Below are 115,343 nucleotides of genomic sequence, written 5' to 3' on the forward strand. Positions count from 1 at the left end.
AACCCAACCCAACCCAACCCAACCCAACCCAACCCAACCCAACCCAACCCAACCCAACCCAACCCAACCCAACCCAACCCAACCCAACCCAACCCAACCCAACCCAACCCAGCACCAAGCATCAGTCACCAGTCACCAGTCACCAAGCTCCCCATACCACCAAGCAAACGTCAAAGTTGCAAATAAGCATCTTTTTGTAGCTTCAACAGGCGGTTTGAGCGAAATTGATGCAAATAGGCACTTATTTTTGTGATTTCAGCTCTTTTCGAGGTAATTATTGGGAAATAGTTGCACTTTCGCACTTATTTCTCATTTAACCCTCACAAAAGTAGGAAAAGGTTGCACTTTTGCACTTTTGCCGCAGGAGAGGAGGAACTTCACCAATCGCACTCTCCGATTTAGCTATCCTTGCAGGTGCCACCCCCAACAAATCTTCGTGCATACTCACAAAAACTTCAGCATTTTCGTCACAAAATCCAAATTTTATCACCACCACTAGCTTTTCTGGAAGAACCATTAACCGACGTCTGGGCTCCTGCATAGGATACAGTACATTTCAAATCGGAGGGACGTCCTATGAACAATCGGAAAAGATGGGGATTCACATTATCCGTCGTTCTGCTCTTAAGCTTAATCGCTTCAGCGTGTGGAACGAAAACGGAGGAAACAACAAAGGTACGCATTGGTGAGGTAACGCGTTCTTTGTTCTATGCACCGCAGTATGTCGCGTTGTCACAGGGATTTTTTAAAGAGGAAGGTCTCGATGTGGAGTTGACAACAACGCCTGGTGGGGACAAAACGATGACGGCGCTGCTCTCGAATGCGATTGATGTCGCGCTTGTAGGATCAGAAACATCGATCTATGTGTCTCAGCAAGGATCGGATGATCCGGTTATCAATTTTGCTCAACTGACTCAAACGGACGGAACCTTCCTTGTTGCCCGAACAAAAGTAGATAAGTTGGATTGGAATGCACTCAAAGGGAAAGTGTTCCTGGGACAAAGAAAAGGCGGCATGCCGCAAATGGCTGGCGAGTTCACGCTGAAGAAGCACAATATCGATCCACAGAAGGATTTGCAGTTGATACAGAATATTGATTTTGCCAATATCGTATCGGCTTATGCTTCCGGAACTGGTGAGTATGTACAGCTATTTGAGCCGCAAGCGTCGATCATTGAGAAAGAGGGCAAGGGCTATGTGCTTGCATCTTTTGGTGTAGAGAGCGGGCAGTTGCCATATACCGTGTTTATGTCGAAGCAAAGCTTCATCAAAGCTAACCCAGCAACGATTCAGAAATTCACGAATGCGGTTCAACGCGCACAGCTCTGGGTTGCCGCGAAAAGTGTGGATGAAATTACAGAGGCGGTATTGCCATATTTTAAAGATATCGATGTCGCGATTGTGAAAAGTGTTGTGAAACGTTATAAGGATCAAGGCTCCTTCGCAACAGATGGCATTGTGGATGAGAAAGAATGGAATAACTTGCTTGACGTGATGACATCAGCTGGTGAGTTGAAAGAGAAAGTGGCATGGAGCAAATTAGTGAATAATACGTTCGCAGAAAAGGCGAAATCAACTGTTAAGAAATAACCGTATCGGCTATAGGTGCTTACGGTAGATGAAGATAAGAGGAGGTTAGGGTACCATGGACAGGGCTGTGCAGGTCGGAGATGTCACACAGGTTTACGTAACAGAGGAGCGGGCAACGCTTGCCCTGCAAGGAATATCATTTGACATTGCGAACGGTGAGTTCGTCAGTCTGATTGGACCTAGCGGTTGTGGCAAAACAACCCTCTTATCCATCATCGCGGGGCTACTTCCGCCAACGCTTGGCCAGGTTACTGTGGCAGGGCAATCGGTTCAGGGACCATCGTCCAAAGTAGGATACATGCTGCAACAGGACTACTTATTCCCGTGGCGGACAATTGAAGCAAATGCATGTATGGGATTGGAAATTGCAGGTACTCTGACGAAAGAGAAGAAGCAGGGGGCGCTTCACTTGTTGGAGGAAATGGGTCTACTCGCATTCAAAGATTATTATCCTGCACAATTGTCGGGAGGTATGCGTCAACGAGTCGCGCTTGTCCGAACGTTGGCAACCGAGCCTGAGCTGCTTCTATTAGATGAGCCTTTCTCTGCACTGGATTACCAAACGAAACTGCAATTAGAAGATTTAGTTGTAGAGACGCTGCGGGCCAAGAAGAAAACAGCGATTCTCGTCACGCATGATATATCAGAAGCGATTGCGATGAGTGATCGGATTATCGTCCTGGCTCCGAATCCAGGTAGGATTCGCAAAACCTTCCAAATGTCTGAAACGGTAAGAGCAGCTGTGCCATTCCAAGCGAGAGAATTGCCCGAATTTCATATACTATTTCGACAAATCTGGCAGGAGTTTGGAGGTGTGCAAACATGACTAGTCGCGATGACCACCCGAACATCCTAACCAGACAATCCGATGAGCAATTAAAGCGGGACGTACACCAGCGGTTTTTGAAGGCAAGGAAAAGAGAGACGAAATGGGTACGACTCCTTCAAGCGGTTATTCTGCTCGTGTTTTTATCGCTATGGGAACTGGCGGCACGTTTGAAATGGATTGACGTCTTGCTATTTAGCTATCCGACCAAAGTATTTGCGCTCCTGTGGGAGAAATTACTCGACGGGACACTCCTTCCACATGTTGCGGTCACCGTAGAAGAGACGATTATTGGATTTTTCTTGGGAACGGTACTAGGAACGGCATTAGCGGTAGTTATTTGGTGGTCGCCATTTCTATCGCGGGTGCTGGATCCTTACATTGTCGTGCTGAATAGTATGCCTAAGGTTGCTCTGGGGCCTTTATTTATTGTTGGGTTTGGTCCTGGCTTGCTTTCCATTATCGCAACGACATTGTCCATCACGGTCATTATTACGACGCTTGTTGTTTATGGCAGCTTCAAGGAAGTGGATCATAACTTTGTCAAAGTCGTGAAATTATTTGGAGGCAATCAGCGTAAAATATTTCTCAAAGCCATTCTGCCATCCTCTTTTCCTGCAATCGTTTCTACGCTGAAAGTCAATGTAGGCTTGGCCTGGATCGGCGTTATCGTTGGCGAATTTCTAGTGTCTCAGAAGGGGCTGGGATACTTAATTATATATGGCTTTCAAGTCTTTAATTTCACCTTAGTGATATCGACCCTATTCGTAATCGCAATCGTTGCAACGGTGATGTATCAGCTTGTAGCCAAATTAGAGAAGAAATTAACGAAACATCGGTAATTAGGAAAGGCTTGCCATAGCCCTATGTAAAATGAAATAATGAGCCCATAGCAAAACCTGTAAAGAGGTGAAATACTATGGGCTTTCGTGTGCTCAAAACAGCGGTTGCGGTCATTATCGCCATGTATCTGGCGTATATATGTGGGATTCATACACCCGCAGCAGCGGGGCTTCTTGCCATCCTGGGCATTGAAGTGACGAAGAAGAAAGGCATCCAAAGTGCCTTGCACCGTATCGCGGCATCCATTCTGGCATTACTCATCGGTTCGGTCTTATTTAACCTTCTTGGGTTCCATATGTGGGTCGTTAGTTTATTTATTTTAATCGTATTCCCAGTTCTCGTTCGACTGCGAATTACGGAGGGTGCGGTCACTGGCGCGGTTGTGATGCTGCATCTTTATGCGTATGAATCCGCGGATTGGGCATCCGTTCTCAATGAACTCATTTTGCTTGTGATTGGCTTAGGCTCAGCGACCGTGATCAATATTGCCTACATGCCTAAGGCTGATGCAGGACTAATCGCACACAAACGGCAAATCGAAAGATTATTTTCTGACATATTTGTCAACATTGCCAAGCATCTGCGGGATAATACAGTGATTTGGGATGGGAAAGAACTTCTTGAAGTCAGTGAAGAAATTGAACGGGGAGCGAGCTTGGCGAAACGATCGATGGACAACACCTTGTTATTTGGCTGGGATCCCTATTGGCGAGTTTATTTCTACATGAGAGGCGAGCAGCTGGAATCGATCCATCGAATGATTGATCTCGTTGCTGGCGTGTATCAGACACTGCCCCAAGGAGAACTAGTTGCTGCGATCTTCGAAGATATTAGCCAAACTGTGAAGGAAGACTATTATACAGGGGAAGCAGAGAAAGAGTTACAAGAGCTGAATGCCCGTTATAAGGGGATGCCTCTGCCAGAAAGCCGGGAAGAATTCGAAGTGAGATCAGCTATTTTACAGCTTAACAGAGAGTTAATGCAGTACTTAGCCATTGCCAAAAAGCAAAAAAAGCACCGTCCAGAAGCGGGTTGACTCTGACAGATATCCATATTTTTAATTGCTAAAAATAATATAAAATAATTGTCACTCTAGACTACTGTCCTGCATACACTTGTAATGAATGATTATATGGAGGAGGTTGAAAGGATGTCATTAGATAAAGATTTGCAATGCAGAGAGATCATTACAAAGGCTGTCTGCGGTAAAGGGCGCAAATTTTCTCATGTAAGTCATACCGTGACTCCGCCTTATTCTCCAACCAGTATTTTGGGCGCTTGGATTATTAATAACCAATTCGAGGCAGTCCATTCATCTGGAGAGGGCGTAGAGGTAGTTGGTACTTATGATATCAACATCTGGTATTCTTACGATCGTAACACCAAAACAGACGTAGCAAAAGAAACCGTATCGTATGTAGAAATCGTTGGACTAAGTTACTTGGACAAAAAACATAAGTCGACGACAGCCGAAGTCTCCGCTGTCGCCACGCAAGAGCCCAACTGTGTAGAGGCTAGTATCTCTTCAAGTGGCGACGGCGTCATTATTCGGGTGGAACGTGAGTTTCAAGTAGAGCTCATTGCCGAAACAAAAGTCTGTGTAGTCGTATGCAGTGGCGGCTGCAATGACTTCGACGACAAGCACGTGGATTTCGATGACAGTGGCGATGGTGATTTTGAGGATCTGGACGCCGATCTGCTCGAAGATGAATTGGATTAGGGGATCTTATACGCCATTATATGCGGGCTAAAGAGGTTCGGCAGAGGGCATTTGCCCTCTTTTTTGTTGTATTCGCACAAATGGGCATTGCCTACACAGAAAGCGCCAAAAGCGCCAATTACAGTGTGAATAGGTGATCGGGAGGTGTAAGCATGGAAACCTTCTTCTTGCACGCACAGGAGAAAGAGGCACGGGAGTTAGCGGAACGAATCCATATTCCGAGTGGAAGCAGGCTCCCTGAGAATTGGCAGGGGCGGATGATTATCCATTGGGGTGCGGCACACGATGAATATCCGAACCAACTAGCACTGCAGCCCATTAAAGCCATCATTCGCGCGCAGAATCGAAAGAAGCGGGACGATTTATTACAGCTGCACGGGCTGAAAACGATCGCGTCGCAGGCAGCTGCAGCTCGAGGAAAAAGGGAATCCGTCCTTTTTACGCATAAATACAAAGTAGCCCTGTTCCATCTGCAAACCCTTCTTATTTATGAGAAAAAGGAGACGGTTCTGCTTTCGGAGAAGTCCTTACAGCATCAAAGACATGGGAATGAGAATGCTCCTTACATAGAGGTAGGTCCTGGTCAAATCAATTTTCACGCGCGCAGGGCGAGTCGTGAATCCGTCAAAGCGATCTATGCACTTGGCTTGGATTATGGCCTCGTGACCATTGGCATTACACCATCGGGGCATACGCTGGTGCTTGACGTCGATCCCGTTCCGAAGCTGAACGGGAGATTGGCGCAGCTCTTCGCCCAAGCGATTGATCTCTACGATCAATCACTTGCGACAGAGCTGGAACGCAAAGAGCGAGCGATGCTCGGCTGCGATCCAGAGTTCCTGCTCGTTAACCCGCAGGGCAAGGTCGTCTTCGCCGACCGCTTCCTAACCCGCGATGGCGCTGTAGGGAGCGACGCCATCGTGCTGAGCGGCCATCGCGTGATTCTCCCGCTCGCTGAACTGCGCCCGCAGCCTAGCGTGGACCCGCTGCAGCTCGTGAAGAACGTGCGAGTAACCATGGGGCTCGCCGCACGCAAGATCACAGACCAGAGCCTCGCGTGGTGCTCCGGCGGCATGCCCGTGCGCGGTTACCCGCTAGGGGGTCACCTGCATTTTAGCCGCTGCTGGATGAATGGGCATCTGCTGCGTGCGCTGGATAATTATCTCGCGCTGCCGCTGATCTTGATCGAGGACGATTCGACACGAGGTCGGCGCCCCCGATATGGGTATCTAGGAGACTTCCGTAAGAAGTCGCATGGAGGGTTTGAATACCGCACATTACCAAGCTGGCTGGCTTCTCCCGTCATTACGCGAGGCGTATTCGCGTTAGCGGCGCTTATTGTGAATAACTACTGGCTGTTAACGCAGAAGCCACTGCAAGAGCCAGATATTCAAGCTGCTTATTACAACGGTGATAAACAGAGGCTTCATGGTGAAGTAGCAAAGCTATGGCAGGACTTAGAGAAACTTAAGGCGTATGAGGTCCATGCTGGCTTATTGGAAGGTCTTCGTTCGCAAATTAACACGATGTCGTCGTGGAACGAAAAGGCGGATATTCGGCTGGCTTGGAAAATTGCACCCGGGCTGCGGAAAGAAGCTTTTGAGGAAGGAATCATGCTATAATAGATTATCTATCTTATCATAGCGTTAGTGAAGTTTAAGAGATGATTGCTAGTTGAAAATGGTGTTGGCAAAGCGAGAAATGTGAAGGTTGTACACGAATTTCGTTGTTCTGCTTGTAAGAAGCCACTAGGGCAGCTTCAAGCAGAATGACTCCTATTACACTGCGTATGGATGAAAATAGAATGATAGTTTCAAAGATTTCACGAATAGCACTTCTCATTACGGAATAGGTTGGAGGAACACAAGTTGGCTACATATACGCCGATGATTCAGCAGTACTTAGCCGTGAAGGCACAGGTTCCAGATGCATTTTTATTTTTTCGTCTCGGCGATTTCTATGAGATGTTCTTTGAAGATGCGATCAATGCTTCACGTGAATTAGAGATTACATTAACAGGCCGTGAAGGTGGCAGTGAAGAGAAAATCCCTATGTGTGGTGTCCCTCACCATGCGGCGGAGAATTATATGTCACGTTTGATTGAAAAAGGGTACAAAGTCGCTATCTGCGAACAGGTGGAAGATCCTGCTGAGGCCAAAGGTGTTGTGCGCCGTGAAATTGTGCGGATCGTAACACCAGGGACCGTGATGGACAGCAAACTGCTTGGTGAATCCGTCAATAACTATATTGTGTCTCTGGTCAACCAAGCGGATGGTTATGCATTTACAGCCTGTGATATTTCGACAGGTGAGCTCTATACAACACAGTTGGCTAATTCCTGGGAACTCGTCGTTGATGAGTTAAATGTCTATAATCCTTCTGAAATTGTGACGAATCAAGCGTTGCTGACAACGATTCGCGAGTCCGGTGCAGCATGGGGCCGCAACATGGTACTGACGGAGTGGACAACAGCGGATGAAACCCTGTTAGATGAGCATTTTGCAGAAGATACTGCCTTATCGAACTTATCTAACATGAGTCGACAAGGTGTCGCTTCGTTGCTTGCTTATTTGAAAGAAACGCAAAAAAGAGCGTTAACGCACGTGAAGCACATTCGTATCTATGAACCCGATCAATTTATGACCATGGATCCGTTTACCCGTCGTAATTTGGAACTTGTTGAAACCGTTCGTGAGCGGGCCAAAAAAGGGTCGTTATTGTGGCTTTTGGACAAAACGGTAACGGCCATGGGCGCGCGTATGTTACGCCGATGGATCGAGAAGCCGCTGATGAACGTGGCGCGGATTGAGGAACGATTAGAAGCTGTAAATTTACTCTACAATCAATTGATTGTACGTGAAGATGTGAAGCAAGCGCTGAAAGAAGTCTACGATTTGGAGCGTTTGGTTGCTCGTATCTCATATGGCAATGCCAATGCCCGCGATATGATTGCGCTGAAGCACTCCTTGCTGCAAGTTCCGATGCTTCAGCAGTTATGTGCGACATCGGGGTCCGAAACACTGCGCAAACTCGTTGAAAATATGGATGTTTGTGATGACGTGATGTCTTGGATCGCGAATGCCATCGAGGATGAGCCGCCTGTCTCCATTAGGGACGGGGGAATGATTCGCGAAGGGTATCAGCCTTACCTAGATCAACTTCGTGAAGCTAGTAAGAACGGGAAACAGTGGATTGCCGAGCTGGAGCGCCAAGAACGTGAAGCAACGGGCATCAAGTCACTCAAAATCGGCTACAACAAAGTGTTTGGTTACTTTATCGAAGTTACCAAAGCCAATATGTCCGCCTTGCAAGAGGGGCGTTATGAGCGTAAACAAACGCTTGCGAATGCTGAGCGTTATGTGACGCCAGAGCTCAAAGAGAAAGAAGCGCTCATTCTGGAAGCGCAGGATAAAATGATTGATCTGGAGTATGAACTGTTCACGGAGCTGCGCGACCGGATCTCGAAGCATATCTCCAGATTGCAGAAGCTGGCGGAGGTCATTGCCACCGCCGATGTGTATCAATCGCTGGCGGCGGTCTCCGCGGCGCATCATTTCCGCAAGCCGGAGATCGGCGAAGGCTTCGATCTTGCCATTGAAGACGGCCGACACCCTGTGGTGGAGGCTGTCATCCAGGACGGCTCGTTCATCGCGAATGGGACGAGCCTATTGCAAGAGCAGGGCCGCATCCTGCTCATTACCGGGCCGAATATGGCCGGGAAGAGTACGTATATGCGGCAAGTCGCGGTGATCTGCCTTATGGCGCAGATCGGCTGCTTCGTGCCTGCGAGAAGCGCTCGCATTCCCGTCACGGACCGGATCTTCACGCGGATTGGTGCTGCCGATGATCTGATCGGCGGTCAGAGTACGTTCATGGTCGAGATGATGGATATTCAAGTCATGACGGAGAAAGCGACGAGTCGGAGTCTTGTCATCATTGACGAGCTGGGCCGCGGTACTTCGACAGGAGAAGGGATGGCGATCGCTCAGGCCGTCATTGAATTCCTTCATGATCGGATTGGCTGCAAGACGCTCGTATCGACGCATTTTCATGAGCTCGCCCACCTGGAAGAGAGCCTTGCCCATCTGCGCAATCACTGCATGGCCGTCAAAGAAAGCGGCAGGCAGGTAACCTTCCTGCGCAAGCTCATCCCTGGGGCAGCCAGCACGAGTTACGGCATCTATTGTGCCGAAATCGCAGGGCTGCCCGACGCGATCATTCAGCGCTCGTATACGTTGCTGAATGGCTTTGAAGAGCGCGCTGCAGCAGCAGCCGTACCGCAAGCCGCTGCGGTTGCCGCTGTTGCAGCCACTGCGGCGGAACCGATCCGTCAACTGTCCCTCTTCGAGGAGGACAGCACCGCTGAGATTGCCGTCAAGAAGAAGCCTGACAGCAAATCCCAAAGTGTGCTTGATCAGTTGAAGGGGATTGATCTCATCAATATGACGCCGCTTCAAGCGCTGAATTTAGTCTATGAATGGAAGCAAAAGCTGCAATAAACGAAGATGGCCTGATTTAATTATTTTAAAGAACAATACGCTCCATGACTTGCCATTGACATTAGATCATACTGAACGGAGATACGCATATGAAATTGAGATTATCACCATTGAACAAGAAAGCTGTGAAAGCAACTTTGGCGCTCGCATCGGCTCTAGCCGTCGTGATACCTGTAAATGCCATGGCGCAAGAGGATTTACAAACCGTTATGGTCAGAAAAACACTCGTCGAAAACCATGTGAGCGGTGTTTCCCTAGAAGCACTGGAAAACAAAACCATTGAAGAGATGATTGCTAGTTTGAAGGATCCCTATACCGTGCTCTTCACACCTCAGGATTACGGTCAATTCTCGAGTTCACTTGAAAATAGTTTTGAAGGGATAGGCTGTGTCATCGGGCTTGATGATCAAGGTGTATATGTGACGAGAACAATTCCAGGTTCCCCAGCAGAAACTGCCGGGCTTCTCCCGGATGATTATATCAGAGCAGTGGACGGCGTTCCTGCTTCGACAACTTCGATAGATGCGGTTCGGGATAAAATTATTGGCGTCGCAGGTACGAAAGTGAAGGTTACCGTATTGCGTGGAGATAAAGAAATAACGTTCGAGCTTACTCGCCATGCTGTCAATTCTCCAGAAGTGTACAGCAGTAGTTTTGCCAATGGTGTGGGTTATGTGCAAATCACGGATTTCTCTGATGAAGCTGACGAAGAATTCGGTACACAATTAAGTGAGTTGCAAGCCAAGGGACTGAAGTCGTTGATCCTAGATGTTCGAGATAACCCTGGTGGTTATCTGGAAACAGCTCGTAACATTGCCAAGCATTTTGTCAAAGAAGGCGTTCTTATTCATACGCAGAACCGTGAAGGTATTGATGATCCGGTGACTATTGCAGGGGGCAATCCCCTTAACATACCTGTTTATATTTTAGCAAATGAGAATAGCGCAAGTGCTTCTGAGGTACTTTCAGGTGCCCTACAGGATTACGGTGTTGCCAAAGTGATTGGTATGCAAACCTTCGGCAAGGGAAGTGTACAGCAACTTTTTGAGCTTCCTGATCAGAATGTTTTGAAGGTTACTATTGAAGAATACTTAACTCCCAAAATGCGAAAAGTGAACAAAGTTGGCATTACTCCTGACATGAAAGTTGATGGTGTGGCGGCACAGCTCATTACTGTACTTCATGAAACAGGGATTTCGGATATCCAAGTATCGTTCTCCAAACATCATGTTACGTACAACGGTATTGATCTTGGATATGGATTCGGCAGCTTCACTGAAAAAGGTCACTTCTACGCTTCAGCACGTGGGCTAGCAGCGCTCATCGGGGCTACAATCACATGGAATGATGTGAATCACACTGTAGATATCACAGATAGCAAGGGAACGCATGCATTTGCGATTGAAGCTGATAAGTTGATGATTGTTAACGGCATGAGCTATGTGAACGTCGATCTATTCCAGGATTCTTTCCCGCAACTGAAGGTCAGCCGTCAAGGGGAGAACGTTTCTATACAGGCTACAAAGGGGAATTGAGACGATGGGTAAAATTCAGCTCTTAAGCGAGCATATTGCGAACCAAATTGCAGCAGGTGAAGTGGTAGAACGGCCTTCATCGGTCGTGAAAGAGCTGGTTGAGAACTCAGTTGATGCGGGGAGTACCCGTGTTGATGTCACGATTGAAGAAGGTGGCCTAACCTTAATTCGAGTAACGGATAACGGCTCAGGCATGGCGCTAGAGGATTGTGAACTGGCATTTCAACGGCATGCGACGAGTAAAATAGCAACGAGCAAGGATCTTTTCTCGATCCGCACGCTGGGCTTCCGAGGTGAAGCCTTGCCAAGTATTGCTTCTGTCTCTAGGCTGGAGTGTGTAACCAGTGCGACGGATGATGGATTGGGGCGCAAAATCATCATCGAGGGCGGAACGATTCGCGCAGTGGAAGAAACAGGGGCATCGCGGGGGACGGAAGTGACGGTGCGTGATTTATTTTATAACACGCCCGCTAGATTGAAATACATGAAAACGATCCAAACGGAGCTTGGTCATATTTCCGATTATTTATATCGACTTTCGCTCGCTCATCCTGGTATTGCGTTCACGCTCAAACATAATGGAAACGTGCTGCTCCAAACGCTGGGCAATGGAGATCTGCTCCAAGTCATTGCCGGTATCTATGGCACGGCGATTGCTAAACAAATGCTGCCTCTCCAAGTGGAAAGCTTGGATTACACAATCTCGGGCTTCGTCGCGAAGCCCGAGATGACGCGCGCGAATCGCGGAGGCATATCGACCATTGTTAATGGTCGGTATGTGCGCAACTTCGCGCTGAATCAAGCGCTGCTGCAGGGGTATCACACCCTGCTGCCCATCAACCGCTTTCCCGTGGCTGCGCTGCACATTGGGATGGACCCTGCGCTCGTGGATGTCAACGTACATCCATCCAAGCTGGAAGTCCGCTTCAGTAAGGAAGCGGAGTTAACAGCTCTGATTGAAGCCGAAGTGAAGCGGCTATTCGGCAGACAAGTGCTGATTCCTACAGGCGTCAAGTCAGCAGCACCGAAAGGCGCTTACGTTCAGGAACAATTAGAGCTCACGCGTACGGTGGAGCCGCCAAAGGAACCACCTCGTCCGTCTATGGAACTCGATGCCGAGTTCTATAAGGACCATAAGGAAACAGAAGATCCGCAGGGCTTGCCCGTTGTGAACAAAGAATCACTCCCTAGTCAGAAGACGGATGATACCAAATGGCTGCCACCTCAGATCAAAGAAGCTGCTCCAGAGTATCGTCAGGCAGCGCCTGTTCCATCAACGTTACCAACACAATCATCATCAACTCCACAAAAGCTGCCGTTTGAGGTGCCTAATGCGAGGAGTGTTTCACCTTCCGATAAGGGCATTGCATCTCAAAGAACGCCAGCAACTAGTCAGAGCTACGCACCTGTACGTGATACGGCGTTCCGGAATACCTCCATTCAACAGCAACGACGCACGAACGAGGCCTTCATGGATCTAATGCCAACGAGTGCAGAGGGCGATGCCCCTAAGCTTCCAACGTTTCCTCGCTTGGATCCGATCGGACAAATGCATGGCACCTATTTGATTGCGCAGAATGAAACAGGTTTGTATTTAATTGATCAACATGCAGCACATGAACGCATTAATTATGAATATTTTTATGAGCATTTTGGCAATCCTGCTGAGGCGAGCCAAGAACTGCTCGTTCCGATCACGTTGGAATTTACACCGTCAGAAGCAGGTGTTATTGCGGATAAGCTTGCCCTGTTTGAGCAAGTTGGTGTGTATATGGAAGCCTTCGGCGGCAACACATTCCTGGTACGTGCGCATCCTCATTGGTTCCCTTCCGGAGAGGAGAAAGCGATCGTCGAAGAGATGTGTGAACTCATTATTGCTGATCGTAAAGCTTTGGATATCGCCAAACTGCGCGAGAAGGCAGCAATTATGTGCTCCTGTAAGGCATCGATTAAGGCGAATCAAAGTCTAAGCACATTAGAGATGGAGACATTAATTGATCGTCTCGCGAGCTGTCGCAACCCTTATACGTGTCCGCATGGACGGCCAATCGTCGTAAGTTTTACAACCTATGAGTTAGAAAAAATGTTTAAGCGAGTGATGTAACCCTGTGTTAGTAACAACTTCGTATAACCCGTCCGCTGAATTGGCGGCGGAAGCCGCACGCCTATCAGCTTTATATGGAGGCCGAAATGTGCCCCGGAAGAAGTATTCTTTGGAACTTCTTAGGAGAAATTATAAGGATAGTTCTGTTCTGCTTGTGACTAGAGAAGAGATCAGGTACTATGAAGAAGACCACCCTGCAACTTTTTTCCACCCGAGTATGTCTCTCGTTCGCGTCAAACGGATGCAGAGAGGGGAGATTGATTTACTCATTGAGGCATCAGGAGCAGCCTCTGGCGATTCTGTTATGGACTGCACAGCGGGACTTGCGTCCGATGCCATCGTGTTCTCTTACGTGGTGGGTAGTGAAGGGCGTGTTACAGCGCTAGAAAGTGAAAAGATTCCGGCTATGTTAATCCACGAAGGATTGGCACAGTATCAATCAGAAATCCCGGAATTGAATGATGCGATGAGACGCATTGAGGTTAGGCATACTCATCACCTACCTTATTTGCAGCAGTTAGACTCGCAGAGTGTGGATGTGATCTATTTTGATCCCATGTTTCGCAGTCCGATTGAGGAATCGCAGGCGATATCCCCACTTCGGCATCGTGCGAACGATGAAGCCGTAAGCTTGGCTTCGATCGCTGAAGCAAGACGCGTTGCCCGCAAAAGTATTGTGCTCAAGGAAAACCGAGACAGTGCTGAATTTGCTAGGCTCGGATTCGAGCATGTGCTGCGTTCAACAACGAAAACAACGTATGGAGTGATTCGATTGTGTTAGCCTCATCTTCCAAGCCGAAATTACTCGTGCTACTTGGTCCTACTGCTGTTGGCAAGACTAAGCTTAGCTTGGAAATTGCACAGCGCTTTAATTGTGAAATTATTTCCGGTGATTCGATGCAGGTGTATCGTGGCATGGACATCGGAACCGCCAAAGCAAGCGAGGAGGAGCAGCAAATCGTTCCGCATCATTTGATTGATATTCATGATCCTTCGTATTCGTTTTCTGCTGCAGAGTTTCAAGAGCGAGTAAAGGGTTTAATTCAAGACATCCACTCGCGTGGCAAGCTGCCCTTTATTGTAGGTGGCACAGGATTATATATCGAATCGGTTTGTTATGATTATCAATTTACGGATGTCAGCATGGACGAGGCGTTCAGACAATTGCAGGAAGAATTCGCAAATACGCATGGAGAAGAAGCCCTTCATGACAAGTTGCGTGAAATTGATCCAACGAGTGCCAACCGTCTGCATGCCAATGACCGCAGGCGCGTCATTCGAGCTCTTGAGATTTTCCATATATCTGGAGAAACCATGACCGCTCATTTGGCCTCCCAGAAAAAAGAATCTCCTTACGAACTATGTATCATCGGACTGTCCATGGACCGTGCGCTGCTCTATCAGCGGATTGAAGAACGCATCGATGCGATGATTCAGGAAGGTTTGGTCGAAGAGGTACAAGCGCTACTCGCTGGTGGTACCCCGAAGTCTGCCATCTCGATGCAAGCTCTTGGTTACAAGGAGATTGTTAGTTATTTGGAGCATGAGCTTAGTTTCGAAGATGCCGTGATTCTGCTTAAGCGGGATACACGTCGATTTGCGAAGCGTCAATTGTCTTGGTTTCGGCATATGAAGGACATTGATTGGGTTGATGTGACAGATACAGCAAATTTTTCTGCCCATTTCCAAATGATTAGTGATATACTAGCAGGAAAGTTTGTACATAAAATAGAATATAATTAACCCATATCACCAACAGAAAATAGCGCCGTTTGGGCGAAAGTTTCATTCCATTAAGGGGGACATACTGATGAACCGATCCATTAATATTCAGGACAATTTTCTAAATCAGCTGCGTAAAGAAAGCATTCCCGTAACCGTATATTTAACGAATGGCTTTCAAATTAGAGGACTTATTCGTGCATTTGATAACTTCACCATCATTATTGACAGCGAAGGCCGTCAACAAATGGTGTACAAGCATGCGATCTCTACCTTCACACCACAACGTGCTGTTTCGTTAATGGCGGCTGCAGAAGCAACGGAATAATCCCCATGTCGCTTCAATTTTGCAACTTTTTAATGGACTGAAACGTCTAACCGAATAGAAACTTTTTGGGAGCAACCTTGTATAAAGGTTGTTCTTTTGTTGAAATTCAGAAGATTTTTCTTTTGGATATGATAAGAAGAGGACAATTATGGGTAAACATATTCGACTGCAAGGGTCGGTATATTCGTTTATTGCAGTGCTATCATCAATCTAGAGAGAAATGAAACGTAAGGGAGTTGGTGAATATGGATAAACCTACTAGAAATCCATCCACGCCGCAAACCAAGCCAAGGGAGTCCACACCGAGCAAGAAGAAGGGACCTAAGAAGAAAAAATTCAATGCACGCAAACTCATTATGGGCTCGATTATTGCTGCGATTGTCGCTGTTATCTGTGCAACGGGGATCTATATTGTTGTCATCATGAGCGGTTTCAAAATTTTGGATGCGAATATTGATAAAATTATTTCTACGACAGAGTCGACCCTTATTTATGCCCAAGAAGAAGGTAAAGATAAGGATGGGAAAGATAAACCAGCCACGGAAATTTCGAAAATTTATCGGGGTGAAAATCGGGAAAGCGTCAATATCAAAGACGTTCCCGAGCGGCTGAAGCAAGCATTTATCGCTACAGAGGACCGTCGCTTCAAAGAGCACTCCGGTGTTGATTTAAGAGCAATCGGTCGTGCATTAGTTACGGATATCATCCACATGAGTGCAGTTGAAGGCGGGAGTACCATTACGCAGCAACTTGCCAAAAATGTATTCCTAAGTTCGGAAAAGACAGCTTTCCGTAAAGGTACGGAAATGTCGATTGCGTTCGCGCTAGATGAGCGGTTTACGAAGGATGAGATTCTAGAGAAATATTTGAATCGCATTTTCTTCGGAAGTAATGCTTATGGCATTAAAGCGGCAGCCAAGGTTTACTTTGGCAAATCGAATTTGAACGATCTGGAAGTGTGGGAGATGGCGACACTTGCCGCGTTACCTAAAGCGCCTTCCCGCTACTCGCCATTAACCCATCCGGATTTATCGAAAGAACGGCGTGCAGTTGTACTAAGGCTGATGACAGATCAAGGTTACATTACAGAGGCTGAGCGCGCCAAAGCCGCAGCTGTCGATTATGTGCCACCAACAACAGGAAACACAGGTACGAAAGAGTATGCATCGTTCGTGGACTATGTCGTGAATGAAGCGGAAGATATGTACGGCATTGAAGAAGATGAGCTGTTGACCAAAGGCTACCGGATTTACACAACGATGAACATCACAGCGCAGAAAACCATTGAGCAAACCTATGCGGATCCGAGTTTCTTCCAAAAGGATGCTGCTGATGGACAGAAAATTCAGAGCTCCATGGTTATTCTAGATAATAAAACCGGCGGTATTATGGGATTAATCGGTGGAAGGGATTATAAAACCAAAGGCTTTAGTCGTGTGTATTCCAAAAGACAGCCAGGGTCGTCGTTTAAACCGATTGCCGTCTATGCACCTGCTTTAGATAGCGGGAAATATACACCGTATTCTTTGTTGGATGATACGCAGACGTCTTTTGGTTCTTATACACCACAAAACTATGATCGCCAAACTCATGGGCAAGTTACGATGTTTGAAGCGGTTAAGAAATCCTACAATTTAGCACCTGTCTGGTTGTTGAGTAAAATAGGTGTGGGGACGGGAACTGCCTTTGCCAATAAGCTGGGTACCACCCTGAATCCTCAGAAGGATCAGAATCTAGCCGTTGCGCTAGGCGGTCTTACGGATGGTGTATCACCATTGCAAATGGCTACAGCTTACACAGCTTTTGCAAATGGAGGAAGTCAGAACAAAACGCATGCAATTTTACGTATAACCGATGCTCAAGGGAAAGAAATTGCGGCCTATAAGCCGGAGAAGAAGCAAGTTATGCAGCCGAGTACAGCTTACTACATGACCCTGTTGCTGCAAGGTGTTGTGGAGACAGGGGGTACAGGTGTGAAAGCGAAGTTCAACCGTCCGGTTGCAGGGAAAACGGGATCAACAGGACTTGATATTAAGGGAATCGAACAGTACGATCGGGATGTATGGTTCGTTGGCTATACCCCTGAATGGACAGCGGCTGTTTGGGAAGGTTTTGATAAAGTCGACTCCAAACATTATGTGACAGTGGGAAGCGGCAGCACGGCTTACATTTTCAAGACAGTCATGTCAAAGGCGCTAGAAGGCAAGCCCATTACAAACTTTGTTAAGCCTGCCAATGTGAACGATTTGAAAGAACCACCTAGCGGCATTTCGGATGTTACGGCTACTTATGTACCAGAATCAAAACGTGTTAAAATTGAATGGACCTCTCTCGGAGAGAAAGTTAGTTACGAATTGTATCGCAAGGGCTCGACAGAGCCTGAAGCACAAATGATTATTCAAACACCGAAAGTGCAAGTCGAGGATACAACGATAAATAGCTCAGAAACGTATCAATACTACGTAGTACCACTATCGACGGACTCGAATACGCCAGGTGCCAAATCAAATGTTGCTACAGTCGTTATACCGAAGGATGATTCGCTGCCGAATGGTGGAAGTCCATCGCCATCTCCATCGGTTTCGCCGTCACCATCGCCAGGTAGTGGAGGGAATAGTCCTAGTCCGTCCCCTTCACCTAGTGGAAAACCTGTTCCTACGTCATCACCAGGGGCATCGACTAAACCAGGCACGGGTACAGACACAGGAACAAGTCCAACACCAACGCCAACCCAATCACCAACGCCTAGCCCTTCATCAAGTCCTAAGCCAAGTCCAACACCATCTCCATCACCGGTAAATGTGCCGAATGAGGAGAAACCGAAGGTTGGCGCGTAGCTGCTAAAGAGTATAATAAGGCCGAAAAGGGGGCTTACAGCTACAGCGTGCTGAAGTAGAAGGACGGTAACGCCCGAAAAGGTCTTTACAGGGGCGTTATCTTGCTGGAATGCAGCTGATCGAGCGCTGTAAGGCCCAAAAAGGGCCTTACAGCACCAGCCAGCCGAAGCGGACGAGCTTTAACGCCCGAAAAGGTCTTTACAGGGGCGTTATCTCGCTGGAAAGCAGCTGATTGAGTGCAGTAAGGCCCAAAAAGGGCCTTACAGCAGCAGCCAGCCGAAGCGGACGAGCTGTAACGCCCGAAAAGGGCGTTACAAGGGCGTTATCTCGCTGGGAAGCAGCTGATTGAGCGCTGTAAGGCCCAAAAAGGGACTTACAGCACCAGCAAGCAGTAACGGACGAACTGTAACGCCCGAAAAGGGCGTTAACCAATAATCGGCACATGCCATCACCAAAACAAAATCAAACTGGAGGAACATTCAATGAACCTTGCCACCAAATCCATGAAGTCCAAAATGCTTCTGACTGCTTCTTTACTTACCTTAACTCTTATCGCCTCCGCGTGCGGGAATAAACCTGCGGCAACTCCTGCGGCATCGACATCGACCTCAGGGGCGAAACAATGGAGCCAAGCACCGGATATGATCATTGACACGAACAAAACATATCAGGCTGAAGTAACAACGTCCAAAGGAACATTCACAATCGACTTGTACGCTAAAGAGGCACCGAAAACGGTGAACAACTTTGTCTTTTTATCCAAAGAGGGGTTCTATAACAACGTGACATTTCACCGAATTATCAAATCCTTCATGATTCAAACGGGAGATCCGCAAGGAACAGGCAGAGGGGGTCCAGGTTATAAATTTGCTGATGAACTGAAAACAACACATAAGTATGAACCAGGTACGGTAGCGATGGCTAATTCAGGAGCGAATACGAATGGCAGCCAATTCTTTATTTGCTCAGGTGCGGATTGCGCTAATTTGAACAGTACGCCGAATTATTCGATCTTCGGAAAAGTCACACCGGACAGTATGGCCACAATTACGAAAATCGCCGAAACACCAGTAGAAATGGGTGGAGAATCTACCCCAAGTAAGCCAAAAGAAAAGGTAACCATTAACACCATTGTAATCAAAGAAAAATAAACTAACTTGAATAGCACTTTTCATAAAAAGATAGGAGTGGATCTCATGAAACAACCGTGCCTATTGTTCCATGGATTTACAGGTGGACCTTATGAGGTTGAGCCGTTAGCTCGGCATTTACGAGAGCGTGGTCAGCTATGTGAGGTGCCAATCCTACCTTGGAATGGAGAAAGCCGTCATCAGCTTCACGCTTCACGTTGGGAAGATTGGGTGGGGGCAGCTGAAATGCACGCGGCCAAAATGACGGAAACATATGGTTCATTCGATATGGTAGGATTCTCGATGGGGGGCTTATTGGCAGCCTACTTGTCAGTTCGTTATCCTGTGCGAAGACTTATACTATTAAACACCGCGGTCATATACGTCAGCCCAGGCCGGCTCTTGAATGTCCTTCGTGAGGAATGGAAGTATCAACGCAAAATTAGTTTGATTAAGGGGAAATCAACACCACTCGTGGCAACCTGGCAATTTACGAGACTTGTCCGACATCTGAAACCGGAGCTCAGTCAAGTGAATAAGCCAACCCTGATCGCGCAAGCGGAGCGAGATCAAGTGATTCATCCGCAGAGTGCGCGGTATATTTATAGCAAGCTCAGAGGAAACCGAGAGCTTCACTGGCACGCCAAATCGGATCATTTAATCTGTTTGAGCGAGGATGCCCCGGCCTTATTTCGGCAGGTAAGTACATTTCTGGATAAGGAGTAGGAAGGATGCCGGCTAAGCCTAGCATGACCAAAAAACAACGCGCCATCGAACCTGCACCAATGAAGAAGAAGGCCGGCGTGTCCAAAGGAAAAAAGCCATCTAGGCTGTATCGATTATTTGTAAGAACATTTCAATTCATACTCATCTCCTTTGCATTGTTGGTAAGCTGGGTCGTGTTTATCCAATGGAAAATACAGTTAGGACCGAATCAACCGAGTTTGCCTAAGCAAGTCGATGTTGGGATTGTACTAGGGGCATCGCTGCGCAATGATATCCCAAGTCCTGGGTTGCAAGAGCGGCTGGACTTGGCTGTGGAGTTGTACAAGCAGGGGCTATTCAAACAACTGATTGTATCCGGTGGCTTGGATCATAATGGTTCTAAGCTGACAGAAGCAGAGGGCATGAGGGACTACTTAGTGAAGAATGGCTTGCCGAAGTCAAGCATACTTCTTGAACCCAAGTCAACAAGTACATATGAGAACTTACTATTCAGTAAACAAATTATGGACGAGAAGTCGCTTGTTAGCTCAATTATCATCACACACAAGTTTCATAGCTCGCGTTCGCTCGATATTGCACAAACGATTGGTTTCAAGGATCCGCTGGTGTCTGGGGCGAAGTCTGAGGTGCTTTTCATGCCATATCATGATACAAGAGAAACGCTAGCATACTCAAATTGGTATTTGACCAAACTTCAATTGAAACTCGGGTTGAAATGAAGAAAGCATGATAGGTAGCGGGAGTGCCGCTGCCTGTCATGCTTTTTCTTATCCATTGACGATGGTACCACCATTGACATGTAGAATTTGTCCTGCCATGTAGGAAGCATCTTCACTTGCTAGAAACACATAGCTGGGTGCTAATTCACTAGGCTGTCCTGCACGTTGCATCGGTGTCGTAGAACCGAAGACCTCCACTTCCTGTGCTGTAAATGTAGAGGGTATTAACGGTGTCCAGATGGGACCTGGAGCAACGCCATTCACTCGAATACCTTTGGTGTTCAATTGTAAAGAGAGGGAGCGGGTGAAGGTAACAATTGCACCTTTTGTAGATGAGTAATCAATTAATTGTTCGTGACCATGATAAGCCGTGATTGAAGCGGTGTTAATAATCGCACTACCCTTTTTAAGATGTGGAAGAGCAGCTTGCGTCATATAAAAATAGGAGAAAATATTCGTGCGGAATGTGCGTTCAAGCTGCGCTGATGTAATATCCTTTATACTTTGCTGTGGATGCTGCTCTGCGGCATTATTAACTAGAATGTCCAGCTTGCCGAACTCTTGAATGACTTGGTCAACCACTTGCTTACAGAAATGCTCATTGCCGATGTCGCCTGGGATGTGCAGGCATTTGCGCCCCGCCTCTTCCACATGTCGCTGAGTTTCTTCTGCGTCCTTGTGCTCATTAAGGTAGACGATTATGACATCGGCACCTTCTTTGGCGTAAGCTACAGCAATTGCCCGTCCGATGCCGCTGTCACCGCCAGTAATGATGGCAACTTTATCCTTCAATTTGCCAGCGGGTTTATAGCTCTTATTCTCAAATTCGGGAAGTGGCTTCATTTCTGCTTCAATGCCAGGTTGATGATTTTGATGCTGCGGCGGAAAAGCTGGTTTTTCTTTAGTGGCAGTCATGTAATGTCATGGGCTCCTTTCATCCTAAGAAATTCTTAGTTAGGATGATACAAGAGCCGCCAAATCATACTTCACTCGGTAATGATAGCCATATGTCACTTGGTACCCTAGCTTCTCGTATAACGTAACAGCGGGTACATTGCCCGCGATCACTTGCAAATACTGTTCAGTTGCCCCATGGGAGATGCTCCAATTCGTCATTGCATGAAGAAGGGCATAGCCAAATCCCCTGCCGCGGTGTTCTTCATGTACGATTACATTGACGAAACCAGCCCATGATCCTTCTACAATTGCTGTGCCAAGTGCGACAATCTGACCTTGGTCCTTCAATGTGATGAAGGCTTTCGGTTCCGGCATTCGATCACTTAATCCTTGATAGAAGCTACGGCGCTCCTCCGGGTATTTCTCTAAGAGGAGGAAGGCATCCAGCCATTCAGCCGTTACAGTTTGTGAAATATCCAATTCGAGTGTTCGCGCTGAAGGGTATTGTTTAAGTAGACGTTCTTCAGCGTGAGCAGCTACTTGTTGGCAATTCGCCGTCATCAGATAACATGGAGTGTCTAACTCGTAGCCCTGGTTTTGCAGCAAGCTGTCTAATTGATCAGGTGAGGCAGAACTAATATGAAAAATGGCAGGTAACCCATGACTATGGTAAAATTGTTCAACATAGTTCAGCCAATTGTCATCACGCGGGTAAGGCCCTATAGCAAATACGCTGTTTGCTCGCTTCGTTATCCCGTTAGACGCTCGAATGCGCCATTGATCAAGCATCGTGTTACTTTCAGCAGGCCACGTATTTGCAGCAGTGCGATCGAGAAATTCGAAATAATCGTATTCTGTACTCATGAAATGAACCTCCATCCTCATCATCGTATTACATAAATATACATTTTAATGTATAAAAATTCAATTATAATATGAATATTGTACCCATCCATGTTAAAGGAGGACGACTTTGATGGAATTGCGACTTCGAACGGCAACAGGGGAAGACTATGATGCTGTGAATGCGATTATTCGTGAAGGCCAGGAAGAGCATGCTGAGGCATTGCCAGACCGTTTTGCCAAACTCGATCATGTTGTGGCAATGGGCTGGTATCGAAGTTTCTCGGATCGGATGGACAAAGAAATCATTGTTGCAGAGATTGGACCGCACGTAGTGGGTGTCGCTATGTTGGAGATGAAGCAAAGTCCAAACTATGAAGCATTGGTATCACACAAGTATGCCTATTTAAATGAACTTGCCGTTGCCGCTGCTTATCAGCGTCAAGGGATAGGCAGCCGACTCTACCAGGCATCTGTTGATTGGGCGCGAACCCGTGAAGCCGAATCACTCGAGCTGAATGTTTGGGAATTTAATGAACGTGCATTACTTTTCTATGCATCCCTTGGGATGCACACCTTAAACCGTACCCTGACGACAAATTTACTGAAATAGAAGGAGATTACCTATGCTTTTTATCGATAATGAAGGTATCACAGATCCGAGAATCAATTTAGCCATCGAAGAATTCGCCTTGCGTAAGCTCCCGGCGGGGGAGAGTTATTTGCTTTTTTATATCAACGAACCGTCCATCATCATTGGCAAGAACCAGAATACATTAGAAGAAATTAATCCTGAATATGTGAAAGAAAACAAGCTGCATGTGGTACGCCGATTGTCTGGCGGAGGTGCGGTATACCATGATTTGGGGAATTTGAATTTCAGCTTCATTACTCAAGATGACGGGAATTCGTTTCATAATTTTCAGAAGTTTACGGCGCCAGTCGTTGAGGCATTGCGGTCACTTGGTATAGGAGCTGAACTAACAGGTCGCAATGATATTCAAGTAGGTGAACGCAAAATTTCAGGCAATGCTCAATTTGCAACGAAGGGAAGAATGTTCAGTCACGGGACGCTGTTATTCGATTCTGAGATCGAAAACGTCGTTTCGGCTCTGCGTGTTGATCCTGATAAAATTCAATCCAAAGGGATTAAATCAATTCGAAGCCGAGTGGCGAACATTGTAGAATTTCTGGAAGAACCGATGACAATGGCAGCTTTTCGGACGAAATTGCTCCTTTCCATTTTCGGAACTGAGGAAGCGAATGTACCTACATATCAATTAACAGAGGAAGATTGGACTCAGATTCATCACATATCAGAAGAACGATATCAGAACTGGGATTGGAATTATGGGAAATCACCTAAAAGCACCATTCAGCATGCCAAAAGAATCGAAGGCGTTGGCAGGGTAGATATTCGATTAAACATCGAGGAAGGTCATGTACAGCATGTCAAAATATTTGGTGATTTCTTCGGTGCCCATGATGTTGCCGAGCTTGAAAACAAGCTGATTGGCGTCCGATATGAGGAAAGTGCGGTTCGTGAACGATTGGCGGAAGAGGAATTGAAGCGCTACTTTGGTGCATTGGAGAAGGAGACTTTCGTGGCTTTGCTTATGCTAACTTAAATGCGATGGAAGTAAAAATGCAATGTCGATTGATTTCGAGCAGGGGCCACGGTCTAAAATAGGGTTTACAAGCGTAGGATGGTGGATACGTACTAATTAACCATCATGTAAACGAGGTGATCCTCATGAGTGGTAGAAGCTTGCCATCCAGACAAATCAACATCGTTTTAAGGCAGCCGGAACCTGGCAGTCAGCGGCGAACTGTTGAGGGAGCAGGCGGGCAGTCAGGCGCTTCACCCCTTGCCGACGCCGAGCCGATGATCTCTGGCAAAAGGACACCGATGGAGGGTCCGCTATCGGATGTGTTCAAAGAACTCAATGGGCTGATTGGATTAGAGAATGTCAAAGAGTTGGTGCATGAAATTTACGCGCTGCTGCAGATCTCGCAATTTCGAGTTGAAGCTGGTCTTATGAGTAATGCTCATGTGTACCATATGATTTTCAAGGGAAGCCCTGGAACAGGGAAGACGACAGTAGCACGATTGTTAGGACGTATGTTTCATGCGATGGGCGTACTCAGTAAAGGGCATTTCATTGAAGTGGAGCGTGCAGACCTCGTAGGTGAATACATTGGACATACTGCACTAAAAACGCGTGAACTCATGAAAAAAGCGATGGGCGGCGTCCTATTTATTGATGAAGCATATAGCTTGGCACGTGGCGGTGAGAAGGACTTTGGTAAAGAATCGATCGATGCACTGGTTAAAGGAATGGAAGATAAGAAAAATGATTTCATTCTCATTCTAGCGGGATATAGTGAAGAGATGGAGCAATTCCTAGCCACCAATCCTGGACTTCCTTCACGCTTTCCCATTCAGATTGATTTTGAGGATTATGCCATCGATCAATTGATACAAATTACTGAGCTTATGGCGAAGGATCGGGAATATGTCTTGCTGCCACAAACCCTTGCGAAGCTAAAACAACATCTAGCCGAAGAGAAAGCGATGACTTGGCGTTCATTCAGCAATGCGAGGTACGTTAGGAATATTTTGGAGAAAGCGATGCGGCATCAAGCTGTACGATTGTTAAGTCAATATGTGAATGCTCCTTCCAAACTTGAGCTGATGTCGATTCGACCAGAAGATGTGAAATTTAAATAACAGCACATAGAGCTAATTAACTTATTTAAGTTAATTAGCTTTTTTCATATAGAAAGCAATTGACAGATAAGCGGATTGGAGTAAAATAAACAGAGTAATTATTACGGTGATAATGATTATCAGTATTATTTATAAATGAGTGTGGGAAGGTGACATGTTACCACGCCGAAGGAGTTGACAGGATTGCGGAAAGTTCTTGTAACCAGCTGGATAGCACTGCTATTGATGCTTTCTGTGCCTATGATCGTTAGTGCCAAGCCTCAGGATGATCTGGCCAAAGAAGATGCTGGCATCGTTAGCGCCATTCAAGCGGCAGAAAGCGGCAATATCGAACAAGCGACGAAATTGTTCGAAGCTTTTCAAATCAATTGGCTGAGTTATGAAGATGGCATTAAGGAACAATCCTTAGCTGCGTATCAGAAAATTGAAGGAGCCATGGGCGAAGCTTCACTGCAAACGATGAAGCAGCCAGTTGATGCTGGGAAGCTTGCGGCTAAGTTAAAGGATTTACATACGTTGAATACGTATTTCGTAGAAGGTAATCTCACCGCGTTCGGTGCATCAGCACAGAGTGACAGTAACGTGACTGTTGCGTCACTAGTTACGTTATTGGAGAAAGCAACCGATCAAGTGAAGCAGAACGATTCGGAAGGAGCTTCCGATAGTATTCAAACCCTACGTAATTCCTGGTTGCTTATTGAAGGAATCGTATTAACACAGTCACAAGCAGTGTATACCTCTATGGAGCGGGATATGGTGACAGCTTACGCTCAGCTTTCAGCTAATCCGCCTCAAATGGAAGATGCCGCTGTGACGATTGCACGCATGCATGCAGATCTACAGCCATTAGCTGCAAAGACAAGCTATACGATGCTTGATGCGACGACAATTATTTTGCGGGAAGGTCTCGAGGCCTTACTCGTCATTATTGCATTGCTCGGATTTCTTAACAAATCGGGTCATGGCGACAAGAAAAGATGGATTTGGTTCGGTGTTTACGGTGGTCTAGCTGTCAGTCTGGGGCTAGGCATTGTGGTTCAGCAGTTGTTCTCGGCGAGTGCCTTTGGAAATAACAACTTTCTAATTGCGGGCTGTACGGGAGTTTTTGCTGCACTGATGCTTCTGTATATGAGCTATTGGCTGCATAGCAAATCAAGTATTTCCAATTGGCAAACCTATATTCGTAATCAAAGTGTAAAGGCGTTGGCAACTGGCAGTTTGACCTCGCTAAGCATACTTGCCTTCCTAGCTGTGTTCCGTGAAGGAACAGAGACGGTCTTATTCATGATCGGAATGGCATCATCGATTTCTCTCGCTTCATTGCTTGGCGGGATTGGTATTGGTGTAGGCATGCTCCTTATTATTGCATTTCTCATTTTGAAAATAGGATTACGCATTCCTATGCGACCTTTTTTCTTAATTTCAAGTGTTTTTGTTTTCTACTTATGCTTCAAATTTGCCGGAATGGGCGTCCATGGCCTTCAATTAGCGGGTTATCTGCCGGCAACAACAGCCGATTGGCTGCCTAGCTGGGATGCTGTTGCTCTATATCCTACCTTAGAGAGCGCAATCCCACAGTTCATTTTATTGCTTCTGGCACTTTTTGCTGTGGTCAGAGATCGTCATCAAACCATAGCTAATCGAAATACGACTATTCAGAATAAATCCTAATTTAAAGAAAAGTGGAGGGTATTTCCCATGAAAAAAAGTTATCAAGTTATGATGTTAGCAGCAGCAACAACGCTTGTCCTTGCAGGTTGTGGCAAATCAGAACCAACCGAGGTTGCAAAGGTACCATTTAAAGATGGTTCGACGACTTTAGTGACAAGTGTCGATAACTTAAAAGTTCAAATAGAGGCTGCAAAAGTGAAAGATGCCAAGAAACTTGCTGATCAACTAGAAGATCAATGGGCGAGCTTCGAGGATGAAGTTAAACCCAAATTCCCTGAATTGTATTTTAAAGTTGAGAAGTTTCTGACACCGCTTGAAGCGGGATTGAAGGAAGAGAAGTTAGACTATCCTACTTTAAAGGCTTTGAATACGAATCTCAAAGCAGCGTTGACAGAGCTGACAACTTCATTTGAGAACAATAAAGGTGCTGTTAACAAAGATGTCATTGAAGCATCTGCAGCGCTGAAGGATGCAGCCAAAGCTTATAATAAATATGTACAAGACCAGGGTAACCAACTGGTGACTTTGCTCGATCAATTGAACACAGCTATTAAGAGTGGTGATATGAAGAAAGCGACAGAAGCATATGGACTAGCTCGTATGCCGTATGAGAGAATCGAACCAATCATCGAAACGTTCGCCGAACTGGATGGCGTGATGGATGCTCGCGTAGATGATTTCAAAAGTGAGAAGGATCCTGCTTTTACTGGTTATCACCGAATCGAATACTTATTGTTTGTGAAGAAAAACCTCAAGGATGCCGAGCCATTTGCAGCGCGTTTGCTTGAAGATGGCAAGAAAATGCAACAAGCGATTGCAGCAACAACGATTTCACCAACGGATTTTATCGCAGGTGTAGGGGAATTGATGGAAGAAGCCCAATCTAGCAAGATTACAGGTGAAGAAGAGCGTTGGAGTGGTGCTACAGTGCCGGTTATCCGAGCAAATGTAGAAGGTGCCCAAGCGATCTATGATCTTGTGAAAGTGGAATTGAAGAAGAAAGATGCGGCGTTGGATGATAAAATTAGCAAAAGTTTAGCAACTGTTATTGAAACGATGAACACACTTTCGCCTGTTGGACCAACATGGACGGATTTCAGTAAAGTAGAGCAATCCAAACAAGTTGATTTGAAAAATAAGCTAGAAGCATTGGCTGAACCGCTTGTGAAAATGCCAGGAACGCTAAGCAAATAATGGAAAGAGGTTAAGCGGTATGTCAGACAAAATGAATCGTCGAGCCTTCTTAGGAATGACCGCTGCAGGAGCGGCGGGCGTTGTTTTGGGAGATTTGCTGGGGAAGGTGCAAGCCGCACATCCAACGAATAAAGCCGCCGCTACCGTAACCAATGAGACACACGATTTCTATGGTACACATCAAACAGGCGTAGTCACACCTCAACAGAACTTTGCTAATGTAGCGGCTTTCGATATAACGACAAGCGATGTGTTGGAACTTAAAGCACTTATGAAGCAGTGGACAGAAATGGCAGCAACCCTTATGTCAGGAAGTCCCCTTGCGGTTGAGCCACAGGATGCGGCATTTCCTCCAACGGATACAGGCGAACAGCTTGGTCTTGATACGGGGAAATTAACGCTTACCTTTGCGGTAGGAGCATCTCTATTTGAGAAGGAAGGCGTTGATCGATTCGGTCTTCGCTCCCGCAAACCATCAGGACTGACCGAGATGCCAATCTTCCATAAAGATTCCTTGCAAGAGCAATTGACGCATGGAGACATTGTCGTGCAAGCATGTTCCGATGATCCGATGATTTGTTTCCACGCGATTCGCAACTTATCCAAAGCGGCTAGAGGCATTGCCCACCTGCGTTGGCAGCAAACCGGTCAACTTGGGGTGAAATCACAAGGGACGAAACGGAATTTATTCGGATTTAAAGATGGTACGGCAAACCCTTCCGTACAGGATGATTCTTTTATGAAAAATAACGTTTGGATTGATGCTGGAGATGGGGCTCCATGGTTAGTTGGCGGAACCTATATGGTCGTTCGCCGCATCCATATGCGGATTGAAACGTGGGATCAACAAACGTACTCAGATCAAGAAGAGATCATTGGCCGCCAGAAGGTTTCCGGAGCACCTATGGATGGTAATGCTGAATTCGATACACCACAGTTTGCTTCTGACACCGAAGGCAAAGTAACGCCTTTAGACTCGCACATACGTTTATCCAATCCGCGTACTGGGGAGAAGTCAGAGCGGGAACGCATCCTGCGGCGCGGTTATAATTTCATGGAAAATTTAGATAGTGTTGGTCGCATCAATGCAGGACTTCTATTTGTTTGTTTCAATCGAAATATCCAAACCCAGTTTGAATCCATTCAGCAACGATTGACCAATCCCAAAATGCCGGATCAAATGCTGGCTTATACGGATACTACAGGCGGCGGTTATTTTGCAGTTTTGCCTGGGGTTCTAACCAAAGGATCGTATCTAGGGCAGGCATTATTTGAGTAAAATAAGCTTCATGATGCAGGGTTGTTGCGCGAGTAGAGCGATCTACTTGTGGCACTTCCCTGTTTTTTGTTAGCAAGACTGTTATAATCGAATTTTCCTGTGCATCAAATTGACTTTCCTAATCATTTCCTCCACAATGATGAAGGAATAGGCCATATAGGCCTTAATTCAGTCCTTACAAGTTAATCTGCAGGAAGTTAAAGGAGACGTCTATGAAAACAACTTCACATATGGTTGAGAAAGAAATTGATGACAGAGCGGTGCTCGTCAGTTTGGTAACACAGAAGCAGAAGAAGAATGAACTACTGGCAGAATATTCGTTGCAAGAGCTTGTGAAACTGGCCGAGACAGCGGGTGTGCAGGTCTTGGAAACGATGACACAGAACAAAGAAACCAAGGATACCAAGTGGTTTATTGGTAAAGGTAAGGTTGAAGAGCTAAAGCTGATGTTGGAAGAGCTAGGCGGGAATACCGCGATCTTCGATCAAGAGCTTTCCGGTGCGCAGGTTCGTAATCTAGAAGCAGCACTTGATGTGAAAATTATTGATCGCACGCAACTGATTCTAGACATATTCGCCCAGCGTGCCAAAACGCGCGAAGGGATTATTCAGGTTGAATTGGCGCAGCTTAGCTATCTCTTACCTAGACTGTCAGGTCAAGGGAAAAACTTGTCGCGTCTAGGCGGCGGTATTGGGACAAGAGGACCAGGGGAATCGAAGCTGGAAACAGATCGTCGGCATATCCGCGGGCGAATTGACGAGTTGAAAGCGCAGCTGGAAGAAGTTGTTCGACACCGCACGCTGCATCGGGAACGTCGCAAGAAAAGTGGTGTTTTCCAAGTTGCCTTAGTGGGGTATACGAACGCAGGAAAGTCTACATTGTTGAAACAATTAACACAAGCAGATGTCTATATTGAGAATCAGCTATTCGCCACATTAGATCCGACTTCACGGACAATGGTATTGCCAAGCGGCAAGGAAATCGTCCTCACAGATACCGTTGGATTCATTCAAAATTTACCTCATGATCTCGTCGCTTCGTTCCGCGCCACATTAGAAGAGGCGAATGAAGCAGATTTGATTCTGCATGTTGTAGATAGCTCCACGGATATGCGTAACGAGCAGATGCGCATTGTGCAAGAAGTTTTAGAGGAGCTTGGCGCTCATCAGAAAGAACAGATCACTATTTTTAATAAAATTGATCTTTGTCCTACGGCTGATCTGGAGTTGCTTTCAACGGAAGGCGAATTCATGAAAATGAGTGCTTATACGCCGGAAGATTTGGAACGTCTTCGCATCACAATTGAGAATAAGCTCATGGGAGATAGTAAAGAGTTCCGCATTCCTGCCAATAAAGGGGATATCATCGCGCTTATGTACCGCATTGGTGAGGTGCTGGAGACAGATGTGGATGGGGAAGACATGGTTTTCAAGGTAAGGGTAAACAAAGATGATTATGTGAAACAAGCTTATTTGCTTGTTGATTATGATCAATCGACAGCCATGCCAGGGCAGGACGAGAACGAGGGAGAGAGCAACTAAGATGCATTTCGGTGAAAAAGTAATGGATAGAATGGCAAGGGCGGAGCAGCGTGTAGAGAGCGCATTTCGCCAAATCGAGAAAACCATCGATCTTAATCAATGGAAGGTGATTCGCGCCTTTCAGGAACATAAAGTTAGCGATTATCATTTTGCTTCCTCGACAGGTTATGGTTACAATGATCGAGGCAGAGAAGTGCTAGACCTTGTCTATGCGGATGCAATGGGAGCAGAAGCAGCGCTTGTTCGCCCGCATTTTGTTTCGGGGACACACACCATTGGTACCGCGTTGTTCGGTGTTTTGCGTCCTGGCGAACATCTACTTTACATCACAGGTAAACCCTATGATACGTTGCACAAAGTCATTGGTAAGCCTGGCGACGGCACAGGCTCATTGCAAGACTTCGGCATCGGTTACGATGAAGTCGCGCTTTTAGAGGATGGATCGCCAGACTGGCAGGCGATCGCAGCAGCCATTCAGCCGAACACGAAGGTGATCGGCATCCAGCGTTCACGCGGCTACTCATGGCGCCCGTCGTTCACCGTCGAACAAATCGGCGAAATGGTCCGATTTGTCAAAGAGATCAACCCAGAGCTGATTGTCTTCGTGGACAATTGCTATGGCGAATTCACAGAGCCGCAGGAGCCGACGCAGGTAGGCGTCGATCTGATGGCCGGCTCGTTGATCAAGAACCCCGGCGGCGGCATCGCCCCTTCGGGTGGCTATATCGCCGGGCGGCGCGACCTCGTGGAGCTCGCCGCGTACAGATTAACCGCCCCCGGTATCGGGGGCGAGGTCGGTGCCATGCTCGGCGCGACGCGAGCGATGTTTCAAGGGCTATTCCTTGCCCCGCATTTGGTGGGGCAAGCGGTCAAGGGCTCGGTCTTCGCGGCAGCGATATTCGAAGACCTCGGTTTCGTCAGCTCCCCGCGCTGGGATGCGCCGCGAACGGACTTGATACAAGCGATCCGCTTCACGTCGGCGGAACATTTGATCACCTTCGTGCAGGGCATCCAGAAGGCGTCTGCTGTCGATTCACATGTCGTTCCCGAGCCTTGGGACATGCCTGGGTATGAGCATCCTGTTATCATGGCTGCAGGAACGTTCATTCAAGGAGGCAGCTTAGAACTATCCGCAGACGCGCCAATACGTGAACCTTTTATCGCTTATATGCAAGGCGGTTTGACCTACTCACATTGTAAGTTAGGTGTACTAACGGCCCTCCAACATATGGAAGATAAGGGATTGCTGTGAAAAATTAAACTGTAAACAAACCTAACACTCCTTGACACGTTTTTGTGAGAAAGGTACAATGAGAATGAGGTACTTACTGACCAGGAGTGATTAGTATGAGTGATGAAATACGTAGGAATATGGCGTTATTCCCCATAGGGATCGTCATGAAGCTGACAGATTTAACAGCACGACAAATTCGTTACTATGAACAACACGAATTAATCATCCCAGCTCGAACAGCTGGTAATCAAAGGCTCTATTCGTTTAATGACGTAGAACGTCTTCTTGAGATTAAAGATTTGATTGAAAAAGGTGTCAACATTGCGGGTATCAAACAAGTTCTAATTCCTGTGGATAAGGACTCTGAAGATGCAACGATTCTAAACGAGCACACGGAAGTGAAACGGAAAGAATTAACCGACTCTCAATTGCACAAAATGCTGAAGCAACAATTGATTGGCGGAGGGAAGCGCCCGGATCAGGTTTCATTGATTCAAGGTCAGTTGTCCCGATTTTACAAGTAAATTCGAATGCTTAAATCCCGTAACATTTGAGAGGAGAATGCACACGTGACCTATAATAATAACTATACTAAAGATGATATTCTTCGTATTGCCAAAGCTGAAAACGTTCGCTTTATCCGATTGCAATTCACAGACTTGATGGGAAGCATTAAAAACGTTGAAATTCCTTTAAGCCAACTTGAGAAAGCGCTTGATAATAAAATGATGTTCGATGGATCTTCTATCGAAGGGTATGTACGTATTGAAGAATCAGATATGTACCTATATCCTGATTTGGATACATGGGTTATTTTCCCATGGGTTACAGAAAGCAAAGTCGCTCGATTGATCTGCGATATCTATATGCCTGACGGAACGCCATTCGCTGGGGATCCGCGCGCTATTTTGAAAAATGCCTTGAAACAAGCAGAAGAAATGGGTTACACAGCAATGAACGTTGGACCTGAGCCAGAATTCTTCTTGTTCAAAACGGATGACAAAGGCAACCCGACAACTGAATTGAATGACCAAGGTGGTTACTTCGATTTGGCTCCGATGGATCTTGGGGAAAACTGTCGTCGTGATATTGTGTTAACGCTCGAAGAAATGGGCTTCGAAATTGAAGCGTCCCACCATGAAGTAGCGCCAGGTCAGCACGAAATCGATTTTAAATATGCGGATGCGATTAAAGCCGCTGACCAAATTCAAACGTTCAAACTTGTTGTTAAAACAGTAGCTAGACAGCATGGTTTGCATGCAACATTTATGCCGAAACCGTTGTTCGGAATGAATGGCTCTGGTATGCACTGTCACCAATCCTTGTTCAAAGGCGAAACGAATGTCTTCTACGAGGAAAGCGACAAATTAGGCTTGAGCACAGTTGCAAGACAATATATGGCTGGTGTTCTCCGTCATGCGCGTTCTTTCGCAGCAATTACGAACCCAACAGTTAACTCATACAAACGTCTAGTTCCTGGTTATGAAGCCCCTTGTTATGTAGCTTGGTCTGCTAGTAACCGTAGCCCAATGATTCGGATTCCTGCTTCCCGTGGACTTAGTACACGTGTTGAAGTTCGTAACCCGGATCCAGCGGCAAATCCTTACCTGGCACTTGCTGTTATGCTTGCAGCTGGTTTGGATGGCATTAAGAACAAAATGCAACTTCCTCCGCCAACAGATCGCAACATCTATGTGATGACGGAAGAAGAGCGTGAAGCAGAAGGCATTCCTAGCTTGCCTCTTAACTTGAAACAAGCGTTAGACGAGTTGCTTCGTGACGATGTTGTTTGCGACACACTTGGTGAGCATGCGCTAGCGCATTTCTATGAGTTAAAAGAAATTGAGTGGGATATGTACCGCACACAAGTTCACCAATGGGAAAGAGATCAATATCTATCCCTCTACTAGGATCATTGAAACCCTCGACGCTGAGCGTCGGGGGTTTTCATACAGTTAATTTTAACCATTTCACACGATTTGATCGGTAATGGCGAAAATAACTACATTTTTTCCATCTAAGTAGAGTTTTTGAAGAAAGTCAGTCCAAATACCTGTGTATTTTCCAGTTAATTCAAGTTTCTCATTAGTTTCTAGCCCCCAAATACACCATTTATCAACTTACCTTTCAGCAACTCAGCCCACCGGCAACTCAAAAACTTATCAACTAGCTTACCTTCCAAGCCCATCACCAAAATCCGAGCTACCAAAGCCCGATAGGGGAAAACTCATTCCCAAAATTTGACCAACATCCCTCGATAACACCTCTTGAGTAGTAGATTAGCTCAACGCAGACTCCTGTGCTCCATTCATTGCTAATCACTAATCGGGTATTGTATGATTAGAGGGACAGTTAGATACGTATCGCCCTTCAGACTCGCATAGCATGTACTGATGGGCTTTTTAATGCGAAGGAGTGTAATTGAACAATGGATAATTTAAATCGTCATTTAGAGAAGTATGCAGAGTTAGTCATTCGAATCGGTGTTAACTTAAATAAAGGTCAGGATTTGTTGGTGGAAGCACCCATTGAGACATTGGATTTAACAAGATTAATCGTGCAGAAAGCTTACGAGGCTGGAGCAAATTTTGTCCATGTGCATTGGCAGGATGATGTGGTAACTCGTAATAAATTTGACTATGCATCCGAGGATTCAATGGATTACTATCCAGAGTGGTATACGACGATGCTCGAACGTTTTGTTGAAAACGGAGGGGCTTTATTGAACATTAAAGTACCGAATCCGAATTTATACGATGGTATAGATGCCAGTTTAATTTCTCGAGCATCGAAAGCCGCTTCAACAGCAAGAAGCAAGTATCAGCAATATGTGCGAACAGGTGAGTTCAGTTGGTGTTTAATTAAAGCTCCTACGGAGGCTTGGGCTTCTATTGTGTATGGTGATCTGCCCGAGGAGCAGCGAGTTCCTGCGATGTGGGATGCTATTTTTAAAATTAACCGTGTCTATGAAGAAAATCCTATTGAGGCTTGGCAGTCACATTTGGATACGTTGAAAGCTATACATAGCTCGTTGAATGAAAGAAGTTATAAAGCATTGCGATACCGGGCTACAGGGACGGATTTACGCGTCGAGCTACCGGAAGGACATATTTGGCTAGGTGGGGATAATAAAAACTCGCGCGGTGTGCGTTACGTGGCCAACATGCCGACAGAAGAAGTGTTCACCATTCCTAACCGAACTGGTGTTAATGGTACAGTTGCAAGTACGATGCCATTAAATATCAACGGGGCTTTAGTGGACCGGTTCTCTTTTACGTTCGAAGCTGGAAAGGTAGTAGACTTTCAAGCAGAGGTGGGTTATGAGCACTTGGCACGTTTGTTGGATATGGATGAAGGCGCACGCTATTTAGGTGAGGTTGCACTCGTACCTTTTGATTCGCCGATTTCCAATTTGAATCGTATTTTCTACAACACAGGCATTGACGAGAATGCTTCATGCCACTTGGCATTGGGTAGTTGTTACCCAATTAACTTGAAGGATGGTACGAAGCTATCGAATGCAGAGTTAAAGGATCGCGGAGGGAATAGCTCATTAATTCATGTAGACTTCATGATCGGTTCTGCAGAGCTTGAAATCGATGGGGAACTGGCTGATGGTTCGATCGAACCAATCTTCCGTGCAGGGAACTGGGTATTGACGTTTTAAATGTAAAAAGCAAGGCTCTTAAGTGAAATTCACTTGGAGAGCCTTGCTTTTTTTGTGATATCTGCCGAACTTACATATCCCGGAACAATCCAATTACTCGTCCAAGAATCGTTACATTCTTCAAAAGAATAGGTTGTAAAGCGGAGTTCTCTGGTTGAAGGCGGATATGATCCTTCTCCTTGTAGAAACGCTTAACAGTAGCTTCATCATCTTCCGTCATCGCGACAACGATATCACCGTTATTCGCGGTTTGTTGTTGTTTAACGATCACATAGTCACCATTATGAATACCAGCTTCAATCATACTGTCTCCCATAATGCTCAGCATGAACACGTTGTTGTCACCGACCATACTTGTAGGAAGAGGGAAGTAATCTTCGATATTCTCAGTGGCTGTAATAGGAACACCAGCTGTTACTTTACCAACAAGGGGAACACGAGCGACGGACACTGCGAATTGAGATTCGGCGCCATCAAGCCCTAGAATTTCAATTGCACGCGGTTTGGTAGGATCTCGACGAATCATGCCTTTTTTCTCAAGACGTTCCAAATGGCCATGTACGGTAGAACTGGAGGCAAGTCCAACAGCTTCGCCGATTTCTCGAACGGAAGGCGGATACCCCTTATCTTTCACTTCGCTCTTAATGAATTCCATGATTGCTAGTTGACGCTGCGAAATTTTACTCATAAGATATCACTCCAATACTGGTAATCATTACCCAAAGTATAACATAGAACCCGAGTTCGTACAAACATAAGTTCGAGAAATGGTTGACTCAAACATGTGTTCGTGTTATTCTAAAAACAGAACAAATGTTTGGGGGATGATTTTATGTATATGGCTTATTCACAATCTAATGGAAGAACAACACTTCAAGGTACTGCTCATGCATCCAAAAGGATGACGATTAAACAGGTATATGCGAAGCTACTACTTCGTTTCTTAGTGATAGCAGTAATTCTTGGAACTGTGTTTTCATTCGGTGCGATCGTACAAGCCTATGCTGGTGAAGGCTCAGTAACAGTGTCAACACCGATCACTTCCGCACAAGCAGTAGCCAAAGCTACGCAACACGAGAAGGTTGTTATTCAGAGTGGTGATACGCTTTGGGGGATTGCAGAAGCTCACAAAAAGAAAAGTGAGAACACACGTTCTTACGTTGAGAAATTGAGATCATTTAATCACTTATCGAACAGTTCCTTGCAAGAAGGACAAGTTATATTACTACCATAATGAGCTATTAATAGTTCATGCTATAGATGATTGTTCGAGGCATAGCCACCTGTTGCTATGTCTCTTTGCGTTGTTTCCTTGACATTCCTAATCGGTGATGGCAAAGTAGTAATCATATGAAATTTTGACTGGGAGGATTACAATGAGTGACAGCATGGATAAGACAATTGAGCGAATCAATGAACTAGCTCGGAAGGCGAAGACCGTTGGCCTAACTGACGCAGAGATTGATGAGCGAAATGAGCTAAGGAAAATCTATATTAACGCATTCAGGGGTAACCTGAAAGTTCAATTAGATTCCATTAAGTTTACTGACGAAGAGAAATAACCTTACTACAATAGATACTACATTCAAAGGGGAAATGAATGATGACGTTGAAAGCTGTTCTGTTTGATTTGGATGATACACTGTTATGGGATGATCGTAGTGTGGAGGAGGCTTTTGCTGCAACATGTGCAGAGGCGGCGAAGCATGTGAATGGCTTGAACCCAGAGGAATTAGAAGCATCTGTTCGTAAAGAAGCTAGGAGTTTATATGAATCATACGAGCCGTTCCCATTTACCAAAATGATTGGGATTAACCCTTTTGAAGGACTATGGGCTAACTTCACGCAAGGCGAAGATGAGAACTTCCGTAAATTAGAGAAATTGGCTCCTGGCTACCGAACAGAATCTTGGACTAGAGGACTTGCGGGATTAGGAATTGAAGATCGTGAGTTAGGGTACAAGCTTGGGGAATTATTTGCTGCCGAACGTCGCAGTCGTCCTTATGTATATGAAGAAACCTTCCGAGTATTAGATGCGTTGAAAGGGAAATACAAACTTCTTCTTTTAACCAATGGTTCACCTGACTTGCAAAAAGAGAAATTAGCAGGAGTGCCTGAGATTGCATCCTATTTTGATCATATCGTGATTTCTGGTGAATTTGGGCAAGGGAAGCCAGCTGCCGCCATTTTCCGTTATGCTTTGGGTCTTCTAGAAATTAGTGAAGAAGAGGGCATTATGATTGGGGACAAGCTGACTACAGACATTTTAGGATCTGGAAGTATTGGCATGCGCAACATTTGGATTAATCATCACGGACTTAAGAGTGGCGATGAAATTGTACCTGCTTATGAGGTATCACGTCTTCAGGATATTTTACCGATCATCGATAAAGGTTAATTTCAATAGAAATAAAGCCCAACAGCTGCTTAAGACGCAATGGTCTAAAGTGCTATTGGGCTTTCTTGTTTGCATGAACGCTGGATTAAGCTTTAATAAAGTCAGGATCATCAATATTGTAAGCAACCCAGCCATCTTTTTCGATGAAAAGGCGAACAGCGACGATTTCACGATTTTCCATCAAGGTGAAGAAATGGTTCGTGTTTTCTGGAACGGAAATCACATCACCTGGCTCAAGTTCTACATCGAAATAGCCTAGCTCTTCGGACTTGATGATGAATATCCCTTTACCAGAAACGATAGCGCGAATTTCATCTTCGGTATGCGTGTGCACTTGTTCGAATTTCTTCAATAATTCTTCAATATTCGGAGTTACGTCAGATAGGGAGATAACATCCCAAATTTCATACCCGCGTCGTGCAGCTAGATCTTTAATTTCAGCTTCATAAGTGGAAATGATTTCTGCTTTCTCGTCATCGCTAAGGATGAATTTCTCACGAAGTGCTGCAGGAAGCTTGTTCGCATCCCAATGTTCGTATACGACTTCTTGACTATCTAAGAAGGCTTTAACTTCTGCTTCGCCTTCGATGCGCTCATTGGTGTTACGAATTCTAATTTGTGCCATGTGATATCCCTCTTTCATAAATAAATATATACATATTATAGTGGATATCAAGCTAACTGTCGATGGAAGGAAATAAATTTTTCCGATAAATCCAATAGGAATTAATGATAATTCAAAATCTTTTCATAGAAGCCGTATTCTGTTACACTAAATCTTAACATAATTTGTCGTTTTTTATGATTCTGCGTTAGGAAAAGTTGAGAGGGAGTCTAGTCATGAAGAAACCACCGATTCAAGAACAGCTTAAGAAGAAGATTATGATCCTAGATGGTGCCATGGGTACGATGATTCAGCAAGAGGATTTGACTGCTGAGGATTTCGGTAGCGATGACCTAGACGGATGTAATGAAATTCTATGTGTTACACGCCCAGATGTTATTCAAAAAATTCATGAAGCTTATTTCGCCGCCGGCGCTGATATGATAGAAACGAATACGTTCGGAACGACGAGTGTCGTACTGGCAGAATATGACTTGCAAGATCGTCATCGCGAGTTGAACATCGCTGCTGCGAAATTGGCGATTGCTGCCGCGGAAAAATATTCGACACCGGAATGGCCGCGTTATGTTGTGGGTGCAATGGGACCGACGACTAAGACTTTGTCCGTGACAGGTGGCGTTACGTTTGAGGAATTGGAAGAAAGCTACTATCAACAAGCGCTAGCACTAGTCGAAACAGGCGTTGATGCCATGCTGTTAGAGACTTCCCAAGATACACTGAACGTGAAAGCGGGCAGTATCGGAATTCGCAGAGCTTTTGAAACATTAGGTGTAGAACTTCCTATCATGATCTCGGGTACGATTGAACCGATGGGAACAACGCTTGCAGGTCAGAATATAGAATCCTTCTATATTTCCCTAGAGCATTTGAAGCCAATTTCAATGGGATTGAACTGTGCGACAGGGCCTGAATTTATGCGGGATCATATTCGTACGCTTTCTGGAATTGCCGATACAGCGATTAGTTGTTATCCGAATGCAGGCTTGCCAGATGAGAATGGGCATTATCATGAGTCTCCGGAGTCTTTGGCCAAAAAGATGGCTGGCTTTGCTGAACAAGGTTGGCTTAACATCGCTGGCGGTTGCTGCGGTACGACACCTGATCACATTAGAGCAATGGCAGAAACACTTGCGAACTATACACCAAGAGCGACATATGGCACACATCCACCTGCGATTTCAGGGATTGAGACCGTTTATATCGAGCCGGAAAATCGTCCCATCATGGTTGGTGAGCGGACGAATATTTCGGGATCCAGAAAGTTTAAGCGGCTTATTAAAGAAGGCAAGTTTGAAGAAGGTTCTGAAATCGCCCGTAATCAGGTGAAGAATGGCGCTCATGTGATCGACATTAATTTACAGGATACGGATATTGATGAAGCTTATGCGGTAGAAGAATTCATGCAAGAAGTGGTGAAAAAGGTTAAAGTTCCGTTGATGATCGACTCGACTTATGATCATATTATCGAGCTTGGACTCAAATATTCGCAAGGAAAAGCGATTATTAACTCCATTAACTTGGAAGATGGCGAAACGAAATTTGCGGGGATTCTACCGCTCATTCATCGGTACGGCGCATCCGTTGTTTGTATTCTTATTGATGAGCGTGGGCAGGCGGTTTCTCGTGAAGCCAAAATCGAGGTCGCAACACGTTCATATGAACTCCTAACTGGCAAGTATGGTATGAACCCAGAAGATATTATTTTTGATCCCAATATGTTCCCTGTAGGGTCTGGTGATCCGCAGTACATTGGTTCTGCAGTAGAAACAATCGAAGGCATCAAGCTGATCAAAGAAAAGTATCCACTCGCCAAAACGATTCTAGGTCTAAGCAACATCTCATTCGGTTTGCCGGATGCAGGTCGTGAAGTTCTGAACTCGGTTTACTTGTACCATTGTACGAAAGCCGGACTTGATTATGCGATCGTTAATACGGAGAAACTAGAGCGGTATGCGTCGATTCCTGAAACGGAGCGTCAATTAGCAGAGGAGCTCATTTATAATACGAACGACGATACGTTGGCGCAGTTCGTTGCCCATTTCCGTGAGAAGAAAGTTGAGAAGAAGGAGAAGATTTCGAATCTGTCTTTGGAAGAGAGACTGGGCTCTTACGTTGTTGAAGGTACGAAGGAAGGCTTAATCCCTGATTTGGAGATTGCACTTCAAACGTATTCCCCACTAGAGGTCATTAACGGGCCGCTCATGAAGGGAATGGAGGAAGTTGGTCGTCTGTTCAATGGCAACGAATTGATCGTTGCTGAGGTGCTTCAAAGCGCTGAGGTCATGAAGGCATCCGTTACTTTTTTGGAGCCTTTTATGGAGAAATCGGAGACTGCGGTTAAGGGGAAAATCATTCTGGCAACGGTCAAAGGGGACGTTCACGATATTGGGAAAAATCTCGTTGAAATCATCCTTTCCAATAATGGCTATAAGATTGTTAATTTAGGGATCAAGGTACCGCCAGAACAAATCATCGAAGCTTATCGCAGAGAGCAAGCGGATGCGATCGGACTATCTGGTTTGCTCGTTAAATCCGCGCAACAAATGGTAATCACTGCGCAAGATTTACGGACAGCGGGTGTAGATGTCCCGATTCTCGTCGGTGGTGCTGCGCTCACTCGTAAATTCACCAAGACACGTATTCAACCGGAATATGAAGGCGTAGTACTCTATGCCAAGGATGCGATGGATGGGCTTGATATTGCGAACAAACTGAGTGACCCTGATCAGCGCAAACGGTTGATTCAAGAGCTTCGTGATAGCCTGGAATCCGATGTCATGGACACTGGACGTAAAGAAGAGAAGATGCCACAGCTTACACGTGTGAGTTCTTCTGCAGTTTCGAAGGATCTGCCTGTTCAGGTGCCGCAAGATACGGATCGTCATATTCTACGGGATTACCCGATCAGCCATTTAATGCCCTATGTGAACATGCAAATGCTGCTAGGTCATCATTTAGGTTTGAAGGGCAAAGTAGAACAACTGCTGAGTGATAAGGATTCCAAAGCACTACAGTTGAAGGATACGGTAGATTCCATTCTTCATGCTGCTCAACATAACGGTATCATTAAAGCTCACGGTATGTATCGTTTCTTCCCTGCACAATCGAATGGAAATGATGTGATTGTGTACGATCCTGCGGATACTAGCAAGGTGCTGGAGACATTTACATTCCCTCGTCAAGATAAAGAGCCCTATCTCTGCTTGGCAGATTATTTGAAATCCGTAGAGAGCGGCGAAATGGATTATGTAGGATTCCTCCTCGTGACAGCTGGCCATGGTATTAACGAATTGGCAAAAGAATGGCGCGACAGCGGGGATTATTTGAAATCCCATGCGTTGCAAGCGACAGCCCTTGAAGTAGCGGAAGGTTTCGCGGAGCGCGTTCATCACATCATGCGTGATGTCGTGGGCATTGCAGACCGTGTCGATATGACGATGCAAGAAAGATTCGGGGCCAAATACATCGGACAACGATTCTCATTTGGATACCCAGCATGTCCTGATCTCGACGATCAGGCGAAGCTCTTTAATTTGCTGAAACCTGAGGATATCGGCGTTGAGTTGACGGAGTCGTTCATGATGGAACCGGAAGCTTCCGTATCCGCGATTGTATTTGCGCATAAAGAAGCGCGTTATTTTAACGTAGGATAAGTATGTGAGAGCGAGGCAGCTCGTGTGAACGATTATGTTCCGCGGCATCCTCGCTTTCCGTTTTGGCGACGTGATATTGAGAGAGAATGGGGTTTGGTTTGTGGACTTGTATTTTCTAGGAACGGGGGCAGGTATGCCCTCCAAACAACGAAATGTAACCTCAATCGCCTTGAATTTATTAGACGAACGAGGAACCTATTGGCTTGTTGATTGCGGGGAGGGGACGCAGCAGCAGATTTTGAATTCTCCTGTGAAGCTGGGACGAACCGAGAAAGTGTTCATCACTCATTTGCATGGTGATCATCTGTATGGGCTTCCAGGATTATTGACGAGCCGCTCTTACTTGGGTGGAGATACACCGTTGACCTTATATGGTCCGCGTGGCCTTAAACAATTCGTAGAAACCGCGTTGGAAGTCAGTGGGGCTCATCTGAGTTATATCCTTCATCTTATAGAACTTGAGGAAGAAGGCATTATTTTCGAAGATGAAAGCTTTCTTGTCGAGACGGCTCGTTTAGAGCACCGAATTGAATGCTTTGGTTTCCGTATCGTGGAGAAGGATCAACCTGGCAAGCTGCTAAATGAAAAACTGAAGGAAATTGGTGTACCTCCAGGTCCAATCTATGGTCAACTTAAACAAGGGCACACCGTACAGCTTGAGGATGGCCGGACGATACATGGGCAAGATTTCTTAGGAGATCCAGTTGCTGGTCGAGTGGTCGTTATTTTGGGAGATACACGCTATTGCGAAGGTGCAAAAAGGTTGGCAAGAGGTGCCGATGTTCTCGTTCATGAAGCGACTTTTGCCATGGATAAGCAGGAGCTCGCCTACGCCTTCGATCATGCAACATCGACCGATGCAGCACGGACTGCACAGGAAGCTGGTGCGAATGCACTGATTATGACCCATCTAAGTTCGCGGTACCAAGGGGAAAGTGTAACTGAACTGCTTCACCAGGCACAGCAAATTCACAAGAATAGTCACTTAGCAAGAGATTTCTGGAGCTATGAGATACCGCGTAAAGTATGAGAAAAATAAGCTTCTTCTATTCAATACGAATAGGAGAAGCTTATTTTTGTATCCGAAAGTCAATTTCCCAAGTTCATCTCATACACTAAACAAAACCAGATGAAATCGAGGTGAAGGTATGGAAATTACACTTGGTGAAGTGCTGCTTTCTAGCTTTATATCCTCGATCTTCTTCATTATGATTAAGGAAATAAGGAAATCGTACAAAGATTCAGAATAGTTAGAAGATTAGATCGAAAGCCCTATACGCATTGATAGGGCTTCTGATAAAATAATTGTAAACGCTTAATTTAATGGGGGTGGACATGACGTATCCGGTTTACAGAGCGACTGTAATCCATATTGCCGTACTCATTTTTACTGTAGTCATAATAGGAATTCTAAATCTATCGAGTGATACGTATGCCGCTGAAATACCAGTTTCTCAAGGTAAATCTGCTGTGGCATCCTCTGTTACAGGGGCTACATATAGTGCGAATCAAGCTGTGGACGGTTTTATTTATACCAAATGGGTAGCAAGCAATACACAACTTCCACAATGGTTAACCGTAGATCTTTCGCAAAATGTACACGTCTCACGTGTTGAAACGGTATTTGAGCATGTGAATAGTTCGTATGCGTACAAGATTGAATCTTCAACGGACGGCATTAATTGGAGTATTTTCTCAGATCGTTCTGCAAATACAGCTATCAATTTCCCTTATTACACGGACAGTGGTGATGTTCTCGCAAGATTCGTCAGATTGCAAGTCGTAGGCGTTGGCTCGCCAGGAGATCAAGCAAGTGTATTTGATTTTCGCATATATACAACGAATGAAGCTCTGACGCTTCTGTCACAAAATAAGACAACGGTTGCTTTATCTAGTTTCTCGGGTTCTTGGGGTTCTGATAAGGCCGTGGACGGTCAAATGTTAACAAGCTGGGCACCGAGCAGTACATCCTTGCCTCAATGGCTGGTTGTGGATCTTGGGCAACTGCGCAATGTGCAGCGCTTCGAGACGACGTATTCAACGATCCAAGATATATACGGGTACAAAATTGATTTCTCCATAGATGGTATTACCTGGTACACCTTTACGGATCGAACAGGGAACATGCAGGCGGGAGATCCGCGATATGTAGATGAAGGGAATGTTACGGCACGCTACTTTCGATTAACCACGACGCGTGTAGCCTCAGGGGGATATGCAAGCGTGGCGGAATTTCAAATTTATGGACCAGATGGAGGGATAAATTCAAATCCTAATCCACAAACGTTAACGCGCATATATTTGGATGACGAAAGTTATAGCCTGCAGCCAAGCGAGACGAAAGCCAGTTACTTAACAGGGGTTTATGGGAATGGCAACACGTTTACAATCCAATCTGGAGCTACCTACAGAATGGGGAATACAAGTGTTGCTACAATCAATGCCAATGGCGTTATCACGGGAGTTGCTGCTGGCGCAACAACATTAACAGCAACTTTTAACGGCCAATCGACTACAGCAAGCGTTACGGTATCTTCAGCTTTGGCCAATTTGAATCGGATAGCCTTTGACTCCTATTCGTATTCTCTCCAATCGGGTTCAACACGTTCGCCATATATCATCGGATACAAGAATGATTACAGTACTCAAACGCTGACAACGGGTTTGACTTTTACAAGTTCAAATCCGGCTGTCGCAAGTGTAAATTCAAATGGTATGGTGACAGGCCTTTCGCCAGGCATTACGACAATTACAGCATTTTATGGCAGTTTCTCTGCCTCTGCTAGTGTCAATGTAACAACCTCTGTTAGTCGCATTGAAGCGGATGAAAGTACCATTTATTTGGAAGTCAGTGGAACACAGTATCTTTCTATCCATGCGTATGATTCGCAATATATCGGGACTGACGTAACTTCAAGTACGAGCTACACAAGTTCAAATCCATCTGTTGCAACGATAAGTAGTTATGGCTATATCACCGCATTAAGTGCAGGGAGTGCCATTATTACGGCAACTTATAACGGAATTTCGACAACGATTTACGTTACGGTAGGATTCAAAGACCTCATAGCTCCTACATGGAATTATGGAGCCAATGTCACTGTTACTCCCAACTCCAATTCTACTCTTTCACTAACTTGGTCGGCAGCAACAGACAATGTTGGCGTTACTTCCTATCGGATATATAAAGATTCGGAGCTACTAACAACGGTGAGTGGAAGTGAGCTCACTACGCAATTAACAGGCTTAGAAGCAGGCGTCAATATGAGTTTCAAAGTTGAAGCAGGAGATGTAGCGGATAATTGGTCATCTACGGGACCTAGTGTGAATTATACGTTAACAGGAGTTGCAAGGTCATCTGGTTCACAGACGCGTCTTATTTCCAGTCAGCGTGTACGTGAAGCAGCTCCTGATGGCAGTATGCTTTCTAGATTTCGTGCCGATGATGGTGAGCTGCGTGATGCGATTAACGCATTAAATGAGGGGACGGCTTCCTCTTTGATTTTACAAATTCAAGATGATCACGATACGACCGTCGTCGAATTTGCTTCAAGCGTTTGGAATGATTTACGGGCTATGAATGGGAATATGCAATTGGATATGAATGCTATTCAGGTTACAATTCCACTGCTCCTTTTCAAAAATCATCTGGGAGAAGCCGAAGCTTCAAATGGCATGTTCTCAGTGATTATCCGATATGAAGCAAGTCAACTTGCAGAAACGCTGAGAGATCAAACAAATGCCGAACAAACGGCTTTACTTTTGACCAATCCAATCGAGTTTGACATTCAAGTTGGCGGTGTTGCGCTTCGTCATTATGAGAATATGCAAGTGGAGAGATCAATCGCTCTTCCTGGCACTTCTTACACAACGAATATAACAGCAGTACGTTTGAATGCCGAAACAGGAGAGGTCAACTTCGTGCCATCCGTCTTAACCGGAAGCGATGGTGCGTGGAAGATGGTTATTAAAGATCAATATGGCGGGTTATATACCATCATTCAGAAAGATAAGCATTTTGAAGATATGAAGATGCACTGGGCACGAGAAGATGTTGAAAAGCTGGCTTCCAAAAGGATCATTACGGGGGTAGATGAGCAAAATTTCGCGCCGGAGAAGGAAATTTCTCGTGCTGAATTTGCTACCTTGCTCATCCGTGCGCTAGGCATGGAAGTAAACCAATCGGATTCCGGAAGTTCTGGTTTTCTGGATATTAAGGACCAAGATTGGTATTCCCAGATGGTCAACACGGCGGCCAAAGCAGGTCTCATCGAGGGATTTGAAGATGGCACCTTTCGCCCATTGCTGCAAGTGACTCGTGAACAGATGGCGGCCATGATCAATAGAACGATTCAAATTACAGGCAGCCAGCAAGTCAATGATACGCAAGATGCCGTGCTTACACCATTTGTAGATCAACATGCGATCGACAACTGGGCAAGGCAAGCAATGGCGTTTACCCTTCAAACCGGGTTAATTCAAGGTGTTACGGAGACACAGCTTAATCCCAATGCCTTCGCGACGCGTGCGCAAGCGGCTGTCATGTTGAAACGTCTGTTAATTTATTTGCAGTTTATCAATTCCTAAGTCTTGTAAACACAATTCTCTATTGGAGGATTGTGTTTATTTTTTTTGCCTATGTCACGATGATTACAATAAATTTACAACCAGCAAATGGGGGGATAACAATGGTTTGCTAATCTGAATTTGTAAACTCTAGTCGAGGGGCGTGAGGAAAGATGAATGGAGTACCTCTGTTGACGGCGCCACATCCTGCTAAGCTGATCGTGAAACTTGCTAAGCATGAACAAGAAATTGAGCAAGCGATGCAACTGCGATATCAAGTGTTTGTGGAGGAAGAGAAAAATTTACGATTGATGAATGAACAAAAGCTAGAACGTGATGCTTATGATTCGTATTGTGATCACTTAATTGTCAAAGATCTAGAAACGGATCAAGTAATAGGTACTTATCGTCTTTTACCAGGTGATCGGGCAAGTGAAGGCATTGGATTTTATTCTGAGACGGAATTTGATCTAAGTAGGATGTCCGAACTAAGACAACAATCGTTGGAACTGGGTCGCAGTTGCATTGCTCCAGCATATCGCGGCGGCAGGGCTATACAAATGTTGTGGGAAGGGATTGCCGGTTATATCAGTGAGCGCAATATCACGCATTTAATTGGGTGTGCGAGTGTACACTTTTCAACGATAGAAGATTTGAATGAGATTTATACGATGCTGAAGCAGAAACAGGTGCTAACAGATCGATTTGGAATCAAACCGCTTGAAACCCATCGGATTACCGGTCTTACAGAGATTGAGCTATCGTGCACTGAGAAAGATATGTTTCGCAAATTACCGCCTTTAATGAAAGGCTATCAGTGGCTTGGAGCAGAAATTGGCGGGGATCCTGCCTATGATGAGCTATTTGGTACAGTTGATTTTTTTATCGTATTACAAAAAGATAAAGTGGCGCGTCGATATAAACGTCATTTTCTACACGCGGAGTGAGATGAGGTGAGCTTGCCTTGTATGAATGGATCGCAAAGCTAACTTCAGGAGAAGGGGGGCGCAGTCCGCTGGGTCGTGTGTTCCCCATGTTTCCCTTATGGATGATGTCATTCTTCTGTGTAGGAATAGCTTCAATATGGTATCTAGTCTCACGAAATGGGTTTCTAAAGAATGTGAGATACAATTTGGCCGATGTGTTAGGACCGATGCCTGAACGGAAACTTAGGTCATTGACAAAGAAGTATGTCCGAAATGTTGTGTTTTCGCTTTACGAAATTTGTTTCGAATCCAATCGCTTGCATAGGTATGAATTCGTTGTGCAAGGTGAGGAACATTTGCAGGCCGCGCAGCAGTTAGCCAATGGAAAAGGATTTATTATTTACACACCGCATAGTGGCAATTTCTTTACTTATTATTGGTATTTCTCGAGAAGGTTCGATTGCTTGACCGTTGCATCAGCGGGGAGCCCTGAACTGAAGCCCTTATATGACAAGTTCGCAGCGTTAGGTTGTAAAGGTTTAGATTACGATAGTGTACCCCCATTGGAATTATATCGCACCTTAAAAAGGCATATACAATCCGGAGGCGTCGTCTTCTTGCTCGGCGATTTCTGGCGGCCATCGTTTCCTTTGTCGAAACTATTCGGCAGAGTGACTCGCACACCCGAAGGTACGGCCATGTTGGCGCTTGAGCTGCAAATTCCGATTGTTCCTTTCTATGGGTTTCGTTCCCACGGCTTCAAGCATCAGCTTGTAGTAGGTGAGCCGCTATCTGTACATGTCCATGAGAATAACAATGCTAGAGCTGTAAGAACGGAAACGAATCTGATATTAAATAGTTTTGTCGAGCGAGTTATTCGGGAGCAGCCTGCTTCTTGGTTTTACTGGTTTAACATTCATGAACGTTGGGAAGACGGTCTACAGCAACCACAATAGTCATAAGGACGGGGGAATCGATACATGGATACAGCAAGCCACTTATTGTTCGGTGTAAGCCTCGCAGGATTAGCTTGTTTAGATATGGTGGTTACGCAGCAACCCGCATTAAGTCATGCGATTCTTGCTGGAACGTTAATTGGATCTCATGCACCGGATTTGGACACTTTTGCCCGATTACGAGGGTATGCGAGTTATGTTCGTTTACATCGAGGTGTGACGCATTCATTGCCAGCACTTGTAATCTGGCCATTATTGATAAGTTTACCGCTATCGGCTGCGTTCGGCATTTGGGAAAACTTCTTTCATGTATACTTTTGGACGTTTCTTGCTGTTGCCTGCCATGTAGGGTTAGATGCCTTGAATGTTTATGGTGTACAATGCTTGCGACCTTTTACGAAAAAATGGGTGCATTTAGACACGCTATGCCTATATGATCCCTTCTTATTTGTGCTGCATGTAGGCGGTGTGATCCTGTGGTTTACCATATGGGGAGGCGTATCAGGTAGCCATATCGGAGAGATGTTTGCCCTTATATTTGCAGTATCGCTTATGTATGTATGGTTCCAAATTTCGCAACGAAATAAGCTTAAAAAGCTTGTGCATCGTGAGTTAAAATTCTCCACAGATGAAGGTGTATGTCATCTTGTACCGAGTTTAAGCTGGTTTTATTGGCAGTTTGTCTTTGAGAGTGATGCAAGCTTTTATCTAGGCGAGGTTCGACACGGTCAAGTGAATGTCCTTGAGCAGTATAGTAAGAAGGATTATAATCAACGGCAATCACACCCTATTGTGAAAGCATCCATGGGGACAGATGGTGTTCGTGCATTCTTGCAATTTGCTCAGCACATCTATGTAAGTTGGAAAGAGAAGAACGGTGGATATGAAGTGCAGTGGCGAGATATGCAATTCTGGCATAAGCGCAAGTTGAGCTTCGGCGTCGATGTACATCTTGATCGGGATATGAATGTTGTGAGTGATCGGATTGGTATGGATAAAAAAGCTTGGGATCCACCCTACGTGTGAGGGACTGTGATTTGGATGAAACTTACATTGACCAAAGATTTCTACTCATGGTTAAATAAGAGAATATATCAATTTTGCGCCCTTGCAGATTGTATTGCCTCTTGTAATAGGCGCTAAGAGTCAGGTGCGAATTAAGCAACTGGCCTTTTTTTATTCAGTAGAAGCGCTATGAAATCGATGGGGGTGTATGGCCTAATGGCTCCACGTAAAAGAATCGGAGATCTTCTAGTTGAATCTGGATTGATCTCAGAAGAACAATTGAAGAATGCCCTCAGAGAGCAAAAAGAACTGAATATGAGACTCGGCGATGTGCTTATTACCCGCAATTACATCACAGAACAGCAATTGATCGAAGTTCTTGAGTACCAATTGGGTATTCCGCATATCCAGTTGTACCGTCAAAAAATCGAAACGAAAATTATTAATATTATCCCGCAACGGCTTGCTGAGCAGCATCAGGTTTTACCCATTCGCACGGAAGGCAACAAACTAATTTTGGCGATGGCTGATCCTTTGGATTATTTTGCAATTGATGAGCTGCGTATGACGACAGGCTTCCGCATTGAACCTACGATTGCTTCCAAAGACGAATTACAGCGGGCGATTAAGCGTTATTATGGACTGCAGGAATCGGTTGAGCAGATCATGCAGAACTTAACTACTCGGGAATCGGAAGAAACGAAGCCAATTGTGGAAGATGAAGATTCACCCGTCGTGAAGACGGTAAATCAAATCATTATCCAAGCGATCCAAATTGGGGCAAGTGACATTCACATAGATCCACAGGAAGATAGTTTACGAATTCGATATCGCGTGGATGGAGTTATGCGAACAGAGCGGACGCTGCCGCCTCACATGCAAAGTGTCATTATTGCTAGGATCAAAATTATGGCAAATATGAACGTCGCAGAAAGAAGATTACCGCAAGATGGGCGCGTTGAAATGGATATTGAATTCCGTAAGGTAGATATCCGAATCTCCTCGCTTCCTACCATTCACGGAGAGAAAGTTGTCATGCGAATTCTTGATCTGGGGAGCACGCTCACCGAAATCGAGAAATTAGGACTCTCAGAGCACAACCTGAAATTATTTCAAAAAGGCATAAACAATGCGCACGGTGTTGTACTAATTACAGGTCCGACTGGAAGCGGAAAAACGACAACGTTGTACTCCGCATTATCCAGATTGAATAACGAGGAAGTAAACATTATTACTGTTGAAGATCCCGTGGAATACCAGCTTCAAGGTATTAATCAAGTTCAAGTAAATACGGTAACCGGGCTGACTTTCGCCAAAGGACTGCGGACGATCCTGCGTCAAGACCCCAACATCGTGATGGTTGGAGAAATCAGGGATGTAGAAACAGCAGAGATTGCTATTCGCGCAGCGATGACCGGGCATCTTGTCCTAAGTACATTACATACCAACAACGCAGCGAATTCAATTACAAGGTTAATCGATATGGGAGTCGAGCCGTTCCTGGTCTCATCAGCTGTAAATTGTATTATTGCACAACGGCTTGTTCGCAGAATTTGCTCAGGTTGTTCAACTTCTTATGCTCCTTCTCAAGAAGAAGTAATCTTACTTGAAAGTCATGGATTTAAAGCAGAGGCATTGCGTAGAGGACAAGGTTGCGGAGAATGCGGGCGAAGTGGGTTCAAGGGGCGCCTCGCTATTCATGAAATATTGCCGATTGATGATACGCTTCGGACGATGATCTTGCAAAAACGTTCAGATAATGACTATCGAAATTACGCAAGCGAGCATGGATTAATACCCATGATTAATGATGGCCTTAATAAAGTGATCGCGGGTCAGACGACGTTAGCGGAAGTATTCCGTGTTATTGGAAATAGCTAATTTTTTTTGGTCTTCCGCGAGAAAAATGTCGAATAATATTCCTAACACTTTCCTAACAGTTCCATAGTACTATGTTTTTATGGGTAATTATACCTATTTTCATGGGGGTGAGGATGTTTATGGCAATGCTAGAATTGATGAAGCTTGCACATGACCGTAAAGCTTCTGATATCCATATCACAGTTAATTCGCCAGCTATGTTTCGTATTCACGGCGTACTTAAGCCAGTGAACAATCACATACTGACTCCTGCTGCAACATTAGAGATGGCAAAAGAATTGATGACAAATGAGCAATATGAACTCTTTTCGGAAAAAGGGGACATCGATTTATCATATGGCATCGCAGATGTTTCTAGATACAGAGTCAATATTTATAAGCAAAAAGGCAATATTAGTTTGACAATTCGGCTTATTCCTAATCAAATACCGGCAATGGAAGTACTTGGTTTACCCGCAATTGCTCAAGATTTTGCGAAGAAACCGCAAGGTCTCCTACTTGTCACTGGGCCAACGGGGAGTGGAAAGTCAACAACCTTAGCTGCAATCTTAGATTACATCAATCGGACGAGAAACGATCATATCATCACCTTGGAAGATCCGATCGAGTTTGTTCATCCACATAAGTCATGCATTGTCAATCAAAGGGAGATTGGCGTAGATACACAATCGTTTTCTTCAGGACTGCGGGCAGCATTAAGACAAGACCCTGATGTAATTCTGGTAGGGGAAATGCGAGACCTGGAAACGATTAGCATCGCGATCACGGCTGCAGAAACAGGCCATTTGGTTTTTGGAACGTTACATACTGCGGATGCTCCGCAAACGATTGATCGGATTATTGACGTGTTTCCTTCTGAGGCACAACAACAAGTACGCGTGCAACTTGCCTCTGTAATGTTAGGTGTCATGGCACAGAGACTTCTACCAACCACAGATGGCAGCGGTCGCGTAGCTGCGATTGAAGTGTTGGTGAATACACCAGCGGTAGCGAATCTTATTCGCTCAGAGAAAGTGCACCAGATCCGTTCTGTCATGCAAACTGGCAAGGCCCAAGGCATGCAGACCTTGGAAATGGCTCTTCGTGAGTTGCTTCAACAGCGAGCGATTACGGTGGAGACAGCGAAAGAAGCGCTCTTTGGTTTCGCAGAGCTGCAATAAGTAAGCTGTAAACAAGGAGGTGAGCTCGAGTGCCTAAGTTCAGGTATCAAGCTGTCGACAACCATGGTCATTACTACAAAGGGGTACTCGAAGCGACTTCATTTCAATCAGCAACAGACGAGTTGAAAGGAAAGGGACTATGGATTCTCGAGTGCTTTGACCAAGGGAAGAGCATTTTGTATCGGGAAATTTCTTTTGGCGGACCGAAGGTCAAAATCGATCATTTCACTGTATTTTGTCGTCAACTATCGACGTTGTATAAATCCGGTGTCAATATGGTAGAGTCGGTTCGCATCTTGAGCGAGCAGACAGAGAGTAAGGTATTTAAGAAGATTCTTAAAGAAGTTGCCGAGGACATGCAGCGTGGTACGCAGCTTTCCGTAGCTTCAGCGCAGTTTCCAACTGTATTCTCCACAGTTTTCATCAACATGATTCGAGCGGGAGAGGCAAGCGGGAACTTAGACGATATGTTAGATCGCTTAGCTGTGTTTTACGAGAAAGAACATTACACCAAGGAAAAAGTAAAGTCAGCTATGATTTACCCGATCATTATGGGGATCGTTACGATAGCAGTCGTTACGCTTATGATGACATTCGTCATTCCTAAATATGTTGAAAATTTCAAAGCAATGGGTTTGGAACTACCGCTGCCAACCAGAATTGTCATCAAGTTAAGCGATTTACTAAAAGCTTACGGGTTCTTCATGCCCCTCTTCGCGATTGCGCCAAGCCTGATCATTCAAGCTGTGAAGCGTACGAAGAAAGGCAGCTATTACTGGGATTATTTTCGACTTAGAATTCCGGTTTTTGGCAAATTGGCACACAAGCAATCCATTGCTCGTTTCAGTCGAACATTTAGCTCATTGTATGCGGCAGCGATTCCGATGCTTCAAGCCATGACAATCGTTTCAAATGTGGTAGGAAATGAAGTCATAAGGAAGTTGATTATGGACTCACGAGAAGGTCTCAGGAGCGGGAGATCCATTGCAGATCCGTTCAAAGATTCATGGTTATTTCCGCCGATGGTGGTACAAATGTTAGCAATCGGGGAGAAGACAGGTGCGTTGGATAGCATGCTTGAAAAAGTAGCTGATTTCTACGAGGCTGATGTCGATACGATGGCTGATCGTTTGAAATCACTATTAGAACCGCTAATGATATTACTTCTCTCAGGAATTGTTGGAGGCATCGTATTAGCCGTGATGCTCCCAACGTTTAAACTGATGGGTGGTATTCATTAAATATATGATTATCTTATTAATCGAAGGAGAGGGTACTATGTTTAAAAAAATGATGAACACAAAGCTACGACTGCTTAAAAATCAAAAAGGGTTAACGCTCGTCGAGTTGTTGGCTGTTATTGTTATTTTGGGGGTTGTTGCTGCGATTGCGGTTCCGGCTATTGGGGGGATTATTAATAACTCGAAAAAAAATGCAGACACACAGACGGAAACACTTCTTAAAGATGTTGCTGTAAGATATCTCACAGATACCAAACCCAATGGTCCAACTCAATCATCTTTGGATGTGTCGGTTCTAGTTACAAATAATTACTTAAAAGAAACACCTAAGAAACAACAAGAAGAAACTAGTACTACTTACACTTCAGTTGCAGTTTCGTACACTGCTGCTGGAGGTTGGACTGCTACTGGAGTAACAACTACTCCATAATAGTCATTTTATGAATTATTAATTCCCATTTCCACCCAATAAAGGTAACTCTCACGAGTTACCTTTATTGAATCCCTCAAACTTTCCCGAATGGAGCTACTATGGACGCGCAAACTCTCCTTTACACAATCACGGCTGCCCTATTCGGACTCGTTTTTGGAAGTTTTTTTAACGTTGTAGGCATTCGGGTTGTCAAAAAGGAATCCATCGCCTATCCACCTTCACATTGTGTACACTGCAATCATGATCTTAAACCAATAGACCTGATTCCGGTTCTAAGCTATTTAACTTTACGAGGAGCTTGCCGGTATTGCCGAGCCAAAATTTCTCCGATATATCCAATTGGTGAAATTGTAACTGCTGCTGCTTTTGCAATAACAACATGGCAAATTGGACCTTCGGTAGAACTAATTGTCGGACTTGTATTTGTTTCGATGTTAATGATTTGTTCAATATCAGATATCAGATATCGAATTATTCCTGATATTGTTGTTTTCTCAGGGATGCTTGTTGTACTCTTGCTGCGAATTTGGATACATCCGTTACCTCTATGGAACTATATAGCAGCGTTGTTCATCGGTGGAGGATTTTTATATGCTGTTGCGCTCGGCTCTTTGTTAATCTTGAAAAAAGAAGGTATGGGCGGCGGCGACATCAAATTATTTGCATGTATCGGTCTCATAGCTGGGATCAAATTGACTTTATTCACACTTTTTGCCGCAAGTTTATTTGGTCTGATGTATGGACTTGTACAACGACGTATGAAATTTTCGGAAGAAGACCCTGGTATCCCATTTGGTCCTTTCATTGCTGCTGGAGCTTTCTTTAGTTACTTTTGGGGAGAGCCCGTCATTAATTGGTACCTGAACTTGCTTCATTTCAATTAAGTCATTCATCATCATGCAAACATCTCAGAAATTCAGCGAAGGAGCGAGACTGGCCATGCCTATATTAACATTCGATTTTATTAAAGCGCTGAAACCAGGACAAACTTCCTTGGGAATTGAAATTTCTGATTCTACTATAAAAATGAGCAAAGTATTGCTAAGAAATAAAAACGAACCGATTATTCAAATGAATTTAATAGAAGAACTGCCACTCCATGTAATGGAAGAAGGTCGAATGAAAGACCCACTTCGCTTGATCCAAACTTTGCATACGATGATGACGCGATTAGATGCCAAACCAAAACACATTCATCTGGTATTTCCAAGCCAACTTGTGATGGTAAGGTTTCTAAAATTGCCGGATATCTCCGAGAAGGATTTGGCCAAACTTGTTGATTTTGAAATCAAACATAATATACATTTACCATTTGAGAATCCACTGTATGATTTTGTGAAAATGAATGGAACGGTACATAAAAAAAGGAAAATTGTAAAAAGGTTAAAAAAAGAAGAGGAAGCTCCAACAGGGAAGGATTTTTTCTTGGAAGCTGCCCCTGGCAAAGAAGATCTAGGCGGGAGCAAAGGGTTGTTTGATGAGTTCCAGGAGGAACAATCCAAAGTAGATACAGCCATGCAATGCGATGTCATGCTAGTTGCTGCACCGAAAGAAATGATGGATCAGTATCTTGAAGTTTTGAATTCCGCTGGGATCAAGCTAGCGAGTATTGAGATTAAAGCATTATCCTTATTTCGGTTGTTGCAGAGCACATCGTTGACTAAGTTGAATGAAACCTTCTTACTCGTTGATTTAAATGAGACGGCAGGAGATCTTAGCATTTTTCAAGGTGAAGACCTCAAGATTACTCGAAGTATTCCACTTGCTTTCGGGGCGAAGTCGCAGAGAGATTTAGATGTGAAAACAAACGTGGATGATCTCTTCCCAGAGTTTTTGGACGGCGATGCGGATTTCCGTAATCATTGTAACGATCTGGCACATGAACTTGAACGGTTGATGAACTTTTATCGCTATACGCTAAACAATCGAAATCAAGAATTTGCAAGTGTGGTAATCTCAGGTGATGTAAACAGAATGCCTGAAATCGTATCCTATTTGACTGAGCGGCTTCCGATTCCAGTTCAATTATTTCAATCGGACAGTTATTTTAGTCGTAAATCGGCATTCAAAGAGGACTTATCCAGGTATGCTGTTACTTTGGGCTTGGCTCTCAGGGGGGCTGAATCATGAAGAATATTAACCTGCTGCCTAAGGTGCCCAAATTCCAACGAATATTTATACCGTTACTCGTGTTATCTGTGGTATTTTTTCTAACACTTTCATCATCGCTCTTGTATGTGGGTCACTACTTTAAAAACAACTTGCAAACCGTTGAAAATCAAATTGCTTTAACGAATGCATCCATTCAAACGTTAACACAACAGCGTCAAATGGATGAACAATCCATTAATTTTCAGAACCTACAAGCCGAAATTGATAAATATAAAACTAAACGAATCGATTGGATGCCAGTTTTAGAAACGATCTCCTCGAAGTTGCCGCTAGCTGGACGAATTTTGTCTGCGGAAATGCCTAAGGATGAGAAAAAAGTAGATACGAATGGAACTAACCAGGCCGCATCTCAAACCGCTCCGGTTACCGTGAATCTGAAGCTTGAGTTCGCAACCTTATCATCTCTTGCTGATTATATGGCCCTTTTGCAAAGTTCATCATTGTTTCATTCTGTTTCGATTCTATCTGCGGTTAAAACGGAAAAAACATTTCGTACACCTGTTGCTAGCACTCCAAGTACCGTTATAACAAATCCACAAGCAGTATCGGTACAAACAGATGAAAATGTAAAGAAAGTTTTTGAAGACACACTTGTTGAAGACGGTAATGAAGGAGATAAGCTCCTAAACGAACTTAAATGGGCTATGAATCAGCAAATTGCGAAACAAGAATTCGGATTGGCATTGACAGACAAATCATTCGATGAGGATGCAAATTCGCAAACTACTCAGGAGGATACTTCCGCCTTAACCGATGCGGATTGGGAGGATGCGCGTAAAACACTGAGTGAAATGAAAATGAAAACGGAAATAACGGTACAACCTGAAGTCAACATGCCAACTTTCGCAAATCAACCTACGCCTGCACAGAAATTCAATGTATATGAAGTAATCATTGCAATTACGCTGAATAATTCCATTAAGAGCAAATAAGGGGGGCTTATGAACAAAGAACAATGGCATCAGCTCATAGGTCGATTAAGATCCCCGGCATCTACTTTGATACTCGTACTACTTGCAGGATGTTTGATTAGTGGATATATCGTAGTAAGAGATGTACTTCCGCTTTCAAAGGAGCATATTACGCTTCAAATGCAATTAAGTAAGCTGGGACTTGAGAAGAAGCGAATTCAGCAGCGGCCAATCCCCAAAAAAGTGGGAGAAACCGAACTTCAACAAGCCTTGTACCAAATTCCTACGAAAGAAGAATTACCGCGTTTATTACTCGGGATTAGAGAGCTAGAGCGGCAAGTTGGGCTATCGATTCTTTCAATAAAATTTGCTAATCAAGAGCAAGCGGGCAACTCGGCAGGCAGTTTAATAAATGGAAATGGCCAAGCGAACATCGTACCCGGATATACGACAAATTCTAATGGCGTGCAATCGACAGCTCCATCTTCAAATCCAACTGGAGGTACGACGCAGCAGAACCAGGCACAAACGTTCATTATGGAAGAAACATTTACGATTCAAGCAACAGGGACATATCCACAAATCGTTGATTTTATGAATAAGGTTCAACAGAGCGAACGATTAATAACCATTCGAAAATGGAACTGGCAAACAGCTGCTGTAAAAAGTAATCAAATAGAATCAACGGACATCGCGTCTGTTGTTCCAACAGCGAGCAGTGCAATGCCGAATTCTACTGAGGAGCAAGAATCGAAACTTCAAGTTACATTGGAATGCTCTTTGTATTATGCGCCATCTTTTGCAGGGAGATTAAAAGAGTTACCTTCTTTACCAGTAATTGAACCTAGTAAGCGGATGAATCCGGTTCAGTCTGATGAAGAATTTATGAAACAACTCCAGCAATTGCAAGTATCTAAGCCAGCTAACTAATTTAAAAGGAGATCATTGAATGATTAGGAAATACAAACTGATTCTTTCAATTGGAATTATTGGCTTATTCACGATGAGCGGTTCGGCATGGGCGGAAGATCAATTCCGAAACGTGGAGGTGTTTTTCCAAAAAATAAACGTAACAATTAATGGTCAACAAACAACTCTGATGAAAGACTCGATATTGTATGAGGGATCGGTATATGTTCCTTTACGTAGTCTATCCGAAATGTTAGGCGCACAAGTAGGTTGGGATAGTGAGAATAAGAATGTAGCGCTTGATTTTATCCATGATAATAGGAATGAGCTCTTTACAGCTTCGCAGAAAAAAATGTATCAATATGTGGCTATTCGCAATAATCAAATTACCAGAGACTTAATTCCGATGTTTAAAAGTACAGATTTTGACGATCTCCATAGTATTGTTGAGCGTTATGGGGAAATCAGCAAAGTGGCCAAAGATATAGATGATAGCACGATGTCCCAAACTATTGAAAAAATGAGAGCTGCCATTATTTTATTGCAAACAGGCTGGGAGAAGAAGAATACAGATGACTATATGTTGGCATGGACGATTTATAGCAAGAATGCTGAGCTTCTGAATAAGGATTTAACAACAAAACTATCCGATTCGTATCGTTATGAGTTAATTGACAAAACTACCAAAAATTGAAGCTGATTGAAGAGAGAAGGGATGAAAATGCTAAGAAATGAAAGAGGACTTACCTTACTTGAAGTGCTGGCAGCGACAGTGATTTTAAGTCTTGTCGTCTTAATGTTTCTTAATATTTCGTCCTTTTCTATGATGTCAACTAAAAATGATGATTTACGCGTCAATGCCTTACATCTAGCTGAGCAAAAGTTAAATGAATATCGGGGCGCTTACACGGTTTCCGTACCTATTTTACAAAATTGGATTGATTATTCTAATTCTGCAGTAGATCCAACTTCTACCTACGGTCTATATGTTCAACAATCCGGATTACAAAACGCTCCGTTCTCACCAGCGGTACTTACGAACCGCAAATTGGTTTCACTTCAAGCCATCGTCTTGTTCCGTGATATAAGTACAACGCCTGCAATGCTGGTTCCACGAGTCTTGACGGTAACTGTTTATTGGGGGGCGACCAACTGAAGAATGAACGGGGTCTTACCTTAATTGAAGTATTAGCGACACTGACCATTAGCGCTGTATTGTTAGGAGTAGTTCTCATGCTGCTTTCCTCGACAAGTCTTCAATTCAAAACAAGTGGAGAGAAGTACAAGGTTGATGCAGAGATCCGTATAACGATGGATACAATAGCGAAAGAGATCAGTGATTCCAATCAAGCATATGTGGCGACGAATGACTTGCGCTATGTGACATTTGTATCAGGGACTAGACAAGTAAGATCATTGTACTTTGATGCTGCTGATAAAACGTTAAAGATGTATAGTTTTAATTCTGCTACTATTCAAGATAATGTAACTTTAGCGATGCCAGGTATATATACACTTCCAAGAGAACTTTCATCGCATGTAACAGGAGTGCAGTTTTTACGAACTTCAAGTAATGTACCATTATCTGGAGATTTGAATGGTGGAACAGCCTTCAGGATGGTTGTAACCTTTACATTCCAACGTTCAAAATTATTTGGCGGCCAAGAGAATTACACCGTTCAGAGGGAAACTGGCTTTAAATTGCTTCAATATTAATTGGAAAAAAGCCCGAAATGCTATAGATTCTCATTCTAAGCATTCGGGCTTATTTTTATTTTCTGATTGGATTCCAATCAGGTGGAGCAGTCGGGGTTTGTGTTGTCGACACTGGCGTTGGTGTCGGTGTAGCAGCTGAAGTAGACGTTGGTACAGGTGTAGCAGGTGTGGTACCGCTTAATTGTAAGGAAGTTACAGGCGGATTGGATGTACCGGTTCTAATTGTGCTATTGTTTCTGAAGTCAATTTTCCCTGCGACAGCTATAAGCCCCCCTGTAGTAAGGTTAATTTGAGTCATGGAGGTAAAATCTCCTGAGACAAAAATGTCACCTGAAGCAACTGTTAACGTTGCATTATTCTTAACGGCAATATTACCCGCAGACAAATTTCCATTAGTGATATTCAAGGTAGTTTGGGTTTCAATTTTGAATGTTGTATCGATTGTCATTTTGTTGGCCGAGACGGTACCTCCATTGCTAAGTGTTAGGCCTCCACCGTAGAAGTTATTTGCAACCTTAATTGTAGTTTGCGTACCCGTAACAAAGTTACCTTCGAACCAAAAGTTCCCGTGTGTGCCGCTATTACCGTTATTAATGGTTATATCAAGTTGGTTACTCCCTGTGATGTTTCCAGTAGTTGTTGGATTGGCTGTGGTTTGGTTGGCAATAAGATTTCCATATACGACTACATTTGCATTATTAAAAGAATAATTATCCGCAATCAGAATGACAGACTTTGTACTTGAACCAAGTGTTTCATTACTAGAGATACTTAATGTACCAGGCACGTAAATGACAACAGGATTGGCTGAACTTGCATTAATGTTCGATTTAACTTGACTGATGCTACACGAGTTACTGCAAGTAATTAAACCAGGCGTTTTTGTTGTATTTAAATAATCGTCAATGGTAGAAGTTACAGTAGATTTAATACTGTTCTTGTAATTGGTAATTGCAGTTAATAAAGTTGTGTTTTTGCCGGCGTTAATATTGGAACTGTCCCCGTACAATACGCCTACCCCAGCTGGGATAGGAACAGTTTCGCCCTCAGTAATGTGAGTCGAAGTAACTGGAGTAGGGATTGGGGTTGGTGTTGCCGTAGGCGCAGGAGTAGGCGTTGTTATTGCGCTCGCGTTAAAGGCAGATATTTGAAATTTGATTAATTTGCTGTGTGCGTTATTGACGGTAGCTTTGAAGTAAACATTATAGACACCCTCGTCGAGAATGGGTCCAGTGATTCTGGTGTTGGAAGCGGCTACTTCTACATATTGTTCGTATGTCGTTGCAAGGCCTTCAGGAGTTGTAATAGTTTGAGGGAGCCATCCCCATCCCAACCCTTGCACCCCAGAACCGCCGCCGTACATATTGAAATAGATTCTACGTTCTATTCCGTTTCCATAATTATCATAATTCTTTAGGTATGTAATAAAGGCTTCCATGCCGCTAACAGCTAAATCAGTCGCCTTCTTCTCATATTCGGTTTGGCTGTTGGCAAGTTGATTCGTTGAAGAATTGGCAAGGATAACCGGAGTTACGATCATCAGGACAAGGAGAATAAGTAGCACATAAGTAAGTACATTTCCTCTTTCACTTCGAAGTGGAATGAGAAGTTTCATGTTGGATTCTCCTTTCGCTTGGCTAACATATCTCCTATTATATCGAATAAAAAAAGGCTGGTATAGTACCAAAGTACTATGCCAACCTTGATCGTTATGACAAATTTTTACCAAATTCGCCTGCGAATATGGTTTCGTTAATCGGTAGTCTTCCAGAAGGTACTTCACGTTCTTGCAATTTTTCAGGAAGAGCATCTGCGGGACCGCGATAACCGATAGCAATAACAGCGTGAAGTTGATAATCCGTCGGGATTTGAAGAGCTTCACGTGCTTGATCAGCCTCGAAACCGCCCATTGCGTGTGTGATAAGTCCTTGATTATTCGCTTCAAGTGCTAGGTAGCCCCATGCTGTACCTGCATCGAAAGCGTGACTAGGGTTATCCGTGCCTTTAGGGGTTTTGGTATGGGAGATAACTAGTGCAAGGACAGGAGCCTTCTCACACCATACAAGATTGAAAGGGTTAATGAATGTATGGAATTTAGCCAATTGTTCAGGTGTACGGGCCACGATGAAACGCCAAGGCTGATTATTGCTTCCAGATGGTGCCCAGCGTGCGGCTTCAAACAAGCTTAACAGAACTTCTTCCGATACTTCTTGATTGGAGAAGGAACGAGGTGACCAACGCTCAAGAAACTGCGGGTTAATTTCATGATCTGGCTGGCGGTGAGCTTCAATTTCATTGGATAATGAAGTGGACATTAGTTATACCTCCTTAGGTTGTATATCATCCTAATTTTACCTTAAAATTGCTCGATTTACGAATTTCTTATATTTTCGCTGGCTTGTATGCCGTTGGGTCAATTTGGAAAAGCTAGTTGATATGAACATGATGGACGAAAAAGAGGTGCGAGAAGCTGTGAATTTCACGAGTCATGATGTCATTATTATTGAAAGAGCTTTAAGAACTGCCATGAAACATGATCGAGAAGAGCACCGTTCTAGAGACTATCAAGAAGTATTGTTCAAAATGCAAGAGAGTGCCAACCAAGCGCTATCGGTTTCTTCTCAGATCACGAGCGATCACCTGGATGGCATTCGATATGATTATGACGATTCAGCTGATTTAATGTAGACATACGAACGTATATTCTGTAAAATGGAAGAAACGATATGGGTAAGGAGATTCGGTTTATGAATCCTTTCACAGGTAAGGTTTCTTCAATGATAGAGATGATTGACGGGCTGCGCAAATCGCCCGAAATCATGGAGCATGTCACATATTGGCATACGATACCCCCACGAGATCCGAAGCTGGCTGATTTTCCAGAAGGATTGCATGAGGGTATTTGTGTTGCGCTTCGACATAAAAACATCGGTCAATTATATACACACCAGGCAGAATCGTTTCGGCAAGTTACAGCGGGCCATCACGTTGTTACTGTAACTCCAACTGCGTCAGGAAAGACATTGTGCTACAATTTGCCAGTTCTTCAGAAGATTTTGGAGAATGATGCTTCGCGAGCACTCTATTTATTTCCAACGAAAGCGCTAGCGCAAGATCAGGTTGCAGAACTACAGGAAATGATAGAATTCATGGATGTGGATATCAAAACGCATACGTACGATGGTGACACGCCACCGACAGTTCGCCAAGCGATACGAAACGCGGGACATATCGTCGTCACCAACCCTGATATGCTGCATTCTGCAATTCTGCCTCATCACACCAAATGGGTGAAGTTGTTCGAGAATTTGAACTATATCGTGATTGATGAAGTGCATTCCTATCGGGGTGTATTCGGTAGTCATGTTGCGAATGTGATTCGCAGGTTGAAACGGATTTGTCGCTTCTACGGTTCCAACCCGCAATTTATTTGTGCTTCGGCTACGATTGATAATCCGAAGGAGCACGCTGAACGACTAATCGGTGAAACCGTTGCGTTGATTGATAATAATGGTGCGCCGGCAGGCGAGAAGCACTTTGTATTCTATAATCCGCCTGTTGTGAATCAACAGTTAGGAATCCGTAGAAGCTCCGTCTTGGAGACACGCACGCTTGCAGGCAAGCTGCTGAAGAGCGGGATTCAGACGATTGTATTTGCACGGAGCCGCGTGCGCGTGGAGATCTTGCTGACCTATTTGCAAGAGCTCGTGAGTCACGAGCTCGGCAGCAAGTCGATTCGCGGCTATCGCGGCGGCTATCTCCCGAAGCTGCGCAGGGAGATCGAAAGAGGCTTACGCAGCGGGGAAATCCGCGGCGTTGTAAGCACGAACGCGCTAGAGCTGGGCATCGACATTGGCCAGCTGCAAGCGTGCGTGCTGAACGGCTATCCAGGCACGATAGCCAGTACTTGGCAGCAGTCCGGGCGTGCCGGACGACGGCAGGAAACCTCGCTGACGATTCTCGTCGCGAGCAGCAACCCGCTGGATCAGTATTTGATCCAGAATCCGCGTTATTTCTTCGAGCGCCCGCCTGAGCAGGCGCGCATTCATCCTGATAACCTGATCATCCTCGTGGATCATGTGAAGTGCGCTGCCTATGAGCTGCCATTTGAAGCGAATGAGAAGTTCGGTGAGGAGTCGCTTACCGATGTGCTTGAGTACTTGACGGAGGAGCAGGTGCTGCACCAAGTCAATGATCGTTGGTATTGGATGGAGCAGTCATTTCCTGCTCATAACATTTCATTGCGGTCTGCGGCGCAAGAAAATTTTGTGATTATCGATATGACCAATGGCCACCGTGTAATTGGGGAGTGCGATCGTTTCAGCGCGCCTACTTTGATTCATGAAGAGGCTATTTATATACATGAAGGCATACAATTCCAAGTTGAAAAGTTGGATTATGAAGAGAAGAAAGCGTTCGTTAGGCAAGTAAGTGTCGACTATTTCACGGATGCCAGTATGGCTGTGCAGCTCAAGGTGCTTCACGTGAATCGGGAGGGACGTGTTGGCGGTCTACTTCGTCAATTAGGCGAAGTGACCGTGAACGCGCAGCCAACGATTTTCAAGAAAATTCGTTTGCGTACACACGAGAATATCGGCTCGGGGCCGATTCGATTGCCCGAAGAGGAGCTGCATACGAGCTCCTATTGGTTCACGTTCGACGAGGCGATGGCGGCTGGACGAACGGCTAATGACATGCAGCATGCGCTGCTTGGCATTGCCAATGTCCTGGCGCATCTCGCACCGCTGTATTTGATGTGCGACCCGATGGATATTCGGGTCGTTCCGCAAGTGAAGGCAGTGCATAGCAAGCTGCCGACAGTGTTCTTCTACGACCGCTATCCAGGCGGCGTAGGTCTTAGTGATCGGCTGTACGAGGTCCACGGACAGCTGATGGATCAGGCGCGCAGCCTGATCAAGAGCTGCGGTTGCATCAGCGGCTGCCCAGCCTGTGTCGGGCCGATCGAAGAGGTCGGCCTGCTGGGCAAAAAGCTCGCGCTGGAGCTGCTCGCAGAGCTCGATGGCGGTGCCCGATGAGCGGGCTCCGCGAAAGGCTCGGCCGCCTGCGGGGACCCGCAGCGGCTGGGGTAACACCGCCGCCCCCGCCGGAGGCGGGTGGCGAGTGGGCGCAGCTAGGCGCCCATATTGCGACGAGCCCCGCGGGCTCGTTCGTCATGCGGCGCCGCCAGTACGGCGCGGACAGCGCTCACGGCATGTATCGGCTGCGTGAGCTCGCCGATGTTGCGCCGCAGCTGTCCTGCTTTCACGACGCAGACGCCGTCGTCCGGCTCGAAGAGCTGCTCTTCTTCGATACCGAGACTACCGGACTCGGCGTCGGCGCTGGTAATGTGCCGTTCATGGTCGGCATCGGCTACTACACGGGCGAGCTGTTCACAGTTGAACAGCTCATGATTCGCAACCCAGCAGAGGAACATGCGATGCTGGTATATTTAAATGAACTGTTAGGACGATTCACACACATCGTATCCTATAACGGCCGCACGTTCGACTGGCCGATTCTGAAGAATCGTTTCGTCCTTAATCGTCTTAACTTAGATGATTCAGAGTTGCTTCAGCTCGATCTACTCTATGCGTCACGCAGTCTGTGGCGCAATACGTTGCCCTCCTGTCGGCTCAGCAAGGTCGAGGAGAGCAGACTTGGCTTTGAACGCATAGACGATGTGCCAGGCTCAATGGCACCAGCACTGTACTTTCAATATTTGGCTGAGAAGGACCCTGCTGTCCTTCATGGCGTATTTGTTCATAATGAGCACGATATCGTAACACTGGCCGCATTGACGATCCATTTTGGCAAGTTGTTGCGCTTAGATGACTATGAGCCCGATCTTATTTCGAATCTTGAACCTGAGGAACTCTTTCGGACAGGACTTTGGCTCGATAAAATGGCGAGGCCTGCCAAGGCAGAACAATATTTCGATGTTTTATACGAGAAACTGCTGAATTACGTGGGTTCTATCCACTCGGGAGAACATGAAACTGCCTTGCTTCAACTAGCAGGCTATTATAAGAAAATGGGGCAGTATAACCGCGCTCTAGAGCTATGGAAGCAAGCTATTTTACTTAAGCCTGCTAGTATTTCGATGCAGCTTGAGCCGTATTTAGAACTTGCCATGTATTATGAACATCGTGAGAAGAACTTGGGGCAAGCAGTATTTTATGCCGAGGAAGCATGGGCGAGGCTTTGGCGGCGACGTGCACTTCATCGTGGCGATCGGAAAGTTAATGAGATTGAAGCAGCATGGGAAAAGCGACTTGCTCGTTTACAGCAGAAAGTGCGAAAGAAAGAGGAGCATACACATTCGCAAGTAGATTCGTGTTCATCCAATTCGGATGCTAGGAGAATAATGAAACGAAGTAAAAAGTCACCAAAGCCTACTTACGTTAGCGAAGGTTTAATATAAAAGAATGCTCATCGCCTCTGAACCATCAACCAGTCGGCTGTGTTTATGTAATCGGTCAATTGGTTATACAAGGTAAGAAAATGGCAAGGAGCGATAGTTTGTGCCTGAGCTTCCGGAAATGGAAACGTATCGTCAGCAATTGACGCGATTTATTATAGGTGCACCAATAACAGGGGGCGAGGTGACGCGCCCCAAATCCTTGAATGTGGATCCAGGAGAGTTTGCGAGGAAAGTTATCGGCAATCGGATTGTGCGGATTGAGCGCAGAGCCAAACATCTTCTATTTCATTTAGCTACAGGCGAAATCTTACTGTTGCATCTCATGCTTGGCGGTTGGATGTTCTTTGGTACGCAAGTAGAGCAGCCGGATCGTACCTTTCAAGTGGAGATTCAATTTGGAGCTAAGAGTCTGTGCTTTATTGGATTGCGGTTAGGGTATTTGCATATTCATTCGCCAGAAGTAGCCTATAAACTATTACAAAAGCTTGGTCCGGAACCGCTTGAACTAAACTTCACTCAATTTCAAAACGTTCTGCGGCCAAGACGGGGTAATCTTAAAGTAACTTTGGTGGATCAAACCTTTCTTTCTGGTATAGGGAATTGTTACTCGGACGAAATTTGCTTTGAAGCGGGCCTGCTTCCTTTACGGAAGATACCCTCTCTTACTGAGAATGAACAACATCAACTCTACCAAGCTATGCAGTCTTTACTTCGTGAGGCGATTGCCGTAGGTGGCTATATGGAAGAACCATTATTCGTGGGCGATCGTTTAACAGGACAATATAATCCGAAATGTCGTGTCTATGATCGCAAGGATGAATCTTGTCTGCGATGCGGGAGAGCGATCATTCAAACCGAAGTCTCAAGCCGGAAATGTTTTTATTGTGTCTATTGTCAGAAGTGAAAGGTCGGATTGAACAATGTTTATCGGTGCCCACGTACGAACGCGAGGTGGTTATTTGAATGCCGCCAAAACTGCCATTTCCATTGGTGCAAAGGCATTTCAATATTTCCCTATGAATCCTCGAAGTTTGGCAACGAAAGTTATTGATCACAAAGATGCGAACGCATGTGCCCAACTGAGTATGGAACATGGTCTTCTTTCCATCGGCCATGCTCCTTATGCATTAAATCCCGCAGCAGACGAGCGTGAACGGGAGGTCATGGTTAATTTACTCAGAAATGGCCTAGACATCACAAATGCTTGTGGATCTGTTGGACTTGTGGTGCATTTTGGTAAATATACAGGAAAAGACCCGTTACAAGGCTACAAAAATATAATACAATGTTTGAATAGTGTTACGGAGAGTTACACGGGAGCTTCTTGCATACTGCTTGAAAATCAAGCCGGTGAAGGTTCCCAACTGGGTCTGACCTTTGAGGAAATGGTGCAAGTTCGTAAGCTATGCAATTCACCTGACAAAATTGGCTTTTGCTTAGATACTTGTCATGCGTTTGCTAGTCGTCTTTGGCAAGGATCAGATTGGGCGGAGTTGGAGATGAAGGGTGAACAGCTTGATTATCTACCGCATCTGAAAGCCATTCATTTGAATGATTCGGTATATCCTTGGGGATCACGCCGTGATCGCCACGCCAACATTGGATCGGGTCATATTGGAATTTCGAATTTTCAAAGCCTCTTACAATCCCCTTATTCAAGAGACATTCCAATTGTTCTTGAGACAGGTGTGGGGCGTGACGGCACGCATCGGGAAGAGATTGCATTCGTCAATTCTTTGTTGGAAAGGAAATGAGAGGATGATTCATGTATACTTAGATGATTCGCGTCCTTGTCCCCGAGGATTTGTTGGAGCCAAAGATGCGCAAGAATGTATCGCATTGCTTCAGGAATATGAAGTAGACATCTTGTCTCTAGATCATGATTTGGGTTGGATGTCGAAGCAAACGGGCATGGATGTTGTCATTTGGCTGACCCAGCAGCGCAAGTTTCCAAGAGCCATATATATTCATACATCTAGCTCTATCGCATGCACACAGATGTATCAGATGCTTTTTGCTGCTAAGCCAGATGACATGGAGCTATATGCGCATCGAATGCCAGATGAAGTGTTGATGGGGGTTGCACAAGGAACCTATCCAAGTAAACTGTAATGTGAAAGGAAAACGAACTTATGATTTATTTATCCGGTATTCATTTTATACGTGGAGAACGCCATATTTTAAACAATGTGAATGTACATATCGAATCCGGTGAACACTGGGTATTGCTAGGCCGAAATGGCTCTGGCAAAACAACGCTACTTGAAATGATGAATGGCTATGAATTTCCAAGTCGTGGCACTGTCGATGTGCTCGGGAACCGGTACGGTCAGTGTGATGTACGGGAGGTTCGTAAGAAGATTGGTTATATTTCTCAATCTCTCTTCGAAAAATTAAATGGAATTGATCCAGTGCTCGAGGTTGTTGCAACAGGTGAGTATGCTTATTTGCGATTCTATCAAGAAATTCCTCAAGAAGTGAAAGACCGGGCGATGGAGATGCTTACTCGAGTACGTATTCCACATCTGGCAGACCAACCTTTAGGCAGCCTTTCACAAGGAGAACGAAAGAAAGTTATGCTTGCAAGATCCTTGATGAGTAAGCCATCGATCCTTGTTATGGATGAGCCTGCGGCGGGTTTAGACTTGTTTGAGCGTGAGCGGTTCTTATCTGACGTCAATGAGCTTAGTCAACAAGATGTAACGGTCGTTTATGTCACTCATCACATCGAAGAAATCATGCCATTATTCACGCATGTTGCGATCATCGAGCAAGGTGAATTAATTGCTTCTGGACGTAAGGAAGATGTACTAACGCCTGAGAATATATTTAAGGCCTTCGGTATACATGTCACGTTGGAGTGGTTCCAAGATCGCCCTTGGATCAAGGTAATTGAGGACAAATAAATTTGTTTAGTTAGATAGTGAAAAGGGACTGTAGAATACTCAAAGGATGCGGCTATGACACAATTAACGACCTATATTGGAACCTCGAATCATGGGTTCGCACAATATGCGCAAGACGAACTGCGAAAGTTATTTCCTCTTACGAAATTTACGTTACTGGTACCAACAGAAGTGTTTTATTTTCAGGTACCTGAAGATACGACAGATGCCACTTCTACCATAAGTGAGAACGAACCTATTTTTCTACGGCATCTTCAACCCGTTCATCAGGAATGGGAGCTTAGTCGCACAGATGCTGATATTGCGCATTTGACATCTTGGCTTCGCGAAGCGTATGCTGCTGGTTTATTTGGTTACGGCGAGAAGATTGCTACGCAAATTCGAAAGGAAGAGCGGGCAGATGTGCCTTACGCTCCTTTTGCAATTAAAGCAGCCATTGACGAAATTCTAACTTCGGAATGTGGAGGCGAACCAGTGGTCCGTTATGCAGACCACATTATTTCGGTTTACATAAGCGCCAAGAAACTCTACATTGGGATTTCGAAGCCAACTGACAACTTGTCAGATTGGTCAGGTGGAGCGATTCGTTTCATGAAGGAAGAAGATCAAATTTCACGTGCCAAATTTAAACTTTTGGAAGCTGAGCAACGGTTCGGAATAGATTTCAGTGTCGCTCGTAAAGCGGTTGATATTGGAGCTGCTCCTGGTGGCTGGACGTCATTATTACTAGAGCGTGGGCTGAAAGTGACAGCCATTGACCCAGCGGCAATGAACCCCCGTCTACTTGGCAATCCATTGTTAACATTTCTGAAGAAAAATGCGAACGATGTGAAACTGCGTGAAAATGAGTTTGATTTATTAGTCTGTGACATGAGCTGGGATCCGCGGCAGATGGGGCGCCTTGTGTCGGATTTGCTTTTCTCTCTGCAAAGTGGCGGAACCGCGATTGTGACCGTAAAACTTATGCATAAGAAACCGTTCCAAACGGTTCGTGAAATTCTTCGTATTTTTGAAGACTCACTCTTTCTGTTGAAGGCGAAACAGTTATTTCATAATCGTGAAGAATTGACACTTTATTTACAAAAAATATAAAAAACGGAAAAATAGCTAGATTTTCCAAACGCCCTCCCTTATAATCAAAAGCATTACTGCTTGGATATAAGAGAGGGGGTTTTTATTCATTGTGAAGTCCAAACCACAGTGGCAAGGCTCAATTGTAGGCGGGAGATACGAACTCGTATCCATGCTCGGACAAGGCGGCATGAGCCAGGTATATCTCGCTAGGGATACGAAGTTAAAGGGTAAACGCTGGGCAGTGAAAGAGATTATGGGGGTAGATTCTGATGAGACTGCGTTCTTAGAAGAAGCGGAAATGCTGGCCAAACTCGGGCATGCGCAACTCCCACAGTTAGTAGATTATTTTATTACCGAAGGTGGAAATGGCTATCTGGTCATGGACTATATCGAAGGTCCGACACTTCAGGATTTATTTGAAAAGAATCATCGTGAACTACCTGTTACACTAATCGTTCAAATTGCCTTTCAGTTGCTTGATATTTTCCACTACCTACATACGTTCCAGCCCCGCCCCATCATTTACCGTGATCTTAAACCTTCCAACGTCATGATAAACCAACATCATCAAGTTCGATTAATAGATTTCGGAGTTGCTAGGCAGTTTAAACAAGGACAATCATCCGATACGATGCAGATGGGGACAATCGGATTCGCTGCACCAGAACAATATCTAGGACAGCAAACGGATGCTCGAACGGACCTGTATACCCTAGGCGCAATGTTATATTATTTATTGTCTGGTGGTCACTATATCTATAGCAAGGCCAAGCCTCTAGAACTGAGGCAGAATGAGATCCCAGAAACCTTGCGTACAACGATTCATTTTCTCCTGCAAGATCAACCTCAGAACCGCTGTCAAACCGCCATGGAAGTGAAACTAAGACTTCGTTCCTTAACCCCAGATGCTGAACAGCTTGTTACCAATTCACAAATCCAATCCACCGTACAACAGTCAAATATAAGTGATAAATTAATTGTCATTGGCGGGTTATTCGCAGGCGTAGGCGCAACTTTCACTGCTATTACACTAGCCAGAATATTGCATGCGCTCCAAATTCCAAATGCGCTAGTTGAACAGCCGACAATAGAACCTGATTTATATATGTTATTGTATGGTGATCGCCATGCACCAAGCCCGTATATGTTTCCTTCCGATCACATTAGTGACCCGTCTTCAACTTACACTTCACCATGGCTCAACGGTTTCACCACGTGGGCACCTATTAATCCTGATGGTTTTCAAGGTTCATGGCAGGCTTCTCATGCCTTCAAGCTTCTGCACATGCTCAAAAAGCCGATCATCCTATGGGACGTATCGACTCAGTGGGAGCATCCTACAGTAGAGGAGCTATGTTATAGTGCGGATGAAATTATCGTCATTGTAGATAGTTCGCCTGGCAAATGTGATCGTCCTCGCTCGCGTCAGCGAATAGAGCAGTTCGCCTCCTATCAGCAGAGAGGGAAAAAAGTGCATTACATCGCAAATGGCTTGTTACCCCCGCACCTTCACGGAGAGTGGCTTGACTCGCTCCCAGCAAAGCCTTTGTGTTCCATGCCGCTTATAGCAAGATCTGAGGTCGTGCAAGCTGTGTGGAAAGGGGATTGCATACAAGATCAGCCACAGTATTTGGATGTTTTTTATGAAGCATTGAAACCATTCCTTAGCAAGATTCTCCCAGAAGAAAGCCTCAATCCATTCCCTCTACAACCCAGAAAGTCGCTATTTGCCCGTTTTAATAAGCGAGGTTAGTATTTTTATTTAACTGATAAATCGTCCATGCTAGCAGAGTGGCGAAACATGACCATAGTAAATATGGAACTAATAGCCAAGCAGCAAGTTTGGAATAAGGAATTGTTGCGTATAGTAACATAAAGGTGGTTATAGCCACGATAGCAGAATCAAGGAAAGCAAGACGCAGGTTTTTTAATTTGAATTCAAAAAAAGTGAATGCTTGGTTTGCCAAATAATTTAACAATAATATCAACACATAGCTGTAGCTTGCTTCTTGAAATCCATCGGTTTTCGTGTAGACAATGGCGACAGATGCTGAGATTAACGCATATAAGATCGCCCAGGCAATTCCGAATAGCTTAGCTGGTGGATTCCAACTTGGTTTCTTTAGAGTGGCATAATACGCCAGATCTGTTGGGAACAATACGCCTGAAATCGAAAAGAGCGCATAGGTAATCAAGAACACGGTGATAAACGTAAACATAGGCAAACACCTCCAATAGATGATGAGCTTGTATTACTATATTACACGCTTGGGATAAGTTATAACCAAATCAAGCCAAAAGTATGATATGATGAGTCATATTTTGCATGAGATAATCAGGGGGAACAACTATGGAGCAGCGATTTTCCAGAGAATCGAGATGTTTCAAAACATCTCGCATATTTCCAACAGATGTAAACAATCATAATACGCTTTTTGGTGGAAAACTGATGTCCTATATTGATGATATTGCTTCAATAGCGGCACATAAGCATTGTCGAAGATCAGTTGTTACGGCTTCAACGGATTCTGTTGACTTTTTGTCGCCGATTCATACTTCGGATTCTGTCTGTTTAGAATCTTTCGTGACGTGGACAGGTAAAAGCTCGATGGAAGTTTTCGTTAAGGTTGTAACGGAGGATTTGAAATCTGGTTCTAGAAAAATTGCAGCGACGTCCTTTCTAACTTTTGTTGCTTTAGATGAAAATAAAGTGCCAGTGGAAGTACCGGATGTCATTCCTGAAACGGAAGAAGAGAAGAAATTGCACGAATCCGCACCACAACGAGCAGAGATGAGACGCATACGCCGTATGGAAAGTAAGAAGCTCGCTAGTTTTTTTACGATGAAATATCCTTGGGAATAAAGGGATTGATTTATTGGGGAAATGTGGTACAATTTGGATAATTGAAAATCGGACAAGCGGAAGCACCGCTGATCGTAGAGTTTTATCTCTATCGTCAGCGCGTGCTTTTTTTGTTTTTCCGAGGAGGATAGGAGGTACAGTATGAGGGCTGGAACAATAACGCGCATAGCAATCGTGCTCGCTGTTCTGGGTTGTGTGCTTATTGGCAAAGGTGTGTATACGAATTTCGCTGGATAGGAGATGCGTAGATGAACAAACTTCAATTGTATGTCTTGGATGATGACATGGTTTATGCTGAACGATTAGCCTTATTCATTCGGGGGACAGAATTCGCTGAACGCGTGCAAGTAAAACTTTTCTCACAAATGGAATTTCTCCTACAAGCTCTAAAGGACCCGAATCTCAAGGGAGTGCTGCTGATTTCGGAAGCTTTCTACCCGTTATTGCAGCAGTATCGTACTTCGTTAAGCAAAATATTTTTGAGTCAACATATTCGAAATTCCGATTCACCAGAAACTGTCCATCCTTTTTTATTCCGTTATCAGCCGTTGCACGAGTTGATCTCACTTATTGAGGCTTTATATTCAGAGAAATCTCCATCCGGCTCTGGCCGGACACGACCCAATTGCACACGTGTGATCTCCGTATATAGCAGTAGTGGTAATGCTGGCAAATCAATCACAGCTATTCATATGGCGAAACAGTTGGCTTTTCGGGGCGAACGTGTACTGTATCTGAGTTTGGAATCCACTAGCCCGGCTTCACAGTGGCTGCAGGGGGAATCGGGACGATTATCTCAGCTCCTTTACTATTTGAAGGAGTCCTCGGTGTTGATTGGGCCTAAGTTAGCGCTTCTCAAATCGCATGATGCTACTCGAAGGTTCGACTATTTAACACCACTTGAGCAAATGCGAGAGATGCAAGAAATGAGTGGTGAGCAAGTGAAAAAACTCCTAACATCGATAGTAGATTTGTCACACTACGATACACTTATCGTTGATCTTGAAACGTCTATTCATCCACGAATCATTAAGAGTTTGGAACAGAGCGATGCGATTATTTGGCTGATCCAAGATGATTGGAATGACGCTTTTAGAACCAAATCGCTTTTGAAACAAATGAGTGCACTCTCTGACATTCATTTTGTCATGACAAGCTATAGAGGGCAGGAGACTCCTATCAATTCCTTTGATTTTCTTGGCAAAGAAATGACGTTCAAGCTTCCTTATATTCCAGAATGGAAAGTGATGAGTTCGGCAGAACAAGTCTGGCAATCCGAAATATTTTCAGAACAAGTTTATCTCATGCTGCAAGCTGTGTGTAATGAGAATGGTGGGATTTCCAAGGAAGGAGCTCACTTGTATCTTGAATCTAGAGCTGTTTAACGAATTAAAGAAAGAGATCAAGGAAAATCTCGATCTCACACATGAGCTTAGTGATGCACAGTTGCTGGGACATATTGAAGAAACCATCTTTCGCACGGCGAGTGCGCAAAGTTGGACCTCAAATGAAATTCATACTGGCGTTAAGCGTATTTTCGATAGCTTCCGTGGCTTAGATGTTCTCCAACCACTGATCGACGATCCAACAGTCACAGAAATTATGGTGAATGGACATACGTGTATTTTCTTTGAACGGATGGGTGCCGTTGAGCGATATCCTTATGAAATTGAAAGTGCCGAGAAGTTGGAAGATTTAATCCAAATGATTGTCTCCAAAGTGAATCGAATTGTCAATCAGGCCACACCGATTGTCGATGCAAGGTTGAAAGACGGTTCCCGTGTAAATATCGTGCTTCCCCCTGCCTCCCTCAGTGGTCCAACGTTAACCATTCGTAAATTTCCTGCTAAACCCTTACAAATGACTGATTTGATTCATATGAATAGCATTTCTATTGAAGCGGCGGAAATGCTTCGGATTATGGTTGAAGCAGGTTTCAATCTATTCATAGGTGGAGGAACGGGGTCAGGTAAAACAACATTTCTCAATGCTTTGAGTGCGTGGATTCCACAGCATGAACGTGTCATTACGATTGAAGATTCAGCGGAGCTACAGATCCAAACAGTACCTAATTTAGTCCGCATGGAGACGAGAAATGCCAATACGGAAGGCAAAGGCGAGATCACAATGAGAGAATTGATACGTTCCTCCCTACGGATGCGTCCTAATCGCATTATTGTTGGAGAAGTGCGTGGAGCTGAAGCGTTAGATATGTTGTCAGCAATGAATACGGGGCATGATGGCAGCTTAAGCACTGGCCATGCCAATACGTCGCAGGATATGCTCAGCAGATTGGAAACGATGGTACTCAGTGCGGCTCCGCTCCCGATTGAAGTTATCCGCAAGCAGATCGCCTCAGCACTTGATGTCATTGTACATGTGTCACGGATGCGGGATCGATCACGCAAAGTGACAGAGATCCACCAAGTTGTTGGTATGAAAGATGGTGAAGTTCAACTGCAACCCCTGTTTCTTTTCGAGGAGAGTGGCGAGTCGCCCGAAGGCAAACTGCTTGGAACGCTACGTTATACGGGCCACTGCATTGCTAATGTGCACAAACTTCAATTAGCAGGTAAGCAGCTTCCTAGCTGGTTTGTCCGTCATGAGGCAGGTGATGCTAGTTGAGTGTGTGGTTGCTGCTCGTCATCATAGGTGGCGTAAGTTGGCTCCTGCTGCTTCACCTGGAAAGATGGAAACTCCCCCGTAAGCAAAGCGAGAACTCCCCATCACACAAGTCATCTCTCATCCTTCCAGTTACATTCATCGATTATAACCAGTATCAATTATCCTCCAAAGAGAGAGTAGCGGCTATACTCATGCTTGCTCTGCCAGCTTTCTTAATAGGTTATATCTTCTATCAAAATGTTATCCTCGCTGCTGTCTTAGCATCTACAGGTTTTCTATTTCCTCGCTTTCGTCGGCAGCAATTAATCCAAAAACGTAAAAATATGCTTTATGTGCAATTTAAGCAGGCGCTTAGCTGCCTTTCTTCTTCTATGACGGTGGGAAAATCCATTGAATCAGCATTTCGAGAAGCATGGGAAGATTTGAAACTGTTGTACCCTGACCCTGCTTGTTTGATCGTCGTGGAGTTTGGTTTGATTTGCCGAAAGGTTGAAAATGGCGAACCGATTGAAGCAGCCCTTAAACATTTTGCTGATCGAAGTCATTTGGAAGACATTCAAAGCTTTTCTGATGTATTCCTTACCTGTAAGCGCACGGGAGGCAATCTAGTTGAGGTGATGAAGCGTACAGCAACGGTCATTGCAGAGAAGTTAGAAATCACCCAGGAAATTTCAGTCATGGTGGCACAAAAGCGTTTTGAATCGAGAGTTCTAGTTGTTGCCCCAATCCTGATTGTTGCTGTATTGGCCTTTTCCTCGCCTGATTATATGGTTCCCCTTTATCGAGGGAGGGGGATACTCATTATGACCGTCTGTTTGTCATTACTTAGCGCTTGTTATGTACTCACACAAAAAATAATGAATATTAAGGTGTAGGATGTGGATATGGCTTTTTGGCTTGGCGCAAATTGTGTTTGGTTTAACCATACTAATGATCGGACGAAGGAAATACGGGGAATTGGTTCGCTTACAAACGTATCCATTTCGGATGAAAATGCTCTTACCTGCAAGCTGCTATGTGATAGATAAGTTCCAATTGTTAGAGAAGTTCCCTGATTTCACTTCAAAAATCCATCATAAATGCATGTCCTTGTACGGGCGAAGTGTGTCTTCGCATGGTAGCAAATGGTTTATTGCTGAACTTATATCCGTCGGAATGATATGCCTATTCATCGCTACAGTTCTTGCTATTCTAGCAGGTGAAGACAGTTCGTTACTTGCATTAGGCGCGGTTACAGCGATAGGGGTACCTGCGGTGATGGTTCGTGATTTGGATAATCAAATACGTAAGAAGCAGCAAAGGATGATCCTTGAACTGCCTGAATTCCTGAGCACAATCGTGCTGTTAGTTAATGCGGGAGAGACTGTTAATCGAGCTTGGATCCGCTGTGTTCAAGCAAAGCCAAATATGTCGGATTCCCCGTTGTTCAAAGAGCTTCTTATTGCTGTTAATGAACTGGAGATGAATATCTCCTTTACGAAAGTATTAGAGGATTTCAGTAAGCGCTGTGCGTTACATGAAGTGTCCTTATTTGCGTCAACGCTTGGCTTGAATTATAGAAGGGGCGGAAATGACTTTGTCGTTTCACTGCATTCACTATCGCTAGAGCTGTGGCAACGGAGGAAGAGTGTATCGCGAACGCTAGGGGAGGAAGCCTCTTCAAAGCTTGTATTCCCAATGGTATTAATTTTTGTTGTAGTGATGGTGATCGTCGCCGCACCTGCGTTACTCATGATGAACGAATAGGAGAGGGATGTTGACATGAAAAGTAGTTTGGATATGTTTAAGCGTGTGTGGAAAGAGGAAGACGGATTGGGTACCTTAGAAATTTTATTGATTGTTGCAGTGTTGGTTGCGATAGCAATTATATTTAGAAAGTGGATAGTCTCGTGGTTTCAGAAGCTAATTGGTGATGCGAATTCCGACTTGAAAGATAATAGTGCGGTTGCACCCTGTGCGCCGAGCCCGACAACAAGTTGTGCGCCATAGTCGACTTCGTAGGTTCATTTTCAATGAGCTGGGCACTTTTACATTAGAAGCATCGCTTGTGTTTCCGGTGATATTCATCTGCACAGTGACAATATTATTTGTAGGCATGTTTGCTTATCAGCATGTTTATGTAGGGCAATTAGCACGTTCAGCTGCAGAAAAGTTAGCTTTTACTTGGACGAATAGTCATAAAGACTTAAATACAGGTAGTTATAATCCGCAAGAAACGGATGGTTTGTATTGGCGACTGACACAAGACAATGTAAGTGACTTATTTGGCTTGTTACTTGGAAGTTCAGGGGATAGCATCACACTCCCTAATTCTCAAGTTAATGGCTTAGTCCAGAGAAAACTGGCCAAAGCTTCGGTATTATTTCCCGAAGGCGTTACTGGAACTGCCTCATATAAGAATTATTTATTAGATCATCGTATTGAGGTGACTGTGAATAAGTCGTTTGTCATGCCAACATTTCTAAGTCGCTGGATGCCTGCAAAGCAAACAGAAAGCTCAGCTGTCGTTCATGTAGTTGATTCGATAGAGCTGATCAGAACAACGGATTTAACACGCACATATTTGCCTACTTTAGTTGGGAGGATATCTCCGGGGAAAGCGAAAGCGGCACTCGTGGATCCAGTCAAAACGGATTTGTCTGGTCCTAGTGTCACGATTCAATCTGAGCGTCAGGCATCTACCTACTTGAGATCACTTGTGGGAGGAACGGAGGTTGTTCGGACGACTGCATCTGGTAAAAGTAGAAAAATTGATGCACTAGACGCAAGAGGCATAGGTCATCAAGCTTTTTATAGTTTAACGGAAGCTCAGCTTCGCACGGAACAGTTGCCGAAGGATGTTGAACTTCTCCAGCATGATCCAACGGTGAAAGGCATTGTGTGGCATTTCTTTAAGAAGGATGCGAGTGGCAAAGGGATGCCTACAGTTGCTTTTCGCAAAGAACTCGAACGTAAAGGGATTGTCGTTGTTATTCATAATTAGAAAGAGGGGAGCCATTGAAAAGATTCTTACGAACAGAAAACGGCACAGTATCCGTCTATTTGATCCTGATCATTGTGCCGATTTTTTTATTTCAAGCAGTACTTATTGATTTTGCCAGAATTAAAGCAGCGGAGAAAGAAACGGAATCTGCCATACAGGCACTCTGCGCGATCTGTGATGTCCTCTTTCAATTCCGAGCTGCAGAAGAGAGGTCTATATGGTATGGCACTCTCTCAGGAGGCTTCGGAAAAATTACTTAATGATGTTTTTGCTAGGAATTTATCGAGTGGCGTCTCGGCGAATGCTTTTCATTTTATTGATACCAAAGCAGTGGATGGAGCGTTGCGCGTTACACCCGTTTATACGCTAGCTAATCATGTTATTTTTGAAGGGCAACTTTTAGAGGATATGAAACTCAAAGCACCAATTGAATACACACTCGAGATTGTTGATAAATTTCAAAAGAGTGGTGTGCGAGAACCTTTTCAGATGGGTTCCCAATTTGTTAAAGAGGCCGATGCGCTCGAAAAGTTGATTGAACAACGGGAAAGCTTGCTAGATGAGGCATGGCAGAGTGCGGAAGAACTTCATGTCAGAACTACAGCATTTCATGGATATTATAGAACTAGAGTTGCCGAATTAGACAAATTAGCTGCTGAAATCGGCATTCATACGGTTGATGAAGTGCGTAGTGAAATCAGTCAAGCTCAAGAGAATTTGCGTTCAATTTCGGCGAGCATAAGAAGTATGGATCTTTCCATTGCCTCACTTGCACAAGCAGGACCTGAGGCTGTAGCAAGTATCCGATCCCTGGCTGAAGCCAAAAGTAGGCTTGAGGAACAGTCAAGATTGTTGTCACAAAAGTTAAATGAGCTTGAAGCTTTAGTTCAGAAAATATTGACTTATACAGCGCTAGTCATCTCTACGAAACTTGAGGTGGCAGCGAATGAAAAAACGGTTCTCCAATTGCAGCAAGAGATTGAGCCAACCTTGCGGCAAGCTAAGCAAAAAAATGACGAGATACGCATGAAGCTGACAGGAGCTACAGGTACGTCTACGCAAGGAGTTTCAGCTGCATACGATGTGTTTCAACACGTTTCAATGATGGGGGATGATTATTTTTACCAATACCAAACGTCTATCGCGAGTATCGCCGCGTTGTTTTCATCATTCCGATCTGCCGTAGAGAGCGTTACGTTATATACGTCTGTACATACCAGCAAGGTTAACCAAGCCAACGACAACTACTTGGCAGTGTCAAATGATTTCTATGCCACACAAAGTCCGCTTGAGAAATCCAGAATGTCTACAAATGAAGCAACAACGACGAATAAAAAGACACAAAAGAACAAAATTCAAGCCATTATGGATCAAGCAAAACAAGCAATAGGTGGTTGTACCTTATCGAGTACGCAATCTGGTGATTCAGTGGCTTATAGTAAACTCCAAGGTGAATCCGGTTATTATCAGAGGTATCGACAAGTGAATGCACAAGATACAATGATCGGGAACGATGTGGCCTATGACATTGATAAAGCAGAGCCTGCTAGTTTGCGGGCAATGGATATGCTAGGCGTATTAAACAACGCGGCGGAAGTTCTCCGAGATGAACTGTACGTAAATGAATATGCCATAACAAAGTTTAATTATCGTACGTATGGTTTAGAGAAAGACCTCAACGGTAACCCAAAATTATCGAATGAGTTAGTCGATCCTGGGACCCACTCTTTAGTAAATCAAGAGGTAGAGTATCTTCTGTACGGTTTCTCCTCTTGCGCAGCTAATATGGCCTCAGCTTATGCAGAAATGTTTTCATTACGGTTAGCGATTCGCACAGTTGAAGCGCTATTAGATCCCAAAAAGGAAATTCTTCAAATAGGTTCTCCTCTACTCGTATTTTTGGCTGCAGCAGCTCAAGGTGCAGCAGAAGCACTCGTCGATATGAATGCTTTGGTGAAAGGGGATGCTGTTGAGTTATCATCTAAGCTCTCTATAGCAGCGCTCAAGTTGACCTATAAAGATTATCTCCGTTTATTTCTAATGCTGCATAGCAACAATACCAAGCTGATGTCCCGCATGCAGGCTCTTCTTGAATTAGAAACAGGTATTGATCTCAATCAAGCAACCTCCTATATCCAGGCGAATGCAACAAGTGAGATAAGGCTTTGGTTTATTCCTCAAGTCATGAAGTTGTTGGATGGAACGGGGCTTCTAGGTTGTAAAGTTGTTGGAACACATTGCCAAATGAATCGAGCGGCGATTGTTTCGTATTGAGGAAGGAGGCATGGATTTGCTTCACAAATTGCACAGGGAGCAAGAGGGTGGCATCGTCCTTGAAGCATCGCTTATTCTGCCTTTGTTTCTTGCTTTCATAGTAGGATTGGTCCTATTCATTCAAGTTGCGTTGGTTGAGATGGCTTTGCAGTCTGGCGTGTCCGAGGCGACGAAATCTATTGCGGGTCAACTGTATCCCGTGAGGATTGTCGTCCAAGAGGCCCAATCGAAATATGATCAAAGTCGTGCAGCAGAGATGCTTGATGCTGTCGTGGAGGGGGTCCAATCTGCTAGAGACCATATGACGAATACGGAGGATTTGGCAGATGAGTATGCTGCATATATTCCAGACCAGCTGTTGGCACTCGTACGTTGGGAAAAAGAGAAGAGAGAGCTTGGTGAAGACATAGCGCAAGATGAATTGAGTGATTTTTATCAAACGCAAGTTAAACCGCGGATGCTGGCAGTTTTTACACGGATTGTGTTTGCATTTTGTGACGATAAGCGTGTTGATAAAAGAAACTTTAAAGTTATTGCTGTAACATTACCGAGTTTGCAACAGGGCGGGGAGGCATTTTTGGGGATTGAGGCACAACTCATTTATAAACTGCCCATCCCTTTTATAAGTGAAACGATTGTTTTGAAGAAAAGGGCTTATGAGCGGGCTTGGGTGGGAGCTTAATCGAGAAGGTGGGGTAATATTATTTTTGTATGTCTTGGTTTTTTCATAATTTTTATTACTGTTGCATTTGTCATAGATGTACGCTTTTCCAAGTTACCCAACAAATTGACCTTGTGCGGAGCAATATGTGGCGTATTGTTCCACGCATGGACTGAAGGCTGGAATGGTTTTCTATTTTCTATTCTCGGTGCTGGCGTTGGTTTTTTACTCGTACTTATGTTGTATGTAATTGGTGCTTTGGGTGCTGGAGATGTCAAACTTTTCGGGGCTATCGGGGCAATTATGGGTGTAATGTTTGTTATACAAACACTTGTTTATGCCATTATGTGGGCAGGATTAATCGGACTCATCCTTCTGTTTATTCGAAGAAAAGTAAGAGCAACAAGCCGGAAGCTATCAGGTTGGCTGTTGGAAATAGTAGCGCTGCGAAAGGTTGAAACTTTGTTTGAACTAAAGCAGCAAAAAAACATTAAATTCCCATTTATGTACGCTGTTTTACCAGCGGTTGCCATAACGATTTACTATTCTTTGGTTTGAATGAGGTGATGATATGACGCAAGAAGTATTCGGACTTCGTTATGAATTTGTGTATCGACATGGACATCTCATGGAACTGTATAAGGAAGGTGGCTTAGCAACAAGCGAACTTTCCAATTTGCAGGTGCGCATGTTAGAAGCTAATCAAGTTCCGAGACTGTTGCCCCTGGACATTCATGAGGTGGATTCGAACATTCGACTTCTATATAGATTGTCTTCCAAACGAATGCTGTCGCATGTTATGAAAGTAGAGAATTTCTCAGTCCAGTTACTTGCCAAGCTAATGTACGCGATTGTATGTACACTGGACGATAGCAAGAATTATATGCTGTGTGAAATGAATTTCGTTCTGAAGGATAATTTTATATTCATAGGACAAGATTGGTCAGATGTTTACCTAACGTATGCACCCATATATATCGAACATGAAGTCGATGAAATCTACCCTGCATTAGACGCGCTCCTCCATAAGCTTATCTTACATCTTGGAGAAGTGGAACAGGATCAACTACGCACGTGGACGCCCATACATTTAAATAAAAAAAGTTTTCAGTCGTATAGGGAAGCGTTTATAAAACTGATGGACGAGCCGGATCTTACGCAACTGACAAGGCAAGCAGTGCAATTCGAACCGGTCGAAGTAACAATAACAGAACAAACTGAACAAGGATTACCAAAAGCATATTGGAATCGAGATGAAGCTAAACATCTACCTACTAAACCAGAAAATCCCAAGTTGCCTAAGCCTGAACCTATAGAGACGAGTGGTCAAGAGATCAACTCATTATCAACTTCACGTGTAAGTATGTTCCCACTATCTTTCATTCCACTGCAACAACGTGGGCGATGGATGGCAATAGCTATCATCTTTATTTCAGTTGCTTTTCTATGGTCCTATTATTTGGAACACCCCAAAGCAAGCACGCTGCAAATCATGGCTGGTATAACACTGTTATTGGGGGATGCAGGCTTCGTACTTCTCTTTATAGGGCGCCCAGAATTCCCTAATAGAAGTAATCAAACTCGACAAAAGTCAACCATCGCTCAAAACACAACCAATCCCTCTCAAACAGCCACAAAGGAGAACGTTGCAAGTGCCGCGGATCCATTGGACATCCAACATTACTATCAAAAACTGTCCATGAAAACATCCTTGCTTACCCCCTCGCATGCAAATGCTACTGTGTTACTTGGAAAAATTACAAAGCAAGATCCAATCGGCCCTCGTTTGGAGTGTCAAGGAGAAGGAGACAGCCGAACGGTGCCTATTAACAGTGATGTTTTTACAATCGGCAGAGGAGATTCAAGCAGTAAAGTCGATTGTGTCGTCGATGATATTGGTGTTTCTAGGATTCATGCGGAAATCGTACAGACTAGCAACGGGTATCAGCTTCGGGATGCAGGTTCTACGAACGGAACGTTTTTGAATGATCTCCCACTTGTCACCTATCAGGGCTATTCGTTAAAGGATGGAGATATTGTGCGAATTATTCGACAAGAATTGATTTTCCGGCTCTAATACAAATAGTTTCTACTTCCTGTCTGCCTTGAGCAGTGGTATAATAAGTAGTCGCGTGTCCAACACGTGATTATCTCAGAACTAGACAGGGGTTTGGTTTTACAAAATGAGTCTTTTAACAATTGAAGATTTAAGCCACAGTTTTGGGGATCGTACATTGTTCAAAAATGTATCCTTCCGCTTGCTCGCTGGTGAACGCGTTGGAATTGTAGGAGCAAATGGCGTGGGTAAATCCACGTTGATGAATATATTAACTGGCAAACTTTTAAAGGATACAGGTAAAGTGGAATGGACACCGAGAGTCCATTATGGCTATTTAGACCAACACTCTGTGTTAGCTGCTGGTAGAACAATCCGTGATATTTTGCGTGATGCGTTCCTTCCTCTTTATGAAGAGGAAAAAAGAATGATGGCTATCACCGACAAAATGGGAGATGCCACACCTGAGGAGCTTGAAGTGCTTCTTGAGGAAATGGGTGAAATTCAAGAACGTTTGGAAATCGGTGATTTCTATCTGCTTGATGTGAAAATCGAAGAAATGGGAAATGGTCTTGGTTTAAATGCCATTGGTCTAGATCGTGATGTAACTTCACTTAGTGGTGGACAAAGAACGAAGGTACTTCTAGCTAAACTATTGTTGGAAAAGCCAACCGTTCTATTGCTCGATGAGCCTACCAACTATCTGGATGTAGAACACATTGAATGGTTGAAAATGTACTTGAAGGATTATCCATATGCGTTCATGCTGATCTCACATGACACGGAATTTATGAATGAAGTCGTCAATGTTGTCTATCATTTGGAGTTTTCCAAGTTGACACGATATACGGCGAATTATGAGAAATTTCTAGATATGGCTGAGATGAACAAAGCGCAGCATATCGACGCCTATGAGAAACAGCAAGAGTATATCAAGAAGCAAGAAGATTTCATCGCACGTAACAAAGCGCGAGCTTCAACTTCAACTCGTGCGAAGAGCCGCGAGAAACAATTAGACCGCATTGATCGGATTGAGCGTCCTGAAACAGCAATGAAGCCTACATTTGTATTCAAAGAATCGCGTTCAAGTGGTAGAATCGTATTTGAAGCGCAGGATTTGGAAATCGGCTATGACCGTGCATTGCTTCCGAGGATGAACGTTACGATTGAACGCGGTGAGAAAATTGCGATTGTCGGCTGCAACGGGGTTGGGAAATCGACCTTATTAAAAACAATTCTCGGGAAAATTGAGCCATTCAGTGGTAAAACGTATCGCGGCGATTATTTGAGCCCTGCGTACTTTGAACAAGAGGTCAAAGCGCCAAGCATGACACCGATTGATGATGTATGGAATTCTTTTTCTTCTATGACTCAGAATGAAGTTCGTGGAGCGCTTGCACGCGTGGGTCTTAAGAATGAACATATCACACGAGCGATGAGCATGTTAAGCGGTGGAGAACAAGCGAAAGTTCGTTTGTGCAAGTTGCTTATGCAAGAGAGCAATTGGTTGTTATTCGATGAGCCGACGAACCATTTGGACGTCGTAGCCAAAGAAGAGCTTCAGCGCGCTCTAAAAGAGTACAAGGGAACAGTCCTACTTGTTTGCCATGAGCCGGAATTCTATGAAGGCTGGGTAACTCGCGTGTGGGACGTTGAAGAATGGTCTGCCAAGGTCACTAATTAATCTAATCAAATCGGAGGAGATAACGATGTTAACGCATGTTGTGTTTTTTAAGCTCAAAGATCGTAGTCCAGAAGCCATTGAAGTAACCAAAGCCGTTCTTACGAACATGGAAGGTAAAATTCCGGTACTAAGGCACATTGAGGTTGGGACTGATATCTTACACCTAGAGCGTTCTTACGATATCGCACTCATTACGAAATTTGATTCCCTTGACGATTTGAAGGCTTATGATACGCACCCTGTGCACGAACAAGTTAAAGCTCATATGAAAACAGTTCTTGATGGAACGTCCATCTGTGTTGATTTTGTAAGCTAACCCATGTTTGAAAAACATAGGAGAACAGTGTAGTATCCTTAGAAGAGGCTCGTTCTTGACGTTGTCAGGGACTTGCCAATGTTCTGAGGCTGCACTGTTTTTTGTGTGTTTAGCGCAGATGCGAAATGACATAGACATGGGAGAGGAATGCAAGTGAAGTCCAAATTAAATAGAGCTTACATGACAGAAGTTCTAGAAATGCTGCTGCGGACTCCTAGTCCAACAGGGTATACCCATCACATTATGCAAAAAGTAGAGCAAGAAGTGAATAAACTTGGCTTCGAACTTACTTATACGAATAAAGGCTGCGGTATCGTGACCATTCCAGGTGCTAGTTCTGATCGTGTGATCGGCATTTCTGCGCACGTCGACACACTCGGTGCTATGGTTCGTTCTATTAAAGAGAATGGCAAGCTGAAGATTACGTCGCTTGGCGGGTTTATGATGGGCGCAATCGAGAATGAGTATGTACAAATACATACCCGGGATGAGCGTGCATATGATGGTACGATTCTTACATCGAGGCCATCCGTGCATGTATATGATGACGCGAGAGAGTACAAGCGGGATGAAGCGAATATGGAAGTTCGCATAGATGAGCTAGTGAATTCCAAAAAAGATGTGGAAGCACTCGGCATCCGTGTCGGTGATTTCATCTCTTTCGATCCACGCGTACAGGTGAAGGAGAATGGCTATGTGAAGTCTCGCCATTTGGATGATAAAGCGAGTGTAGCTTCCCTATTTGGCCTGCTCAAACTGATCAAAGAAGAAGGGCTTCAACCTCACTATACGATCAAGCTGTTCTTCTCGAATTATGAAGAGGTGGGTCATGGCTCATCTTTTATTCCAGATGATATTACAGACTTCATCGCTGTAGATATGGGTGCGCTTGGTGATGATTTGAGTGGCAGCGAGCACGATGTTTCCATTTGCGCAAAAGATTCATCAGGACCATACGACTACGCCATGACGTCGAAAATGATTGAGCATGCCGAGAAGCTGGAAATCGGCTATGCGGTAGATATTTATCCGCGCTACGGATCGGATGCATCCGCAGCGCTTAGAGGCGGCCGCGACATTCGTGCGGCGCTCATCGGGCCAGGAGTTCATGCGTCACATAGCATGGAGCGCACGCATATGGATGCTGTAGTGAACACAGCAGTCCTTCTTGCCGCGTACATCCAGGAGCCGGTGCAAGGATGAATATTCTAAGCGCAGTCGACATTACGAAAACCTACGGAGACAAAGTGATCTTCGATGATATCTCGTTCACATTGAACGAGAAGCAACGCATTGGCCTCATCGGCGTGAACGGCACAGGCAAGTCCACGCTGCTGAAGATGCTAGCGGGTCTGGAAACCCCGGATCGCGGCAAGCTCGTGCACGCGAATCATTTCCGCGTGGAATACTTGCCGCAAAACCCGGAGTTCGATCCGAACTCCACAGTGCTTGAGCAAGTGTTCCACGGCGATTCGCCGCTCATGAAGACGCTGCGCGACTATGAGCTGGCCCTTGCTGAACTGGAGCTAGACTCCTCCAGTGAGAAGAAACAAGCGCGCCTATTCGCCGCCCAGGCGCGCATGGATGAGCAAGGTGCTTGGGAAGCCAGCACCTTGGCCAAGACCGTGCTGACGAAGCTCGGCATCAGCGAGTTCGACAAGCCCGTCGGCCAGCTGTCCGGCGGTCAGCGCAAACGCGTCGCAATGGCGCGCGTGCTCATTCAGCCCGCCGACCTGCTCATCCTTGATGAGCCGACGAACCATATTGATAACGAGACGGCCATCTGGCTCGAGGAATTCCTCAGCAAATGGCGCGGCGCCTTGCTGCTCGTTACCCATGACCGGTACTTCCTAGAGCGGGTCACCACCCGCATTCTGGAGCTGGACCGGGGGAAGATCTATAGCTATGAGGGGAACTACGAGTGGTTCCTCGAGAAGAAGGCGGAGCGGATGGATTCCGAAGCCGCTAGTGAAGACAAGCGGCAGAATCTCCTCCGCCGCGAGCTGGCCTGGCTCCGTCGCGGCGCGAAGGCGCGCACGACGAAACAGAAGGCGCGCATTCAGCGCGCCGAGGATTTAAGGGACCGCAAGGTAGACGGTCCCGCTGACAAGCTCGACATGGCGCTGGCGGGCAGCCGCCTTGGCAAGAAGGTGATGGAGCTGGACGACATCTCCAAGTCTTTCACAAGCGGGAAGCAGCTGCTCAGCGGCTTCAGCTATATTGTGATGCCGAAGGATCGTCTCGGCATCATCGGTCCGAACGGCAGCGGCAAGTCGACGCTGCTGAATATGCTCGCCGGGCGTATTCAGCCCGACAGCGGCAAGATCGAGACAGGTACAACTGTGAAGCTTGCGTACTATACGCAAGAAAACGTCGAGATGGACGAAAAGATGCGTGTAATCGAATATATCAAGGAAGCGGCAGAGCAGATTCGCACGTCGGATGGTGAAACCATTTCGGCCGCGCAGATGCTGGAGCGCTTCTTATTCTCTCCGAATTTGCAGTGGTCGCCGATCGGGAAACTGTCAGGTGGAGAGCGTCGCAGACTTTATTTGTTACGTACGCTAATGGGCGAACCGAATGTTCTGCTACTTGATGAGCCGACCAATGACTTGGACATCCAAACTTTGACGATACTGGAAGATTATCTAGATCAATTCTCCGGTGCCGTGATTACCGTTTCACATGATCGCTACTTCTTGGATCGAACCGTGACACATTTATTTGCCTTCGACGGGAATGGCGGGATTGAGCCTTTCATAGGTACGTATTCCGATTATTTGGAAGACAAACGAGAACAGGAAGAGGCGGAGCAAGCTCGCAAAGAAATCGTGCGCCAAGCAAGTTCCAAGGCGACTAACAGCGGCCCTGCTGCTACGACTGCTAGTTCTTCGAACACGAGTGCAGCAACGAATCGTCCGAAGAAGCTTTCTTTTAAAGAACAGAAAGAATGGGACGAAATTGAGAACACAATTGCAACTCTTGAGGATAAAGCGGAAAGCTTGAAAAAGCAAATTGAAGCTTCAGGAAGCAACTTTGATCTCGCTCGCGACCTGTATGAACAGGAGCAGCAAACGACAGCGGATCTCGAAGCGGCCATGGAAAGATGGACTTATTTATCCGAGTTAGTAGAAGAAATAGAACGAAATAAGTTATGATAGTAAGATATAAGATAAAAATAATAAAAAGGCAGGTATATTGTCCCCATGATTAATGTAAATAACGTGACGCTTCGTTACGGCAAGAGAGCCCTATTCGAAGATGCCAATATTAAATTCACACCAGGAAATTGCTATGGCTTAATTGGCGCGAATGGTGCAGGTAAATCTACTTTCCTTAAAATTCTATCCGGTGAGATTGAGCCGAACACAGGTGAAGTGAGCATCACTCCAGGTGAGCGCATGGCGGTCCTGAAACAGAACCATTATGAATTTGATGAAATTGAAGTCTTGAAAACTGTCGTTATGGGGCATTCCCGTTTGTTTAAAATTATGGAAGAGAAGGATGCGCTGTACGCGAAAGCCGATTTCTCTGAAGAAGATGGCATGAGAGCTGCTGAACTTGAAGGTGAATTCCAAGATCTTGACGGCTGGCAAGCAGAATCCGACGCAGCTGAGCTTTTGATTGGTCTAGGTATTCCAACATCCCTGCATGATACGAAAATGAAGGATCTTGACGGTAATGAGAAAGTTCGCGTGCTTTTGGCACAAGCTTTATTCGGAAACCCGAACATTCTTCTACTGGATGAGCCTACCAACCATTTGAACTTAGAATCCATTAAATGGCTTGAGAACTTCCTTGCTCGTTTCGAAGGTACAGTTATCGTCGTATCCCATGATCGTCACTTCTTGAATCAAGTATGTACACATATCGCAGATATCGATTTTGGTAAAATCCAAATGTATGTTGGTAACTACGATTGGTGGTACGAGTCCAGTCAATTGGCACTTCGTTTGCAGCGTGATGCGAATAAGAAAACGGAAGAAAAACGTAAAGAACTCGAAGCGTTTATTGCCCGCTTTAGTGCGAATGCGTCCAAATCCAAGCAAGCGACTTCCCGTAAAAAGCAATTGGAGAAGCTTACGCTTGAAGATATTCGTCCGTCCTCCCGTAAATATCCGTTCATTCACTTCAAAGGTGAGCGTGAAGCGGGTAAGCAACTGCTTGCTGTTGAGGGCCTTACTAAAACCATTGATGGCGTTAAAGTTTTGAACAACGTCTCGTTTACGCTTAACAAAGGAGATAAAGTCGCTTTTGTGGGCCTAGATGGGATTGCCAAAACGACGCTTTTCAAAATTTTAATGGGCGAATTGGAAGCAGACAGCGGCACATTCTCATGGGGCATAACGACTTCGCAGGCGTATTTCCCAAAAGACAGCCAAGATTACTTCAATTCCGAATTAACGTTGGTGGATTGGCTGCGTCAATACTCCAAAGATCCGGATGAGTCTTTCCTACGTGGATTCTTAGGCCGCATGTTGTTCTCTGGCGAGGAAGCGTTGAAGAAAGCGAATGTCCTTTCTGGAGGAGAAAAAGTACGCTGCATGTTCTCCAAAATGATGTTGAGCGGTGCGAATGTACTAATTCTTGATGAGCCAACGAATCACTTGGATTTGGAATCCATCACAGCGCTTAACAATGGCCTTGTTGATTCCGATTGCACGATGTTGTTCGTTTCCCATGACCATCAGTTCATTCAAACGATTGCGAATCGTGTTATGGAGTTGACACCGAAAGGCATCATCGACAAAATGGTGACGTATGATGAGTACTTGGAAAGTGAAGATGTAAAAAAACAACGCGAAATTCATTATGCGTAAGTGATTAAGCAAAAAAGCGCCCTGAAGTGTTACTCTCAGGGCGCTTTTAGCTACACAAAGTGCAGTCTAGCTGCCGCCAGTGCGACGGCGTTGGTTATTTACTTTTTTGGTCATTTGGCTTTTCGCAGTTTGATTCGCATTTCCTGAGGCTTTCGGGTTAGCACGTGCAGCGGCTTGATCCGCTTGTTTCTGAGCTAGTTTGGCTTTGATCGCATCGGCTAAACTGACTTTTTTGACACCTTGTGGTTCGACCTGGTCGGCTTGCTGATCTTGAGGCTTGTCTGACATAAGAACACCTTCTTTACGTGGTATATCCATAGTATAATCGAATCAAAGAAAAGATGAAAGAAGGTGTGTGGGGATGTTTGATCCAACGATCTATGACAATATCAAAGTCGTGCTCGAAGGGGCCGTCTATGATTTGGATTTGGAAGGTAAAATCATCATAACTCGACGAGAAGATTTGGTTAACTTGTCCTCGATGTCTCGCACATTTGCTATAGAATTTGCTAGACAAGTTGGTCAGCCGAATCTTGCTGAAATTCACTTACATGTACACCTAAGTGATTTGGCAGCTGAGATTTTGGAAAACCCAACGGCTAAGCCTGGATGTACACTGTTAATTAAACTTCACACGCATGTGAATGATCCCGAAATGGACTGCCCGATGATTGAAGCACAATTGAATGCGATTTGGGAGCAACGGCCACGTATCACCCAACAAATTTCGTATCTATTCGGGGAACAGCCGGAGAAGTTCCGTAATCTCATTACGTTATCCTTTGGCCGCAAAATTGATGAAAGTCATCTGGAAGATTTCTCAGACCTGATCGACTATGCATTCAAGAGCATCGTCTGGCTCGATGAAAGAGGGGCATAACGATGCAAGAGTTATCGCAACAAGAACTTCGAGACAAGGTTAATCAAGTGAGTGATGGTTCCTTTGCTGTCTTCTTGTACACTCCTTTATGTGGTACATGCAAAGTAACAGAACGAATGTTGGACATTATTGTAACGATGAAACCTAACTTGCCCTTAGTGAAAGGCAATATTAATTTTCTGCCCCAGCTCAGTCAAGAATGGCAAATTGCAAGTGTCCCTTGCGTGGTCATTATCGAGCCTGGGAAAGAGAAGCAATATATATACCGGATGCAATCCGTGGATGAACTATATCGTAGACTAATACCATTAGTACAACAAGAATAGGAGTTGTTTATAGAATGAGTTTTCAAATCGGAGACTGCGTGATCGCTGAGTATAAAACAGGGGTTTATTTTGGTGAGGTTGTTGAGTTGACGTCAAGTATGAAGGCAGCTGTTCGTATTCTTGCGGTGAAGGATCACCCAACTCAAGGGGATTTACATAATCCGATGGATCCAAGCGTAGCTTTTTTTCATCAAAGAAGAGCATTGTCCAATCAAGAAATTGCCTTGATGCCGATTGGCACGATTCGACTTTATGCGGGCGAGGTGCCGGATTACCAAGTGTCACTGAAGAGAGCGCTATTGGCTCAGATCGATAAGCTGTCGGACATGGAGGCATGGGCCCGACGCTCTCTGCAGGAGCTTGATCAGTTGAGTAAAGAATATTTTCCACCGTCCAATTAGGAAACTTCTAAATACAACTTCGTACCATCATTGTATTTGAAAATAGCGACATCACCAATGATCTCGATCATCGAGATCATTTTTAATTTTCTGCGAAATTCAAAATGCAGTTCGTACTCCTTCAATTTACTCGAGAGTAACTCCATTTGGGAACGTTTATGAGTGAAATTCATCACTGGGATCGATTTATTCTTGAAACGGATTGTGTTTGCTTGCATAGCTAAAGCCCTCCTTTACACGGTAACTTTCTTTTTGTAACTGCCTTACGTTATTTAGGATACATTTCAAATGTTAAATATGTTTGCGTGCAACTATTAAAAAAGTTTTAGCATTTTATTATATGTGAATAATAGCGCTACAGGGCTAGTTCCGATAAGATAATTTTTGGAGGGCTAGATTCGTGGTTGCGGGGAGGATTAACCCCATTTATAATAGATAAGATTGTATTCTAACAGGTTCTGGAGGGTCACAGAAATGACAGTAGCAAAACCAACTCGCATAGGGATTATTGGTGCTGGAAATATCGGAAATGTACACATGGAGACGTTTAAAACGATACCCTGGGCACAACTTGCAGGGGTGACAGATGTCTATTTGCCGCTTGCTGAGATGAGAGCGAAAGATCATAACATTGAACAAGTATATGCAAATTCAGATAAATTGTTAGACGATCCTTCCATTGATGCCGTTGTCATTGCTGTTTCGAATGAGTGGCATGCCCCCATTGCGATAAGAGCATTGGAGTCAGGCAAACATGTCATGCTGGAAAAGCCGATGGCGATTGATTTAGCATCAGCTCGTCAAATTGTTGAAGCAGAGCGCAAATCGGGCAAGATTGTCATGATTCCTCACCAAATGCGTTGGGAAGCATCGTCGATGGCTGTCAAGGAGCAAGTTGAGAAAGGTGCGCTTGGTCACATTTATCATGCGAAAGCTAGCTATATGAGACGGAAAGGCATTCCAGGCTGGGGAACTTGGTTCACGCAAATGGCGAAGTCAGGTGGAGGTCCTCTTATTGATCTTGGTGTACATATGCTGGATCTAACCATGTACTTGATGGGGAATCCAAAGCCAGTTTCCGTTTATGGCGCAACCTATGCCGAATTCGGACCTCGTAAGCAAGGGATTGGAACTTGGGGAGCTCCCGATTGGAAGGGGAATTTTGACGTAGAGGATTTAGCGACAGCCTTGGTTAAATTTGACAATGGGGCAACACTATCCTTAGATGTCAGTTGGGCAGGACTGCTAGAAACGGATAACTTACCTGTTGTCCAGTTGTTAGGTTCGGAAGGCGGCGCATATTTGAAAGGCGCAAAAGGTAAGCTTTTTGCGGAAAAATTCGATCGGATCGTAGAAACGGAACTTTCGGCTCCAGCAGCGAATGATGATCCACGTGCACGAATGGTGCAGCATTTCTTGTCCAGTATCACGAGTGGCTCTCAGCCGATTACCTCTGTCATGACAGGTTATACAAATAATTTGATCCTAGATGCGATTTACCGTTCGTCGCAAACGGGCGATGAAGTGAAATTGAACTGGGACATCGAGTAGACAGGGGCTGCAAGCAAGTGAACTGGGAATTATTTAGTATCATCGGGACGATCGCCTTCGCAGTCAGTGGTGCGATCGTGGCGATGGAAGAAGAATATGATATCTTAGGTGTGTATGTACTTGGGCTAGTTACAGCTTTCGGCGGCGGCATCATTCGCAACATGCTTATCGGTAAGCCAATTGTCATGCTCTGGGAGCAGGGAATGTACTTTCAGATTGCCCTATTTGCAATGACGGTTGTGTTCCTTATGCCTGTCAAATATATTCGCATGTGGAAAACCTGGGAAGCATTCTTCGATGCAATTGGCCTAGCGGCTTTCGCGATCCAAGGGGCGCTCTATGCAACGAATATGGGTCATCCGTTAAGCGCAATCATCGTTGCCGCTGTACTAACGGGGATTGGCGGAGGCATGGTTCGTGATGTGTTGGCCGGTCGCAAACCTCTTGTGCTTAAGGATGAAATTTATGCCGTTTGGGGTATGCTTGCAGGCGCCTTGGTTGGACTTGGGTGGTCGCAAGGCACGTGGCAGTTAGCTATTTTGTTTGCACTTATTGTCATTCTACGTATGTTCTCAGTTAACTATAAATGGAAGCTGCCGAAACGTTCACTGCGTGATTCTTTAGCGGAATCCGTAAGAAGATCGGATTCTTAGTCCCATTCAGCTTGCTTAATATCGGCTAGAAGATAGGAGGAGTGTCAATGGAAACATCTTTCACACAGCAACAGAAAATTTCAGCTGAGATGATTGCGTCACGTATTATTTCTGTGAAGGAATTGTTGCAAACGGAGTTAGATCTGTATGAAATTTCCAAGGATGCTGAGACCGGTGAACATTACTTGCATTACGCCTACATGCACCGAGATTTCACAAGTACGGGTGAGCCGGAGTCCTTTCATTACTTAATGCCAATAGAGAGTGATGATGTGCTTGGTATGATTTTTGGCGAGCAAGGCTATGCCTACCCCGAGCACTGGAAAGTTTCCTTTCTGAGAAATGGGCCAGAAGGCTTCTATATTTGGTGGGATCCATCACATCAAGAGGAACAATCCGAAGATGAGGCTATTGCAGCGGAACTTCTGCAGAAGCTACGAGCTTTTCATGAGCAAGGTGAAGTAGACCCAGATGCTGTTCGCAAGCTTTTGGAAGACATGGACGAGACCCGCAAGAAAAACGAATAAGATGAACGTGAAAAACCTCTTCGAAACCACGGAATTGCGTGGCGGCGATCGAGGTTTTTTTTGTGAGCATTAGTTTAGTAAAAAAAAGGGAAATGGACCATATTAACACTAGTGATATTTGGAGTTAAGAAAGGGGGACATTTGTAGATGGAGATGGAATCGTATCATTTTGCAAACTTAGGTATTCATGAACATTTAATGCAAGATCTTCGCCAATTAGAAGCTCGCATGAAAGAAGAACTAGGATATGATATTACGCTTATTGCGTATGCCAAGGAAACGGAAGGACAAGCAACAAACTAACACATAGAGCGAAGTACAGGGGGAATGACGATGAAAGCTGTGAAAATGTCAGTCATCATGACGGCTGCCTTCGTCGGGTTGACGGGGTGTTCAGCAACGCACACTCACCAACTAGAAAAGGCATCCGTGTCTATTCAGAGTGTAGGGTTATCAGACTCGGAAGATGCGAAGCATCGAGAACATGCGAAAGAAGCCGCTACTGCGAGTAAAATAGATCAAACACGCAGACAATCGCGCATACAAGAACTTGATCCACACCGCAATACCTATCTTTCAATGAACCGTGAAGTAGCAGATCAGGTGATGCAAGAGGCTCACTTGGGCTCATCTGCAATTGCAATGACAGATACCAATATCTATGTAGCTGTTGATATGGGTGAATTCCAGGATCAAGGTATGAATGAGCAGGCTAAACAATTAAGCAAATATAATGATTCAGCCACAGAAGCTGGATTGTTCGGCTCCGGCATGGGCGCACAGATGGATTGGGTGACAGCCAAGCCAATACCTAGTGACAGCATCAATGTGATACGACATGTGTTAACGCGTATTTATCCGGATTCGCATATTTTTATCTCTTCTAATGCGTTGTTCGTAAATCGGATGATGTACTACGATATGCAGCAACGAAAAAATAAACGAATGGATATGTATTTGCACGAATTTAATACGATGGTGCAATATACGTTCAATCCCCCCAAATGAGCAATAAATACAAGGTTCGCGCCTACTGCTCCTCAAAAATATGTGAATATGTCCACAAAGACGATGTGATGGTCGCAATCAATTATGAAACAGCCTACAGTTTGGCACAGGTGTATAATGATGTTTCGACCAAACCGAGCTGTCCTTCTTGTGGAGAAGCCATGGCTTTCTATGCCCACTCTGTCATTGAGGAGCCTTGGCTAACCTGATGAAGCTTGACAATTGGCACTTTCCTGATAATAGTTAGAGAATACTGCATTCAGGAAAGGACTACCAACGCGATGATGACAGATGTTATGAAAATAGATGCTTTACCACTGGAGATCCGAACGCACTTGGAGGCGTATCAACAGATCCTTCATAGTGCTGAGGACAATAAGTTAATCGGAAAAGCAGCCTATGAAGCTCCTGCTGAGGAACTGCTTACAGATACGATCTTATCTCTTTATTTGGGCAAAAATGTTCTCTTAAAGGGGCCGACTGGCTCTGGTAAAACGAAACTGGCAGAGCATGTTTCTGCTATTTTTCATCTCCCCATGCATAGTGTGAATTGTTCCACGGATTTGGATGCGGAAGCGCTGCTAGGCTTCAAAACATTAACTCACGATGAGCAAGGCCGGAGTCAAATTGCTTTTATTCCTGGTCCAATTATGAAAGCGATGACTAAAGGACACCTGCTCTATATTGATGAGATTAATATGGCTAAACCAGAAACACTGCCTCTCATTAATGGCGTGTTGGATCACCGCCGTTCGATTACAAATCCTTTTACAGGCGAAGTAATTACTGCACATCCGAATTTCAGAGTTGTCGCGGCCATTAATGAAGGCTACATAGGTACTGTCCCATTAAACGAAGCGCTGAAAAATCGGTTTGTTACCGTGGAAGTGCCGTATTTGCAAGGGGATTTGTTGTTTCAGTTGTTGAAAAGTCGTTCTGTGCTGCGGGATGAAAAGCTCTTGCGCACGTTCGTTCGATTATCCGCTGACTTGCTTTCCCTGATTGAAATGGGCCAATTGCCTGATGAAGCAGGTTCAATTAGGGCCTTGTTAGATGCTTGTGATCTGGCTGCTTACATCCCGCCGATTCGAGCAGTTTCACGTGCGATTGCGGATAAATTAGAAGATGAAAGGGAACGTGGGGCTGTGATGAATACAGCTGAAACGTTACTGTAGCAGCATGTTCGTAGGAAGCCTTAGCCGTTTAGATGATAAAATCGATGCGCTGCTCCATATGCAATTGGTGGATTTGGCTCGTTTATTTACCAAACGTGGGAAGCTTGAAGTCGAGGCTGGATACCACGCTCATTATGATGAGACCGCGTCGCAAATGACGGTGAGTCAGTTTTGGTGGGATTATCCACTGCGTGACAAAACAGCGGGTATGAAAAGCGATGTGTATCTACGCTGCTTAGGCAGTGCTTGGTTTACAGGAAAAGAGGCCGTCACGGACTACCTTCATTATTGTTCGGGAGTAAAGTATCCCAAGCTGGCCAATAGCTTATTTGCACTCTGCGAGGATATGCGTTTGGAACGAATATGCCGAATGCAACGACCTGGCATGGGAGCTGTCTTCGCACATCGGCACCATATCTTAGGCGGATATTTCCAGCATAAGCTCCGAACGCACGTGAGTAAAAGCGAGATGGCGGATGCCCTCCTATTGTTCGTGTATGGTTGGTTCACTGGGAAGTCCTGGCAGAGTGAAACGTTCTCTTCTGTGCAGGGGAACGAGCTAGCAGCCCGGTTGGTAGGTCTCTACGCATGGCTAGAGCAAGTTGAGGAAGCTGAGCATACCGCAGCGGTTGCGGTTTTGTGTGAACAACTAGCAGAGAGGATATTCCCTTGGTTAGAGCGTGATACCGTGGCAGCTTATTTCTGGATGCAGCAAGGCAGCGGCAGCGAAACGCCCTTGCCTGCTGATTACAAAGGCGAATTGAAGCGAGCGAAGCGCCTCGCGAACGAGGATGTGCTCCCCGATCAAGAAGGGGAGCGTCAATTGCCTGGCCAAGAGCGGATGCCGACTTGGCATCGTGAGACCAGCGACCGCAGCCCAGGGCTGCTGCGGTTCGAGCTGGAGCGCGGCGCTCGCACCGCCGCGCAGGGCTCTGCGCCCCGTGAGGGCGATGCCGCCGATCAGGCGCTCGCCATCACCCAGGGGCGCTCGCAGCGCGCCCAGCGCACTGGCGCCGCCGCTGAGCGGCGCCAAGGGCCTTCCGTGCCCGCTGCCGCGGGGCACGGGGAGGGCGAGGTCGCCGCGTATGCGACGGCGACCTGGCTCTTGCCTGAACGTCCTACTGCTGCGCAGGAGGACGGGTTCAGGCGCTTGAGCGAGCGCGCAGCGCCGCTCGCGAAGCCCTTGCAGCGTGCGATACGACGCACGCTGGAGCAGAGGCGGATCGCCCCGCGCGGCGACCGACTGTTCGGGCGGCTCGACAAGCGGCTGCCGCGAGCCGTCACACAAGAGCTGCCGCGCCTCTTCTATAAGAAGCGCGCGCCAGTACCCCAACTCGACGCGGCGTTCGCGCTGCTCGTCGACTGCTCAGCGTCCATGTATGACAAAATGGACGAAACCAAGCAGGGTCTCGTGCTATTCCACGAGACCCTGAGAAACCTGAGAATCCCCCATGAAATTGTGGGATTCTGGGAGGACGCGGACCGCGTGACAGAGCAGGAGGCACCGAACCTGTTCCAGGTTGCGGTGGACTTCGGCTCCTGCCTCGCGGTCGGGAGTGGAGCGGCTCTGATGCAGCTGGAGCCGCAGCAAGATAATCGCGATGGCTTCGCGATTCGCGAGATGATGATGCGGCTGCTGCGGCGCACAGAGCGGCAGCGCATCCTCCTAGTATTCTCGGATGGGGAGCCTTCGGCAGCCAATTATAATGATCTCGGCATTTTAGATACACATGAAGCTGTTCTACAAGCGAGACGCATGGGTATCGAAGTGATCAGCGTATTTTTGGCCAATGGGACTGTGCATGAAACACAGCGGAATGCGATGCGTAATATGTACGGGCGAAGCTCCATCGTCGTGCCGAATGTAGAAGGATTACATGAACAGCTAGTACCAATTCTACGTAAGCTTCTGCTGAAGTCCATCAGCACTTGATCCATGAGCTTAATCCTTGATCCTGATCTTGAACCATACCCTTAACACCACATTTAATTTTCCAATTAAAATTTAACTGGATAAACTGAACGCCTCCGAGAGCTGTAACGGTGAAAAACAGCTTACAGGCAGCGAAGAGCCGAACCTTCACGGGGACGACTCTATCCCCCAATGTTTAATTTGTGCCGTTCCTTCTACTGTTGTTTTTTAGGATAAGCGTTGTTCGTTGAGGCACTTGGAGTAGCTGAGTAACTTGAAATCACTGACATTGATAAACTCCAGCTATTTTCATCATCCAGCACTAAAATTAGCAATTAATTACATAAAATCGAGTTAATGAAAATGGTAGTTTTTTTCCGAAACTCTGAAATTAACTGGAGGATATTTTCCATTAAACCCTAATTACAAGCGGGATTTTGACCTGTGTTATGTGTCAGCGACACTGTGCGCGATTGGAATGGTAGTTTGGCATCTATCTTTTACCCCCAAAATCCAGTACAATAGATCAGGGTTATTCTAGGTAAATTTCGCCAAACTCCGACAAAAGTTGGATATATTACATACGCAATCATCTTTCATAGCTTATACTCATTATTCATTTAGGGGGCATTTCATCTCATGTACGGAGCACCATTATCTAACAAGTCCAAGAAAATTATGCTGCTTGGCTCTGGTGAGCTAGGTAAAGAAGTGATTATTGAAGCTCAGCGACTCGGTATTGAGACGATTGCCGTGGATCGTTATGCGAACGCACCAGCTATGCAAGTTGCACATCGCAGTCACGTTATCTCGATGTTGGATGGCGAGCAGTTACGAGCAGTAATCGAAAAAGAACGCCCAGATCTCATTGTTCCGGAGATTGAAGCGATCGCGACTTCTGTTCTTGTTGAACTCGAGCAAGAAGGCTACCGTGTCATTCCGACTGCTACAGCATCCCGTTTGACGATGGATAGAGAAGGGATTCGTCGACTTGCATCCGAAACGCTTGGGCTGCGCACAGCCAAATTTGAGTTTGCCAATAGTCTGGAAGAATTGCACGCGGCTGTTGCCTTAACCGGGACACCTTGTGTCATTAAGCCGATCATGAGTTCGTCTGGAAAAGGGCAAAGCGTTTGCCGTACACCTGAAGGTGTAGAAGCTTCTTGGAATATCGCGATGGAAGGCGGACGTGCAAAGAACGCTCGTGTTATCGTGGAGGAATTTATCCATTTTGAATCTGAGATTACGTTATTGACGGTTCGATCTGTATCCGGAACAACCTATTGTGAACCAATTGGTCATATTCAAAAAGACGGCGATTACATCGAATCATGGCAGCCGCATACAATGTCAGAGCAACAAATCGTAGATGCACAGCTCATGGCAAAAACGATTACAGATGCACTTGGCGGTTACGGTCTATATGGCGTTGAATTATTCCTAACTGCAGATGGCGTATACTTCAGCGAAGTATCCCCGCGTCCGCACGATACAGGTATGGTGACTATGGCTACGCAAGATCTCAGTGAGTTCGCGCTTCATGCAAGAGCTATTCTTGGATTCCCGATCACTAGCGTTCGCTTGTTGACGCCAGGAGCCAGCTATACGCTGAAAGCTGATCGCGAACAAGTCGAGTATACAATTAGCGGTATTGATGAAGCATTATCCGTACCGAATACGCAAGTTCGTGTATTTGGCAAACCAGAAACCAAAGTAGGTCGCCGTATGGCTGTTGCTTTGAGTTCTGGGGATACAGTGGAAGAAGCGCGCAGTCTTGCGAAAGAAGCAGCTAGTAAGCTTACATTGAATTACAACTAAACTGAATGACTGAAGTGTTGTACAATGTCTGAGGTCATCATTTGGAGGCAAGCACTATGGAACCTAAAGCAGCAAGACTGTCTCGAACCGTGTTGACAGAAATTATTTTACCGGCGGACACGAACTACCATAACACCGTGTTTGGTGGTCGTGTGATGCAATATATTGATAAAGTTGCGACAATTGCCTCCATGCGCCATTGTCGTAAGAGTGTGGTAACCGCGTCGAGTGATAGCTTGGATTTCTTCGCTCCGGTTAAGCTTGGCGAAGCCATTCAATTGGAAGCATTCGTTACGTGGACGCATCGGAGTTCGATGGAGGTTTATGTGAAAATCGAGTCAGAGAATCTGCTGACTGGTGAGAAAAAGCATACAGCCACGTCATTCTTGACATTCGTTGCATTAGATGAAGCGGGGCAGCCGTGTCCAGTGCCTGGCATTATTGCAGAGACGGATGAAGAGAAAAAATTGTTCGAATCCGCGGAAGCGCGCTTTACAGCTCGAAAACTTCGCAAACAAGCGCGGCTATAAGCAACCCATAAGCCTGTTACAGCTAGCAGTTCCCTACCAATAAGGGAGCTGCTTTTTTTCTTTGGAAAAAACATACATCTCACAACTTTTTGAGGGGTAAAGGAGTCAAATGAAGAGAGGAAGAGTCGCCTCCAATACATCTGGACAGATAAGGATGAGGAATCAGTGGGATTTGTTGATATGAAACAACGGCTAGGCAAACGATTTCCATTCTTATATAGGCTTCGGGTCCAGCAACTGATGCTACAACGACGCATCATGAATTTAAATCCCCTGATCAAATATGCGTACGTTAAACGTATTCAACCACTACCTTTCACTGTGAAGAAGCACAAATCGATACTGCGGCGAGTGCTCGGCCATACAGATCCCATTTTACAAGAAAATAAGATTGTGAATTTGAAGATTGCACTTCGGGAAGTGGATGGGATTGTGATCCATCCTGGGGAGATATTTTCGTTTTGGAAGCTAATTGGTGTAACAACGAAAGAAAAGGGTTATATCGAGGGACTCATGCTCTCTCATGGGGAAGTTCGCGTAGGTACAGGAGGTGGATTGTGTCAGTTAGCGAATATGTTATATTGGCTTGCTTTACACACGCCGCTTGTGATCAAAGAAAGACATCATCACAGCTTTGATTTATTCCCAGATGACCGCAGAGTAATTCCATTTGGTACGGGAACGAGTGTGTTTTATAACTACGTAGATTTACAATTTTATAATCCTACCGCGAATTGTTTTCAGTTTCATTTAGAGGTAACGGAAGCGTATTTAGAAGGCTCGATAAGCTGCGATGCGGAATTACCTTGCGATTACCGAGTTAAGGAAAAGAATCACTCATTCTACGAATCTTCAAATAAGTGGTACAGAGGCAATGAAATTTGGCGGCAACAAGTAAATAAGCTGGATGATTCAATCATTCAGGAAGAACTGGTTAATGTGAATCATGCAGAGGTCAAGTATATGAAATCTAACGGAAATCAGGAGAACGAATGAAGCGTGAATATGTGAAAGATTTTTTCATCTTCGGTTGGAAACAAGCGTTATGTTGTATTTTTCCCGTTATCATCTTTATGACCCTGGCCTTATCAAAAGTAGTGGAACTGCCATTCATACAACGCTATGATTTCATTTTACTTGTGTGTATTCTTGCGCAATTGATCTTGGTTTGGACGAAGATAGAGAGCGTAGACGAACTAAAGGTTATTACCGTATTTCACATTATCGGCCTTTGTCTTGAGTTGTATAAAGTGCACATGGGGTCATGGTCATATCCAGAAGAGGGTGTGACCAAGATAGCCGGAGTTCCGCTATACAGTGGGTTTATGTATGCCAGTGTCTCAAGTTACGTGTGTCAGGCGTGGAAACGATTTGATTTGCATCTCATTAACTGGCCGAGCAAATACATGGCGATTCTAGTGTCGATAGGTATTTATGCCAATTTTTTTACGCACCATTTTATGTATGATGTCAGATGGATTCTCATTGCCTTGATCGTGATCCTGTTCTACAAATCTCATATTCGCTTCACAGTCTCAACCGAGACCTATCGGATACATACGATTCTTTCCTTTATGCTAGTTGCTTTCTTTATTTGGCTGGCTGAAAATATTTCTACCTTTCTCGGCGCTTGGCGCTACCCTGATCAAGAGATATCTTGGCGGATCGTTCATTGGGGTAAAATTAGTTCCTGGTTTATGTTGGTCATTATAACAATCATCATTGTAGCGGAATTGAAGCGGATCAAATATCCGAAGCAAGTTAAAGGTGCATGAAATAGCGAACCCCCGGAAGCACGTTGGCCTCTGGGGGTTCTTTTTACCATTCTCTTACTTTGCTCCGCCTTCGGCAAGGATGGTTTCCCAAATAGCGCCCTTACCGTAAAGATCTTTGTTCACTTTGTCCCAACCACCGAGGTATTCGATATTGAATAGACCTGGAGGGGTTGTGTAGTTTTTCTCATATTGTTTAATGACTTCTGGAAGAACAGAACGGAAGCCTTTGTCAGAGAATACTTTCTGCGCATCAACAGAGAACAAGTACTCGTAGAACGCTTGAACAGCTGCACGATTACCATGCTTATCGACATATTTATCAATAATAGCAACTGGGTTTTCAATGGAAGTCGTGTATTGTGGAATTACTTCAACATATTTCTTACCCGTTTGAATACGAGCAACAAGTTCATTCTCATACGTAATGATTGCATCGCCTACGCCTTTATCAAAAGTCGCAAGGGAATCGGCACCGCTTTTATCTAGTACTTTAATGTTCTTGTAAATTTTAGCTACGAGATCTTTGGCTACAGCAGGGTCTTGCTTACCAGCAGCTTCGGAAATTTTGAGCCCAGCACCGTAAACAGCATTGATATCCCATTTGGCACCACCGGATGTACTTGGGTTCGGAATAAGAACTTCAACGCCTGGCTTCGTCAGATCAGACCAATCCTTAATGCCTTTCGGATTCCCTTCACGTACACCAATTGCAGCGATAGATGTTGTTACGAAACCTTTTTGTGGCGTCTTTTTCCAGTCATGTGTAATTAGACCTTTTTCCACGATTTTTTGAATGTCACCTTCGAGAGAGAGTGGAGCGATATCTGCTTCAAAGCCTTGGATAATTGCTGTAGCTTGTGAGCCTGAAGCGACATAGGACTCTTGGAATTCAACCGTTGTACCGGTTTTCTTCTTATATTCTTCTTTGAATTTTGGCAGGATGACATCAAAGGATTCTTTCAAAATGGAGTAAGCGCCGACTGTAATCGTTACTTTTCCGCCGTCAGCTTTCGGTGTTGTGGTAGCCGCAGCTGTTGCCGCTGCCGTTGCAGCCGCAGATGGAGCACTTGTGCTAGCAGTCTTCGTTGAGCCGGAGCCGCAAGCTGTAAGCGTAATACTTGCTGTGAATAAAGCTGCAGTAACGAGGCCAAGCGTTTTGAAATTTTTCATGGTTAACAACTCCCCTTCTTTTCTAAAGCTTATTTGGTATTTGGTTATATGAAGACAGGCTGTGGATCTTGTTTGGCCTGATTATCAATCCAGGTTGTCCCTGTTGGGGTAAATACGGAAATCTGGTGGATAAGAATATTCACTTCATCGCCAACTTGATAAATGCGCTCTTTCACGGGCTGGTAGGCGAAAAGCTTAATGGCACCTGTATCTACTTCTAGATACCAAGAATCGCCGCGGAAGTGAACATGCGTTACTTTGCCTTTTTCTCCAGCAGTAGCCAAATGACTGACATTATGCGGACGCACTTCGATGTTCTCAGGACGAATAAGAACATTTACATTAGGAAGCCATTTGCCGTCTTGATGTAATTCAGCTAGTGTAGGGAATCCTACAAGTGGGGCATAGGAGGGAAGCACATTGGATTCACCAATGAAGGAAGCAGCGAATGAGGAAGCAGGCTTCGTATAAATTTCCCAGGGACTGCCTTGTTGTTCGATTTTACCGCCTTGAACTAAGATGATTTCATCGGCAACCTCGATCGCCTCATCCTGATCATGCGTGACGAAGAGCGTCGTTACTTTAAATTCATTAATCAAATTACGCAGCCACACGCGAAGCTCTTTACGGATCTTGGCATCAATCGCGGCGAAAGGCTCATCGAGTAGAAGTAAACGTGGTTCAGGTGCTAGTGCTCTAGCGAAAGCCACACGCTGACGTTGTCCGCCAGATAATTGATGAGGATATTTCCGCTCATGACCCGAAAGTCCCATTAAATTGACCAGATACGTTACGCGATCCTGTATTTCTGCTTTTGACTTTTTGAGTACCTTCAATCCATAAGCAACGTTGTCAAATACCGTCATATGTTTGAATAAGGCATAACTTTGAAAAACGAAACCAATGCCTCTTTCTTGAACAGGGAGGTGAGTGGCGAGCTTGCCGTCGAAGTAGATATCACCGCTTGTTGGGCTTTCAAGTCCGGATAGCATCCGAAGAATGGAGGTTTTACCGCCACCGCTCGGTCCAATCAAACCGACTAGATTCCCTTCTTTTATTTTAAAATTAACATCTTTGATTGCATGAAAATCACCGAAATGTTTATTCAGGTTCTTTACTTCAATGTGCATGTGGGGATCCTCCTCCATGATTTCTCGTTGCTTCGCTTCTACGTTTCAACCACTCGAGCGATAATAAGATCGTTATGGAGATAAGACCTAATACGAAAGCTACGCTATTGGCTGCTACGAGCTGGAATTGTTCAGCATCTTGATAAACAAGTGTCGTTGCTGTTTGTGTTTGATTAATGATGTTTCCGGAGACAACCAGAATGGATCCAAATTCACCAAGCGAGCGAGCGATTGTCAAAATCAAGCCATACACGACGCCCCAACGAATACTCGGCCATGTCACTTGGAAGAATGTGCGAATCGGTCCAGCACCTAAAGTTGCAGAAGCTTCTTCGGATTGTGTCCCGATCTCTTCTAATAAAGGAACTACTTCACGAACCATTAAAGGGAAAGTAATAAACATGGTTGCAATAACCATCCCGGGAATAGCATAAACAATTTTCATATTATGATCTTCGAGGAAGGTACCAAGTGCCGTATTAGGGCCGAAAATCAAAATGACCATCAAACCTACAATGACAGGTGAAACCGCGAATGGCAGATCGATCAGGGCGTTAATGATCGGTTTCAACCAACGTGAGATCCATGAACCTCTAACAATTTCTAGGGAAATATAGACACCGATAATGGCATTGAGTATGGTAACGATGCTTACAATAATGAGTGAAATCTTCAAGGCATGTAGCGCTTCTGGGCGAACCAGTGCATCAAAGAATGCGCTAGGTCCATCTTCAAATGCTCCGAAGGTAATGCCTAAGAAAGGCAATATGATTAGTAGGAATATGACCAAAAAAGAAATGCCAATCAATAACTTTCTCATGCTAGCCGCCCCTTTCCGCGTGTCCACAGATGGATTCCCCATAAAATCAGAACGGAGAGTGTCAAGAGGACAAGAGAGATAGCAGCCGCACCTTCAGGATTGTAGTTCTGTGTTTCACCATATATATAGACGGAGGCGACCATCGTTTTACCGGGTAAATTACCGGAGATCAAGGAGATGGCACCAAACTCTGCAAGTGATCGGGAGAAGGCGAGCATACTACCAGCAATCGTACCAGGTAATAGCGCTGGCAATACGATACGGTAAAATGTATAGAATCTGTTTGCACCAAGTGTGAAACTCGCTTGTTCTTCTGCTGGATCAATCTGCTCTAATAGTGGTTGAACTGTTCGTACTACGAATGGGAAAGTGACAAAGACTAAACCAATGACAATGGCTGTTTGATTGTAAAGCAGTTTGATTCCTACCGAGTCTAGCCAAGCTCCTAGTGGACTTTGTGGTCCTAGTAGGGTGAGGAACATTAAGCCAGCAACGGAAGTGGGAAGTGAGAACGGAAGATCGACCATGCTGTTCAGAATGCTCTGTCCACGAAATCGATATCGGACGAGGACATAGGCGATGATCGTTCCTACTACGGCTTGAATGATCGTTGCTACAATACTTAATTTCACTGTTAATACAATTGATTTCCATGCTAAAGGTCCTGTGACTTCTTTCCAAAAAGGTTCCCAGCCGAGTGAAAATCCTTTGACATAGATGGTGGCAATGGGGATAAGAAGAAGCACAATTAAGTAGCCTATAAGCACGGATCGAACCGTCGCTTTAAAAACCTTGTTACGCATGGAGCACCACCTATTCTTATAAAGCATACCAACTTACTTGGTTTTATAAAAATGACTATAACAGCGTCAGGATTATTCTGTCAATAAGTAATTTTGCGAAAATCTGATGATGTTAAGTATTTATTTTTTCCTATAATGGTAGAGAGACGTTTTTGGAAAAGGCAATACATGGAAGAGAAAATACGTAACCATTTTTTTGAAAAATGTTTGGATAATTAAGTAAAACATAGATTGACACCAGTACTTTCCCATGCTAAGATTGGTTTACATTTTAATTCCGAGTAAAAAGATATGATTAATATGAGTAAAGAAAGGGAGTTACCTTCATGGAGCATGCCATCACGATTCAAAGCGACGATGTCGAATTAGCCGCAACATTACATTACCCTACACAGCAAAGCGCAGCGGTTCAAGCTGATTGTCAACGCTACCCTTTAATCATTATTTGTCACGGATTTATTGGGAGTCGAATCGGTGTTGACCGGCTTTTCGTAAAGGCAGCCCGTTCTTTCAGTGCACAAGGATATTTTGTACTTCGTTTTGATTATGGTGGTTGTGGCGAAAGTACAGGAGACTACGGTGCAGGTGGGTTAGACGTACTTATTGAACAGACCCGACGAGTCATTGATTATGGTGTGTCCATTGATTGTGTGGATCTAAGTAGAGTGATACTGCTTGGACATAGCTTAGGAGGTGCCGCGGCAGTGTTAACGGCAGCTAAGGATCATCGTGTGAAAACGCTTGTCCTGTGGTCAGCTGTTGCTCATCCCCACAATGATATTATGCGAATCGTCGGCAAAAACGAATATGAGAAACTGCCGCTAGGTGGTACGATTGATCATCATGGCTATAAACTAACAAGTCGATTCTTCGATTCTTTATCACAGCATCAACCTTTTGAACAATTACGTAAATTTACTGGCGATGTATTTGTTCTTCACGGAACAGCAGATGAAACCATTCCTGTCGATTATGCGCCGTTATATCAGAAGATGTTCTGGCTGCGCAAAGAAGGTCAATGTGACCTGGAGCTCGTCTATCAAGCAAATCATACGTACTCAACAACACCATCAACCACTGAATTGCTAGAGAAAACGGGAGATTGGCTGAACTATACGTATAAACGAAACAAAGAGTGGAACGATTGGACAATTTAATTGACATGGAGGCATGAAGATGGCGAAACCACTGGAATTAGACGAAGTATGGGTAGAGCGAATTAAGCAAATTTTAGATGGACTAGAATATGGTTCTGTACAAATTGTGGTTCATGATGGCAAGATTACACAGATTGATAAAACAGAAAGAAAAAGATTTGAAACATCAGCTGCGCCGCAAGCGCAAGCCACTTTACAAGCTGTGAAATCGACGACCAAACAAAAGAGTAAAGCGTAGTCTAATTCTTACTTGAATAAGTAAATGGTTGTTTTAATGCACTCATATATCGGCCCTCATTCCAAGTGGAATGGGGGCTGTTTTCATTCGTCAGAAGACGTATACTAAGGAGGAGTCGAAGCGAGATTTGGAAGGAGAATCTTATGCGTAAAGGTCACTTTATTCGGGAAGATGCGCAGGGAATCAAACACTTTGTGTACGAGTGGCTTCCTTCGGAAGATGTGGAATTCAAAGGGATTGTGCAGATCGCACACGGGATGGCCGAAACAGCCGCCAGATATGAGCGACTAGCTGGTGTTTTGACTAAGAATGGATATGCCGTCTATGCCAATGATCACTTGGGGCATGGTCAAACAGCGGGCTCTTTGGAGGCCATAGGTAAGTTTGGGAAGAACAGCTTCCGTGCCATGGCGGATGCAATGGGGCAACTGACATCACAGATTCGTAAGCGTTATGAAGAGTCAACGCTGCCGTTATTTGTATTAGGGCATAGCATGGGGTCATTTTTGACGCAGTATTATATGGGGACTTATATGGAGCGGTACCCAACACATGTTCAAGGCATAATATTATCGGGTTCGAATGGCAAAGAAGGCCCGGCACTTCGTGTTGGCATGGGGATTGCAACGTTGGAAGCCGCTATTCGAGGAGATCATTATCGGAGCGTGCTCTTAACTGCACTTTCTTTCGGATCGTTTAATACGAAGTTCAAGCCGAATCGAACACCGTTTGATTGGTTGAGTCGAGATGAGCGTGAGGTAGATGCTTATATCAATGATCCGTATTGCGGCGGGATATTTACATCGGGTTACTTTAGAGATTTCTTCAAAGGATTAGTAGAGATACATGCACCACATCATTTGGCTCGCCTTCGCAAAGAGGTTCCCATTTATATTTTCTCAGGTGAGGATGATCCAGTTGGTGGGCAAGGAAAAGGAGTCCGCCGTTTAATTCAGACTTATGAGAAGTTAGGAATACATGACATCAGCTATACCTTATACCCTGGGGGCAGGCATGAGATGTTAAATGAAACGAATCGTGATGAAGTAATGGGAGACATTGTCGCAAGGTTAGATAGTTGGATCGCGAAGTGAAATAAGCCGTTCCTTATTAGCCTGTTGGCTTGTGGGGAATGGCTTATTTTAGTGATTAATGGAAAATTCGAAAGTACAAGTTCGCTAGTTGCTACTTGGCGTTCCGCTTGAGTTGAGAACGAATGCCTTGCCGATCAATTTGAATCCAATACTCAACGATTTTGCCTTGCTGAACCCGATAGACAGCGCTAGCGATTTCAATAATCGGTTTCCCCGTAGGTGGGAAGCCATCAACTTCCCCGATATGTACACCCGTTTGTTTCCAGCGCACATAAACGCGATCATCCTGAGCGAGGAATTCCATGATTTCTAATTGGAAATTACCGTATGCGTCTAGCATTTCTCGCACATGATCAGCGTAATTCATCGGTGTCCGATGGACGGTTGTTTCGTTTTCAGCTGTCATTTGATGAGCTAGAACTTCTTCAGCCATGAAGTCATGTGCTGCATCTGGCTGTTGACCAGAACGGACGAGGTTGAAGAATTGATGCACGACATCTCTTGGTGATGGTGTCATAGTGGCGCTCCTTAAAGAGAAGAATGAGTGATTGGTAGAAAAGTATAGGGCATTGCAAGTAGAAGTGCAAGCGTCAGATGGGAAAGGGAATGAGTCAGGTAGTCAAGTGAATTTCAATGGTAGTGTGTTACACTAATATAAAATGAATGAAGGAGGCTCCCGTTTATGAAAGATCTAACTTCAGCCCGAATTAATATTCCGTCAGGATTCTGGTCAGGATTACATCTCTTGGGGATTTCATCTCACGAACTAGTCCGCCAAGCACATTATCAAGCTGGTGACTGTCTTTGAAACAGCCAAATATCCACCGTTCGTCTTAGCAACTTACCATGCGCTTGACTATCGTGACGCACTGAATCGAATGGTTCGTTATAAGCAAATGTGCCCACCTGAAAGTTTACATATCACCGAGCAGGACGAGAACTGTGCCTTCCTATGCAGCCCCTACACTTCTGCTTTCAAAGGTTCACCAATCCGTATGGATGGTGGGATGGTGCCTACTATTTTCTAAAGAATCAATTTATGGGAGGTGTATGCTTGAATACAAATAAGAAGAAGGCAGCTGTGATCGAAGCAAACCGGGCTTCAACTCCGGTCCTTGGTAGGCGTGCCTTGAACCGAGCTTTGCTCGAGAGACAATTGCTTCTGAGACGAGTTCAATTACCAGCTCTAGCGGCGATCGAACATTTGGTTGGTATGCAAGCCCAGGCGCCGAATCCTCCATATTATGGTTTATGGGCGCGGCTTGAAGGTTTTCAACAGGAAGAACTGAGCCTACTCATGTCAGAGCGGAAGGTTGTGCGTATCGCGATGATGCGTTCGACGATTCACTTGGTATCAGCTCGCGATTGCTTGGAGTTGCGACCGCTAGTACAAGGTGTACTTGAGAGAGGTTATACCGGTACTTATGGCAAGAGTCTAGCTGGTTTAGATGAAAATGAGATTGCCGCCGCTGGCCGTGTGCTAGTTGAAGTGGAACCATTAACATTTAGCGAACTCGGAAAGCGGTTAAGTGAAAAGTGGCCAGATCGGGATCCGGATGCCCTCTCAGCTGCAATCCGGACATGGGTACCCCTTGTCCAAGTGCCGCCGCGTGGCCTTTGGGGACAAAGTGGCCAAGCTTTGCATACATCAGCAGAGCTCTGGCTGAGCTCGCCCCTTTCATCCGAACCGAATCTTGAGAGCATGATTCAACGCTATTTGTCCGCATTCGGGCCAGCTTCAATTAAGGACATGCAGGCATGGTCAGGTTTAACTAGATTGCGCGAGGTCATGGAAAAGCTGCGCCCTCATCTTATTTGTTTCCGAGACGAGCAGGGAATTGAATTGTTCGATCTCCCAAATGCTCCGCGGCCTGATACTGCAATTGCGTCAACTCCGCGATTTTTGGGTGAATTTGATAATATCCTATTGTCACATGCGGATCGCTCACGGATTATTGACGATGCTTATCGAAATCGGGTATTTACCAAGAACGGCATTATTCGATCCGTTATCCTCGTGGACGGTTTTGTTAGTGGACTATGGCAAATCAAACGAGGGAATGGAACAGCAACACTTACTATCGAACCTTTCAGGCAACTATCTTCAGAGGAACGAGACGAATTAGCAAGAGAAGGAGCTAATCTTCTGAAATTTGCAGCGGTTGACGAGCACACCCATGAGATTCAGTTCCTAGCCTAGGCGACTTATGCAATGAGCTCAATAATTATTAACAATCGAACAGCTAAATGAATCCGTTTAAAGGGGGCGTCATGGTGAAAAGAGTCCTGAGTTTGATTCTGATGGTTGTGCTAGGTTTTAGTTTCTTATCAATTTTCCATGCTACCAATGCCTATGCTTGCTCTTGTGCGATGCCTCAAACTGTGGAAGCTCAATTTAATCGTTCGGAAGCCGTTTTTGCTGGTCGAGTCCTCGATGTGAATGAGCAAAGAAATGTAAATGGAAGTATGACGAAAGCTGCACGATTCGAAGTAAGCCGAATATGGAAAGGCGCCTCCCAATCTCAGTTAATAATTCACACGGGAAGTGGTGGTGGGGATTGTGGCTTTAATTTTGAAAAAGGTAAAGAATATTTGGTTTATGCTGGCGGCTCTACCATGTATGGAGACAAAGAGTTACTAGTCACAATTATATGTGATCGGACAGTTGCATGGGATCAAGCGCATGAGGACCTGGCTGTATTAGGTGAGGGCAATGTTCCAACCGAGAAAGTTCAACTTGAAGGTGAACTGTCACGAATGCAGCCAGTTGTCTGGGTTGCGATAGTTGGTTTCGTTCTGGTAGGGACGTCGATTTTCTTAATTAGGCGGAAATGGAGGAAGTGATAAAGAATAGCCCCCTTCACGGGAAGGGGGCTGTTTGCCGTGTACTGCTGCAGTTATGCCAGCAGTTTCTTGAATTCCGCTGTCAGCAGCGGTACGACCTCGAACAGATCGCCGACGATGCCATAGTCGGCGACTTTGAAGATCGGCGCCTCCGCATCCTTGTTGATGGCGATGATGACGCGCGAAGAGCTCATCCCCGCCAAATGTTGAATGGCGCCGCTTATGCCGCACGCGATGTAAATTTCCGGCGTCACGACCTTGCCGGTCTGGCCGATCTGCATCGCGTACTCGCAGTACCCCGCGTCGCAGGCTCCGCGGGATGCCCCGACAGCGCCGCCCAAGACGGCAGCCAGTTCTTCGAGCGGCTGGAACCCGTCGGCGCTGCGCACGCCCCGTCCGCCGGAGACGACGATCTTGGCTTCTGCCAAGTCGATGGCGCCGGACGTTTTTTTCACGACCTCCCGGATGATGCTGCGCAGGGAGGGAGCGGGATAGGCAACATCGATGAGCTGGGCTTGACGCGAAGCGTCAGGCTCTGCGGCTGCGATGTTGTTCGGTCTTATCGTGACGACCCATGGCGCAGCCGGATCGGTAAACGCTTTCTTCTCGACCGCTTTGCCCGCGTATAGCGGTCGGGTGAACAAGACGTTATCGCCGCTTCGTTCAATGGCGGTAACGTCAGAGATTTGGCCTGCTGCGAGCGAAGCGGCAGCCAGAGGAGCAAGATCTCGGCCTATCGCCGTGTGGCCGAAATAAATAGCTTGTGGCCCGGCGACTGAAGTCACGGCCAACAAGGCACTTAGAAACGCTTCCGAATTATAGCTTTCTAATTGCGGATCCTCAACAACATAAATGGTGTCTGCGCCATAAGCAGCCAGCTCACCAGCTAACGCTTTCGTACCCGTACCACCGAGCAGAACTGCAGCGAGTGTATCGCCATCTCCAGCAGATAGCTGCGCCGAACGTAAAGCTTCAAAGGAAACTTGACGAAGCTTGCCACTGCGAGCTTCTGCAACTACAAGAAATTGTTTTGCCATCGATATAACCTCCCTAGTCACTTTGTGGTGATATTAGATAACTTTGGATTCGTTACGCAGGGCTTGAACGAGTTCTGTAACTTGGTTAGGGAGCTCGCCTTTGAGAATGCGACCAGCTTGACGCTCGGGCGGAAGAGATAAGGCGAGACGTGTTGTTTTGGCAAGAATGGCATCTGCACCAGCAATATCATCTAAAGTTAAGTGTTGAAAAGGTTTCTTCTTAGCTTTCATAATCCCAGGAAGTGAGGGATATCTAGGTTCGTTCAAGCCTTGTTGCGCTGTAAACAAAGCAGGGAGTGACACCTCGATGATCTCAATATCGCCTTCGGCATCGCGATGGACAAGCGCTTGTTCTCCTGTTATTTCGAGCAGGGTAATCGAAGCGACATGAGGCAATCCAAGTAAGTTAGCTAGCCGAATGGCTACTTGACCTGCACCGTTATCAACGGAGAAGTTGCCTCCCAGCAGGAGGTCCACAGACTGGCTGCGCAAGTAGGCGGCTAAGATCTCAGCAATTTCGAATTCATCCCCGAGGATACGGTCATCCGTAATCAAAACAGCCTCGTCAGCGCCCATCGCAAGTGCAGTTCGAAGCGCTTCCGCCGTGCGATCGGGACCAATCGAGAGCAGTGTCACTTTACCGCCATGCGCGTCTCGTAGTTGAATAGCTTGTTCAACTGCATACTCGTCGTACGGATTGATGACGAACTTCGCGCCATCCTCTTGAACGACACCATCCGTCAAGACGATTTTCTCCTCCGTATCGAACGTTTGCTTCAATAATACAAAAATGTCCATAGTGGGGCTCCCTCCTGAATATACATGAATTAGAGACCTTTTCTCACATACCCAACACTTGCATTATGACTCAATTCCTCTAATGAAAAAATCAAGCGAAGGACCAACTTGTGCTGTTAATGAATACTTTTGCCCGGAAATCAACCAAGAGGTGACGACTTCATCCATACCTCCAAAAATAAGGAGTCTAACCAGTTTCACATCCAGATCGGCACGAAAGCTGCCGTCATGCTTTCCTTTTTCTAATATATTTTCAATGAGGATAATATATCTCTTTAAGGCAAGACCAATCTCTTTGCGAAGCTCCAAATCACTTTGACGAAGCTCGATTTGCGTGAGATAAGCCATATGAATGTTATTTTCCAGCTCGCTAAAATGGATCTCGCAGATTTTGCGCAACGCATCCTTCGGGCTCGTGCTTTCACGGACAGCTGCGTTAAATTTCTCGACAAGTTCGCCTAACTTCTCCTGGAATAGACTAGTTAAGATATCCTCCTTCTTTTTGAAGTAGAGATAAATCGTGCCATCCGCGACGCCGGCTTCCTTCGCAATACGCGAAACTTGGGACTTGTGAAATCCGTTTTCGGCAAATACTTTCATTGCTCCTTCGAGAATCGCATAATATTTGTCTGGTTTTTTGCCACTTGTCAAGGAGATCACCTCGGTGTTAGAATACAAATATCGGTGAATGAATACTCATTCATTTTCGTAATTTCATCATAAAATACGCAGTACGCCTTGTCAACGACTTATTCCGCTTAACCAAGCAGTAGGGAGGTTTGTCGGCTTACTCTTCACATGAAAGCAGGTTTCTACTCTTATTCC

The 115,343-nt window shown here is 45.0% G+C and carries 109 protein-coding genes and 3 pseudogenes; 95 read left to right on the plus strand and 17 right to left on the minus strand.

Features of this window, described 5'->3' with window-relative positions; genetic code table 11:
- Window positions 1-576: 576 nt before the first annotated feature.
- The 16 genes from AC58PV_RS08400 to AC58PV_RS08475 all read left to right on the plus strand — a co-directional run bounded on the left by AC58PV_RS08400 (window position 577) and on the right by AC58PV_RS08475 (window position 20,579).
- The gene (locus tag AC58PV_RS08400) at window positions 577-1,590 is read left to right on the plus strand and encodes an ABC transporter substrate-binding protein (RefSeq protein WP_497431823.1); all 1,014 of its coding nucleotides are present in this window, start codon (window positions 577-579) and stop codon (window positions 1,588-1,590) included.
- A gap of 55 nt (window positions 1,591-1,645) precedes the next feature.
- Window positions 1,646-2,416, plus strand: coding sequence for an ABC transporter ATP-binding protein (locus AC58PV_RS08405; protein WP_497431824.1), 771 nt, complete (start codon window positions 1,646-1,648; stop codon window positions 2,414-2,416).
- A complete protein-coding gene (locus AC58PV_RS08410; RefSeq protein WP_497431825.1) occupies window positions 2,413-3,258 on the plus strand; it encodes an ABC transporter permease in 846 nt (281 codons plus the stop codon). The genes AC58PV_RS08405 and AC58PV_RS08410 overlap by 4 nt, the downstream gene beginning before the upstream one ends.
- Window positions 3,259-3,335: 77 nt before the next feature.
- Window positions 3,336-4,295, plus strand: coding sequence for an aromatic acid exporter family protein (locus AC58PV_RS08415; RefSeq protein ID WP_497431826.1), 960 nt, complete (start codon window positions 3,336-3,338; stop codon window positions 4,293-4,295).
- Window positions 4,296-4,409: 114 nt separating this feature from the next.
- On the plus strand, window positions 4,410-4,979 hold the full coding sequence (locus AC58PV_RS08420; protein ID WP_068670101.1) for an outer spore coat protein CotE: 570 nt from the start codon (window positions 4,410-4,412) through the stop codon (window positions 4,977-4,979).
- A 152-nt stretch (window positions 4,980-5,131) separates the two neighbouring features.
- Window positions 5,132-6,601, plus strand: a complete 1,470-nt coding sequence (locus AC58PV_RS08425; protein ID WP_497431827.1) for a putative amidoligase domain-containing protein — start codon at window positions 5,132-5,134, stop codon at window positions 6,599-6,601.
- A 246-nt stretch (window positions 6,602-6,847) separates the two neighbouring features.
- Window positions 6,848-9,478: a DNA mismatch repair protein MutS gene (gene mutS / locus AC58PV_RS08430; protein WP_497431828.1), complete on the plus strand. Its 2,631-nt coding sequence runs from the start codon at window positions 6,848-6,850 to the stop codon at window positions 9,476-9,478.
- A gap of 89 nt (window positions 9,479-9,567) precedes the next feature.
- Window positions 9,568-11,013, plus strand: coding sequence for a S41 family peptidase (locus AC58PV_RS08435; protein ID WP_497431829.1), 1,446 nt, complete (start codon window positions 9,568-9,570; stop codon window positions 11,011-11,013).
- Window positions 11,014-11,017: 4 nt separating this feature from the next.
- Window positions 11,018-13,117 (plus strand): DNA mismatch repair endonuclease MutL, encoded by a 2,100-nt coding sequence (gene mutL / locus AC58PV_RS08440; protein WP_497431830.1) that lies wholly within the window; start codon window positions 11,018-11,020, stop codon window positions 13,115-13,117.
- Between the two features lie 4 nt (window positions 13,118-13,121).
- Entirely contained in the window at window positions 13,122-13,898 is a 777-nt protein-coding gene (locus tag AC58PV_RS08445; protein ID WP_497431831.1) for a class I SAM-dependent methyltransferase, read from the plus strand.
- Window positions 13,889-14,860 carry a tRNA (adenosine(37)-N6)-dimethylallyltransferase MiaA gene (miaA, locus tag AC58PV_RS08450; protein WP_497432157.1) on the plus strand — a complete coding sequence of 324 codons (972 nt, stop codon included), beginning with the start codon at window positions 13,889-13,891 and terminating at the stop codon, window positions 14,858-14,860. The genes AC58PV_RS08445 and miaA overlap by 10 nt, the downstream gene beginning before the upstream one ends.
- A gap of 67 nt (window positions 14,861-14,927) precedes the next feature.
- Window positions 14,928-15,167: an RNA chaperone Hfq gene (gene hfq / locus AC58PV_RS08455; RefSeq protein ID WP_056620871.1), complete on the plus strand. Its 240-nt coding sequence runs from the start codon at window positions 14,928-14,930 to the stop codon at window positions 15,165-15,167.
- Between the two features lie 245 nt (window positions 15,168-15,412).
- Window positions 15,413-18,004 carry a transglycosylase domain-containing protein gene (locus AC58PV_RS08460; RefSeq protein WP_497431832.1) on the plus strand — a complete coding sequence of 864 codons (2,592 nt, stop codon included), beginning with the start codon at window positions 15,413-15,415 and terminating at the stop codon, window positions 18,002-18,004.
- 482 nt (window positions 18,005-18,486) lie between these two features.
- Window positions 18,487-19,155, plus strand: a complete 669-nt coding sequence (locus AC58PV_RS08465) for a peptidylprolyl isomerase (protein ID WP_497431833.1) — start codon at window positions 18,487-18,489, stop codon at window positions 19,153-19,155.
- Window positions 19,156-19,200: 45 nt separating this feature from the next.
- Window positions 19,201-19,860 carry an alpha/beta hydrolase gene (locus AC58PV_RS08470; RefSeq protein WP_497431834.1) on the plus strand — a complete coding sequence of 220 codons (660 nt, stop codon included), beginning with the start codon at window positions 19,201-19,203 and terminating at the stop codon, window positions 19,858-19,860.
- 5 nt (window positions 19,861-19,865) lie between these two features.
- Window positions 19,866-20,579: a YdcF family protein gene (locus AC58PV_RS08475; protein WP_497431835.1), complete on the plus strand. Its 714-nt coding sequence runs from the start codon at window positions 19,866-19,868 to the stop codon at window positions 20,577-20,579.
- 48 nt (window positions 20,580-20,627) lie between these two features.
- Here the strand turns inward: AC58PV_RS08475 and AC58PV_RS08480 are convergent, their stop codons facing one another.
- Together AC58PV_RS08480 and AC58PV_RS08485 are read right to left on the minus strand one after the other, a co-directional pair.
- Complete coding sequence (locus AC58PV_RS08480) at window positions 20,628-21,494, minus strand: SDR family oxidoreductase (RefSeq protein WP_497431836.1); 867 nt, start codon at window positions 21,492-21,494, stop codon at window positions 20,628-20,630.
- 39 nt (window positions 21,495-21,533) lie between these two features.
- Entirely contained in the window at window positions 21,534-22,340 is an 807-nt protein-coding gene (locus AC58PV_RS08485; protein WP_497431837.1) for a GNAT family N-acetyltransferase, read from the minus strand.
- 112 nt (window positions 22,341-22,452) lie between these two features.
- Here AC58PV_RS08485 and AC58PV_RS08490 point away from each other — a divergent pair, with 112 nt between their 5' ends.
- From AC58PV_RS08490 to AC58PV_RS08540, 11 genes are all read left to right on the plus strand, one after another.
- The gene (locus AC58PV_RS08490; protein ID WP_497431838.1) at window positions 22,453-22,932 is read left to right on the plus strand and encodes a GNAT family N-acetyltransferase; all 480 of its coding nucleotides are present in this window, start codon (window positions 22,453-22,455) and stop codon (window positions 22,930-22,932) included.
- A gap of 13 nt (window positions 22,933-22,945) precedes the next feature.
- The gene (gene lplA, locus AC58PV_RS08495) at window positions 22,946-23,947 is read left to right on the plus strand and encodes a lipoate--protein ligase (protein ID WP_497431839.1); all 1,002 of its coding nucleotides are present in this window, start codon (window positions 22,946-22,948) and stop codon (window positions 23,945-23,947) included.
- 125 nt (window positions 23,948-24,072) lie between these two features.
- Window positions 24,073-25,050 (plus strand): AAA family ATPase, encoded by a 978-nt coding sequence (locus AC58PV_RS08500; RefSeq protein WP_497431840.1) that lies wholly within the window; start codon window positions 24,073-24,075, stop codon window positions 25,048-25,050.
- Between the two features lie 183 nt (window positions 25,051-25,233).
- Window positions 25,234-26,721 (plus strand): FTR1 family iron permease, encoded by a 1,488-nt coding sequence (locus AC58PV_RS08505; protein WP_497431841.1) that lies wholly within the window; start codon window positions 25,234-25,236, stop codon window positions 26,719-26,721.
- 27 nt (window positions 26,722-26,748) lie between these two features.
- The gene (locus tag AC58PV_RS08510) at window positions 26,749-27,915 is read left to right on the plus strand and encodes an EfeM/EfeO family lipoprotein (protein ID WP_497431842.1); all 1,167 of its coding nucleotides are present in this window, start codon (window positions 26,749-26,751) and stop codon (window positions 27,913-27,915) included.
- A gap of 19 nt (window positions 27,916-27,934) precedes the next feature.
- Complete coding sequence (gene efeB, locus AC58PV_RS08515; RefSeq protein ID WP_497431843.1) at window positions 27,935-29,194, plus strand: iron uptake transporter deferrochelatase/peroxidase subunit; 1,260 nt, start codon at window positions 27,935-27,937, stop codon at window positions 29,192-29,194.
- A gap of 212 nt (window positions 29,195-29,406) precedes the next feature.
- Window positions 29,407-30,735: a GTPase HflX gene (gene hflX / locus AC58PV_RS08520; protein WP_497431844.1), complete on the plus strand. Its 1,329-nt coding sequence runs from the start codon at window positions 29,407-29,409 to the stop codon at window positions 30,733-30,735.
- Window positions 30,736-30,766: 31 nt separating this feature from the next.
- Entirely contained in the window at window positions 30,767-31,987 is a 1,221-nt protein-coding gene (locus AC58PV_RS08525; protein WP_497432158.1) for a methionine gamma-lyase family protein, read from the plus strand.
- 95 nt (window positions 31,988-32,082) lie between these two features.
- The gene (locus tag AC58PV_RS08530) at window positions 32,083-32,493 is read left to right on the plus strand and encodes a MerR family transcriptional regulator (RefSeq protein WP_047676992.1); all 411 of its coding nucleotides are present in this window, start codon (window positions 32,083-32,085) and stop codon (window positions 32,491-32,493) included.
- A gap of 45 nt (window positions 32,494-32,538) precedes the next feature.
- Entirely contained in the window at window positions 32,539-33,879 is a 1,341-nt protein-coding gene (gene glnA, locus AC58PV_RS08535) for a type I glutamate--ammonia ligase (RefSeq protein ID WP_497431845.1), read from the plus strand.
- 518 nt (window positions 33,880-34,397) lie between these two features.
- Window positions 34,398-35,636 (plus strand): aminopeptidase, encoded by a 1,239-nt coding sequence (locus tag AC58PV_RS08540; RefSeq protein ID WP_497431846.1) that lies wholly within the window; start codon window positions 34,398-34,400, stop codon window positions 35,634-35,636.
- 70 nt (window positions 35,637-35,706) lie between these two features.
- Here AC58PV_RS08540 and lexA read toward each other — a convergent pair whose 3' ends face one another.
- Entirely contained in the window at window positions 35,707-36,324 is a 618-nt protein-coding gene (lexA, locus tag AC58PV_RS08545) for a transcriptional repressor LexA (protein WP_068670063.1), read from the minus strand.
- A gap of 144 nt (window positions 36,325-36,468) precedes the next feature.
- On the opposite strand from lexA, the gene AC58PV_RS08550 reads away from it, so the two are divergent.
- The 3 genes from AC58PV_RS08550 (at window position 36,469) to AC58PV_RS08560 (ending at window position 38,034) form a co-directional block, all read left to right on the plus strand.
- Window positions 36,469-36,870 carry a LysM peptidoglycan-binding domain-containing protein gene (locus tag AC58PV_RS08550; protein WP_497431847.1) on the plus strand — a complete coding sequence of 134 codons (402 nt, stop codon included), beginning with the start codon at window positions 36,469-36,471 and terminating at the stop codon, window positions 36,868-36,870.
- Between the two features lie 142 nt (window positions 36,871-37,012).
- Window positions 37,013-37,198, plus strand: coding sequence for a DUF896 domain-containing protein (locus AC58PV_RS08555; RefSeq protein WP_056620911.1), 186 nt, complete (start codon window positions 37,013-37,015; stop codon window positions 37,196-37,198).
- A gap of 41 nt (window positions 37,199-37,239) precedes the next feature.
- Window positions 37,240-38,034: an HAD family hydrolase gene (locus AC58PV_RS08560; RefSeq protein WP_497432159.1), complete on the plus strand. Its 795-nt coding sequence runs from the start codon at window positions 37,240-37,242 to the stop codon at window positions 38,032-38,034.
- Window positions 38,035-38,119: 85 nt separating this feature from the next.
- On the opposite strand, the gene AC58PV_RS08565 is transcribed toward AC58PV_RS08560, so the two are convergent.
- A complete protein-coding gene (locus AC58PV_RS08565; RefSeq protein ID WP_497431848.1) occupies window positions 38,120-38,659 on the minus strand; it encodes a 1,2-dihydroxy-3-keto-5-methylthiopentene dioxygenase in 540 nt (179 codons plus the stop codon).
- Between the two features lie 215 nt (window positions 38,660-38,874).
- Between AC58PV_RS08565 and metH the strand changes: the two genes are divergently transcribed.
- From metH to AC58PV_RS08655, 18 genes and pseudogenes are all read left to right on the plus strand, one after another.
- A complete protein-coding gene (gene metH / locus AC58PV_RS08570) occupies window positions 38,875-42,312 on the plus strand; it encodes a methionine synthase (protein ID WP_497431849.1) in 3,438 nt (1,145 codons plus the stop codon).
- A gap of 100 nt (window positions 42,313-42,412) precedes the next feature.
- The gene (gene rnz / locus AC58PV_RS08575; RefSeq protein WP_497431850.1) at window positions 42,413-43,342 is read left to right on the plus strand and encodes a ribonuclease Z; all 930 of its coding nucleotides are present in this window, start codon (window positions 42,413-42,415) and stop codon (window positions 43,340-43,342) included.
- A gap of 305 nt (window positions 43,343-43,647) precedes the next feature.
- The gene (locus AC58PV_RS08580) at window positions 43,648-46,899 is read left to right on the plus strand and encodes a discoidin domain-containing protein (RefSeq protein WP_497431851.1); all 3,252 of its coding nucleotides are present in this window, start codon (window positions 43,648-43,650) and stop codon (window positions 46,897-46,899) included.
- Window positions 46,900-47,051: 152 nt separating this feature from the next.
- The gene (locus tag AC58PV_RS08585) at window positions 47,052-47,825 is read left to right on the plus strand and encodes a GNAT family N-acetyltransferase (protein ID WP_497431852.1); all 774 of its coding nucleotides are present in this window, start codon (window positions 47,052-47,054) and stop codon (window positions 47,823-47,825) included.
- A 17-nt stretch (window positions 47,826-47,842) separates the two neighbouring features.
- Window positions 47,843-48,760, plus strand: coding sequence for a lysophospholipid acyltransferase family protein (locus tag AC58PV_RS08590; protein WP_497431853.1), 918 nt, complete (start codon window positions 47,843-47,845; stop codon window positions 48,758-48,760).
- 24 nt (window positions 48,761-48,784) lie between these two features.
- Complete coding sequence (locus AC58PV_RS08595; protein WP_497431854.1) at window positions 48,785-49,786, plus strand: metal-dependent hydrolase; 1,002 nt, start codon at window positions 48,785-48,787, stop codon at window positions 49,784-49,786.
- Window positions 49,787-49,981: 195 nt separating this feature from the next.
- Window positions 49,982-51,646: a GspE/PulE family protein gene (locus AC58PV_RS08600; protein WP_497431855.1), complete on the plus strand. Its 1,665-nt coding sequence runs from the start codon at window positions 49,982-49,984 to the stop codon at window positions 51,644-51,646.
- Window positions 51,647-51,759: 113 nt separating this feature from the next.
- Complete coding sequence (locus AC58PV_RS08605; protein WP_497431856.1) at window positions 51,760-52,806, plus strand: type IV pilus twitching motility protein PilT; 1,047 nt, start codon at window positions 51,760-51,762, stop codon at window positions 52,804-52,806.
- 29 nt (window positions 52,807-52,835) lie between these two features.
- The gene (locus AC58PV_RS08610) at window positions 52,836-54,047 is read left to right on the plus strand and encodes a type II secretion system F family protein (protein ID WP_497431857.1); all 1,212 of its coding nucleotides are present in this window, start codon (window positions 52,836-52,838) and stop codon (window positions 54,045-54,047) included.
- Window positions 54,048-54,084: 37 nt separating this feature from the next.
- On the plus strand, window positions 54,085-54,477 hold the full coding sequence (locus AC58PV_RS08615; protein ID WP_497431858.1) for a competence type IV pilus major pilin ComGC: 393 nt from the start codon (window positions 54,085-54,087) through the stop codon (window positions 54,475-54,477).
- 101 nt (window positions 54,478-54,578) lie between these two features.
- Entirely contained in the window at window positions 54,579-55,364 is a 786-nt protein-coding gene (locus AC58PV_RS08620; protein WP_497431859.1) for a prepilin peptidase, read from the plus strand.
- Window positions 55,365-55,419: 55 nt separating this feature from the next.
- Entirely contained in the window at window positions 55,420-56,610 is a 1,191-nt protein-coding gene (pilM, locus tag AC58PV_RS08625; protein WP_497431860.1) for a type IV pilus biogenesis protein PilM, read from the plus strand.
- Entirely contained in the window at window positions 56,607-57,584 is a 978-nt protein-coding gene (locus AC58PV_RS08630) for a PilN domain-containing protein (protein ID WP_497431861.1), read from the plus strand. The genes pilM and AC58PV_RS08630 overlap by 4 nt, the downstream gene beginning before the upstream one ends.
- A 9-nt stretch (window positions 57,585-57,593) precedes the next feature.
- Window positions 57,594-58,493, plus strand: a complete 900-nt coding sequence (locus AC58PV_RS08635; protein ID WP_497431862.1) for a hypothetical protein — start codon at window positions 57,594-57,596, stop codon at window positions 58,491-58,493.
- Between the two features lie 19 nt (window positions 58,494-58,512).
- Complete coding sequence (locus AC58PV_RS08640) at window positions 58,513-59,166, plus strand: stalk domain-containing protein (RefSeq protein ID WP_497431863.1); 654 nt, start codon at window positions 58,513-58,515, stop codon at window positions 59,164-59,166.
- A 21-nt stretch (window positions 59,167-59,187) separates the two neighbouring features.
- Window positions 59,188-59,628: a type IV pilus modification PilV family protein gene (locus AC58PV_RS08645; protein ID WP_497431864.1), complete on the plus strand. Its 441-nt coding sequence runs from the start codon at window positions 59,188-59,190 to the stop codon at window positions 59,626-59,628.
- Window positions 59,610-59,699 (plus strand): annotated as a pseudogene (locus AC58PV_RS08650) (pilus assembly FimT family protein); the annotation flags it as partial. The gene AC58PV_RS08645 and the pseudogene AC58PV_RS08650, both read left to right, overlap by 19 nt.
- Before the next feature lie 6 nt (window positions 59,700-59,705).
- Window positions 59,706-60,188, plus strand: coding sequence for a hypothetical protein (locus AC58PV_RS08655; RefSeq protein WP_497432170.1), 483 nt, complete (start codon window positions 59,706-59,708; stop codon window positions 60,186-60,188).
- Window positions 60,189-60,243: 55 nt separating this feature from the next.
- Here AC58PV_RS08655 and AC58PV_RS08660 read toward each other — a convergent pair whose 3' ends face one another.
- Window positions 60,244-61,803 (minus strand): hypothetical protein, encoded by a 1,560-nt coding sequence (locus AC58PV_RS08660; RefSeq protein ID WP_497431865.1) that lies wholly within the window; start codon window positions 61,801-61,803, stop codon window positions 60,244-60,246.
- A 94-nt stretch (window positions 61,804-61,897) separates the two neighbouring features.
- Window positions 61,898-62,503, minus strand: coding sequence for a nitroreductase family protein (locus tag AC58PV_RS08665; protein WP_497431866.1), 606 nt, complete (start codon window positions 62,501-62,503; stop codon window positions 61,898-61,900).
- A 121-nt stretch (window positions 62,504-62,624) separates the two neighbouring features.
- On the opposite strand from AC58PV_RS08665, the gene AC58PV_RS08670 reads away from it, so the two are divergent.
- The 9 genes from AC58PV_RS08670 to AC58PV_RS08710 all read left to right on the plus strand — a co-directional run bounded on the left by AC58PV_RS08670 (window position 62,625) and on the right by AC58PV_RS08710 (window position 72,342).
- Window positions 62,625-62,876: a hypothetical protein gene (locus tag AC58PV_RS08670; protein ID WP_497431867.1), complete on the plus strand. Its 252-nt coding sequence runs from the start codon at window positions 62,625-62,627 to the stop codon at window positions 62,874-62,876.
- Between the two features lie 59 nt (window positions 62,877-62,935).
- A complete protein-coding gene (locus tag AC58PV_RS08675; protein ID WP_497431868.1) occupies window positions 62,936-65,224 on the plus strand; it encodes a DEAD/DEAH box helicase in 2,289 nt (762 codons plus the stop codon).
- Window positions 65,221-66,609, plus strand: coding sequence for a ribonuclease H-like domain-containing protein (locus AC58PV_RS08680; protein ID WP_497431869.1), 1,389 nt, complete (start codon window positions 65,221-65,223; stop codon window positions 66,607-66,609). Before AC58PV_RS08675 ends, AC58PV_RS08680 begins: the two co-directional genes overlap by 4 nt.
- Before the next feature lie 100 nt (window positions 66,610-66,709).
- A complete protein-coding gene (locus tag AC58PV_RS08685; RefSeq protein ID WP_497431870.1) occupies window positions 66,710-67,513 on the plus strand; it encodes an Fpg/Nei family DNA glycosylase in 804 nt (267 codons plus the stop codon).
- Window positions 67,514-67,529: 16 nt separating this feature from the next.
- Window positions 67,530-68,363: a deoxyribonuclease IV gene (locus tag AC58PV_RS08690; RefSeq protein WP_497431871.1), complete on the plus strand. Its 834-nt coding sequence runs from the start codon at window positions 67,530-67,532 to the stop codon at window positions 68,361-68,363.
- Window positions 68,364-68,367: 4 nt separating this feature from the next.
- Complete coding sequence (locus AC58PV_RS08695; RefSeq protein WP_497431872.1) at window positions 68,368-68,721, plus strand: cyclic-phosphate processing receiver domain-containing protein; 354 nt, start codon at window positions 68,368-68,370, stop codon at window positions 68,719-68,721.
- Window positions 68,722-68,741: 20 nt separating this feature from the next.
- Entirely contained in the window at window positions 68,742-69,515 is a 774-nt protein-coding gene (locus AC58PV_RS08700) for an ABC transporter ATP-binding protein (protein ID WP_497431873.1), read from the plus strand.
- Window positions 69,516-69,569: 54 nt separating this feature from the next.
- The gene (locus AC58PV_RS08705; protein WP_497431874.1) at window positions 69,570-70,607 is read left to right on the plus strand and encodes an SAM-dependent methyltransferase; all 1,038 of its coding nucleotides are present in this window, start codon (window positions 69,570-69,572) and stop codon (window positions 70,605-70,607) included.
- Window positions 70,608-70,698: 91 nt separating this feature from the next.
- Window positions 70,699-72,342: a serine/threonine protein kinase gene (locus tag AC58PV_RS08710; RefSeq protein ID WP_497431875.1), complete on the plus strand. Its 1,644-nt coding sequence runs from the start codon at window positions 70,699-70,701 to the stop codon at window positions 72,340-72,342.
- Here AC58PV_RS08710 and AC58PV_RS08715 read toward each other — a convergent pair.
- Window positions 72,326-72,808, minus strand: coding sequence for a TspO/MBR family protein (locus AC58PV_RS08715; protein ID WP_497431876.1), 483 nt, complete (start codon window positions 72,806-72,808; stop codon window positions 72,326-72,328). The two genes, AC58PV_RS08710 and AC58PV_RS08715, sit on opposite strands and share 17 nt — an antisense overlap.
- A 131-nt stretch (window positions 72,809-72,939) precedes the next feature.
- Between AC58PV_RS08715 and AC58PV_RS08720 the strand changes: the two genes are divergently transcribed.
- The 17 genes from AC58PV_RS08720 to AC58PV_RS08800 all read left to right on the plus strand — a co-directional run bounded on the left by AC58PV_RS08720 (window position 72,940) and on the right by AC58PV_RS08800 (window position 90,871).
- Window positions 72,940-73,452: an acyl-CoA thioesterase gene (locus AC58PV_RS08720; RefSeq protein WP_497431877.1), complete on the plus strand. Its 513-nt coding sequence runs from the start codon at window positions 72,940-72,942 to the stop codon at window positions 73,450-73,452.
- A gap of 248 nt (window positions 73,453-73,700) precedes the next feature.
- Window positions 73,701-74,837, plus strand: a complete 1,137-nt coding sequence (locus AC58PV_RS08725) for a nucleotide-binding protein (RefSeq protein ID WP_497431878.1) — start codon at window positions 73,701-73,703, stop codon at window positions 74,835-74,837.
- Window positions 74,818-76,077, plus strand: a complete 1,260-nt coding sequence (locus tag AC58PV_RS08730; RefSeq protein WP_497431879.1) for a TadA family conjugal transfer-associated ATPase — start codon at window positions 74,818-74,820, stop codon at window positions 76,075-76,077. Before AC58PV_RS08725 ends, AC58PV_RS08730 begins: the two co-directional genes overlap by 20 nt.
- A 191-nt stretch (window positions 76,078-76,268) precedes the next feature.
- Complete coding sequence (locus AC58PV_RS08735; RefSeq protein ID WP_497431880.1) at window positions 76,269-76,952, plus strand: type II secretion system F family protein; 684 nt, start codon at window positions 76,269-76,271, stop codon at window positions 76,950-76,952.
- Window position 76,953: 1 nt separating this feature from the next.
- Entirely contained in the window at window positions 76,954-77,823 is an 870-nt protein-coding gene (locus AC58PV_RS08740; RefSeq protein WP_497431881.1) for a type II secretion system F family protein, read from the plus strand.
- A gap of 15 nt (window positions 77,824-77,838) precedes the next feature.
- Window positions 77,839-78,066 carry a Flp1 family type IVb pilin gene (locus AC58PV_RS08745; protein ID WP_497431882.1) on the plus strand — a complete coding sequence of 76 codons (228 nt, stop codon included), beginning with the start codon at window positions 77,839-77,841 and terminating at the stop codon, window positions 78,064-78,066.
- A 58-nt stretch (window positions 78,067-78,124) separates the two neighbouring features.
- On the plus strand, window positions 78,125-79,060 hold the full coding sequence (locus tag AC58PV_RS08750; RefSeq protein WP_497431883.1) for a TadE/TadG family type IV pilus assembly protein: 936 nt from the start codon (window positions 78,125-78,127) through the stop codon (window positions 79,058-79,060).
- 14 nt (window positions 79,061-79,074) lie between these two features.
- Window positions 79,075-79,320, plus strand: coding sequence for a hypothetical protein (locus AC58PV_RS08755; protein ID WP_497431884.1), 246 nt, complete (start codon window positions 79,075-79,077; stop codon window positions 79,318-79,320).
- Window positions 79,283-81,334, plus strand: a complete 2,052-nt coding sequence (locus tag AC58PV_RS08760; protein WP_497431885.1) for a hypothetical protein — start codon at window positions 79,283-79,285, stop codon at window positions 81,332-81,334. Before AC58PV_RS08755 ends, AC58PV_RS08760 begins: the two co-directional genes overlap by 38 nt.
- A 16-nt stretch (window positions 81,335-81,350) precedes the next feature.
- Window positions 81,351-82,016 (plus strand): TadE/TadG family type IV pilus assembly protein, encoded by a 666-nt coding sequence (locus AC58PV_RS08765; protein WP_497431886.1) that lies wholly within the window; start codon window positions 81,351-81,353, stop codon window positions 82,014-82,016.
- A gap of 48 nt (window positions 82,017-82,064) precedes the next feature.
- Window positions 82,065-82,553, plus strand: a complete 489-nt coding sequence (locus tag AC58PV_RS08770; RefSeq protein ID WP_497432160.1) for an A24 family peptidase — start codon at window positions 82,065-82,067, stop codon at window positions 82,551-82,553.
- A 13-nt stretch (window positions 82,554-82,566) separates the two neighbouring features.
- Window positions 82,567-84,072: a DUF6382 domain-containing protein gene (locus tag AC58PV_RS08775; RefSeq protein WP_497431887.1), complete on the plus strand. Its 1,506-nt coding sequence runs from the start codon at window positions 82,567-82,569 to the stop codon at window positions 84,070-84,072.
- A gap of 106 nt (window positions 84,073-84,178) precedes the next feature.
- Entirely contained in the window at window positions 84,179-85,735 is a 1,557-nt protein-coding gene (locus tag AC58PV_RS08780; protein ID WP_310223895.1) for an ABC-F family ATP-binding cassette domain-containing protein, read from the plus strand.
- A 25-nt stretch (window positions 85,736-85,760) separates the two neighbouring features.
- Complete coding sequence (locus tag AC58PV_RS08785) at window positions 85,761-86,051, plus strand: Dabb family protein (protein WP_497431888.1); 291 nt, start codon at window positions 85,761-85,763, stop codon at window positions 86,049-86,051.
- Between the two features lie 147 nt (window positions 86,052-86,198).
- Window positions 86,199-87,254 (plus strand): M42 family metallopeptidase, encoded by a 1,056-nt coding sequence (locus tag AC58PV_RS08790; protein WP_497431889.1) that lies wholly within the window; start codon window positions 86,199-86,201, stop codon window positions 87,252-87,254.
- A complete protein-coding gene (locus AC58PV_RS08795) occupies window positions 87,251-89,209 on the plus strand; it encodes an ABC-F family ATP-binding cassette domain-containing protein (RefSeq protein ID WP_497431890.1) in 1,959 nt (652 codons plus the stop codon). The genes AC58PV_RS08790 and AC58PV_RS08795 overlap by 4 nt, the downstream gene beginning before the upstream one ends.
- 48 nt (window positions 89,210-89,257) lie before the next feature.
- The gene (locus tag AC58PV_RS08800; protein ID WP_497431891.1) at window positions 89,258-90,871 is read left to right on the plus strand and encodes an ABC-F family ATP-binding cassette domain-containing protein; all 1,614 of its coding nucleotides are present in this window, start codon (window positions 89,258-89,260) and stop codon (window positions 90,869-90,871) included.
- A gap of 66 nt (window positions 90,872-90,937) precedes the next feature.
- On the opposite strand, the gene AC58PV_RS08805 is transcribed toward AC58PV_RS08800, so the two are convergent.
- On the minus strand, window positions 90,938-91,159 hold the full coding sequence (locus AC58PV_RS08805; RefSeq protein ID WP_497431892.1) for a hypothetical protein: 222 nt from the start codon (window positions 91,157-91,159) through the stop codon (window positions 90,938-90,940).
- A gap of 73 nt (window positions 91,160-91,232) precedes the next feature.
- On the opposite strand from AC58PV_RS08805, the gene AC58PV_RS08810 reads away from it, so the two are divergent.
- The 3 genes from AC58PV_RS08810 to kapB are packed head-to-tail and all read left to right on the plus strand — an operon-like array spanning window position 91,233 to window position 92,478.
- Window positions 91,233-91,751, plus strand: a complete 519-nt coding sequence (locus AC58PV_RS08810; RefSeq protein WP_497431893.1) for a hypothetical protein — start codon at window positions 91,233-91,235, stop codon at window positions 91,749-91,751.
- 2 nt (window positions 91,752-91,753) lie between these two features.
- Window positions 91,754-92,077, plus strand: coding sequence for a thioredoxin family protein (locus AC58PV_RS08815; protein WP_497431894.1), 324 nt, complete (start codon window positions 91,754-91,756; stop codon window positions 92,075-92,077).
- A 14-nt stretch (window positions 92,078-92,091) separates the two neighbouring features.
- A complete protein-coding gene (kapB, locus tag AC58PV_RS08820) occupies window positions 92,092-92,478 on the plus strand; it encodes a sporulation phosphorelay system protein KapB (protein ID WP_497431895.1) in 387 nt (128 codons plus the stop codon).
- Here the strand turns inward: kapB and AC58PV_RS08825 are convergent.
- A complete protein-coding gene (locus tag AC58PV_RS08825; RefSeq protein ID WP_497254660.1) occupies window positions 92,475-92,696 on the minus strand; it encodes a hypothetical protein in 222 nt (73 codons plus the stop codon). The two genes, kapB and AC58PV_RS08825, sit on opposite strands and share 4 nt — an antisense overlap.
- Before the next feature lie 256 nt (window positions 92,697-92,952).
- Between AC58PV_RS08825 and AC58PV_RS08830 the strand changes: the two genes are divergently transcribed.
- The 11 genes from AC58PV_RS08830 to AC58PV_RS08880 all read left to right on the plus strand — a co-directional run bounded on the left by AC58PV_RS08830 (window position 92,953) and on the right by AC58PV_RS08880 (window position 103,427).
- On the plus strand, window positions 92,953-94,029 hold the full coding sequence (locus tag AC58PV_RS08830) for a Gfo/Idh/MocA family protein (protein WP_497431896.1): 1,077 nt from the start codon (window positions 92,953-92,955) through the stop codon (window positions 94,027-94,029).
- A gap of 17 nt (window positions 94,030-94,046) precedes the next feature.
- Window positions 94,047-94,682 carry a trimeric intracellular cation channel family protein gene (locus tag AC58PV_RS08835; RefSeq protein WP_497431897.1) on the plus strand — a complete coding sequence of 212 codons (636 nt, stop codon included), beginning with the start codon at window positions 94,047-94,049 and terminating at the stop codon, window positions 94,680-94,682.
- Between the two features lie 47 nt (window positions 94,683-94,729).
- A complete protein-coding gene (locus AC58PV_RS08840) occupies window positions 94,730-95,209 on the plus strand; it encodes a hypothetical protein (RefSeq protein ID WP_497431898.1) in 480 nt (159 codons plus the stop codon).
- 147 nt (window positions 95,210-95,356) lie between these two features.
- The gene (locus AC58PV_RS08845; protein ID WP_497431899.1) at window positions 95,357-95,512 is read left to right on the plus strand and encodes a hypothetical protein; all 156 of its coding nucleotides are present in this window, start codon (window positions 95,357-95,359) and stop codon (window positions 95,510-95,512) included.
- 30 nt (window positions 95,513-95,542) lie between these two features.
- On the plus strand, window positions 95,543-96,217 hold the full coding sequence (locus AC58PV_RS08850) for a hypothetical protein (protein WP_497431900.1): 675 nt from the start codon (window positions 95,543-95,545) through the stop codon (window positions 96,215-96,217).
- Between the two features lie 284 nt (window positions 96,218-96,501).
- Window positions 96,502-97,392, plus strand: a complete 891-nt coding sequence (locus AC58PV_RS08855; protein WP_497432161.1) for an ATP-binding protein — start codon at window positions 96,502-96,504, stop codon at window positions 97,390-97,392.
- A 58-nt stretch (window positions 97,393-97,450) separates the two neighbouring features.
- Window positions 97,451-99,325 (plus strand): nitric oxide reductase activation protein NorD, encoded by a 1,875-nt coding sequence (locus AC58PV_RS08860; RefSeq protein ID WP_497431901.1) that lies wholly within the window; start codon window positions 97,451-97,453, stop codon window positions 99,323-99,325.
- A gap of 618 nt (window positions 99,326-99,943) precedes the next feature.
- Window positions 99,944-101,122, plus strand: coding sequence for a formate-dependent phosphoribosylglycinamide formyltransferase (gene purT, locus AC58PV_RS08865; protein ID WP_497431902.1), 1,179 nt, complete (start codon window positions 99,944-99,946; stop codon window positions 101,120-101,122).
- Between the two features lie 56 nt (window positions 101,123-101,178).
- Window positions 101,179-101,652 (plus strand): acyl-CoA thioesterase, encoded by a 474-nt coding sequence (locus AC58PV_RS08870; RefSeq protein WP_068667143.1) that lies wholly within the window; start codon window positions 101,179-101,181, stop codon window positions 101,650-101,652.
- Between the two features lie 165 nt (window positions 101,653-101,817).
- Window positions 101,818-102,648 (plus strand): VanW family protein, encoded by an 831-nt coding sequence (locus tag AC58PV_RS08875; protein WP_497431903.1) that lies wholly within the window; start codon window positions 101,818-101,820, stop codon window positions 102,646-102,648.
- Window positions 102,645-103,427 carry a DUF817 domain-containing protein gene (locus tag AC58PV_RS08880; RefSeq protein WP_497431904.1) on the plus strand — a complete coding sequence of 261 codons (783 nt, stop codon included), beginning with the start codon at window positions 102,645-102,647 and terminating at the stop codon, window positions 103,425-103,427. The genes AC58PV_RS08875 and AC58PV_RS08880 overlap by 4 nt, the downstream gene beginning before the upstream one ends.
- Before the next feature lie 54 nt (window positions 103,428-103,481).
- Here AC58PV_RS08880 and AC58PV_RS08885 read toward each other — a convergent pair whose 3' ends face one another.
- From AC58PV_RS08885 to cysT, 4 genes are read right to left on the minus strand one after another with little or no spacing between them, the layout of a single operon-like run.
- Window positions 103,482-104,597 (minus strand): sulfate ABC transporter substrate-binding protein, encoded by a 1,116-nt coding sequence (locus AC58PV_RS08885; protein ID WP_497431905.1) that lies wholly within the window; start codon window positions 104,595-104,597, stop codon window positions 103,482-103,484.
- A 44-nt stretch (window positions 104,598-104,641) separates the two neighbouring features.
- Complete coding sequence (locus AC58PV_RS08890; RefSeq protein ID WP_497431906.1) at window positions 104,642-105,727, minus strand: ABC transporter ATP-binding protein; 1,086 nt, start codon at window positions 105,725-105,727, stop codon at window positions 104,642-104,644.
- The gene (locus tag AC58PV_RS08895) at window positions 105,717-106,547 is read right to left on the minus strand and encodes a sulfate ABC transporter permease subunit (protein WP_497431907.1); all 831 of its coding nucleotides are present in this window, start codon (window positions 106,545-106,547) and stop codon (window positions 105,717-105,719) included. The genes AC58PV_RS08890 and AC58PV_RS08895 overlap by 11 nt, the downstream gene beginning before the upstream one ends.
- Window positions 106,544-107,350 (minus strand): sulfate ABC transporter permease subunit CysT, encoded by an 807-nt coding sequence (gene cysT / locus AC58PV_RS08900; protein WP_497431908.1) that lies wholly within the window; start codon window positions 107,348-107,350, stop codon window positions 106,544-106,546. Before cysT ends, AC58PV_RS08895 begins: the two co-directional genes overlap by 4 nt.
- A 326-nt stretch (window positions 107,351-107,676) precedes the next feature.
- On the opposite strand from cysT, the gene AC58PV_RS08905 reads away from it, so the two are divergent.
- From AC58PV_RS08905 to AC58PV_RS08915, 3 genes are all read left to right on the plus strand, one after another.
- The gene (locus AC58PV_RS08905) at window positions 107,677-108,507 is read left to right on the plus strand and encodes an alpha/beta hydrolase family protein (RefSeq protein WP_497431909.1); all 831 of its coding nucleotides are present in this window, start codon (window positions 107,677-107,679) and stop codon (window positions 108,505-108,507) included.
- A gap of 19 nt (window positions 108,508-108,526) precedes the next feature.
- Window positions 108,527-108,745, plus strand: coding sequence for a YezD family protein (locus tag AC58PV_RS08910; protein WP_497431910.1), 219 nt, complete (start codon window positions 108,527-108,529; stop codon window positions 108,743-108,745).
- 143 nt (window positions 108,746-108,888) lie between these two features.
- Entirely contained in the window at window positions 108,889-109,839 is a 951-nt protein-coding gene (locus tag AC58PV_RS08915; protein WP_497431911.1) for an alpha/beta fold hydrolase, read from the plus strand.
- 91 nt (window positions 109,840-109,930) lie between these two features.
- On the opposite strand, the gene AC58PV_RS08920 is transcribed toward AC58PV_RS08915, so the two are convergent.
- Window positions 109,931-110,356: an ester cyclase gene (locus tag AC58PV_RS08920; RefSeq protein ID WP_497431912.1), complete on the minus strand. Its 426-nt coding sequence runs from the start codon at window positions 110,354-110,356 to the stop codon at window positions 109,931-109,933.
- A 165-nt stretch (window positions 110,357-110,521) separates the two neighbouring features.
- Between AC58PV_RS08920 and AC58PV_RS08925 the strand changes: the two are divergent.
- From AC58PV_RS08925 to AC58PV_RS08940, 4 genes and pseudogenes are all read left to right on the plus strand, one after another.
- A pseudogene (locus AC58PV_RS08925) lies at window positions 110,522-110,783 on the plus strand (AraC family transcriptional regulator); the annotation flags it as partial.
- A pseudogene (locus AC58PV_RS08930) lies at window positions 110,784-110,867 on the plus strand (SDR family NAD(P)-dependent oxidoreductase); the annotation flags it as partial. It abuts the pseudogene before it with no gap.
- 26 nt (window positions 110,868-110,893) lie between these two features.
- Complete coding sequence (locus tag AC58PV_RS08935; RefSeq protein WP_497431913.1) at window positions 110,894-112,039, plus strand: winged helix DNA-binding domain-containing protein; 1,146 nt, start codon at window positions 110,894-110,896, stop codon at window positions 112,037-112,039.
- 71 nt (window positions 112,040-112,110) lie between these two features.
- On the plus strand, window positions 112,111-112,683 hold the full coding sequence (locus tag AC58PV_RS08940) for a hypothetical protein (protein WP_497431914.1): 573 nt from the start codon (window positions 112,111-112,113) through the stop codon (window positions 112,681-112,683).
- Between the two features lie 53 nt (window positions 112,684-112,736).
- Here AC58PV_RS08940 and AC58PV_RS08945 read toward each other — a convergent pair whose 3' ends face one another.
- From AC58PV_RS08945 to fadR, 3 genes are all read right to left on the minus strand, one after another.
- Complete coding sequence (locus AC58PV_RS08945; RefSeq protein ID WP_497431915.1) at window positions 112,737-113,720, minus strand: electron transfer flavoprotein subunit alpha/FixB family protein; 984 nt, start codon at window positions 113,718-113,720, stop codon at window positions 112,737-112,739.
- A gap of 33 nt (window positions 113,721-113,753) precedes the next feature.
- On the minus strand, window positions 113,754-114,518 hold the full coding sequence (locus AC58PV_RS08950) for an electron transfer flavoprotein subunit beta/FixA family protein (protein ID WP_497431916.1): 765 nt from the start codon (window positions 114,516-114,518) through the stop codon (window positions 113,754-113,756).
- 63 nt (window positions 114,519-114,581) lie between these two features.
- On the minus strand, window positions 114,582-115,169 hold the full coding sequence (fadR, locus tag AC58PV_RS08955) for a fatty acid metabolism transcriptional regulator FadR (protein ID WP_497431917.1): 588 nt from the start codon (window positions 115,167-115,169) through the stop codon (window positions 114,582-114,584).
- Between the last annotated feature and the right edge of the window lie 174 nt (window positions 115,170-115,343).

Source organism: Paenibacillus sp. J22FR83 (assembly GCF_059691955.1).

Excerpts from the sequence above, each read along its gene's own strand:
- lexA (WP_068670063.1), bottom strand. The coding sequence starts at position 36,324 with ATGAGTAAAATTTCGCAGCGTCAACTAGCAATCATGGAATTCATTAAG.
- AC58PV_RS08525 (WP_497432158.1), top strand. The coding sequence starts at position 30,767 with ATGGCAAGGGCGGAGCAGCGTGTAGAGAGCGCATTTCGCCAAATCGAG.
- AC58PV_RS08775 (WP_497431887.1), top strand. The coding sequence starts at position 82,567 with ATGACGCAAGAAGTATTCGGACTTCGTTATGAATTTGTGTATCGACAT.
- AC58PV_RS08745 (WP_497431882.1), top strand. The coding sequence starts at position 77,839 with ATGAAAAGTAGTTTGGATATGTTTAAGCGTGTGTGGAAAGAGGAAGAC.
- cysT (WP_497431908.1), bottom strand. The coding sequence starts at position 107,350 with ATGCGTAACAAGGTTTTTAAAGCGACGGTTCGATCCGTGCTTATAGGC.
- AC58PV_RS08465 (WP_497431833.1), top strand. The coding sequence starts at position 18,487 with ATGAACCTTGCCACCAAATCCATGAAGTCCAAAATGCTTCTGACTGCT.
- AC58PV_RS08655 (WP_497432170.1), top strand. The coding sequence starts at position 59,706 with ATGCTGCTTTCCTCGACAAGTCTTCAATTCAAAACAAGTGGAGAGAAG.
- AC58PV_RS08475 (WP_497431835.1), top strand. The coding sequence starts at position 19,866 with ATGCCGGCTAAGCCTAGCATGACCAAAAAACAACGCGCCATCGAACCT.
- AC58PV_RS08810 (WP_497431893.1), top strand. The coding sequence starts at position 91,233 with ATGTTTGATCCAACGATCTATGACAATATCAAAGTCGTGCTCGAAGGG.
- pilM (WP_497431860.1), top strand. The coding sequence starts at position 55,420 with ATGCCTATATTAACATTCGATTTTATTAAAGCGCTGAAACCAGGACAA.
- AC58PV_RS08410 (WP_497431825.1), top strand. The coding sequence starts at position 2,413 with ATGACTAGTCGCGATGACCACCCGAACATCCTAACCAGACAATCCGAT.
- AC58PV_RS08695 (WP_497431872.1), top strand. The coding sequence starts at position 68,368 with ATGATTCATGTATACTTAGATGATTCGCGTCCTTGTCCCCGAGGATTT.
- AC58PV_RS08705 (WP_497431874.1), top strand. The coding sequence starts at position 69,570 with ATGACACAATTAACGACCTATATTGGAACCTCGAATCATGGGTTCGCA.
- lplA (WP_497431839.1), top strand. The coding sequence starts at position 22,946 with ATGCTTTTTATCGATAATGAAGGTATCACAGATCCGAGAATCAATTTA.
- AC58PV_RS08555 (WP_056620911.1), top strand. The coding sequence starts at position 37,013 with ATGAGTGACAGCATGGATAAGACAATTGAGCGAATCAATGAACTAGCT.
- AC58PV_RS08540 (WP_497431846.1), top strand. The coding sequence starts at position 34,398 with ATGGATAATTTAAATCGTCATTTAGAGAAGTATGCAGAGTTAGTCATT.
- purT (WP_497431902.1), top strand. The coding sequence starts at position 99,944 with ATGTACGGAGCACCATTATCTAACAAGTCCAAGAAAATTATGCTGCTT.
- AC58PV_RS08665 (WP_497431866.1), bottom strand. The coding sequence starts at position 62,503 with ATGTCCACTTCATTATCCAATGAAATTGAAGCTCACCGCCAGCCAGAT.
- AC58PV_RS08530 (WP_047676992.1), top strand. The coding sequence starts at position 32,083 with ATGAGTGATGAAATACGTAGGAATATGGCGTTATTCCCCATAGGGATC.
- mutL (WP_497431830.1), top strand. The coding sequence starts at position 11,018 with ATGGGTAAAATTCAGCTCTTAAGCGAGCATATTGCGAACCAAATTGCA.
- AC58PV_RS08840 (WP_497431898.1), top strand. The coding sequence starts at position 94,730 with ATGGAAACATCTTTCACACAGCAACAGAAAATTTCAGCTGAGATGATT.
- AC58PV_RS08740 (WP_497431881.1), top strand. The coding sequence starts at position 76,954 with ATGTGGATATGGCTTTTTGGCTTGGCGCAAATTGTGTTTGGTTTAACC.
- kapB (WP_497431895.1), top strand. The coding sequence starts at position 92,092 with ATGAGTTTTCAAATCGGAGACTGCGTGATCGCTGAGTATAAAACAGGG.
- AC58PV_RS08760 (WP_497431885.1), top strand. The coding sequence starts at position 79,283 with ATGGCACTCTCTCAGGAGGCTTCGGAAAAATTACTTAATGATGTTTTT.
- AC58PV_RS08470 (WP_497431834.1), top strand. The coding sequence starts at position 19,201 with ATGAAACAACCGTGCCTATTGTTCCATGGATTTACAGGTGGACCTTAT.
- AC58PV_RS08670 (WP_497431867.1), top strand. The coding sequence starts at position 62,625 with ATGAACATGATGGACGAAAAAGAGGTGCGAGAAGCTGTGAATTTCACG.
- AC58PV_RS08830 (WP_497431896.1), top strand. The coding sequence starts at position 92,953 with ATGACAGTAGCAAAACCAACTCGCATAGGGATTATTGGTGCTGGAAAT.
- AC58PV_RS08825 (WP_497254660.1), bottom strand. The coding sequence starts at position 92,696 with ATGCAAGCAAACACAATCCGTTTCAAGAATAAATCGATCCCAGTGATG.
- AC58PV_RS08630 (WP_497431861.1), top strand. The coding sequence starts at position 56,607 with ATGAAGAATATTAACCTGCTGCCTAAGGTGCCCAAATTCCAACGAATA.
- AC58PV_RS08720 (WP_497431877.1), top strand. The coding sequence starts at position 72,940 with ATGGAGCAGCGATTTTCCAGAGAATCGAGATGTTTCAAAACATCTCGC.
- AC58PV_RS08945 (WP_497431915.1), bottom strand. The coding sequence starts at position 113,720 with ATGGCAAAACAATTTCTTGTAGTTGCAGAAGCTCGCAGTGGCAAGCTT.
- AC58PV_RS08580 (WP_497431851.1), top strand. The coding sequence starts at position 43,648 with ATGACGTATCCGGTTTACAGAGCGACTGTAATCCATATTGCCGTACTC.
- AC58PV_RS08860 (WP_497431901.1), top strand. The coding sequence starts at position 97,451 with ATGCAATTGGTGGATTTGGCTCGTTTATTTACCAAACGTGGGAAGCTT.
- AC58PV_RS08400 (WP_497431823.1), top strand. The coding sequence starts at position 577 with ATGAACAATCGGAAAAGATGGGGATTCACATTATCCGTCGTTCTGCTC.
- AC58PV_RS08485 (WP_497431837.1), bottom strand. The coding sequence starts at position 22,340 with ATGAGTACAGAATACGATTATTTCGAATTTCTCGATCGCACTGCTGCA.
- AC58PV_RS08635 (WP_497431862.1), top strand. The coding sequence starts at position 57,594 with ATGAACAAAGAACAATGGCATCAGCTCATAGGTCGATTAAGATCCCCG.
- AC58PV_RS08915 (WP_497431911.1), top strand. The coding sequence starts at position 108,889 with ATGCGTAAAGGTCACTTTATTCGGGAAGATGCGCAGGGAATCAAACAC.
- AC58PV_RS08500 (WP_497431840.1), top strand. The coding sequence starts at position 24,073 with ATGAGTGGTAGAAGCTTGCCATCCAGACAAATCAACATCGTTTTAAGG.
- AC58PV_RS08565 (WP_497431848.1), bottom strand. The coding sequence starts at position 38,659 with ATGGCACAAATTAGAATTCGTAACACCAATGAGCGCATCGAAGGCGAA.
- AC58PV_RS08795 (WP_497431890.1), top strand. The coding sequence starts at position 87,251 with ATGAATATTCTAAGCGCAGTCGACATTACGAAAACCTACGGAGACAAA.
- AC58PV_RS08480 (WP_497431836.1), bottom strand. The coding sequence starts at position 21,494 with ATGACTGCCACTAAAGAAAAACCAGCTTTTCCGCCGCAGCATCAAAAT.
- AC58PV_RS08420 (WP_068670101.1), top strand. The coding sequence starts at position 4,410 with ATGTCATTAGATAAAGATTTGCAATGCAGAGAGATCATTACAAAGGCT.
- AC58PV_RS08645 (WP_497431864.1), top strand. The coding sequence starts at position 59,188 with ATGAAAATGCTAAGAAATGAAAGAGGACTTACCTTACTTGAAGTGCTG.
- AC58PV_RS08550 (WP_497431847.1), top strand. The coding sequence starts at position 36,469 with ATGTATATGGCTTATTCACAATCTAATGGAAGAACAACACTTCAAGGT.
- AC58PV_RS08920 (WP_497431912.1), bottom strand. The coding sequence starts at position 110,356 with ATGACACCATCACCAAGAGATGTCGTGCATCAATTCTTCAACCTCGTC.
- AC58PV_RS08640 (WP_497431863.1), top strand. The coding sequence starts at position 58,513 with ATGATTAGGAAATACAAACTGATTCTTTCAATTGGAATTATTGGCTTA.
- AC58PV_RS08660 (WP_497431865.1), bottom strand. The coding sequence starts at position 61,803 with ATGAAACTTCTCATTCCACTTCGAAGTGAAAGAGGAAATGTACTTACT.
- AC58PV_RS08905 (WP_497431909.1), top strand. The coding sequence starts at position 107,677 with ATGGAGCATGCCATCACGATTCAAAGCGACGATGTCGAATTAGCCGCA.
- AC58PV_RS08585 (WP_497431852.1), top strand. The coding sequence starts at position 47,052 with ATGAATGGAGTACCTCTGTTGACGGCGCCACATCCTGCTAAGCTGATC.
- efeB (WP_497431843.1), top strand. The coding sequence starts at position 27,935 with ATGTCAGACAAAATGAATCGTCGAGCCTTCTTAGGAATGACCGCTGCA.
- hfq (WP_056620871.1), top strand. The coding sequence starts at position 14,928 with ATGAACCGATCCATTAATATTCAGGACAATTTTCTAAATCAGCTGCGT.
- AC58PV_RS08845 (WP_497431899.1), top strand. The coding sequence starts at position 95,357 with ATGGAGATGGAATCGTATCATTTTGCAAACTTAGGTATTCATGAACAT.
- AC58PV_RS08560 (WP_497432159.1), top strand. The coding sequence starts at position 37,240 with ATGACGTTGAAAGCTGTTCTGTTTGATTTGGATGATACACTGTTATGG.
- AC58PV_RS08880 (WP_497431904.1), top strand. The coding sequence starts at position 102,645 with ATGAAGCGTGAATATGTGAAAGATTTTTTCATCTTCGGTTGGAAACAA.
- AC58PV_RS08700 (WP_497431873.1), top strand. The coding sequence starts at position 68,742 with ATGATTTATTTATCCGGTATTCATTTTATACGTGGAGAACGCCATATT.
- AC58PV_RS08715 (WP_497431876.1), bottom strand. The coding sequence starts at position 72,808 with ATGTTTACGTTTATCACCGTGTTCTTGATTACCTATGCGCTCTTTTCG.
- AC58PV_RS08895 (WP_497431907.1), bottom strand. The coding sequence starts at position 106,547 with ATGAGAAAGTTATTGATTGGCATTTCTTTTTTGGTCATATTCCTACTA.
- AC58PV_RS08690 (WP_497431871.1), top strand. The coding sequence starts at position 67,530 with ATGTTTATCGGTGCCCACGTACGAACGCGAGGTGGTTATTTGAATGCC.
- AC58PV_RS08460 (WP_497431832.1), top strand. The coding sequence starts at position 15,413 with ATGGATAAACCTACTAGAAATCCATCCACGCCGCAAACCAAGCCAAGG.
- AC58PV_RS08910 (WP_497431910.1), top strand. The coding sequence starts at position 108,527 with ATGGCGAAACCACTGGAATTAGACGAAGTATGGGTAGAGCGAATTAAG.
- AC58PV_RS08780 (WP_310223895.1), top strand. The coding sequence starts at position 84,179 with ATGAGTCTTTTAACAATTGAAGATTTAAGCCACAGTTTTGGGGATCGT.
- AC58PV_RS08815 (WP_497431894.1), top strand. The coding sequence starts at position 91,754 with ATGCAAGAGTTATCGCAACAAGAACTTCGAGACAAGGTTAATCAAGTG.
- AC58PV_RS08490 (WP_497431838.1), top strand. The coding sequence starts at position 22,453 with ATGGAATTGCGACTTCGAACGGCAACAGGGGAAGACTATGATGCTGTG.
- AC58PV_RS08855 (WP_497432161.1), top strand. The coding sequence starts at position 96,502 with ATGACAGATGTTATGAAAATAGATGCTTTACCACTGGAGATCCGAACG.
- AC58PV_RS08735 (WP_497431880.1), top strand. The coding sequence starts at position 76,269 with ATGCTTGCTCTGCCAGCTTTCTTAATAGGTTATATCTTCTATCAAAAT.
- AC58PV_RS08415 (WP_497431826.1), top strand. The coding sequence starts at position 3,336 with ATGGGCTTTCGTGTGCTCAAAACAGCGGTTGCGGTCATTATCGCCATG.
- hflX (WP_497431844.1), top strand. The coding sequence starts at position 29,407 with ATGAAAACAACTTCACATATGGTTGAGAAAGAAATTGATGACAGAGCG.
- AC58PV_RS08850 (WP_497431900.1), top strand. The coding sequence starts at position 95,543 with ATGAAAGCTGTGAAAATGTCAGTCATCATGACGGCTGCCTTCGTCGGG.
- AC58PV_RS08405 (WP_497431824.1), top strand. The coding sequence starts at position 1,646 with ATGGACAGGGCTGTGCAGGTCGGAGATGTCACACAGGTTTACGTAACA.
- AC58PV_RS08940 (WP_497431914.1), top strand. The coding sequence starts at position 112,111 with ATGGTGAAAAGAGTCCTGAGTTTGATTCTGATGGTTGTGCTAGGTTTT.
- AC58PV_RS08425 (WP_497431827.1), top strand. The coding sequence starts at position 5,132 with ATGGAAACCTTCTTCTTGCACGCACAGGAGAAAGAGGCACGGGAGTTA.
- AC58PV_RS08510 (WP_497431842.1), top strand. The coding sequence starts at position 26,749 with ATGAAAAAAAGTTATCAAGTTATGATGTTAGCAGCAGCAACAACGCTT.
- AC58PV_RS08785 (WP_497431888.1), top strand. The coding sequence starts at position 85,761 with ATGTTAACGCATGTTGTGTTTTTTAAGCTCAAAGATCGTAGTCCAGAA.
- AC58PV_RS08950 (WP_497431916.1), bottom strand. The coding sequence starts at position 114,518 with ATGGACATTTTTGTATTATTGAAGCAAACGTTCGATACGGAGGAGAAA.
- AC58PV_RS08725 (WP_497431878.1), top strand. The coding sequence starts at position 73,701 with ATGAACAAACTTCAATTGTATGTCTTGGATGATGACATGGTTTATGCT.
- AC58PV_RS08435 (WP_497431829.1), top strand. The coding sequence starts at position 9,568 with ATGAAATTGAGATTATCACCATTGAACAAGAAAGCTGTGAAAGCAACT.
- AC58PV_RS08620 (WP_497431859.1), top strand. The coding sequence starts at position 54,579 with ATGGACGCGCAAACTCTCCTTTACACAATCACGGCTGCCCTATTCGGA.
- AC58PV_RS08870 (WP_068667143.1), top strand. The coding sequence starts at position 101,179 with ATGGAACCTAAAGCAGCAAGACTGTCTCGAACCGTGTTGACAGAAATT.
- AC58PV_RS08800 (WP_497431891.1), top strand. The coding sequence starts at position 89,258 with ATGATTAATGTAAATAACGTGACGCTTCGTTACGGCAAGAGAGCCCTA.
- AC58PV_RS08605 (WP_497431856.1), top strand. The coding sequence starts at position 51,760 with ATGTTTATGGCAATGCTAGAATTGATGAAGCTTGCACATGACCGTAAA.
- metH (WP_497431849.1), top strand. The coding sequence starts at position 38,875 with ATGAAGAAACCACCGATTCAAGAACAGCTTAAGAAGAAGATTATGATC.
- AC58PV_RS08805 (WP_497431892.1), bottom strand. The coding sequence starts at position 91,159 with ATGTCAGACAAGCCTCAAGATCAGCAAGCCGACCAGGTCGAACCACAA.
- AC58PV_RS08680 (WP_497431869.1), top strand. The coding sequence starts at position 65,221 with ATGAGCGGGCTCCGCGAAAGGCTCGGCCGCCTGCGGGGACCCGCAGCG.
- AC58PV_RS08600 (WP_497431855.1), top strand. The coding sequence starts at position 49,982 with ATGGCTCCACGTAAAAGAATCGGAGATCTTCTAGTTGAATCTGGATTG.
- AC58PV_RS08595 (WP_497431854.1), top strand. The coding sequence starts at position 48,785 with ATGGATACAGCAAGCCACTTATTGTTCGGTGTAAGCCTCGCAGGATTA.
- AC58PV_RS08790 (WP_497431889.1), top strand. The coding sequence starts at position 86,199 with ATGCAAGTGAAGTCCAAATTAAATAGAGCTTACATGACAGAAGTTCTA.
- AC58PV_RS08615 (WP_497431858.1), top strand. The coding sequence starts at position 54,085 with ATGTTTAAAAAAATGATGAACACAAAGCTACGACTGCTTAAAAATCAA.
- AC58PV_RS08890 (WP_497431906.1), bottom strand. The coding sequence starts at position 105,727 with ATGCACATTGAAGTAAAGAACCTGAATAAACATTTCGGTGATTTTCAT.
- AC58PV_RS08675 (WP_497431868.1), top strand. The coding sequence starts at position 62,936 with ATGAATCCTTTCACAGGTAAGGTTTCTTCAATGATAGAGATGATTGAC.
- AC58PV_RS08885 (WP_497431905.1), bottom strand. The coding sequence starts at position 104,597 with ATGAAAAATTTCAAAACGCTTGGCCTCGTTACTGCAGCTTTATTCACA.